The organism is Ferrithrix thermotolerans DSM 19514 (assembly GCF_900128965.1).
GTDB classification, from domain to species: Bacteria; Actinomycetota; Acidimicrobiia; order Acidimicrobiales; family Acidimicrobiaceae; genus Ferrithrix; species Ferrithrix thermotolerans.
On sequence record NZ_FQUL01000002.1, the window covers coordinates 1 to 115343 of the forward strand.

Sequence of the window (115343 nt, forward strand, 5' to 3'; positions counted from 1 at the left end):
CAAGAGATGGATTAGAAAGGTCACTAGAGACTGGGGTTCAACTAAAGGAACCTGGACTACACCTCCTGGAGATAAAACAGCAACTCCGCTACTAGCTATGGGGACTGCGTAGTAAAGACGACCACTCAGAGATCTACAACTACTTTTGAGAACTCTATAGGAGGATGTCAAATAAGTCAATAACTGGAAATCGCATGGAAATAACGCCCCTAGAATATAAAGTAGTCAAGCGTCAACTACCTTGACACTTACCGGTCCTAGACAACAACGAGAGCCATCATAACGATGTAGATTCCCCTTGTTTTTTGTGACCCTGTAGGAGTGGTGTCTCCACTGAAGCTTTTTTGCCCAATGGACGGTTGACGGATAACTCAGTTACACAGGACAACTATCGAGCGGTTATGGAATTAGCTCACCACCATAATCACCCCTAGAGGTGACACGAGGGTCCAAATACGGATGTAGCGTAGCTACGGCTATGGTTCAGCCGCCACGCACATGTTGCACTTTGGAAACAATCCTTGAGGAGAGATATGACCACCACAACAGAATTAAATAGAATCGCCCTGCAGATGGTCTCTGGCGGTAAGGGAATTCTCGCTGCCGACGAGTCGAGTCCTACCCTTTCAAAAAGGTTTCAAAAGTTAGGAATAGAGTCCACAGAAGAGTCACGAAGACAGTGGCGCGAGATGCTGTTTTCCGCTCCATCCCTATCCAGCTACATATCGGGGACCATACTCTACGACGAGACGTTCAACCAGTCGTTTGCGAATGGAAAATCTTTCCCAGACGCCCTAATAGAGCTCGGTATTCTTCCGGGCATTAAAGTTGATACAGGCGCTAAAGACTTTCAGGGGTTCCCTGGCGAAACCGTTACAGAGGGCCTAGACGGTCTGGGGGCACGTCTCGAGAACTACAGGTCCAGAGGCGCTCGATTTGCTAAGTGGCGTGCCGTCATAACCATTGGTGACAACACTCCGACCACCACAGCCCTTGTTGCAAATGCACACGCCTTGGCTCGTTATGCGAAGCTGTGCCAACAAAACGACATCGTCCCGATCGTTGAGCCAGAAGTTCTAATGAACGGCACGCATACCATTCAGCGTTCATTTCGTGTAACGAGAGCCGCTCTGCTAGAGACCTTCGAGCAGCTTGCACTCTTTGACGTTGTCTTAGACGAGATGGTTCTAAAGCCGTCGATGGTAATCTCAGGCGATAAGAGCGAGGTTAGAGCTAGCGAAGAAGAGGTAGCCATTAACTCTGTCGAGTGTTATCGGCAGTGTGTTCCCGCAGCAGTAGCTGGAATCGCTCTGCTTTCTGGAGGACAACCCGACTCACTCGCTACTTCCCACCTCAACAAGATGAACTCCTTATACAAAAATCTACCTTGGCCCATAACCTTCTCCTACGGTAGAGGTCTGCAGGACGAAGCGATGAGTACATGGCTTGGGGACCCGAGCAATGCAACAAAGGCTCAGGCTGCTCTCCTCAAGCACGCCGAGGCCAACTTCAAAGCAGCACGGGGAGAGCTATAAAAAGGCTACCGCCAAAATCTAGGGCATTGCAGCTACCGACCCCTCGCCTTCCATAGGCTGAGGGGCCGTATGGTATTTTCGCTGAACACAGGTAGCAGAGGGAAGAGAAAACTCTGTGAAACAGAATGCCATCTACTTCAACTTTGAGCAGCTGGCAGATGAGCAAATACAGTCGTTCCACCTCCTGGACGTGAGTACACGTCCAAACGACCACCTAAGAGCTCTACCCTTTCTTTCATACCTAGTATGCCAAAGCTCTCAAGCTTTCGCGCCGCTGATGCATCGAAGCCTTTACCGTGGTCCAGGACCGTCAGGACTATCTCATTGCCAAACTTCTTCAACTTGATCGTTGCTGAAGTGGCACCTGAATGTTTGTTGACGTTGGTGAGAGCTTCCTGCGCAACGCGATACAGGGTCACCTCGACCTCAGGGGAGATCTCTCCTATCTCACCCACATCCAAAGAGATATCAAGCGATGGGTAGATTCGCTTCAAAAACTCAAGAGCACCTGGGAGACCGAAGTCGTCAATCACGGTCGGTCGTAGCGCCGAGATCACCCTGCGCACCTCACTAACAGCCATATTTGCAAGCTCCTTCGATCTTGTAAGCTCGCTTATGAGTTCTTCTTCTCCTCTTGGAGCGACGGAGCTTGCTGCGTCAAGATGAAACATAAGCGAAAGAAGAACCTGGCCCACACCATCATGAACTTCATTAGCTACTCGCCTTCGCTCCATCTCGGTAGCCGAAAGCATAGACTTGGCAAAGCTTGAGATCTCAGACTCCCGTTGCAGGATTCGTGCATGTAACACAGCATTTTCAACTGCGCCCGCAAAGAGATTCGCAACGTCTTTCAGTGGATATACACGGTACTCAAGGTCTTCTACCGACTCTCGCCAGTGCACATTGATCACGCCCACCGCCACATCACTACCTCTTAGCATTGGGACCGATATCAGGCTCTTGTAGTCTTCCCCCTTAAGTTCTGGGATGTAGCGGTAGCGTCTGTCTTCCCACTTGTTTGGCACTACAGCTGGAACCCTATTTCTCGCTACCCACCCAGCTATTCCCTCGCCTAAAGGAAGCTCCACAGCCCCAACTTGCGAGTCAAATGGAGGCGTTGCTCCAATTAGCGAGACCGTTCCCCGTTCGGCATTGACCATATGGACGAAACAAACGTCCGCCTCTACCGCCTCAGCGACCAGTTCGGCTACGCGCGCAGCTAGCTGACTTAGGTCAAGCTGCAAAGACATTGCTTCTGCGATCGCCCTCACTAGCCGAAGCTGCGACGAGCCATAGAGATCTGTTGTTGTCAATGAAAAACTCCCTCACGAAGTGCAACCGCCACAGCTTGGGATCGGTCCTTTACATCCAGCTTCCTGTAGATCGATGAAAGATGCGTCTTGACGGTTTCCTCACCTAAGACCAGTTTTTGGGCGACAGCTCTATTTGATAGACCCTTTACGACGAGACCCAAAACCTCTGACTCTCGTTGGGTAAGACCCAGGTGGGCTCCAGGCCAGAACTCACCCGACTGAAGGCGCGCAGCAAAGAGTGCAACTCTCCCGGCGATCGCTGGGTCAATCACGACTTCGCCGCTAGCTACCCGTTCAAGGTGGCCAACGAGCTCCTCGCCTCCCATCTGCTTGAGCAGGTAGCCCTTGGCACCAACCCTAAGAGCCTGGAACAGGTATTGCTCGTCGTCATAGACAGTGAAGAAAACGACCGGAAGATCCTGGAACCTCCGACCGACTTCAACGCACAAATCGAGTCCGGAATCACCTTTCAGGCGAAGATCCGTTATTACAACATCAATTGCTTCTCGATGCTCCTCGATGCCCTTTAGAGCATCCGAATATGACATGGCGGTGCCAGCTATTGAGACCCTTGGGGCAAAGTGCTTCAACATTGATTCCAAACCATCGAGAATTACCTGATGGTCATCGACCACGAATATACGCAACAAAAGCGCCCCACCTCGTAGACAAGTTCTCAAAGAGAACGTTTCGCCAACTGATATAAAAAGTAAGGATAACCTAGATCAGGCAGTCTTAGTCATAAAAGATCTAATTTGTGAAAGCACAAAGGACGCACTCAGGCGTTGAGTTAACTTATCTTCCAGCAGGGCCCAAGTGAAAGATTGAACCGCCCCGGGGTTTATGGATACTCAGTCATCTGTGAGCCAAGCGGTCCACAGCATGCTCTTAGGCATAGTAGAGAGCCTCGTACTCGGTAGGCGAGATTATCTTGATCGCAAAGTGCAGCCTGGTTGTGTTGTACCAGTGCACCCATTTGCAGGTCTCCCATTCAACGGCCCTCTCGTCTCTGGCACCCCCACTGCCCTCGTGAGCTCGGTCTTGTAGAGGCCATTCATCCTCTCTGCAAGCGCATTGTCGTAGAAGTCGCCGGTGGTGCCACCGAGGGTCGAAGACCAGCGGCGAAGAGAGTGGCCGAGTAAGAGACTGAGAGGTACTGCACGCCTCGATCCGAGTGATGGACGAGCTCGTCGGTGCGCCCTCGTTGGCCAAGCGCCATATGCAGGGCATCAGTGGCGAGCTCGCTTGCAAGCGACCAAGAGACCTTCCACCCGATGATCATCCTTGAAAAGACATCGGTGATGAAGGCGGTGTAGGCTCATCCGGCTCGTGTCTTGCCATAGGTGATGTCCCCACAGCAGAGCCGGTTCGGCCCATCTAGCGTGAACTGTCGCTTGACGAGGTCCTCTGGCCGCGCTCGCAACTCATCAGCAATGGCCGTGCGCAAGTGGCCCTCGCCCCGGGTGGCACCATGAATGCCTAGTTCGTACATGAGCTGCTCCACGGTGCAGCGAGCCACCTCGTGGCCGGCGCAATTAAGGGCCACCTAGAGCTTCTTGGCTCAGTACACGCTATGGTTCGCCTCGAAGGTCTCGGTGATGAGGACCTTGAGATTTTCGTCTCGGAGGGTTCTATTTGAGGGCGCTCTCCGCTCATAGGCGTAGTAGGTCGAGGGGGTGAACTTGAGCACCGTGCAGATCGGCCGGACCCCCAGCGTGACCTGTTGGCGTCGATGAACGCCACTACTTGCTTCGTCTAGCTCCTGGTCGACCATCCAGCTCGGTTGCGAAGAAAATCGATGCTGCCTTGAGGATCTCATTTGCCCGCCTAAGCCTGGTGTTCTCTTGCTCGAGCGCACGCATAGGATCCTTGGCCTCCCTCATCATCTCGTCATGGTCACCGGCATCGATCTTCGCCTGACGTACCCAGTGGCGCAGGGTCTTTGCGCTCATGCCAAGCTTGTTTGGCATCGAGGCGATCGCCTCTCACTGCGAGGGATACTCCCGTTATGGTCGTCCACCATCTGTATCGCCCTCTCCCATATCTCTGCTTCAGTACCTCTTTAGTTGTGCCATCGTAACTCCATCCTCTTGGGAGTAGGAGTCTCTATAAGACCCGGGGCGGTTGGCGGACCTATCACGACAACTCTCACCATATAAATCACCCCAATAGGTGAATAGACGAATTTCTAGTTGAAGTAGCTTTTTAGGACAACATCTAGGTCAGGATTAGGCTTGCAGATCCCTATACACAGCGGTATAGAGGCTAGCCACCCAAAAGTTTCTTCAAGTAGCAGGAGGTCCCAAAGTGGCATCAGAACGTATCCAGATCGTACCCTCGGTGCTCCCTTGTGACTTCGGTGCGTTAGGTTCAGACCTTGAGCGTTTGGAGGACGCTGGTGTGGACAAGATCCAATTTGACGTTATGGACGGTCACTTCGTGCCCAACCTGACCTTCGGAGCCGACGTGATCAAGTCGTCTCGCAAATACTCATCACTTCCTTTTGAGGCGCATCTGATGATTGAGGCACCCGAAAATACCCTAGAGCGCTACGTGGATGCTGGTTGTGACCTGGTAATCGTGCATGCAGAAGCCACAACACATCTCCACAGAACGCTTAATCAGATTAGAGGGCTAGGAGCTAAATCAGCGGTTGCATTGAACCCCGCTACACCTCTTTGCGATATCGAATATGTACTTACGAGTTGCGACATGGTTCTGATAATGACAGTAAACCCTGGGTTCGGTGGGCAGGCCTACATAGCGGAGATGGAACCAAAGATCGCAAGACTAAAAGAGATGCTTGAGTCACTAAAACTTGACATACCCATAGAAGTAGATGGTGGAATTTCACCAAAGACCGTCGAGGGAGCTGCTCGTGCCGGAGCCACACATCTGGTATCGGGCTCTTCTATCTTCAGTTCTCCTCTCGGACTAAAGGCAGCCGTAGCGGAGTTGCGAGAGCTCGCCGAGACAGCCTCAAAGTAGGTTTATGTGACTTTAGGGAAAGGTAACGACATCACGATGGAACATAGCGATCACTATCGAAACGAACTTTTAGAAAACGATCTCGAACTACTGACTGCCCTAAGAATGCTGTCGATAGACCAGGTTGAGGCGGCAAATTCGGGTCATCCAGGACTGCCGCTTGGAGCCGCTCCAATCGTCCATACTGTCTTTTCTAGATTTTTGCGTTACGATCCTTTTGATCCAAGTTGGGTAGGTCGTGATCGATTTGTACTAAGCGCCGGGCACGGATCTGCATTGCTTTACGCCACTTTGTACTTATACGGATCCAGCCTAGGAATGGACGATCTTAAGCAGTTCCGCAAGCTCGGTTCAAAGACGCCGGGGCATCCTGAGTTCGGCCACACGCCTGGGGTTGAAACCACGACCGGGCCTCTTGGTCAGGGAGTTGCCACATCCGTAGGGATCGCCCTTGCACAGAAACTACTTGCAGAACAGGCCTTTCGCTCGGATCCACTTGGCAGCGACCTTCTCAACCAAAGGACTTACGTTCTCGCTTCCGACGGTGACTTGATGGAAGGGATCTCACACGAGGCCGCATCCCTCGCTGGAAATCTCGGACTCGACAATCTCGTTGTGCTCTTTGACTCCAACAACATAACTATCGACGGACCAGCTTCCCAGAGTTGCACCGACGACGTAACTATGCGCTTTGGAAGCTACGGTTGGAAGACCTACGAGGTACACAACGGCAACGATATCGAAGAGATAAGCCAAGTGCTTCGAAATGCCCTGGAAGAGCAGAACTCACCGGTACTGATTGAGGTCAAGACAACCATAGGATCAGGATCACCAAACAGAGCCGGAACGTCAAAGGTCCATGGATCACCCCTTGGCAAGGAGGAGACGGCCCTCACTAAAGCGGCATATGGATGGAGCTATGGATCCTTCGAACTCCCAGAACACCTAGAGAGAGTCCTCACCGAGTTCAAATCTCGTCGCCAACAAGACCGTCAGAGGTGGGAGTCGGCTCTGCATGACCTCGGAGAAGGGCTATATAACCGGGTAAACGAGTCCCTAAAGACCAAAGAGCTTCAAGCCCTACCCACAACTGTATTCAACACTGGGGCAAAACTCGCCACCCGAAAGGCATCGAAAGAGGTTTTAGCTGACCTCTGCGGACAAGACCATCGGATAGTAGGGGGAGCGGCGGATCTAGCAGAGTCAAACGGGGTTGACCTGGGACTTGAAACAATCAACCGATCTTCACTGGCCAATCACACCTCAGGTCAGCTTATTCATTTTGGAATCAGAGAACACGCCATGGCTGCTTGCGCAAATGGTCTGGCGCTATCAGGAAATATAAGACCATTTTGCTCTACATTCCTAGTCTTTTCAGACTATTTACGACCGTCGCTCAGGCTTTCTGCCCTTATGTCGCTTCCCGTTATCTACATCTTCACCCACGACTCGATAGCTCTTGGTGAGGACGGTCCCACCCATCAACCCGTGGAACATCTAAGCGCCCTTAGAGCTATACCTAACCATATCGTTCTTAGACCTGCGGATGCTAACGAGACAAAGGCTTGCTACGAGTTCATTACCAAGCTAGATAGTTCTCCCGTGTCGCTAATCCTAACCCGCCAGGACCTCGAGATCCTCGAACCAACACCAGGACACTGGCTCTCAACACAGGGGGCAAGGGTTGTACAAGGTACAGGCACTGACCAACTCACCATCGTAGCATCCGGTTCCGAGGTCCAGCTTGCATTGGAAAGTGCACGTCTGATCGAAGATCGATTTGATGTGAACGTACGCGTAGTCTCAGTGCCGTGGAGGGAGAGATTTCTGTCTCTTGAACGTGATGTCTTCGAACAGTTGGTCCCGCCGAATACGCCCGTGATAGTGATCGAGGCCGGCATCGAACAGGGGTGGGAGTCCCTCTCTTCACGTGGAACGTTTATCGGAATGAACTCATTTGGAGCCTCGGGGAGCAAAGACAGTCTGTTCGAACACTTTGGATTCACCCCGAATCAAGTTCTAGAAGCAGCCTCCGATCTTCTTTCAGATCAGCCTTCGAAGGTAGCAAACGATCTGCTACTAGCGACGGAGTTGGCAGCCCTTCACTGTCAGGACTACGTCGGCAAAGGTGAGAAGAATCAAGCTGATCACGCCGCAGTTGAAGCTCTAAGGAACTCCTTAGCGTCAGCTAGCTTCACAGGAACGGTTGTGATTGGGGAGGGTGCCAAGGACGAGGCACCAATGCTATATGAGGGAGAGGTGGTAGGTAGCAGCTCCCAAGACGCCCAGCAGCTTGATATAGCGGTCGATCCCCTCGAAGGCACGAACTACGCTGCCAAAGGAACCGACGGGGCGATATCGGTCATAGCTGTAGCAAAGAGAGGCTCCATGCTTCCGATGCCGGCCTATTACATGGAGAAACTGGTAACACGTTTCGGTAGCTACGATGAGCTTTCTTTAGACCGGCGCTTGATCGAGAACCTTGAGGTCATCGCTGCACACAAAGGGGCTCCCCTTTCTTCACTTTGCGCATATGTATTGGACAAGCCAAGACATAAAGACGCTATCGCAATGATGAGAGGCGCTGGAGTTAGAGTAATACAAGCTTCCGACGGTGACGTATTAGGCTCGCTTCGAGCACTGCTTCCCATGGACACCGTTGATCTACTCTATGGAATCGGTGGTGCACCCGAAGGAGTAATCTCAGCCGCCGCCACCCGAGGTCTAGGCGGATACATGATCGCAAGACTAACACCTCAAAGCGAGGAGGAGACAGCCTCCCTAGCATCGTGGAACCCAGGTTGGAGCTCGATGCGATTTACAGCAAACGACCTGGTATCTGAGGAATCAATAATGGTCGCAACTGCTGTTACATCAACATCTATCATCCGAGCACCTGAGCGGTTGGACAACGATGACCTACTGCTTCACTCCGTTGTTGTGGAGAACGGAAGAATCAAATTCATCTCAAGACCATCAAGTTCTATGGAGGAGTAAAGATTTGCAAACCCCTGAAGTAGTTCAAAGTTCACTTCGAAAGGATCGTCAAGTGCCCTACCGCCAAGCCCAGATACAAAAGCACAGTACAAAAGGTGGTCCATTGCATGTGCCTATGCTGGCCATTGCAGGCGACTCTGCCACCGGTAAGACAACGCTGTCTCACGGACTAGCCAAGGCCTTAGGACCTGAAAAGATTACTTGGATGTGTACCGACGACTATCACAAGTACGATAGACAGGAACGCAAGGATCTACCCTTTACGCCACTTCACCCTGACTGTAACTACCTGGAGATAATGGAACAGCACCTCCAACTCCTTACCCTCGGTCAACCCATACTGAAGCCCATCTACAACCACGACACTGGCACCTTAGACCGCCCAGTACTCGTCCATCCCGCCCAGTACGTTATCGTGGACGGCCTATTTCCACTTTGGTCAAAGTTGTCAAGAGCTTGCTTTGATGTAACCGTATTCCTAGACCCTCCTGAACACATAAGACGGCAGTGGAAGGTATATCGAGATGTGACCAAGAGAGGGTACACAGAAGAGCAGGTGCTACGCGATCTCGATAAAAGAGAGCCAGAGTCCGAGGCCTATATCAGACCTCAACGAAAACATGCAGACATTGTCATTAGGTTTGCTCCAGTTGAGGGCGCAGCAGACTCAAAGGCGTTGAGCGCAACGATACTGCTTAGACCCACCATACCCCATCCCGACCTCTCCGACGTACTCTCTAATGACTCCAAGGGTGCCCTTCACATGAAGCTAATCAGAGATGACGACGGTAAACCGGTGGACGCTATTCACGTCCATGGTCACGCTAATAGAGAGGCATCGAGAGAGGTGGAAGAGGCGATCTGGTCCAAGCTGGGGATCGACGCTCCTGTGCCTGACTGTCTTGGAGAGATAGAGGGCGGTAAGCGCAGTGAACCCCTTGCAATTGCACAACTCATCTTGCTTTATCATCTCCTGTTGGTGTCCTGATACCTAAAATCGTGCTCACCGTCCAACGGACACCTCGGTGCCGATGGTTACTTTGGTTTAGGTTGATTCTTAGGAAGATGAATAAAGGCCAACACAGACACAGTCCTACCAAAGTGGCTGTGTCTGTGTATTTTTGTCTAAGGATCAGCTGATGAACTATCGCCGTAAACGGGTCGCTACTGCGCTATGCTGAGCGGTCGAGTCGATATGAATTCAAAGCCCGCACATCATAAAAAGTCTTCGGCAAGTAACAATAGGGCGGTACTAGCTCTCGCTGCAGGTGTCATGCTTTTCGGAGTCCTCTTTGGATCTCTAGCTCTTGTAGAGTCGGGGTCCACCAATTCAGCCACAAAGGCACCCACCACTAATTTGCTTGGGCACCAAGCTAAAGGGCGTAGCGATCGAAGCATCGCCAAGATTGAAACCTATCTGTCCTCATACGGGGTTGTCTCATCGCAGATCGTCGCTCAAAATCAACTTCCCGGAACTACTTCATGGCAGCTAGCTAACACAGGTGCACCTGGATACGTCCAAGGATTCGCTGACAAAACGTACGCCAGGATCGGCGAAAAGGTCACTTTATACATCTCTTCAACAGCCCCCACTTATCAGGTATTCGCCTATCGCATGGGTTATTACCAAGGCAAGGGAGCTCATTTGGTGTGGAGTTCTCCTATGGAGAAGGGATTTGTCCAGGCCTCCTGCCCCCTGACACCTGTGGTGAATATGGTATCTTGCGACAATTGGACTCCATCTCTCACTGTAGATATCACCAAGAACTTCTTTCAAGGTGACTATATTTTCAAGCTGGTTGGTTCTCAAGGCCAGCAGTCCTGGATACCCCTAACGGTTTGGGATCCAGCGTCCAACGCTACCTACTTGATAAAGAACGATGTTTTTACATGGCAGGCCTGGAACCCGTACGGTGGTTACGACTTCTATGTAGGTCAAGGGTCGTGTCCCTCGAACCACTACCCCCTCTGCAGCCGTGCGAGAGTCGTCTCCTTCGACCGGCCCTACGCTTACGGCGGTGGAGCGGCTGACTTCATGGTCAATGAGTATCCTCTCGTCCGATTTATGGAGAAACACGGCCTGAACGTCGCATACGCAAACGACCAGACCGTTATCGAACACCCGAACATCCTCGAAAAACACGCAGCCGTTCTATCTCTAGGACACGACGAGTGTTGGTCATACAGGGAAAGAGTTGCAGCCACCAACGCTCAAAATCATGGAGTTAACTTCATATTCTTCGGTGCTAGCGCAATGCTTCGCCACGTTCGACTACAGCCTTCTCCGCTAGGACAAAACCGTGAAGAGGTGGACTACCGCAACTCCTATAAGGATCCCCTGTACGGCAAAGGCAATCCGCTGGAAGTTACAGGTAACACATGGATGTCGCCGCCTGCGTCTTGGCCTGAAACTGGTTTTGTTGGAGAGTCATACGCTGGTTTTCTGCTAAATGGAGCCACTCCTGCCCCATTTGTGGTTGCAGACGCTTCGGCTTGGATCTTCAAAGGCACTGGCTTGAAAGATGGATCAGCAATACCAGGGGTGTTACAGTCCGACTTTGACCACTTCTACACCCCAAACCCTCATCCGAACAATCTTCAGATACTCGGACACTCCCCCATACCGATCAGTCGCGTCGTCACAGATCTGGGAACGCAAAATGGGTACGCTTACTCAGATATGACTTACTACACAACGGCAAACTCAAACGCAGGTGTATTTGACTCGGGAACCAACAACTGGATCAACTCCCTAAACTCCTGTGGCTCGTCGACTGCCAACTGTCCCGCAACTTACACCAGAAAAATAACCGCAAATCTGCTTTGGCTCTTCGGTCAAGGGCCTACGGGCGAACTAGACCCGTCGACGGCAAACTTTTCTACCTTCTACCCCTCTTAGACGCCCATTTCCAAAGGTCTACATAGACAACTTTGTTAACTCTAACTTGAGAAATAGTCAATATCCACCGCACGCTACCTAGGTAATCTACTTATACGAGTCACGATAACCATTCAACACCCAACTACAACGCTTACTCGGGTTGAATTGGGTCACTTTCGGCTTCAAGATAGGCTCAGAGAACCTCTGCAAGAAGCATATGGACAAGAGGGAGTCCGACTTTATCCGCAACAGGTCACCGAGGATCCCAACTTACGCGCCTCATAAAGGTACAGCCGAAGATCCCAAAGAACTAGCGCTTTGGATCCCCAAGCATCTATCCGCCAATGGAGAGCTTTGCCAAAACTCTATCACGGATCTCGCTCGGCACGTCATCATCGCCCTCACAGAGGTCGCCCAAGACTCTTCTAAGCCCCACCAAAGATCTGTAAAGCGGGGGACAAGTTGTACAACTACTCAAGTGTTGTTCCAAAGCGTTCCTTTGTCGCTGAGCAAGGGAGTCGTCTAAGTAGTCAGAGATCATCTGCCTACTCTCCCAACAACTAAGACTCCCGGTATCGGTAGACAACTTCGAAACATCTACACTCTTTAGTGCCGTTAGGAGCATCATCCTTCCCCTAAGGATTCGCTGCTTTATCGTCGACAAGGAGGCGCCACAAAGCTGAGATATCTCCCTGGCTGATAGACCCTCTGCGTCATGGAGGATTATTGCCGCTCGATAGTTATAGGGGAGGCGCCTTAAGGCTTCTCTAACCTTCATCTGTGTCTCTTTCCGAATCAGATCGGCCTCAATGTCAACGCTGTACTCCGAGTTCATCCACTTACCTACAACTTCATCAACACTTAGCTCCTTTGAGTCTGAGCGCACCTTATCCACTGCGATGTGATAAAGGATCGAATGAAGCCAGGTTGCCAAAGAAGACTCTTGACGGAACTGGTCCCGTTTTTCCAAGGACCGAACAACCGTCTCCATGACCAAATCCTCCGCATCGGAGGAGTTACCTGTTAGAGTTACTGCATATCTCAGCAGACCGTCGATGGTATCCCCAAGTTGTGAGCCAAATACGTCCAAAGGCGACACGCCGGCCCCTTGAGACACCATAGAAACTTCCTCCCTTCTACCGCAGTCGCCCACACGGACGGAACATATGACTATATCCCCTTCACTTAGTTATAGCGAACTTCGATGAAGGGGTAAGGTCCCGCGGTAATAGTAGCTACTTTGCCCTTACAGATTCTCTGCTAACCGACTTTGTGGTATCGATGTGAAGCAAAGTGTAAAGAGGGCAGTAGCCACTAGCTCCCGTCACAACGAGCACAGCCGTCACAGCCAGCGCCACATAACTCCAGATACTTCCGAATCCGACGATAGCTGCCACCACAACCAAGAAAGCCGCCAAAGCGAAGCGGATATTGCGATCTGTCTTGCCTACTGTCTTTTTCATTTCTACTCCTTTTCCTAACTCTTTACCACATAGACGGAAAAGCGATGGTAAAAGATACAAAGTCAGTCACATTTGTTGTCTCATCAGCAAACAACTCGTCTATCCCTTATCGTCACCTAATGTTGCGACGCAGATCTCAGGGTTGATAAGGTACAGTTGGTGAGGTTAGGACAGCTTTAACATGCAGCCAGACATGACACCAGCCCTTTAGCCGTGTCTCAACCGCCAACTCTTATGAGTTGTATTGGGATCTTGCATCGCCAGTCGATGTACTTGAGTTGGTAGCGACGTAAAGCTATGCCTAGTCAGATTCGAGATCTTCGGAGCTAACTCTTAGAAGACACTGCTCGACTATAGCTGACCTCCACCGACGAGGTAGCCCACCAGATAGGTCAATGCACTTGCGAGGGCAGAGAGACCTAGCTGCCTAAGCGCTGAGACTGCATAGGAACGGCCGGTAAAGTACGCCAGTGCCGCACCCACTACTAAAGAGGCGACCGCCGTCATGAGGATCGAAACCGTTACCGCCGTTGCGCTGCTGAAGAAGAGCCAAGCCACCAAAGGCACGAAGGCTCCAACTGCAAAGGAAGCAAACGAAGACAACGCTGCCTGCCACGGAGATCCCAAGGAGCCCGTACCCACCCCTAGTTCCTCCATGGCATGAACCTCTAAAGCAGTTCTTGGCTGAGCCATGAGAGCCTTCGCCACCTCCATCGCTAGTTCCTTAGACAAGCCTCTTCTTTCATAGAGGTTTGCTAACTCCTTGGTCTCCCCGGCAGGATCACGCCGAATCTCCTCTTCCTCAACTGCGATCTCTCTACTTATAAGCTCACCCTGCGCTTTCATGGATATATACTCGCCGATAGCCATCGAACAGGCTCCTGCCATCAGTCCTGCAAAACCCGCCAGCCTCACTGCCGCTGCTGACGGATGAGCCCCAGCAACTCCCAAAATCAAAGACACGTTAGTAACCAGACCATCAGAGATGCCAAAGACGGCCGCTCTTTGAGCACCGCCTGTTACATCGCGATGACCACCGTGTATATCTACCTCATGTTCATCTGCGGACTCTGCCTTCATGGCTCCCTCTCTTTCCCCGATTCGTTGTGTTTCCCACCCTTGTATGTATGTCAATGCGACCTATGACCCTCATACAGAGCCGATGACCGTAGCATGCCATAGGAAACCTCGTTTAATAAATCCTTGCGTAGTACCTAAGAGCGCTCATAAAATCATGTGTCCTCACGCATAGCATGAAGAAAAGGTCGTAACCTTCGCCGCATCCCTGCACGATGTTTAAAGCTTACTAAGACAACACGTCATGGTGGCCAAGATGAATTAAACTTCAAACAAAATTTACTTTCTTGTAGGCCATAAGAGGGGTTTTCGACCTCGATCCATCTCCTCATCAAGGCATACCCGTTGGAAGCTGCCACAAAGCAGGTGGACCAAGATAGGGAGGTCTATCTTCAAAGGTCGCATCCAATAGTCTCGGTAATGGGCCTTAGATGTTTCCAAAGTTGAATCTATATACTTCAAGGTGTGCAACTCACCCCAACTATGAGACATCGGAACTTGAGAAAACATGAGATGTTGCAGAGATCTTGCCTCATGGTTTTCGCTCTAGTTCTTGCGGGATGCGGTATCAATAAAACCGTTTCAACATCAACTTCTTCAACCTCTACAACTTTGGTAGGACAGGTAGCAAACCCCTTCACGGTTGCAAACTACCTGAGGCTAACAGGATGGGCGAACTACTCCTTTATCTCAACATCGGGTGCTAACACAACCACGCCCAACAAAGTGATTGGTGAGGTGTATGACCCGTCAAACTTCAGGGTTTATATCAGCTCTACCGGTGTAACCACTATTGCTGCCAGTGGTACAGCCTTCGACGTGGTTCACAACAGGGTTACCGAGATCAAGCTTCCAAAGTACTATCTAAACCAGATGGGAGTCGGCGCAGCTGCATCGTTGTTTGTCAACGGTCTTCGTTCTGTCGGTGAGTACTTGCAGCGTGATGGTTCGTGTACGGTCTTAGGTCGCGTCGGAGATCTATATCTAGAGGGCAACATGCTAGCTAAGGTCTCTCTTACCACCCGGGCGTGCATCGACAAAGAAACTGGGGCTCTGTTGTCGCTAGAACAAGGGCTAGGCGGGGTGTCGTCGCCACAGTCCCAGACGTATCGATTTGAAGTAACCAGCATCGGGGAAACAAGCCCAATAACCCCCCCAAAAAATCTCTAACAGAGATCTATACCCACAGATCTCACATCGTTGCGTCAGCTAGCTGACAGCCAAAGCAAGATTTTTTGATATTTACGCCCTATGGATATTCCCAGCTCAGGTACTTAGTCCGTTGCATAATTAGGACAACCAAATCCTTTGCGAGCGCAAATCTCCCAAAACACCTGCTATGGTGGTTTCGATGTGCGTCGAACCGGATGACCCGATCAGTCGAGAACAGGTGGACAGCAGATGAAAAAGACGATAAAGGTGCTTGCACCGGCGCTAGTCGCTATTGCTCCCTTTGTGCAGCAAGCTTCCTCAGCCCCTAGCGCTCAGGCGCAAAGCATCTCTTCGTTGCAGGCGGAAGCATCAAATATTGCCAGCCAAATTGCTCAGCTCAACAACGAGGTCGCCGTATACGCCGAAAAGTATGACTACGCCCAGAGTCAGCTGCAGCAGATTAACGGCGATATCTCACAGGTAAAAGGGCAGATCATCTCCGAGCAAGCCAGAGTGAAGGCGATAAAGCAACAACTCTCCCAAGAGGCTATTGATAGCTATATGAACATGGGTGGTGCGTCTACTGTGATGACAGTGCTACAAGGCACTGAAACGCAGGCGACGCTCTCGCAGTCGTTCCTGTCCACTGTATCTATGAATCAGCAGGACTTGGTTACCAGCTACCAGCAGGCCACGGCGCAACTTGCTCTCGAGCAGGCCAAGCTGGCATCTGAGCAATCTCAGGCACAAGTCGAGCTAAACCAGGTTCAAAGTGCGGCTCAACAGGCGCAAAGTGCAACTACTCAAGACCAATCTCTCCTGGCCAGCATCAAAGGCCAGATCGCTACCTTGGTGCAACAGCAGCTGCAAGCGCAACAAGCTGCTAAGGAGAAGGCTGCACAGGCAGCCCTTGCACAACAACAGGCTCAGACTCCGCCACAAAATAGCACACCTGCGGCCACCCAGCCCAACTACAGTGCATCTTCTACAAGCGGATCAATATCACAAGCGATGCAGATTGCCGTCAATGCAGCTCTCAGCATGCAGGGAAAACCGTATGTATGGGGAGGCGCAAGCCCATCGACAGGCTTTGACTGTTCTGGATTAGTTATGTGGGCGTATGCACAGGCGGGAATATCGCTTCCGCATAACGCAGCGATGCAGTACGAGGCGACTCAAAGAATAAGTTACTCTCAGCTACAACCGGGCGATCTCATTTTCTTCGGTATGTTGCCTTACCATGTCGCCATCTACATTGGCGGGGGCATGGAGGTCGTAGCTGACGATCCCCAGTGGCCAATCCACGTGGTACCCATTAGCTTTGACGGGACACCTTCGGCCTTCGGGCAGGTAACAGGGTAGCAACGACCAACTACCTAATGACAGGATCTGCCTTGTAAGGTACTTGCACGGAGCTGTAGCGATGAGAGATTCGACGCATCACCCACACCCACCTTTAGAACAGGATCTCTGATCATAAAGATGGCGGTCAGGGCTCTGAAACAAGTATGGCACCCAAAAATACACTAGACAAACTTGGATCACTTCAACTATCTTTGGGTCAGGCGCTGTAGGACGCTACCCTAGTCAATAAACACGGTAGGTTAGTACACGTGATCTCTGCTTCTACAGACGAGGACTGGGAGCTGGCTAACGAGGCTCTCAAGAACTACGACACCCCACCAAGCGCTAAAGTTGAGTTACTAAACGTCTCCGAGAACAAGACCTACAAGATCTCCTTCGATAACGAGCCGAAGTTCGTAATCAGGTTACACAGAGAAGGGTATCACTCTAGAGCTGAGATACAATCTGAACTCACATGGATTCAGTCGATCCATGGATCGAACACGGTGTCTGTACCTTTACCTATCTTGAATCGCAAGGACGAGTTGATCACTACGATCCAAACCCCCTCTTCAAATCACCGTCGCTTTGCAGTAGCCTTCAACTTCGTAGAAGGAGTAGAGCTCGAGGAGGACGACTCGGCAGATCACTTTGAGACTCTCGGATCGATAGCAGCCCAACTTCACAACCAAGTTATAGCGTGGGAACCACCGAGAGGCTTTCGTAGATTCTCGTGGAGACTGAAAGACGCCTTTGGAGCAAACCCGAGATGGGGCGCTTGGTCCAAAGGTGTGGACAAAGAAAAGTACCCTTACCTCAAAGAGGCCGTAGATAACGTGAGCAGAGATCTCCATCGATACGGAGTCTCCTCAAAGGTATTTGGACTCGTTCACGCAGATATGCGTCTATCAAATGTGATATGGGTCAAAGAGAGCTACTCGCCTACCCTCATCGACTTTGACGACTGCGGTTACAGCTGGTACCTCTACGACTTAGCCACTGCTATAAGTTTTTTCGAACACAAAGACATCGTGCCAGAACTTATAGGACGATGGATCGTTGGGTACGAACGCATCAGAAAGCTTGACAACGCTGATAAAGAGGCGATCTGGCCACTTGTTTTATTTCGACGTTTCCTATTGCTTGGATGGATGCAAACTCATCCTGAGGTAGAGATCTGCAAGCGACTTCAAGGAGAATATTTGGACGGAACGCTGCATCTTGCTATCCGCTACCTCGAGCACAAGCTTCCAAGTTTTTCTCGCTCGGTACGATATCCATGATGTTGCACCTGAATTTGTAACACCGATTGTGTACGATTAATACTGTAGATGCAAGATAACGACATACAACCCACGAACATAGAGTCTCGATCCCGCGACCGCAGGGGTGCAGAAGAGATAGCACTTCTAATCTCTGACCTCATCGCCTCAGGTGAGATCGGACCTGACAGAAGGATCGGTACAGAGAGGGAGCTTGCAAGGCGCTTTGGAGTGACACGGAATCTATTGCGAGGCGCTCTTAGCATGTTAGAAGAATCTGGCACCATTCGCAGGGAAAAGGGGCGCAACGGGGGTACTTTCTTAAACGACAAGAGACTTGAACGAGACCTCTCTTCTATCGTGGGTCTTCCCCAGTTACTAAAGGCGCAGGGTATGGTGGCAGGAACCCGAGTGATTCGAACCGCTCTCACTGAAGCTGACGCTCTCGTAGCCAATCAACTCGCTATCGATATAGGTGACTACATCTTTGAGATCACTAGGATAAGGCTCGGGAACGGGCTACCAATCTCTCTCGAACACATGGTATTACCGGCCGACAGATTCCCGGGCCTCTTAGACAAACCACTGGGCGGTTCTTTGTATGAGTTACTCGCAAGCGACTACAGCGTCAAGCCTTTGGAAGCCACAGAGAGGATCGAAGTGCGGCCAGCCGAACCATCAGAGAGTCAGATACTCTCGGTAAGCACAGGGTCTCCCCTATTTTATGTAACGCGCATAACAAAGGATGTAGACGGACAGCCATTTGAGCTTTCGCACGACCTATTCAGAACCGATCGCGTCCTCATATACGTAAAGTCCTTCGGATCAAACTGATCGTGATAGAGACCGGGTCGAGACGACCTGCAAGGAAGTCGCCGTGAACCTCAAATCCTTAGTCTTAGCGATAGTTGCGCCCTTACCAGCAAAAGACGACATGCGTCTTTTACGAATCTCTACCTTGGTATTTGGTCTAGCCCTCTATGGCTTTGGATACTCGCTCATCGTTCTTGCCCGTCTTGGGCTCGACCCCTGGAATGTACTACAGGTCGGCATCGCAAAACAGGTCAGGATCCCGTTGGGATTGTCTGTAGTCCTAGTAGGTTTTGTCGTTCTGTTACTCTGGATTCCTTGCAGACAGCGTATTGGTATTGGAACGCTTCTAAACGTGGTGATAATCGGATCGGTATTACAGATTTCGCTTGGAGTTGTACCAAAGCCTGGTGCGCTTTTGTATCAGGCATGTTACCTAATAAGCGGTGTTGTTGTAGTCGCAGTCGCCACATCGCTATACATCTCCACAAACCTAGGACCGGGACCCAGGGACGGCCTAATGACCGCAATAGCAGCTAGAGGACACTCTATCAGGGTGGTTAGGAGCCTAATAGAACTCACAGTTTTAGTGCTCGGATGGATACTTGGAGGAAGTGTCGACGTAGGTACGTTGATTTTTGCCCTCAGCATCGGACCTTTGATCCACCTTTTCCTGCCTCTATCGAGATCTCTTTTGTATAAAGAACCGGAGCACTCATAACATAGGCCCTACAGCACGCAGGCACCCAAGGACCCAAATCCGCCCACCTACCCATTGTCCGAGAGAGAAGCCTACTTTGTCGCATGAACCAAAACATCAATCACTGATTGACCGACTCCGCACTAGAAACATGCTGGTCTTCGTAGAGGATGAGTCTGTCTATGAGAGTGATTCGATGTTTTACCCCAAGACGATGAGTGCAATGCCTACCGCCACTCCCAGCCCCGCTAAAAGACGACGTAGAAGAGACCCTTCTTTTAAGATGTACGCTCCGTAAAGAGATGCAAAGACCACACTACTCTCTCGAAGAGCGGACACCTCCGCCAGAGCCACACGACTCTGCGCCCAGACCACAATCGCATATGCAACTACAGATATTGAACCTGCTGTCAACCCTAAAGCAACATCTCGTCCTTTAGGAACTCTTCTTATAGGGGAACGAAGTCGGACAGCCGACAACACGACAGCTACCAAGGTTCCTTCAACTCCCATTAGCACTGCCACGTAGGTTAAGGGATCTGCGATCGACCGCGAGGCAACTCCGTCTATCAAGGAGTATCCAGCAATAGCACCACCAGTTAGCACTGCGTAACCGGCTCCGTTCCCCCTTGGCGCAAAGTAGCCATCCCTCTCAAAAGCAAGGGAGGAAAGAGCTACGACCACCAAAATAATGCCGCTTGCGGCCAACAGCGACAGTCGCTCCCCGAGTATGAGGTAAGCAAAAAGTGCGACCAAGGGTGGAGCAAGACCACGCGCTATTGGGTACGTCCTGCTCAAATCTCCCTGTCGGTAAGAGGATAGGAGAAAGAGGTTATATGCGAGATGAATTACAGAAGACATCAGCAATAAGACCCATGGAAAGTTACTGGGGATCTTGAAGAACAACAACAAGACTGCAGCAGAAGGGATAACTGCAATATTCACAAGCCAAAATGCAGTAACCTGATCGGGGATAATCTTGGCCAAAAGGTTCCATGTTGCGTGCAAGACAGCAGCTAACAACACGAGATACAGTATCCATGGTGAACCCTGCGCTAGCACCTCATAACTTCATCTCAAAAGCGCTTATCGAAAGCCATCTCAAAACAACATAGCGCGTAATCGCCATTCAGGTTTAGCACCCAAGTAACCATACGAAAGATCGCCCGCCGCTACAAGGACTTACGTAGCGGATCCTAAAGCGGTCGCTACGTAGTCCATCATTTATCCACTTTGAAGGATCATCGTTGTAAAGAACGATGAAGCCTATCCACCTAAATAGGGATTAGACATCTAGTGCTTTAGCTCGCCCTGTGTTCTTCCAAAACTCCGCTCTTGTGTCTCTGCACGGTATTGAAGTAAACAAGTCCCGCTACGAGCACAACGCCTACAAAGATAACGCCGCCCCAAGCGTCGTTACCAGGACCGTAGATCACGGACCTTGGCCATAACAGATTTACGGTCATCACCACACCGTAGATGGCAGCGAATCCGTTTACAATAACCCCCCAGCCCCGCATATAAAACAGTCCGCCTTCTCCTTGATCCGCCGGCCATCCCTTCAGCCTCTTGGAGAGCAGGGGTATTGTGACGAGGAAGTACGCTATGTAGACCAGCACAACGGCGACGCTCGTGACGATGGTGAACAACTGTGGCTTTCCAATGTTTACCAGCAATATAAGCGCCGCTAACAATCCACTTACGATTGAAGGCACAACCGGGCTTTGTGCTCTAGCGGACACGTGCGCTAGCTTCGATCCAAAGGGTAGGTTGTTGTCCCTAGCCATCGTAAAGGTCATGCGGATCGTCCCAGTCTGAATCGCTAAGGCACATACAGAGATAGCAACAGCAACATCGATGAGCAGAAGCTTTCCGAGTCCCGAACCTAAGGCCCCTTCAATTATTAGAGGCAAACCACCAGCTCCAAGCTTTGCAGGATTTAAAGTCGGGGAAGCCAACAAGGCAAAGATCAAAATAAGCAATCCACCTACTCCACCGGCTAGGAGAGATGTTATTATCGCCCTTGGAGCTCTGCGGCGAGGATCTTTGGTCTCTTCCGCCAAAGATCCAGCCGTATCGAATCCATACATCACGTACGCTGGCATTATGATCGCCAAAATAAGTCCAGCTCCATAGCCAAAGCTTGAGTACCCAGGTAGGCCAGGCCCGGTTCCCTCGGTCTTTAGGAAGATCGAAGGGCTATTGTGCACATGAAGGGCCAATAGGATCACAAAGAGAGTAACTCCAATTAGCTCCGCCGCTACTCCGATGTTGTTTACAACTGACATCACCTTAACCCCAGCTGCGTTCAAAATGGTTGTGATGGTCAAGATTACTACCCCAAGGAAGACAGCGTTTTGAGAGGTGTTCTTAAAGACCTCAAATCCGGACCACACAGGAGGTAGAACTATCTGTAGTGCAATAGCTACCGCTGCTAAGGTCACTACCGACCCTATCAGCATCGTCCACCCCGTCACCCACGCAACAGCCGATTTGCTAAGCTGCTTGGACCATTGATAAACCGATCCAGCTATTGGAAACCTCGCACTTAGTTCAGCAAAACAATACGCAACTGCCATCTGGCCCAAGAATACAAATATCCACATAAATACGATCGGGGGTCCGCCGAAACCGTACCCGAAACCGAACAGCTCGAACATTCCTGTAAGGACCGAGATGTAGCTATACCCTGCAGCAAACGCGGAGAAGGTTCCAAGAGACCTATGCAACTTCTGTTGGTATCCGAACTTCGCTAGATCTTGGGCATCGAGATGATGTTGAGATAACTCTGTATTTTCCATTCCCCACCTAACTCTAAGACTGACATCTTGCACGCACCATCGCTTTGACCCCTCAAACTTGGAACCTCGTGGTGAAGTTTTGAAACTGTGGATAGCGTTGGATATGCAAGACCTTACTCATACACTTATATGTTTTATTACGATGTTGAAGGAATTATACGATGCATTAACACTTCGGTCAACCAATTTCAGAAAGTTTTCACACCATAAACCAAATACAGTACGTAATAGAGAATAGTTTTCCAGCTAGATCTGCACGCACGCCCACGTCATGACTTAGACCTTATCTCGTCGTATCACTAGCTCATCAAAGAGCCAAGAGCAGTTTTGCAGTGAGATACGGGCAACGCTTAGTTCCACGAAAGCAGGAAGTTGCTTACTTGAAAGCGTCCCGAGAACTGCTATCGGTCTCATGCCAGCGGCCCACGCCGCAGTTAGTCCCGGCATCGAGTCCTCGAAAACCACGACATTACACGGTTGTACTGAGGCGTCAAGGCATCGGAGTCCTTTCATGTAGCCCTCGGGATCCGGCTTACCACAGGTCACATCGTCGCCAGCAATCACGAAGCTCATGGACTCCAAGAGACCGACAGCATCTAAAGCCACATCTACCTCTTCATGTACAACTCCAGTCACCACGCCAACAGGCACATACTCCCCTACCTGTTTCACAAAACGCACTACCTCTTCGTATATGCAAGGAGACTCTCTCACCGCCGCCTGGTAAAGCTCTACCTTTTCCTTCACTACCATCTCTTTAACAGAGTCATCATTGGACCCAAGCAGATGAAGGAGACTGGACACGATCTCATAATCGCTGAGTCCCGCAAGCCGATCGAAGTAGAACTCCTCTTTCAGGTCAAAGCCAAATCGTCTTGCGAAAATCTCCTGAAAGAGTCGATAAAGAAGCCCTTCGTCGTCAGAGAGTGTTCCATTGAAGTCAAAGATAACTGCGTCTACAGCCACTACATCCCCTTACTAAACAATCTGCGATGTGCGTTCGAACACTTATATCTACTCATAAAGATCCTGTAGAAGTGCTTGGAAAGAGGGATCCTTTAGCTCTTCCTCCGCCCTCAGATACTTCTCCATACCCCACTGCCAAAAGTCAAAGTCGATCTCCGCAACAGCATCTTGGATGGAGGCCCAAAGTGTCCAACCGTACTTCGACATAACACCCCAAGCTCTAGCTCGCGCCACCTTGGCTCTGCTTGCTCTGGGGCCCCAATACAGCCTTACCAGCTCGTCCAACGCATCTGCATCCAGGTTTGACTCACTCCAGATGTTGCCCAGCTCAAAACTAGGCTCATTATTCCCGGAGTACTCGTAGTCGATAATCCATATTCGCTCGCCATCGTCGATGAAGTTCTCTGCCAAGAGGTCGTTGTTACAGGGAACCAGGTTCTCTTCTTTCGACTTCATCACCTTCTCAAGCAGACTCACCTGATCGGCGTGGCTCAGGTAACTTGTTGGAAGACGAAAACCGCGCTGTTGCACGATCTTTAGGTACTGACGTTGCACCTCGAACATATCGAATCGACCGACAAATGTCGGACCGCTGTGCAACAATTTACATGAGTCGACCACTTTGGCTAGAACCTCATAGTTATGAAGATCAGATGGGCACAGAGTTTTCCCATCTTGGTACCTCACTACTAGCCCCATGGGCTCAAGGGACCTCCCAAGAACCTCCACACCTGCGCCTGATTGATAGGCTGCCTTTGAGTTTTGATACTCGCGCTCTCTGTCTATTGAAAGCAGCGATCCCTCCTCGGTAAAGACCCGGACTACAAAATCCCCAATGTCTGTGCTAACTCTGTAGTTCATATTGGTAAGGCCGCCTGATAGAGGGGTACAGGAGGTCACAACTACACCACCGGGGAAAACATTTTGAAGAATAGAACTTACCTTCGCTGGGACAGTAGCATCTAAGTCAATCTCGCTCATCAGATCCCCCAATCCTTTGCCTGTTGGCACGATCGAAGCTAAAGTACTAGTAAGGATAGTACCTAAGACGCCGGCGAATCAGCGATCACCAACCATTTATGCACAATTGCCACAGAAATCCAACCAAATGTCTTTGCAATTGACGGGAGTCAGGGTTTTCTCTATCTTGGCGAGTGTGAACCAGGCACCCCAACACCTCTAGCATTCACCTCGAATTCCCAAGCCAAGTGGGTACTGTATATCTTTTCACAGGGAGTTAGATCTCTTTGAGACATAGCTACGCAAATGCGTTATAGTAGACCAAAGAACCGATATTTACCAACCTAACAACACAAAGGAGAGCCCGAGTGCCTGACTCTGATATTCCAACCGCCGCAAGAGTTGTAATAGTCGGCGGCGGCGTAGGAGGAACGTCTATCGCATATCACCTAACGGAGATGGGCTGTAACGACGTTGTGTTATTGGAGCGTGACGAGCTAACCAACGGCTCAACCTTTCATTCCGCAGGCCTAGTGGGTCAACTACGGTCATCGGTAACACTTACGGCGATGATGATGTACTCTGCGGAGCTGTACCGAACGTTGGCAAAAGATCCGGATCTGCATCCAGGCTGGGTGCAAAGTGGAGGTATCCGTCTAGCTAGCACACCCGCCCGCCTCGAGGAGCTGCAGCGACAGGTCGGATGGGCGAAGACATTTGGACTTCCTCTCGAAGAGATCACGGTAAGGGACGTACAGGAGATGTTTCCACTTGTAAATCCTGAGGGTATCCTCGGAGCCACTTACCTCGCTACCGACGGATACCTGGATCCCTCCCAGCTAACCTACGCATTTGCAAAAGTCGCCAGAGGAAGGGGAGTGGAAATACTAACAAGAACACGAGTACTTTCGATCGGCGTCGACGAGAACAAGGTGTCGTCCGTCGTAACCGACAGGGGAACGATCAAAGCTGAGATCGTGGTCGACGCAGGTGGAATGTATGCGGCTGAGATAGCTCGAATGGCAGGCGTCAGAGTACCGATCGTTCCGATGTCGCACCAGTATCTGGTTACAACTGGCTTTAGGGAAGACGCCAACAGCAAGCGACTTCCCACATTGAGGGATCCGGATCTCTTAGTATATTTTCGAGAGGATGGGGAGGGTCTCGTCATGGGAGGTTACGAGCGACACTCAAAGCCATTTTCTCTCAATAGTTCCTTAGTCGACGAGATACCCAAAGACTTCAATGGCCAACTGCTGGTCGAAGACTGGGAACGATTCGAAGAGATAACCAAGAACTCGATCATCAGAGTTCCAAAGATGGCCGATGTAGAGATTCGCAAGCTCATCAACGGACCAGAGGCGTTCACCCCAGACAACGAGTTCTGCTTGGGTGAAACAGAGGTTGAGGGCTTCTTCGTAGCTGCCGGTTTCTGTGCTCACGGAATAGCCGGAGCCGGCGGAATCGGCAAGGTTATGGCGGAGTGGATCCTCGATGGCGAACCCTCTATGGATCTTTGGGAGATGGATGTGCGCAGATTTGGACGCCAGTACAGATCACCAAGCTACACACTAAAGCGCGTCACGGAGAACTATGAGACGTACTACGACATCCGCTACCCCAACGAAGAACGTAAAGCGGGTCGTCCTCTTAGGCGATCACCCATGTACGATTGGCACAAAGACCATGGCGCTGTCTTTGGCGAAAAGTCAGGTTGGGAACGTGTCAACTACTACGCAAGCAATGAGGACAGTTTCTATGAACATATGAGACCAAGAGGATGGGCAGGAGAAAACTGGTCCTCTGCAATAGCCAAAGAACACCTAGCAACCAGAGAGAGGCTCTGTCTTTTCGATGAGTCATCCTTCTCCAAGTTTGAGATCTTTGGGCCTGGCGTTACCGAGTTCTTGGACATGATGTGTGACAACAAAGTGACGGGGCGTGTTGGAAGAATCACCTACACACAGATGCTGAACCGCAGAGGTGGAATCGAGAGCGACTTCACGGTAACTGCTCTTGAAAAAGACAGATACATGATCGTAACCGGGACAGCCTTTGGTTCCCATGACGCTGGATGGATTCGCAAGCATATGCCTAAGGACGGTTCGGTCTTCCTAGAAGACGTTACCTCTAAGTACGCCTGTATCGCTCTTTGGGGTCCGAAGTCCCGGGATGTTCTCAAACGCCTCACTCCCACAGACCTTAGCAACGAATCCTTCCCGTACATGTCTTTCCAGGAGATCACGGTAGGAGACACTCCAACGAGAGCCCTTAGAGTCACCTACGTCGGCGAGCTTGGTTACGAACTCTACTGTCCGACAGAGTACGCCCTTACGCTTTGGGAGACACTTATAGAGGCTGGCAAAGACCATCAAGTTGCCGTCGGCGGGTATCGTGCCATCGACTCTTTGCGTCTTGAAAAAGGCTATCGAGCTTGGGCGGCCGATATCGACGCAGACTCAAATCCATACGAGGCGGGCTTGGACTTTTGCGTCAAGTTGGGAGACAGGGACACCTTTATGGGTTACGATGCGCTCATGCGAGCAAAAGAGAAGGGCCTCGAGAAGAAACTGTGCTGCTTAGTTCTCGAGGATCTCAACTCGGTTGTACTTGGGAACGAGCCAGTCCGAAGTGCGGGTAACATCACAGGAAGAGTGACCTCCGGAGGCATCGGCTACAGCGTGGGTCACTCGATTGCCTACGCATACCTGCCCGTTTCTCTTGCAAAAGATGGAACAGAGGTAGAGGTCTTTATATTCGGTGAGTGGATTCCGGGAAAGGTGTCTAACGAGCCACTACTCGATCCAGGAAACTCAAGGGTTCGATGAACTCTGTAACCTAAGTGCACGGATAAGCAAAGGAGAGACGGATGACCACCACATACACAGCTACTAACTCCTTAGGGACCAAAGAAGGCAAAGGTAGCTCCGCATCAAGCGGGCGAATAGGCACAATCTTAGACGCTGTAGGTAACACGCCTTTGGTCAACATAGAAGGAGTATGGGTAAAGTTGGAGTACCTAAACCCCTCAGGCTCCATCAAGGCTCGCATTGCAAAGTACATGGTAGAGCGAGCTGAAGCAGAGGGATTGTTAAAGCCGGGATATACAATAGTCGAAGCCAGCAGCGGGAACACGGGTAACGCTCTATCGATGGTAGCCGCAGTGAAGGGCTACAAGATGATCGTAGTCATGCCGAATAACATGAGTCCAGAAAGACTTGCAATGTCAAGGGCCTTCAACGCCGAGGTGGTCACCGTGGGAGACTTCCATGTCAACGATGCCCTTACCTTAGCTAAGGAACTTGGATCTCGCCCTGGCCACTTCTCTCCTTCTCAGTTCGAGTCAGAGTGGAACATAGAAGAAAACGAGGTCATATTCGGTCCAGAGATCGTGAGAGACCTGCCAGAAGGAGTGGTTCCCGACTGCGTCGTTGGCGGAATCGGCACCGGAGGGACGATAGTAGGAGTTGGGCGATACTTCAAGAGCATAAATCCAAACTGCAAAGTAGTAGCTTTAGAGCCGAATGAGTCCTGCACCATACTATGTGGGGAGATCGGTAAACACCTCATGGAGGGGATATCAGACGGATTTGTACCAGAGATACTAAAGCGCAACATAGATGTTGTGTCGGAGGTGGTAACCGTCAATAGCGAGGACGCCATAGTCGAGATGAAGCGCCTGGCACGAGACTACGGCATATTTGTAGGTCCAACCTCAGGAGCTCATCTTCTTGCTGCAAAGCAGCTAATGGACAAAGAGCCAGACCTAAAGACGGTCATCACTTTCTTTTGTGATGAGGGCGAGAAGTACATAAATCAGTATTACATGTAAATGACCTAAAAGCATAAAGGATACGCCCATGTCCAACGAACACGACAGCTCAATTACGACCATAGATGCCGGAGCGATTGGGTGTGCGAGCGTCCTTTATCTTGCTCGAGCCGGATTTAGAGACATTTAGATACTTGAGCGCTTTCAAGCAGCAACCTTCACCACGGCTCAGGCTACTGGACATATAGGTCAGATTCGCTCTGCAAAGGTGCGGACGCTTTTAGCGTTGGGGCCAGTAAGGACGTTCTCACAGCTGAAGAAGGAGACAGGGTCAGATCCCGATCGAAGACTAACAGGGATTACTCGCATATCTTTGACATACTCTAGGGACCTAGAGTTCATGCATATGCCTGAGATAGCCCATTTGTTGGGGCCTAAGGTAGAGTGTCTTGGCCGGAGGCCGTCGAGCGACATGATGCCTCAGCTAAAGATGGACAAGTATCTTTTACATAGTGGCGTCCGACCGACGGTTATCTACAGCCGAACAGCCTGTTAAACTCATATTTTGCAGAAGCAAACGCTTTCGGAGTCACTTTAGCCTCTTACAGCTATGTCACTTGCATTCACCTGAAAGACGAAGCCGTAGTTGGAGTTGAGACTCTATCATCTTCGGTAGCGACAGAAACCGTAATCAACTGTGCAGCGCCTGGCCAGAGGATTCACATCTCTTGTGGGAGCCGATCTTCCCGTCGTCCCAATACAGCACCAGTAGTTCATTACCACACCCCTACCCAAGTGGCACTCTAATCTTTTGGTGCTCCGCATACCTGATCTCCGTCTTTACGTTAGGTCTGAGATGAACTCGATACTCTGCGGCGGATGGAAGGTAGAGTCTGAAGTGGTATCCGCCTTCGATCAAGAGGCAATTAGATAAAGATTCAGAGGTCGCTCATGACGTACCGCGCGATTTTCATAGAAACCTTTGCAGCGTTGTGGAAGGCATCGAGCATATGGCATAAGATCGGTCTTCAATGGATATCCTGCATTTACACCGGATGATCGCCTTCTGATGGGACCGCTTGAGAGAGTACGAGGATTTGTCGTAGCTCGGGTCAACGCTCACGAAGTATCTAGTTCTGCTGGCATCGCAAGTCATCTTCTAGAATCACTGTCATCACTCCCCTCTCCATATGTAAGATCGCTCTGATCAAATAGATTCGAGGGTCAATCCGTCTCCTCCCATGAAAATCTAAAAAGAAACACCTCGCGCCACTATGAAACCTACTCACCAACACCATCTATGAGGTACAGAGCAATAGTCCCTAGTTGTCAAGACAGATGCACTCATGTGTCCTAGCTCCTAGGCAAACCCGAATACTTAGCTCTCATGAGCGCTAAAGGACTATCTGCTCACTTAGAGCTTAGATCACCAGCTAGAGACAGTAACGGTCTTGAAGTAAATAAATCCTTTCAACAAGACCCATTAAGATGGATAAAACTTTCCATTTAGGCACATACGTTTTTTTATTCGCTGTTATTTGCTGGATAAGATAGGCGCCGGACTGCGGTCCTTAGATGGGAGTCACGTAGGCTCCAGTTAGACCTCCGTCGATAAGGAAGTTTGCAGCGGTTACAAACGACGCGTCGTCAGAAGCTAAGAACGCCACAGCTGCAGCGATCTCCTCGGGTTCTCCAAAGCGGCCCATGGGAACATGAACCAACCGTCTCGCCGCCCTTTCGGGATCCTTTGCAAAAAGCTCCATCAGAAGAGGTGTGGCGATAGGACCGGGACTGATAGCGTTTACTCGCACGCCAGAGCGCGCAAACTGGACGCCGAGCTCCCTAGTCATGGCCAGAACACCACCCTTAGAGGCGGTATAGGAGATCTGGGAGGTTGCCGCACCAACGGAGGCAACAAAGGACGCCGTATTTACGATACTTCCTTTACCGCGCTCAAGCATAGGTGGAAGCACTGCCTTACAACATAGATAAACCGAGGTGAGGTTGATCTCTTGAACCTTCCGCCAGGCATCTAGGTCTGTCACCAAGATAGAGTCGTCTTCCGGTGGAGAGATGCCTGCGTTGTTGAACGCCACATCGATCTTGCCAAACAAAGCCAGGGTCTTAGCTACCATCGCGTCTACCGAGTCCTTGTCTGATACGTCAACATGGATGAAGGTCGCCCCCAACTCATCGGCCACCTTTGGTCCGTTAATCTCATCCATGTCGGCTAGGACTACCTCAGCGCCCTCTTCTTTGAATCTGGCTACGGTTGCCTTTCCAATTCCACTAGCGCCGCCGGTTACTACTGCCACGCGCTCATCAAAACGTGAGATTGCCATCTCAACCTTTCATATCTCGGTACTAATAAAGACGTTTTTGATCTCGCAGAACGCATCGGTTGCGTTAGGGCCAAGCTCCCTCCCGAGACCGGATCTCTTGTATCCCCCAAAGGGTGTCCAATACCTCACGGAGGAGTGTGAGTTCACAGACAGATTCCCCGACTCAACTGCCTGCGAGACCCTTAACCCTCTACCTAGGTTGGAGGTCCATATGGAACCCGATAGTCCGTACTCCGAATCATTTGCAAGGGCTATCGCCTCTTCTTCGCTCCTAAAGGTCTGCACCGCAACTACCGGCCCAAATATCTCTTCCTTTAGAACCTTGGGATCATCGGTCCTTAGTACAGTTGGTGGGTACCAGTACCCTTTACCTGTAGGACAACTACCTCTAAAGAGGACATCAGACTCCTTAACATAGGAGTCAACTCTCTCTCTATGGGACAAGGATATAAGCGGCCCCATCTCCGAGGTGTCAAGGAACGGATCTTCAACCTTTACAGCCTTTACGGCCTTTTCAAAGATATCCATGAACTCATCGAAGACGCTGTCTTGAACCAGTAGCCGTGAACGAGCACAGCAGTCTTGCCCTGCGTTATCAAAGACTGAATACGGAGCGGAGGAAGCGGCTTTTTCAAGGTCGCAATCCTCAAAGACTATGTTTGCGCTCTTTCCACCAAGTTCAAGGGTCACAGGTTTGATCTGAGGAGCTGCGAGCGTTTGGATACGTACGCCTACCTCCGTAGATCCAGTAAAGACGACCTTCTTTACCAGGGGATGTGTAACTATGGTCTCCCCTACTACACGCCCCGAACCGGTAAGAACTTGAAAGACGTGCTCTGGAACTCCTGCCTCATAAGCCAACTCAGCTATCTTCATCGCAGTGAGTGGGGTGATCTCTGCAGGCTTTAATACGACGGAACAGCCGGCGGCCAGGGCTGGAGCAAAACCCCATCCAGCTATCGGCATAGGGAAGTTCCATGGCACGATCACACCAACGACGCCCACGGGCTCTTTGAAAGTCATATCAACCCCACCTGGAACGGGGATCTGAAGGCCTGTAAGCCGTTCCACCGCTCCGGCGTAGTAGTGGAGGACATCCTTGACGTTGTTCGCCTCCCACCGGGCGTTCCCAATCGTGTGTCCAGAGTTTCTCACCTCGAGCAACGCTAGTTCCTCAATGTTTTGCTCCACCTTACCTGCAAAGCGGCGGAGCAACTCGGCCCTCTTGCCTGGAGGCAACGCTCGCCAATAAAGAAAGCCTTCGTGCGCTTTCTCAATCGCTTGTGATGTAGCCAACTCATCCAGAGCCTCAACCTCAGCTATGACCTCTTCGGTAACGGGGCTTACAACTTCAAACATAGTTACATCCTCTCAAAGCTTCTATAAAGCTCCCAGTCAGTTACAGCCCGGCTGTAAGCAGTGATCTCTGTTCTCGCCATATTTGCATAGTGTTCCTTTACCTCGCCTCCAAAGGCTTCGGCTACGAAGGTAGAACCTTGCCAGAGCCTTAGTGCCTCATCCATAGTTGCAGGGACCCGCCTAATATCAGCGACGTACGCGTTACCAGCGAAAGGATCTTCGAGTTTCATCTCTTTATCCAGGCCATCCATACCGGCCGCCAACATAGCCGCTATAGCCAGGTAAGGGTTTGCATCACCACCTGGTACACGATTCTCCACTCTCAGAGACGCTCCGTGTCCTATAACCCTCATAGAACAGGTTCTATTATCTCTTCCCCAGGCGATCGCAGTCGGCGCAAACGACCCTTCGACAAATCTCTTGTAAGAGTTGATGTTTGGCGCAAAGAACAGAGTCAGCTCTTCTAGGTGGCTTAGAAGTCCTGCCAGAAACTGCCTTCCAAAAAGGCTGAGTTCTGAAGGGTTGTCCGCATCTGCCATGATCATTTTTTGATCCGTTGTCCTGATAGAGAGATGGGTGTGACAAGAGGATCCTTCTCGTTGGTTAACTTTGGCCATAAAAGTCAGGGCCTTACCAAAGCTCGCAGCGATCTCCTTCGCCCCCAGTTTGTATAGCACATGGTTGTCACAGGTAGCGAGAGCCTCTGCGTATCGAAATGCGATCTCATGTTGACCGAGGTTGCACTCTCCTTTTACGGACTCCACATACAGACCAGCTTTCGTCATGGCAAGCCTTATCTCACGCAGCAGTGGGCCGACCCTGTTGACTCCCATGATAGAGTAGTCAACGTTGTAAAGATTTGCCGGTTCAAGGTTCCTGTAACCCTTTTTCCAAGCCTCTTCGTACGTGTCATTGAAGACGATGAACTCCAGTTCGGTACCGCACATCGCAACGAGTCCACGATCTCTAAGCCGCTGAAGTTGACGTTTCAGAATCTGACGTGGGGAAACTACCACATCCTCACCGTCAAGCCACACAACATCTGCGAGAACGAAGGCAGTCTTGGGTTGCCATGGAAGGTATCGCAGAGTCTTTAGATCAGGCTTCATGACGAAGTCTCCATAACCGGTTTCCCAAGAGCTCATTGAGTATCCGGGAACGGTATTCATATCGACATCTACAGCTAGGAGGTAGTTGCAGCCCTCGGTTCCATGCTCTACTATCTCCTCAAGAAAGAACTCAGCCTGGATCTCCTTACCCGTAAGCCTCCCCTGCATATCTACGATAGCCACAGTGACGGTGTCGATAATACCCGCTTTTATATCGCTGCGGAGTTTTTCTATCGATACGACTCCGTCTCTTTGTGCAGGGCCGTCGTTCACGATTCCTCCCCGTGTCCTCGATCTTCTACGTATAGAACCTTCCTCGGAAGTGTATCACACATTACCGGGACCTGATCAACCATTTAGAGTAAATTATCCAACCAATAAATAGACAACAATGATCACTGAGTTCAGCCATATATGTTGCAGTTGCACTCAACAATACGTATTGGACGTACGAACCCGACCCACGTCTTGGTCTCCGACGCAAGGCCAAATAAAATTCGCCTTAGGTGAATCCTGACAAAGGATTGGCCCCAGAGTCACCGCCAGAGAACTTAGTTGACGGGACCATCAAAGTCTTGATCCATCTCCATGAAAGAAAGGAGCTTCGCTTACGTGCCGTGCAAGCTCTCTTCGAGCAATAGTCATCTTATGAACCTCATCGGGTCCGTCAGCTAAGCGTAGGGTTCTTTGGTGTGCCCACATCGTGGCCAGCGGAAAGTCATCTGAAACCCCACCCCCACCGTGAACCTGAATGGCACGATCGATTACTTTTAGTGCCACGTTTGGAGCGACAACCTTGATCTCAGATATCTCGATACGTGCACCTTTATTTCCAACCTTGTCCATTAGGTAGGCGGCGTTAAGGGTCAGTAGACGTGCCTGGTCTATCTCTATTCGTGACTCCGCTATCCAATTCTGCACAACACCTTGCTCACTTAGGTGCTTCTTGAAAGCCGTCCTACTTTGGGCCCGCTTACACATAAGATCTAAAGCTCTCTCCGCAGCACCTATAGAACGCATACAGTGGTGTATTCTGCCTGGCCCTAATCGAGACTGAGCGATCTCAAAACCACTCCCTTCCTCACCAAGAAGGTTTTCTCTTGGAACACGTACGTCCTCAAAGAGGATCTCACAGTGACCCTCTCTATCGTTATATCCAAAGACCGGAAGTGATCTTAGGACCCGAACACCAGGTGTATCCATCGGAACCAGAATCATCGACTGCTGTCTATATGTCGACTCAGACGGATCGGTCTTACCCATTACAATCGCAAGCTTGCACCTTGACGAGGCCGCCCCAGAGATCCACCACTTGTGACCATTAATCACATACTCGTCACCGTCTCGTCGAATTGAGCACTCGATGTTAGTGGCGTCCGAAGAGGCCACAGCTGGCTCAGTCATCGCAAAACAAGACCTAATCTCTCCCTCCAGCAAAGGTGCGAGCCACCGTTCTTTTTGTCTCTCAGTCCCGTACGCCGCAAGAATCTCCATATTGCCAGTGTCAGGAGCCGAACAGTTCATCGCTTCTGGGGCCAGAAAACTCATTCCCGAAAGTTCAGCTAAGGGAGCGTAGTCCAAGTTGGATAGTCCATCGGTCCACTTGGTTTTGTGCGGAAGAAACAGGTTCCAAAGACCGAGAGAACGAGCCTCAGTCTTGAGATCCTCAATGATCTGGGGATGTCCGTGAGGATCGCCGGATCTATCCATCTGGTCCTTGTACACGGACTCCGCCGGGAAGACCGATGACTCTAAAAACCGCACTAACTTCTCCCGATATCTTTGTGCCGTATCGCTAAAGTCAAACTCCACTCCGATCCTCCCTGTTTACTTACACAACCCTTGAAATTAGCAGAGTTGAATAAAACTGGACAGTCAGATAGGCAAGAATCGTATGTAAGGCGCTGATAGATGAAGGAGCAAAATTGTCTAGCTACAGTGAGGTGGTCGAGCAGCTAACAGCACCAGGACAGCGGTTCGAACTTACAACCGCAACGGTAAGAGGAAGGGTCATGACGGTCTTCAAAAATACGCCCACGAGCCTCAACCAACTGTTGGAGATGGCTCGAGGGTACGCTGGCGCACCATTCTTAGAGTACAAGTACCGTAGTCTGAGTTTCGAAGACGTCTTTAGGCTTTCAGACACCCTCGCAACATCCCTGGCGAAGAACTTCGACGTCAGGCCTGGTGACAGAGTGGCAATCGCTATGAGGAATCTTCCGGAGTGGGTGATCTGCTTCAAAGCAATCGTATCGCTGGGCTGCGTCGTTGTTCCCCTGAATGCTTGGTGGACAGCGGAGGAACTGACCTATGGACTAAAGGACTCGGGAGCCAAGGTGGTAATCTGCGACACAGAACGAGCAAGAAGGGTAATCGGTGGCTTACAACCTCTAAGTGAGCTGCAGGTGATAGCGGTTCCAGACGACGGGTCTATCCCCGAAGGAGCCATTGACTTTTCCGATGTTACAGAGGGACCAATCGACCTTCAAAGCACAGAGGTCGGCATTGACGACGATGTAACTATTTTGTATACCTCAGGCACAACCGGAAAACCAAAGGGCGCCGTCTCGACTAACAGATCCACAGTATCAGCCCTACTCGGGTTCGCTCTTCGCAACAGCGTCAACGAAGCGTTATATCCATCTAAGGATCAACCGTCAACTCCTAAGAGTGTCCTGATAGGGGTTCCGATGTTTCACATAACTGGCTGTATCGTAATGCTCACCTCATTTATAACCGGCGCCCGCTTATCGCTTATGCATCACTGGGATCCTGCAGACGCTCTAGAGATGATCGAGAGGAACAAGATAACCAACTTTGTTGGCGTCCCTACGATGTCCTGGGATATCCTCGAAGCGGCAAAGTACAGCACATATGACATCTCGAGCCTCGAAAGTATCGGTGGCGGAGGATCCCCCGTACCACCAAAGCTGGTGGACCGCCTATCCGGAGAGCTGCGTACAGCAACTCCTGGATTCGGCTACGGCCTCACTGAGACAAATGCATTCGGCCCGGGAATTGCAGGAGAAGAGCTCAGGCATAAACCTTCTTCGGCTGGGAGATCCCTGCCCATCATGGAGGTAAAGATCGTATCGCCCCAAGGAGAGACACTGCCACCAGGCACCTCGGGAGAGATCTGTTTCTACGGAGCCCCAGTAGTAAGAGGATATTGGAACAAAGAGGCCGAGACTGAAAGTTCCTTCCCTCAGGGATGGCTTCGCACCGGAGACGTGGGATACCTGGACGAAGATGGATACCTCTACCTCGAAGACCGAATCAAGGACGTAATCATAAGAGGTGGAGAAAACGTCTACAGCATAGAGGTAGAGGGCGCTATCTACGAGCATAGGGCCGTCAATGAAGTAGCCGTCTTTGGCGTGCCTGACGAGCGACTCGGCGAACGAGTAGCGGCCTGGATCTCAGTTAAAAATGGAGAAACGCTCAGCGAGGAGGAGATAAGTGAGTTCCTAAAGACTCGTCTCGCCTACTTCAAAGTTCCCGAGTTCTATCTATTTTCGAAGGAGCCACTCATCCGGGGAGCCACGGGCAAGATTCAAAAACGAGAGTTGAAGGCAAGGTTTATCGAACAAAAGGGGTTAGAGACGTCTTGACAAAGTGCAAGATTTCCAAAACAGCATTAAGGTGGGCGAGATACCTTTACGCCTTGGCTGCAGAACCTCGCCTAGGTGATCGACGAGATGCTTCGTGAACATAGTATCCATCACTGCTAATAGGCTGAAGTAATGACCACTTCGATCATAGGCACCCGAGTACAAAGAGTTGAAGACCCAGAGCTTTTGGTTGGAGGAGCACGTTACGTCGACAACATAGACGCAACCGACCCCTTGCACCTATTGTTTTTCCGCTCTACTCTTGCTAGAGCCAACATCGCATCGATCGACATAGAAAATGCCCTACAACACGACGGAGTTGTTGCAATCTACACAGCGTCCGATCTGGACCTACCTGCGCACCACTCCTTTTTCCCTCTCAACGAAGAGATAAGGCGCCCACCACTGGCTAAGACACAAGTGAACTTCGTCGGCGAACCTATCGTAGCGGTAGTTGCCACCACAAAAGAAGCTGCCTTAGATGCCATGGAGTCGATAGAGGTAAGTTACGAGGCGTTGGAGCCTGTGATAGGTTTAGAGAGGGCGGTGTCAGAGGCGGCTCCACAGCTGGATCATCGAGCACCAAGAAACGTGGCTAGAGGCTACCGTGACGAGGGCTTTGAACACGCCCTGGATGGGGCCGATGTAGTTGTGCGAGCCAGAATCGTAAATCAACGGGTCGCCGTGTGTTCAATGGAAGGCAACGCAATACTCGTAGATCCACTCATCAACGACCCTGATCTACTAGTAAATATCTGGGTTTCGACACAGATGCCTCATCAATTTGCGTCCATAGCAGCCTCAATACTTGGATTGAAAGATAGTCAGCTCCGTGTGGTGGCTCCCCATGTAGGTGGTGGCTTCGGAGGAAAGGCTGGGGTGACGGCCGAACACATCGTCGCCATTGCATGTGCGATGAGACTGAGGCGACCCGTGAAGTGGGTTGAGAGCCGTTCCGAGAATATGGTAGCGATGCCACACGGTCGGGATCAGTTGCAGTACGTTGAGATGGGTCTCACCCGAAATGGCAAAATTACAGGGTTGAGATGTCGGATGCTCGGAGACGCTGGAGCCTACGGTGGTTTTGGCGGTGGTTTGGTTCTAGGAAGCACCAGGACCATGAGTCAAGGCGTCTATGATATTCCAAAGGTCGCCTATAGCGCCGCAGCGGTGATCACAAACACTACGCCAGTAGGAGCATTCCGAGGTGCAGGCCGCCCCGAGGCGGCTGCTTTTTTGGAACGGCTTATCGACATCGCCGCTCAAGAACTCGGTATCGATCCCATAGCGATACGAAAGAACAACTTCATCGAGCCGGGCTCGTTCCCATTTGCAACGAAAACTGGGGTCGTCTATGACACTGGGGACTATGAGCGGGCGTTCGATACACTACTTAGCCACGCTGGATATGAAGAGCTCCGCAAAGAACAGCAGCGTCGCATAGACCAAGGTAGCTCCAAACTCCTTGGTATTGGAGTCTCTACCTATGTCGAAATCACCGCTGCTGGCTCAGGAGAGTTCGCCGACGTCGAGATTAAGAAAGATGGGCGGGCGCAAATAAAGGTCGGAACCTCATCTCACGGTCAGGGACATGCAACCGCCTTCGCCATGTTGGTATCACAAGAGTTGGGGGTGGCGATCAGCGACATCGACTTTGTGCAATCCGACACTGCATTGGTCCCACGAGGAAACGGAACCGGCGGCTCCAGATCCCTGCAGCTCGGCGGCTCCGCAGTCGCAAAGGCAGCCTCAGAAGTAAAGACGTTGGCTTTCCAGGTTCTCTCAAGACGACTTGAGGTCGCCGAAGAGGATCTAACGGTTGTAGCCAGTGGCGTTGAGGTCAAGGGGGTCCCATCCTCAAGGTTGAACTGGCGTGAGATCTATAGGCTAGCCGACGAGGAGGGCGTGGACCTAAAGTCCGAGTTCGACTTCACCTCGGCCGGTCCAACCTTCCCCTTTGGGGCCCATCTCTCCGTCGTTGAAGTAGACCTAGAGACCGGACGCGTAACTCCCCTGAAACACTTTTGCGTAGACGACTGTGGCACGGTCATAAACCCTCTACTGGTCGAGGGTCAGCAGCACGGGGGAGCTGCACAAGGCATAGCCCAGGCTCTTTACGAGCATTTCCAATATCAAAGTGACGGAACACCCCTAACCACCAACTTCTCCGACTACGCAATTCCTGCAGCTAGCGAACTCCCAAACATTGCTACGTACCGAACCGAAACTCCCTCACCAAACAATCCACTAGGGGCAAAAGGTATTGGAGAGTCAGCAACCGTTGGAGCTACGCCTGCAGTCCAAAACGCAGTCGTCAACGCACTGAGCCATCTGGGTATCAGGCACATAGAGATGCCATGCACTCCAGAGAGAGTATGGCGCGCCATAAACGACGCCAACCATCCACCTCTATGGGTAGACCCTCCTAATATATTTTCAGATCTTCCCATTCGGACGTCGCAAGAAGCAGAGGACACCGAGGAAGTAGATATCTAAATTGAATTAGCCAAGCCAAAGCATAGAGTCCACCATCTAGAGGTCGATAAGGAAACCGGAATAGGAGCCTGAAGTTTTGCGGGAAGTGGGCATTTCAATCTAGCTTGAGGATGTTTCAGAGAGCACAGAGGTGCAAAATGAACAACGGCGCGCTGCCAGAGGTATCACCGAAAGACACTCTGGACAGGTCTTGGTGGAAGGAGTTTCCGTGGTCTTTGCCGCTCTTCGGGCCTGCAGCCTGAGAATCGGAGCAACGACGATGAAGTAGATAGCAGCCGCCGTGATGATGAACGTAATTACGGCGTTGACAAAGTTTCCATAGAAAAACTTGGAGTGGCCGACGCTAAAGGAAAGGGCGCCAAAGTTGGCACTATTGCCAAATATCCCGATGATCGGAGTTATGAAGTCCACCACTAATGCTTTGACTAGCGCAGCAAAGGCAGTGCCTATGACAACCGCAACCGCAAGATCTATAAGATTTCCCTGCATTATAAACTTCTTAAATCCGCTCACAACCATCTCTTTCGCCTATTAGTTCCAAACCATCTTCACCTATTTTCACCTATGATACTAAAACTTCTTAGCTGCAAGCCCCAAAAGTAGACGAGACCTCCAAAGCTTTAGAGATGCAAATACTCAACAAGAAACAGACAGCAGAACACAAACAAAACTCGCAAGTTGATCCACGGACCTTGTAGAGGGTCGTATGGGTTACAACATAACACACCTTGCGACGGTAGCATATGCAGGAAGATAAACGGAAGCTCTACTTCAAGAGAGATGGCATTGCCATTTTAGGTGCAGAGAGACGGCTCAATGAGATTAGCAGCGAAAGAGTTAAAACGGATTGAAGCTAGCACCAAAGAACATACCGGGAGCAGCCCTCGCATTCTCAGTAGTCATGTGGGGACTTACGCCGGTCGGCACAAAGTACGCACTGCAGTACGTAAGCTTAAGCACTCTCCTATTTGCACGCTTTACAGTAACCTTCGTTGCGAGCGCAATCGCACTTCTCTTTCTCCAAGGTCGCACTGGGACGCTGTCGCTTTGGGACTACGCGAAGATCTCCCTGCTATCCCTGATTGGCGTAACAGGCTATCAGTTCTTCATAACCTCAGCGCTCGATCGGTTAGCAGCTAATGTCGGCGGAGTTGTGTTGGGTCTCGAGCCGGTTCTCATCCAAACGCTTACCTACATAGTCGCCAAAGATCGCCAGAGGCTCAGATTGCGGCTGGTCCCTCTCGCACTTGGACTCGCCGGCGTGGCTTTCATATCACTAACGCCTTCTCACTCTGGCTCAGTAAACGCTCTTGGAGTCCTCCTAGCCTTTATCGCCGCGCTTTCCTGGTCTATATTTGTTGCGGCTAGCCACCATACCATAGAGAAGGTGGGGTATGAGAGGTTTTCGCTACTCAGCACCGCAGTGGGATCTCTGGCCATAGCCAGCGTTGTCGGCCTCACAGAGCCCCATCTAAATGTTCTGATTGAACTGCACACTTTACAGGCAGCAGCCACCATCTTGGCTCTCGCTCTCCTTGCAACAGTTGCCGCAATGATGATGTGGAACTACGCTGCTAACAAGGTATCTATTCAGATACAGGGCGTTACCTTATACGCAATACCTCTCATCTCCGCTCTCGGAGGAGCAACATTGTTAGGTGAGCGCATCTCGACCCATCTGATCCTGGGAGGGGCAGCAGTAATGCTATCCATCTATCTCACTTTGAGGTCATCTTAGGATTAGTCCATAAAGCGATGAGAGCTAAGATGGACTTGCTCACCAAATGAGACACTGAACCCCGCTTACCCATGCGGCCTGTATCATAGCCCCTTGTTCGAACTGCATCGGCGATACATAGTCGATGCTCCAATGAAGCCTCTTACAGCTGTACCACTTAGATCCCCTCAAAGATTGCGGTTCTTGCCTCCTCTCGTGTGTTAAATTCGCTTCGGTAGACGAGCTCCTTTTTGAGTGACGCCCACAAAGACTTACGCCATAGCGTTGTCAAAACTATCCCCAACCGCTTTCATCGATTGGGTAATGTCAGCAAGTCTCAACATTTCTTGCGAAGTCGTCACTTATGTACTAGGAGCCATGGACGCTGAGTGGAAGATGGTATCGGGCAAAAGTGCTCTGCCTCTGACGGCTTATCTCTGGTTAAGGGCATCGACGAACACTGAAGTGTCCATCGCATCGCTCATCTGGTAACCAACAATCCTCCTCGAACAGGCATCCATGATCAAAACCAGATAGAGCCACCCCTCCAAGGTTTCAGATGTAGGTCAGGTCGCTGAGCTTGGAGCATGTCGAGTACATCAACGCTGAAGTTCCGCATAAGAAAGATCATCGCTCTTTCTTACATGACGATCAGGCCTCGTCTCCGATGGTATTTAGGCGATCCACAAGCCCCCTCAATACCAAGCTCAGCCATCAGGCGGTCCACGGTAGCAACCAAAACGTCGATTCCACGGACTTAGAGCTCATGTGTGAGCCTTGGTGCCCCATAGATGCCCCTGTGTTAGCTCCGGGAGGCCTCTAGAACGCGCTCTTTGAGCGTTTCACAGGCCCTACAGACGGCCTCATGGACTTGGCACCCTTTGTTGTCCATGGGGTAGTAAATAGAGTGTAAGACCTGACACACTCTATCGAGCACTGAGACTAGAAATTCGGCCTTCTGGATATCAATGAACTGGTAGATCAACTCTCGCCGGTCTCCTTTACCCAATCGGTGCGAAAATCGTTGTAAGATTTCACATCCCATTCTGAGCTGCTCGTTTCACCTTGGGAAAGCCGACGGATTTCCGCATCCTGATCTGGGGTGCCCCCCGCTTCTTTGTGCTCCTTAGAGGCTTTGTCGAGCCTTCTTCGATAGGGTTGCCTACAAGATGCCAAGATCCTCAGCTACCTGCCTCAGGGACAGGTTTTAGCTCTCTAGGAGTCTGAGTGCGTCTCTTTTTGGAATTCGTCGTCAAAAGCGTCGATGGGTCTTTTCTTTTTTAGTTTTCTGTTCTTGGCGTTTCACCCATACCTATATTCTCCTCGTTCTAAGGGTGAACCGTGTCGTATATCGTCAGTGGTTTCAAAGGTGTAGCAAATAAGTTCCTGGTGAGGAAAGCGCCCTATCCAAAGACACCCTTTGCGCAAGGGCGACCTTGAGCTTTCCGCATGGTCTCTGTTACAAAATCTAGCTTTGCGAGATAAAGTTTAAGTTGGAGTTGTTGTATCAGATTGACCGGTCGTTGCACCACGTTGTAACCTCATAACCCATGCAGGAAGATACTCGTCCAATAGATCCATCTAAGCAGGGACGAGTGCCTTCTTGAAACCATAAGCGCTTCTAGCGTGACAGATGTCTTCGGAATATACAACACGGGAATCCGTTGCCTTCAAATACGCTGTGTAGCATGACACCGAATACATCAAGACGGACAACAAGCCAAACCTCCGGCTCCGTCGATCCAAGTACTAAGTTAGCTTCGCTCGAGACACGTCTCTCTGACGCTTTCACACCTAATGGTCATTTTTTAGATACGGCGACCATCGGCCTCCCTCCAAAGATAGCGATAGAGAAGATGGACGAGGTCCTAAAGGGGTGGCAGGAAGGAACCCTGTATACCCCAGACTTCGACGTTTCGGTTAGGAACTCCCTGACACACTTCTCCGAACTCGTCGGTGTAGAAGCAGTCAACTGCGCAATCGTCCCACAAGTATCGATCACAACCGCCATGGTTGCTGGATCTTTGCCTGAAGGTTCAACCGTTCTCCTCGCCGAAGAAGACTTTACGTCTGTTTTATTTCCGTTTTTTGTTCAGGGTGATTTAGGTCGACTAAAGCTAAGAGTCGTTCCACTTGAAAGACTCTATGAATCGATGACACAGGAGGTAGACCTAGTAGCGGTAAGTGCCGTTCAAAGTGCGGACGGTCGAGTGGTCGACTTGGAGATACTTTCTAGTCTTTGCGAAGAACACAGTATCAAAAGCTACCTCGACCTTACACAAGCTGCGGGGTGGAAACAAATTCCCGGATATCGCTTCGATGTACTAGCCGCTAGCGCATACAAGTGGTTATGTTCACCGAGAGGCACAGGATTTATGGCGGTTAGTCCGTCAGCCCAGGGTTGGCTAAAGCCGTTCAACGCGGGATGGTATGCAGGCACAGATCCTTGGACGTCTATATATGGGTCACCCCTAAGGCTTAGCGAACAGGCATGGAGATACAACGTCTCTCCCGATTGGTTTGGCTACTACGCCGCTGCGCCTACCTTAGCACTACTCTCGGAGATCGGAACCGAAGCCATAGAGGCGCACAACGTTCATCTAGCAAATCTCCTTAGATCCGAACTTGGTATAGCATCATCCAACTCAGCTATTGTTAGTCTAAAGACAGACACACCTCTGGAAGAGTTCATGGCTGCAAATATCCAGACCTCTGTAAGAGCTGGAAAGACCCGTATCACCTTCCATCTCTACAACGATGCATCAGACGTCGAGGTAGCGGCTAAGGTTCTTGCAAGGGGCGTAAGGTAAGAGAACCCAGACATCAAAAGCCGACTAGGACACCTACAAAGAAAGATCAAGGATGTTGAACGAGAACCCCGACCAAATCAGAGAGCGACGAGGCCTTTCAGTAAAGTGGAACAGCTACGAAAAAGACGTCATTCCTCTTTGGGTCGCCGACATGGATCTCCCAACCCCTCCGGAGGTCACTCAGACTCTCCTCGATACAATCTCAAGATCCGATCTTGGGTATCCCTCCAAGCAGCTCTACGATCGCTACCTAACATCACTGAACCACTGGAGCGAAGACCACTTTGGCTACTCATACAAAGCTGATGAGTTAGAACCAGTAGGAGACGTGGTGCAGGCGATTTACTGGGCTACCAAACAGTTACCAGGTGACTCAGTCATATTCCTAACCCCCGCATATCCACCATTCTTCAGAGCGGTAAAAGAGTCTGGCAAAGAAGCTGTGACCTCACAGATGCCGCTTCTGGCGGGATCGTACCAGATAGACATGGAAGACCTCAGAGAAAAGGTTAGGAAGCACCCAAACTCGATACTGCTGCTATGTAATCCGCACAACCCAACCGGAAGGGTCTTTACACGTGCAGAGCTTGAGTCTCTCGCCGAAATGGCGCTTGAAAATGACCTATGGGTGATATCCGACGAGATACACCGGGATATCTTATTTGAAGATCACGTTCATATCCCCTTTTCATCGATCTCCCCTGAGGTCGAAGCCCGCACTGTATCCCTAATCTCCGGATCCAAGACCTTCAACATTGCAGGGTTACACGCTGCTGCGGTGCATATTCCTGCTGGAACTCCAAGTGAAACGATGCGTCTTATTCCCAAGGGTCTACTCTCAGGCCCATCATCGCTGGGCATGCTCGCCAGTGCGGTAGCCTTTGAGACCTCAGGAACTTGGCTGAACGATACACTAAATTACATATCTCACAATCGAGAGGCTCTCTCAGACTTTAGCACCGCCAGCAAGGTGAATGCCGCCATACCTGAAGGTACCTATATGTCATGGATCGATCTTGCCCCACATCTTCCTGCGGATGACGACAACGCGTACGAGTACCTGCTAAGAGAGGCCAAGTTGGCTCTAAGTCCAGGACTGGATTTCCTTCCAGTAGGAGGAGAGACACACGTACGTATAAACCTCGCTACCTCTCATCAGACGATCGAGGAGTCGCTCAGGCGGCTAAAGAGTGCAATTGGTTTATAACCTGCAGGTTTTTGCGAAGTTAGGCACTGTCGGATTTGAATAGGCCATATGGCCTTCCAGGAGGTGATATGGATGGATCAAGACTTACCTTGACTAGCGGAGATACGTTTCCTTGCTCTGCACATCTATATATGGACTGGGTCAAACATCTTGCGAGATAGACAACTGGGGACGATTTCAGATAGAACTTATGCGCATACTCCATATGGAAGCGGCAGCAGTGCAAGACTTTTTTGAGTCAGCGAAATACCCTTTGGTAGACGCCGACAGTTGTCCAAGACCCTACCTTCATACTCGACGTCAAATACCGCCTTGCCGGCGGAGATAAAGGGTTCTACCAGATTACAACTATGGTACTGAACGCACTGCTCATCGACTGCGAAGTCAAAGTAGGACTCTAACGTTCTTATCTGGCCGTAGTCATTCTTCAGTCCAACTGCTAATCCATAGATATGAGCAAGCCGAGCAAGTGCCTCATTGTAACGTATCTGTTCCTTGGCGGTTATCGTAAAGCCAGTGTCGTTTGTATACCCATCAACGTTGTCAAACTCCACTGCATTGAACCCTGCTCTAGCACACTCTGCCACTCTTTTTTTCATAATTGGCAACAAGACACCCAGATCAGATATGTTGAGCCATCGTTCTCCCGGCCAACCGTTTGGTAACCCAAGAAGATAGCTCGGAAAAACATTTGCATCTGGACGCCAGTCTTCCCAGGTTCCCGCATCTATGTAACAGATCGCATAACCACCGACTCTATGTATAGCTGCAACTACCTCGGCGTTAGGTGTACGGCCATTAGGACCATATAGATCGATGTCGAATACCTTAGGATTGTTGCATTTTAGAAGATGACTATCGCAGGGATATAACTCGATTCCACCCGTGGCCGAAAGTCCAGGTCCACCCGATACGGTCTGTAACTGATACTGGAAAGCCTTACCAATCAGAGAATTGGTAGAGAACTCGGAACCACCCCTGACCCGCCAAGCATCACGCACCAACAAGACAGAAAGCAACATAGCTACAAAGATTACGCTTCGACTGATCGTACGTGTCAAACAATTACCTCTGCCCTTTAGCACCTGACTTTAACACCTCGTCGTTCGGACCCTTCATCCAAAAGCCCTTTTCACTGGGTTATAAGACTTTCAAGTGCTTATGGGCTCAGAAAACTATGGGTTAAGTCGAATCGCCAGAGCAACAGATGTAAAGACGAACACCAAGCCTAACAGAACCGTTATACGGTCCAGGTTTCGCTCAGCCACAGTTGATCCAGCAGCTGTTGCATTCAAGGTACCACCGAGCATGTCAGAGAGACCTCCGCCCTTGCCGCTGTGGATCAATATAAAAACTACCATCCCGATCGAAGAGATAACTTGTAGCACTACGAGCACTATGGTTAGCAACTTTTCTCTCCTAAGCCTGTATTACCGCCGCAAACGCTTCTGATGAAAGGCTAGCTCCTCCTACCAAAAGTCCGTCGATCTCCTTTTGTTCCATGAACTCCTTTGCGTTCGCAGAGTTCACTGATCCCCCATATTGGACCCTGACCTTGGAGGCCACCTCTTCCCCGTGGAACTTCGAGACAGTCGCCCTGATCACCTCTGCACCACGCACCGCATCGGAAGCTCCTGCAGGCATCCCTGATCCGATCGCCCACTTTGGTTCATAGGCGAAGACCAATGACTCACAGCCTTCGGAGTTAACTCCCGATACGACCGCCTCAACCTGATGGGTCAATACGGCCTCTGTCATCTCTTCCTGTTTCTCCTTTAGCGACTCACCCACACAGACGATAGGGATCATCTGGGCATCAAGAACCGCTTTCGTTTTTTTGGAGACGACCTCGTCCGTCTCTCCGAATATGTCACGCCTCTCAGAGTGGCCCACTATGACGTACTTTACCCCTAGCTTGTTGAGCATCGATGGTGAGACCTCACCGGTGAATGGACCCGAGGTTTCAAAGTAGGTGTTTTGGGCACCCAGCGAGATCGGCACTCTGTCGGTCTCGAGAAGTAACTGAATCGAACGAAGGGCGGTGAAAGGAGGATGTACCGATATCTCCGCGTAGCGATAGTCACTCTCTCGCAAAGAGTAGTGTAACTTTTGCACGAGAGCGATGGCCTCAAGATGATTGAGATTCATCTTCCAGTTGCCCGAGATCAGCCTACAACGGCCGTTCATTGGATTCGGTTTCGCCACGAAATCTTTGGACTTAGCGGCCATGGAAGCACTTCCTCTCTAATCAACATCCACCGTGAAACGGTCTTTCCGACAGACTTTTAGCTGACTTAATCTAGTGCCAACCTAGACGCTGATTGAGGGCTTCTATCCCAGGCAGAGTTCCTTTTTCGATGAACTCCAATGAAGCGCCTCCACCGGTCGATAGGTGCGAAACCCCATCGGCTAGACCCTCCTTCCTAAGAGCAGCGGCACTGTCCCCCCCTCCAACGACGCTATAAGCCTTTGATGTTGCAACCGCACGCGCCACGGCGATGGTACCACCCGAAAAACGCGAATCCTCATACACGCCCATGGGACCGTTCCAAAGCAACGAAGAAGCACTCGATATTACAGAGGCAAAGATCCTCGCACTCTTTGGACCTATGTCCAGACCTAGCCAGCCCTCGGGAATGTCTCCCTCAAATATCTGCTGCGACGGCTCACCATCGGGGACGCCAAAGGGCTTACCTGTCTGCAGGCACACAAAGTCAACAGGTAGTGAAATCTTCTTGGTCTTCATCAGCTCGTTACACTGATCGACTAGCTCCTCTTGCACCAAGGAGTTACCGACCTTCACACCCTGTCCAACAAGGAAGGTAAATGCCATTGCGCCGCCAACGATCACCTTGTCGACCTTTTCGATCAGACTCTTCAGTAGGCCAAGTTTGTCCGATACCTTAGCACCACCGACGACTGCTACGTAAGGGGAGGTCGGAGCCTCGATAAGTTTAGAGAGCTTCTCCACCTCCATAGCCATGTTCACACCCGCAACAGAGGGTAAAAGTCTTGGTACCTCCACGACCGACGCGTGTGCCCTATGAGCCGCACCAAACGCATCGAATACATAGAGATCGAAACCTTGGGCTAGCCTTTCTGCGAACTCTTTTGAACCGGACTCCTCGCCCGGATCAAACCTAAGATTTTCTAGAACCTCTACCTCTGGAAGTCTCTCATGAATCGCTGCCCTCACCGGTTTCATTGAGTACCGATCAACAACAGACCCCTTGGGCCGACCGAGATGAGAACAGAGGGTTACCTTGGCTCCACGTTCAAGGAGCCAAGTCAACGTTGGAATAGTGGCCTCGATTCTAAAGGAGTCACCCACCTCCATAGCACCGTCACGTTCCACCAAGGGAACGTTTAGATCGGCCCTAACAAGGACGCTTTTCCCTGATACGTCTCCAAGCTCTCCCAGCTTTGGTAAGTTCACAGCAGTAGCCTTTGACCTTTCCTTTATCTAAACCTTAAAGCTGACTTCCTACGACAAGGGCCAGATCAAGCAGCCTGTTCGAGTAGCCCCACTCGTTGTCATACCATCCAAAAACCTTTGCTAGAGTTGTACCGTTTCCTAGATCCATCGCTAGAGTCAGTTGAGAGTCAAAGGTGCAGGAAGCTGGAGATCCGACGATATCGGAAGAGACAAGGGGTTCCTCTGAGTAGACAAGTACTTTAGCTAGCGGCCCCTCAGAAGCAGCTGACCTGAAAGCAGCGTTGATATCGGCCACCGAGAACGTTCCATCCAAGATCACAGTGGCGTCAGTTATCGAGCCGTCAACGACTGGTACCCTAAGAGAACTGCCATCAAGCCTTCCCTTCATCTCTGGGAGAACTAGTGAAGTCGCTCTGGCTGCACCCGTGGAAGAGGGAACTATGTTGACTGCAGCTGCTCTTGCCCTTCGCAAATCACCGTGAGCTAGATCTAAAAGGTTCTGGTCGTTGGTGTAGGCATGGACCGTCGTCATCAAACCATTTTTCACGCCGAACGCATCGTCCAAGACCTTGATCATGGGCACAAAGCAGTTGGTTGTACAAGAGGCGTTTGACACCACGTGATGTTTTGCACTGTCGTAGGTATGGTCATTTACGCCGACGAGGAAGGTCGCATCGACGTTAGTTCCTGGAGCGGATATGACCACCTTCTTTGCTCCAGCGTCTATGTGCGCTGCTGCTTTGGATCCATCGGTAAACCTACCGGTAGATTCAATTACCACATCTGCGCCGAGCTCAGACCACGGAAGTGCCTTGGGATCGGTCTCGGCGAGAACCTTCATCTTTTGAGCACCTACTCTGATAAATCCGTCCTCGACCGTCACATCCTCAGAGAGACGCCCTTGTGTGGAGTCAAACTTTAGGAGGTGCGCGTTGGTATGAGGAGAGGTAAGGTCATTTACGCCTACTACCTCGATATCCTCTCCCCTCTCTAGAGCCGCCCGCAAAAAGTTACGGCCGATACGACCAAATCCATTGATGCCTACTCGCAATGACATCCCCACACTCCTCGTAGATAAACCACACAAACCAAAGTTCACAGAATTTCTATCTCGGTTTGCCCAAATATTGTGTAAATAATAGTACGCTCCGAATGCGCGAGTAAGACTATCTCACAATTAGTGCAAAATTTCCCAAAAATCAGAACAAAATCTCCTCCAGAGCTCTAGCTAGAGCCAAGGCGTCATGACGGTACCCACCGGCCGCTGTAACGTCTCGAACCATTAGTGGCCTCTCGAAACTGCTAGAGTCTAAAGAGTTACTTAGAGACGAGTCGACTATGGCAAAGTCGTAACGAATCTGATGCTCGGTTAACGCCCTAATCTGAGCTCCCACATCTACACCTATAGTCTCGTTAGGCTGTTCTTTGAGGTTAGCGACAAACACCACTGTTCCCTTGGCATCTGCCAAGGCTCTCCTTACATCAGGTACCACCGCCGCCGCCAAGACGCTCGTATAGAGAGATCCCGGCCCTAGAACCACTGCATCGGCAGACGCAATCGCCTCTATCGTCTCAGTCGGCGAACCCGATAGGTCAGGCTCAACCCAGACCTTTTTAATACCACTGGAGAGATGAATCTGAACCTGTCCTCTTATCGTGCGCCCGTTGTAAAGCTCTGCACATAGAGTAAGTGGCTCTTCCGAGGCGGGAAGAACCTTCCCCGACACACCGAAGAGGTCTGTCATAAACGCAGATGCTCTACAGGTCGAGCCAAAGATGTCTAGAGCCGCTAAAAATACCAGGTTTCCAAGGGCGTGATCTTTAAACTCACCGTCTTTAAATCTGTACTCAATAATATCTTTGACCATAGAGTCGTCTGGAAGAAAAGAACTCATGCATCGTCGCATATCGCCTGGGGGTATCAGGCCAAAGATATCTCGCAATCTGCCCGAGGATCCACCGTCATCTGCAACTCCAACAACGGCAGTCACCTCTTCGGCAAGCTGTCTTGCAGCGCTAATTGATGCCTCCAAGCCGTGTCCGCCCCCGACAACGCAGACCTTTGCAAGTTTCGGCCTACTTGATGCAATCATCTACCATCTCCCTTTGGCGCATTTCACTTCTCAAAGTCGCGATGCCTAACCGAAACGCGGCCCCCGTTCGCTTCTATCCATTTTCTCAGCTCCTCTGCGAGGAAAACGCTTCTGTGTTTTCCTCCGGTACAACCGATCGCCACTGAAAGGTACGACTTTCCCTCGGCTCGAAACTTAGGTAGCAGATATCCAACGAAGGATTGGAGAACGCCTAAGAACTCGGTCACCTCAGGCTTAGAGAGCAGGTAGTCCCTAACACCTTGGTCCAGACCGGTCTGCTCCCTTAGAGACTTGTCCCAGTATGGATTGGGCAGGAATCGACAGTCAAAGACTAGGTCAGCGTCGCGAGGCAGTCCATGTTTGTATCCAAAAGAACTTATTACCACCCTCATCTCAGTCGAGGTTCCATCGGCGGAGAAAACCTCATAGACACGAGACCTAAGCTCATGAACCGAGAGATCCGACGAGTCGATAACTATGTCAGCGAGATCTTTGACCTTTGAGAGGATCTCTCTTTCTCGATGTATCGAGTCGATCACACTTTCCCCTGGTACAGGATGTCGGCGTTTGGTCCCTTCGTAACGTTGTATCAACGCATCATCGGAGGCATCTAGAAATACAACTCGTGTCGCTGGAATCTGATCGCGTAGAAGCTCCACAGCTTCGATTAGCGACGAGATATCAGATGCAACCTCTCGACCAACCACGAGTCCAAGGGAAGGCGAGGGATCTCTCATCGACTCCGCAAGCTCAACGACCTTTGGCATCAGCGATGGCGGCATGTTGTCGATCACGAACCATCCGAGATCCTCCAAAGCCGCCGCAACGGACGACCTTCCAGCACCTGACATACCAGAGACGATGACCAAAGACATGTCTGTATTACCTCTTCGATGTTCTAAGGGCTAATAGCCTCGGGATGAACGCAGCCTGTTGGTACTCCCACGCCTGAGCTATAAAGCCAGGTGGAGGCGGAGGTTCGAGCATCTCTTCAATATAGAGCCCATTTCGCACCAAGAGATTTACGTATCTAGAGAGCGGACGATGGACGAAGGGTATGAATACGTCTTTTTGCACCTCTTCAACGGTGACGTCCTCTTTTAGATAGTCTCCTATCCGCCAGTACTGCTCCATAAGGATGTGGTCGTCGATCCATCCACTGTTCGGGGTCTGAAGCAACGGATGATTCAGCAAGAAGATAAACCTCCCCCCCTTTTCCAAGACACGGGCCACCTCCTTAATCGCAGAGTCAACCTCTAAGACGTGTTCAAAGACAAGGCAAGCTACCACGAGATCAAAGCTTTCGTCGGCAAAGGGCATCTCGGAAGCGATCGCACGCAGAAACATCCCTGAGTTCAGTCGTTTTTTGGCCTCAGCAACCTGTGCCATGGAGGGATCTATGCCCACGCCAAGGTCAGGCACGTCTTTCCCCGAGGCTGTGAGTTTTCGAATGATCTGACCTTCTCCGGTTCCAACATCGAGTATCTTAGTAAAGCCTTGGGACCAGGCCTGGATCAAAGGCAGAATCTGCTCCTCGTACTCCGGATCAGCTCCTTCAGAAAAGTTGTCTTGCCACCATTTGGCGTGCGTCTCCCAAAGTTCGAGATTCGCCGACTCTATCTCCTTTGCATTTATTTCATCGCTCACGAGATCAGGCTAACCCATGCACATTATTTTAGCGACGGTTGTGGACCTGTTCTTTGATCTCTGAACGTACCTTTGATGGCAAGAATGTCCACGAGTCGATCTCTGCATCCGTCGCTGAGAGAACCTTTGCCGCACTTCCGACTTGGGCCAGTAACAGCTCTTTGCGCTTCTCTCCAAGCCCTGGAATCTCATCTAGTGAAATTCTCTTCAACGACTTGGCTCGCAGTAATCTGTGGAAGGTTATCGCGAAGCGATGTGCCTCATCTCTTAGCAGCTTGACCAAGAAAAGTGCCTGAGAACTTCGACTGAGACGTATCGGCTCTTCTTTTCCAGGCACATAGATCTCCTCAAACTCCTTTGCCAGCGAAGCAAGCTCTACCTGATCGGTCATTCCCAACTCGGCAACCACTCTAACCGCTACGTTTAACTGACCCTTGCCTCCGTCGACCACTATTAGATTCGGCGGGTACGCAAATCTCTTGATAGTCGAGGGTGCACCTTCAATGTTTTCGTTCTCCCCGAGGCGTTCCTTCTCTCGCTTGAGCCTCCTCCTTAGCACCTCCTCCATCGCTCCGTAGTCGTCGTTCTTCGGGGAGGAGACCTTGAATCTGCGATAGTCAGAGCGCTTTAGAAGCCCATCTTCCATAACGACCATCGATCCCACGTAGTTCGTTCCTTGAAGATGGCTCATGTCGTAGCACTCGATCCTTAGCGGAGCCTGTTTTAGACCAAGAGCACTCTGCAGCTCCACCAAAGCCTCCGATCTTGTGTTGTGGTCTGTGGCTCTGCGTGCTCTAGAACGGTCAAATTCAATTTTGGCGTTTTTTTGGGCCATGTCCATAAGGGACAGCTTCTGACCTCTCTTGGGGATCTTGAACTCAACCTTCCCGGCTCTTTTCTCTGTGAGCCAACTCTGAACAACCTGCATCTCGTGAGGCAGAGCGGGAACGAAGATGGTGCTCGGAACCTCCGACACAACCTCCTCATATAAAGAACGCAGGAGGCTTTCCACTACCTCTTCACTCGAGAGAGGTTCCACCTTATCAAGGACCGCACTTGCGCGCCCAACGACCTTGCCTCGCCTTACGAGTATGAGCTGCCCGAAACTCTCCAACTCATCCTCGTAGTATCCAAGGAGGTCAAAGTTATCGGTTTGAGCGGATACAATCTCCTGGCGCTCCACAGCTGTGCGGAGGGAAGATAGACGGTCTCTGACTCGGGCTGCAGTCTCAAACTCCAGATCGGACGCTGCCTGCCTCATCTCGGACTCGAGGCGTTGCACTATCCAGTCTGAATCACCGCGAAGAACCCGTGCCAGACCAGCAACGGTCTCGCGATACTCCTTTTCTTCAACCTTGCCCACACAGGGACCTAAACATCTGTCGATATGGTACGCAAGACAGGGTTTGCCCATCTTCTCATGGCGTTGGAACTTAGTGTTAGAGCAGCTTCGCAGGGGGAAGGTTTTTGTAAGAAGATCTAGCGTCTCCCTGATGGCTCTTGTGTGTGGGTAGGGTCCAAAGTACTTATCACCCTTCCTCTGCATACCTCTTGTAACGATAGCTCGGGGCCATCGCTCGGAGGTTGTAATTGCAAGGTATGGATATGACTTATCGTCACGCAGTCTAACGTTGTATCGAGGCCTGTGTTGTTTTATGAGATTGTACTCAAGTATCAAGGCCTCAACTTCGCTTCCTACCTGTATCCACTCCACCGACGCAGCTGTCTGTAACATCGCCTGTGTCTTCACTGGAAGTTGCAACTCGTTAGTGAAGTAGCTTGAAAGCCGAGACCTGAGAGACTTGGCCTTGCCCACATAAATCACTCTCTGGGCGCCGTCCCGAAAGATATAGGACCCTGGTTCATCAGGAATGGATGACGGTTTTGGCTTTTCGTTGATCACGTCGTCCTCATTTGAAGCTAAGAAGACAAAACTTGTTTTAGGTAGCTAGACGTATAACCCAACCCACTGTTAGCCACCGTCTCGGGCGTACCCTCAACTACGATCTCCCCACCTAGGTCCCCGCCCTCGGGACCAAGATCTATTATCCAGTCTGCTGTCTTGACAACATCGAGGTTGTGTTCGATTACAACTACGGTGTTTCCCTGATCCACAAGGGAGTGGAGCACCAACAGCAGTTTACGAACGTCTTCAAAGTGTAGTCCAGTTGTGGGCTCGTCTAAAATATAAAGCGTGTGTCCCGTCGGCCGCTTCGCAAGTTCTGCAGCCAACTTGACCCGTTGTGCCTCTCCTCCTGAGAGAGTTGTCGCTGACTGACCCAGTCTCACATATCCAAGGCCCACCTTGTCTAATGTCTCAAGGTGACGCGTGACGCTTGGTTGGTTGGCGAAGAAGTCTAGCGCTTCGGTGATCGGCATCGAAAGAACCTCCGAGATATTCTTACCCTTCCACTGAACCTCGAGGGTATCGCGATTATACCTAGCACCTTTGCACACCTCGCAGGTAACGTAGACATCAGGCAAGAAGTTCATCTCGATCTTCAGTGTCCCGTCCCCGTTGCATGCTTCGCAACGGCCTCCTTTTACGTTGAAGGAAAATCGGCCTGGCATGTAGCCTCGTGCTCGTGCGTCTTGTGTTTGGGCAAAGAGCTTTCGTATGTGATCAAAGACACCGCTGTAGGTAGCCGGGTTTGAACGCGGAGTCCGCCCTATCGGTGACTGATCTATATCGACCACTTTGTCGATCGTCTCCGTGCCAGTTACCTTACGGTGACGCCCGGGAACCTCCTTTGATCCATACACTGAAGCACGCAGAGCTTTGAGAAGAATCTCATTCACAAGGGTAGATTTTCCTGATCCTGCCACACCGGTCACCGCTGTAAATACTCCTAAAGGAAACTCCACGTCGATTCCCTTTAGATTGTTCTCTCTAGCACCAACCACACGAATCGACCCAAGAGTTGATCTCCGGCGAGTAAGTGGAACCTCGACCCGCATCTCCCCAGAGAGGTAACGTCCAGTTATCGACTCCTTGTGGTTACATAATCCTTCTACATCGCCGCTATAGACAACATATCCACCGTACTCCCCTGCCCCAGGACCTACATCTACCACGTAGTCTGCAGCACGGATCGTCTCATCGTCGTGCTCTACCACAATTACCGTGTTCCCCTGATCCCTCAGCTTTAAAAGAGTCTCGATCAGACGGCGATTATCTCTTTGATGTAGACCGATTGAGGGTTCATCTAATACATATAGCACCCCTGCTAGACCGGATCCTATCTGTGATGCTAGGCGAATTCTCTGGGCCTCTCCACCCGATAGGGTTCTAGCTGCGCGCGTTAGGGTTAGATAACCAAGACCCACATCCTCTAGAAACTGGAGCCTACCCGACACCTCTTTTACGACCTGGCGAGCGATCGACCACTCACGGTCGGTAAGAGATAGAGATAGAACCTTCTTCAACTCTCCAGTAACGGAGAGCGATGTAAACTCAAAGATGTTCATTCCATCGACCGTGACGGTAAGTGACTCGGGCCTTAGTCTTGCTCCATTGCAGTCAGGACAAGACACCTCCCGCATGTAACCTTCCACCTGCAGCCGTGCTGCATCACTTTCTGCCTCGCTATGGCGTCGATGCAGGTAAGGGACGACACCTTCGTAGTTCATCGAGAAGGTGCGTTTACCTCCGTAACGGGAAGAGTATGTGAGCACCACAGGTTCTTCGACACCATAAAGCAAGATATCACGATGCTTTTTAGACAACTTTGACCACGGAACATTTAGGGGAATCCCGTGCTCTTTTGCTACAGACTCTACAAGCCTCTCAAAATACGTAGAGCGCTGATTTGCCCAAGGTGCAATGACTCCCTGGAGCAGAGAGAGCGACGGATCGGCTACTACTAGATCAGGATCGACCTCGAACTTCGTGCCAATTCCATCGCATCCTGGACAGGCTCCATAGGGTGTGTTGAAAGAGAAGTTCCTCGGCTCCATAGATCCAAGGGATATACCACACCTAGCGCAAGCCAACTCCTCTGAGAAAGACATAACCGTAGCATCTGCACCCTCTTCACCCAGGATATGAACTTCGACGGTTCCCTGCGACAGAGATAGTGCTGTCTCGACAGAGTCTGTAATTCTTCTTTGTTGTTTATCATTCACTACCAAGCGATCCACAACCACCGATATATCGTGCATCTCGTATCGCGCCAGGTGAATGTTCTTACGTTCGGATAGCTCATACATGATGTTATCCACAAGAACGCGAGCAAATCCTTTTTTTGAGAGTTCGTCGAGGAGTGCACTGTACTCCCCTTTTCGTCCCCTGACTATCGGCGCAACGATCAGGGCCCGGGTCCTTTCTTCAAGCCCCAGAACTCTATCGACGATCTCTTGGGGAGTCTGGCGGTAGACCTCTGCTTTACAGTTCGGACAGTGTGGGATGCCAACACGGGCGTAGAGCAGCCTTAGATAGTCGTATATCTCAGTCACCGTTCCCACCGTCGACCTCGGGTTCTTCGAGGTCGACTTTTGGTCGATCGATATCGCCGGAGACAGGCCGTCTATGAAGTCAACGTCGGGCTTTTCCATTAGACCAAGAAACTGACGGGCGTAGGCAGACAGAGACTCAACGTAGCGTCTTTGACCTTCCGCAAAGATAGTATCGAAGGCTAAAGAAGACTTTCCAGAGCCGGAGAGGCCGGTAAATACGGACAGCTTGTCTCTAGGAATCTCAACGTCTATATCTTTTAGATTGTGCTCCCGAGCCCCTTTTACGTAAATCTTTTCAGGCAACTACATCTACTCCTAGCGAGACCTCTTAATCTTTGAGTTCTTTATTTGATCCTAGATACTTACATCACAACTCTTCCGAAAACTTCCTCAACGCAGCTTGGAAGGCAAAGTCTAAACGTTTACGAAGAGGCACCAAGGAAACGAAACCGTCCTGCAAGAACAGATAGTACAGCTCCAGTCGCCACAAACGCCGCCACCAATATCGCCTCTTCGAAGTTGGAAGCGTAGCGAACTACCCTGAGATCTAAATGTGCGGTCACTGCACCCTTGGACAGTAGGGCACCGATGACTCCAGTTGCAACGGCAAATCCTCCTGTATCAAAAATCTGCAGCAAAGAAGACATCTGCGAATCGCTTCCTTGCTTCGCCGAAGCGAGTCCAGCGAGGGTAACAGAAGGATACACAACACCGAGTCCAGCCCCAGCAACGAACCACGCAACAACACTTACCCATCCCGGAGCATAAGTTACACTTAGATCGATCCAGAGCATTCCGAGGCTAAATATAAAAACGGATACCCCCAAAGATACCTTTACCTTGAAGCTTCTAAGTACCTTGCTTCGGGCTTGAAACCATGACCCGGCACTCCAGGAGAACGAGGAGGCCGTGAGAACCAGACCTGCTTCGGTAAGAGGCATTTTCTTGACGCTAAAGAGCACGAAGGGAAGAAAGGACTCGATACCAAAGAACGCAAAACTCGAGAGACCTCGTGCAAGGAGAATCAACACAGAGTCAACCCTTCGATAAAAAGTGGCCTTCAGCAAAAGTCGAACTACCGAAAACACGAACAAGACCACGCCAAAGACCAACGTGAACCTCCCAGCCGTCTTTCCATGCATAGACATGGACACAATTATGAGTCCTATTGAGATAGCAGTACCCAGACCAGCTAGGGATCTACTCAGCACTTCGCTCAACGCAGGACGCTGGCCTTGACTTCGATTGTCTCTATCGATCTTACGCACCGCTGAGTCTGCGAATAGTCCGGCGATCGCTGCGATTGGGACTACACCAATAAAGACATACCTCCAACCGATCGACTGAGATATCATGCCGGCGATCGGCGGGATAAACAAAGACGGCACTATCCATGCGCTTGCCATGGCCGCAAGCATCTTACCCTTTTGATGTGCTTCAAAGTACCGACTAATCATCGTATAAGGCAGGACTGCGAAGCCCCCAAATCCAAAGCCCTGAACCACGCGGGCGCCCACGAGGGTCGCCATAGAGATCGAGACTCCTCCTAAAAGCAGGCCTAAAGCAAAGACTCCAACCGCTAACTGCAGTCCCCTTCGTAGCGAGTATCGGTCGCCAACGACTGCAAAAAATGCACCCCCAAATAGGGATGAAAGGCTGTATGCTGCAAATACCCAGCCATAGAGTTCCACATGGCCAAACTGCCGCTCCACGATGGGCATAGCGGTCGATATTCCCAAGTTTTCAATAGCCCCCAGGACAACTAGAGTCAATATGCTAAGGGAGAGTGCCAAGAGTGGACCCTTTGAATTTAGCGCTTCCAATTTCCTATATGAGAGTTTGGTTAGCGTCTTCTTCGCTATCTCCTCGGGCAACCTAACTCCAACGGACAAAGCACCACGCACACGCACGGCATCAATATTCAACAAAATCACCAACTTCGCTATCAGTCTTACATCGGGCCCCAAGAGACATCCTTGTTCAAAGAACAGATGAGTAAGCAAGGTAGTGGGCACCCATTGAGCCCTTCAATGTATGAGATCGACGTCCTATCTGGAGTCGGAGAACATAGCCGTAAGTTCCTTTATCTCATCTCTCAGCTTAGCGGCGTATTCAAACCTAAGATCAGCCGATGCTTGATGCATCTCCTCCTCCAAGGTGCGGATGAGGCCAGAGAGTTCGTCACTTCCGAGGTTACCGTACTTTTTGATCACCTTAGAGGTCTTAAGGTTGGGAACGGTCGTACGGTCAGGTCGAAGCTGATCCAAAATGTCCGAGACGGCTTTACGGATGGTCTTGGGATCGATCCCGTGCTGCCTGTTATAACTTTCTTGCAGGGCACGCCGACGGTTCGTCTCGCTAATCGCACGCCTCATGGAGTCCGTAACCCTATCTGCGTACAGTACGACAAAACCATCCACATTTCTCGCTGCCCGCCCGATCGTCTGAATCAGCGAAGTCTCCGACCTGAGAAAGCCTTCTTTGTCTGCGTCAAGAATCGCCACCATAGAGACCTCCGGGAGGTCCAGACCCTCTCTTAAGAGGTTGATCCCTACCAAGATGTCAAACTCTCCGACCCGCAGATCTCTGAGAATCTCGATTCTCTCTAAGGTGTCGACGTTTGAATGCAGATACCTAACCTTTAGACCAAGCTCCATCAGGTAATCGGTAAGGTCTTCGGCCATCTTCTTGGTGAGTGTCGTGACTAGGACCCTATCGCCTTTTGCGATCCGTGTAGTTGCTTCTTTGATGAGATCGTCTATCTGGCCTTCTGTGGGGCGAACCTCAACCTTTGGATCCAAAAGACCCGTAGGTCTTACGATCTGTTCGACTACTTGGCTTGACACCTCTATCTCATACCTAGAAGGAGTAGCCGACAGGAAGACACACTGATTTATACGCTCGTAGAACTCATCAAAGCGCAACGGACGGTTATCGAGCGCTGAAGGAAGCCGGAAGCCAAACTCAACGAGGGTCTCTTTCCTAGACCGGTCACCTGCGTATTGACCATGAATCTGAGGAATAGCCACGTGTGACTCATCGATTATTAGAAGATAGTCTTTGGGGAAGAAGTCCAAAAGTGTAAAAGGTGGTTCTCCAGGGGCCCTCCCATCTAGATGTCTTGAGTAGTTCTCAATTCCGCTACAAGTCCCCACCTCTTGAAGCATCTCAAGATCGAACTGAGTGCGCATTCTAAGCCTCTGAGCCTCAAGCGCCTTACCAAGAGACTCGAGTTCTCGCAGACGTTCACCCAGTTCGTCCTCTATAGAAGCTACTGCCAGTTTCATACGATCTTGTGAAGCTAGGTAGTGCGTAGCCGGAAAAACCACGAACTCCTCGAGTTCACCGAGAATATCACCTGTAAGGACGTCAAAGCGTACGATACGCTCTATCGTATCCCCAAAGAACTCGATACGTAAAGCAGTCTCCTCGTAGGAAGGATGGACCTCCAAGGTATCTCCCCGGAGGCGGAACTTCCCCCGAATTAGATTCATATCGTTACGTTCATAGTTGATCGATACCAAAGCTGAAAGAACCTTTGGAATCTCGAACTCCTCCCCTACTCGGAGGGGCACTATCTGCTTACGATACTCTTCCGGCGATCCCAGTCCGTATATGCACGAGACGGAGGCAACTACGATAGTGTCTTGTCGAGTGAGCAACGCAGAAGTAGCTGAGTGTCGGAGACGATCGATCTCGTCGTTGATGGTCGCGTCTTTTTCTATGTATATGTCCGAAGTCGGTAGATAAGCCTCAGGCTGGTAGTAGTCGTAGTAGGAGACGAAGTATTCCACCCTGTTCTCTGGGAAGAACTCACGGTACTCCGATGCAAGTTGGGCAGCCAGAGACTTATTAGGAGCGATCACCAACGTTGGTTTTTGCACCTTTTCGATAAGCCATGCTACAGTCGCACTTTTGCCGGAGCCAGTGATTCCCAAAAGCGTTTGAAAACGGTCACCCCTGTGGATCCCATTCGCTAGGGCTTCGATAGCTTTAGGCTGGTCACCAGCGGGAGAGTAGGGAGAGTGAACCTTAAACGGAGGCATACTTAGATCCTACCCAGATGTTTTAGGATTAGCACATTCCTTGAGCCAGCCATACAATACCTTCACCTGCTCCTCTAGGTCACTATAGGTGCTGGAGTTCTCCACCACATAGTCAGCCACCTGGAGCCTCTCCTCTCGGCTCGCTTGTCTTGAGATCCGCTCTATCGCCTCTGATCTATCCATCTTCCGGTCCCTGACGAGCCTTTCAATCGCAGTAGCGATCGGCGCATCTACTACGACGACCTTATCTAATGGGTAACGATTCAACCCTGTCTCAACGAGTAAAGGAACCACCAAGAGAACGATTTCGTATCTTGAGCTTTGCTTTATTTCACTAAGGCGCTGCGTTACTACCTCAAATATAAGAGGGTGCAGAATCGAGTTCAATAGCTCTAGCCTCTTTGGATCCCTGAACACGATAGAGCCTAACCTCTGCCTATCAAGGGTTTCATCGAAGGAGATAACCTCGCTTCCAAAGTTATCTGCCACCATAGACAACCCTTTGCTCCCTGGTTCGACCACCTCTCTGGCGACCAGATCGGTATCGATCACCGCTACCTCTGGGTACTGACTGAGCATAGAGGATACCGCTGACTTTCCTGAACCGATTCCACCCGTCAAGCCAACCACCAACATAAACATAGACCCTAGCGCTATAGAGACTCTACGTTGACAATCACCCTCGCTAACCAGGCATTCTTTAGCACGCGTTCGATCCCCAAACGACAACAAGGGCCATGCTCAAAAGAGCACAGCCCTTGGACGAACCATAGGAATTGGAATCTAACTACTCGCCTGAGTCATGTCCTTCCTCGGAACCTACACCCTCGGCATCGTCATCGCCACCGGCTACAGCTCCAAAGGTTTCCGCAACGTACTCTGCCCAAGCCGCCTGCGACTCTGTCTCTGGAGTAAAGTCTGCCACTGCGTAGGGGCCAATGTAGTTTCCATACTCGTCGTAGTTATGCTCTCCAAAGGCCTCTTGATACTCTGCAGCGACCTCCCCGCCTTCGGCGGCCTGCTTGATAGATAGGGAGATCCTTCGTCGCTGGAGGTCGATATCGATAATCTTTACCCATAGCTCTTCTCCAGGTGATACCACTCTTTCAGGGAGATCAACGTGGTGAAGTGCCATCTCAGAGATGTGCACCAGACCTTCGATACCATCAGCAACCTGAATAAAGCAACCAAAGGGAACTATCTTGGTCACCCTGCCGTAGACCAGTTCACCAACCTTGTGGGCATCTGCAAACTCCTGCCATGGATCGCTTTGAGTGGCTTTGAGAGAAAGCGAGATCCGCTCTTTTGAGTGGTCGACGTCGAGAACCAGCACTGACACCTCATCACCCACTTGCACCACAGATGACGGATGATCAACGTGCTTCCAGGAAAGCTCTGAGACATGGACCAGACCGTCCATGCCTCCAAGGTCCACGAATACTCCAAAGTTTACTATTGAAGAGACAACGCCCTTGCGAACATCACCGGGGCGCAGATTGTCAAGAAACTCCTCACGCTGTTCTTTTTGATTCTCTTCCAAGAAAGCTCTGCGGGACAAAACAACGTTGTTCCTGTTCTTGTCCAGCTCTATGATCTTTGCCTCGACCGTCTTGCCGATGTAAGGAGCCAGATCTCTAACTCGCCTGAGCTCCACCAAAGACGCTGGCAGAAAGCCTCGTAGTCCGATGTCAACTATGAGTCCGCCCTTGACGACCTCGATTACAACACCTTTTACCACACCGTCACGTTCTTTGACAGCCTCAATCTCACCCCAAGCGCGCTCATACTGAGCGCGTTTCTTGGATAAAATCAGTCTTCCTTCTTTATCCTCTTTTTGAAGGACGAGCGCCTCAATCTCATCTCCGACTGAGACGATCTCAGACGGATCTACGTCCCTGCGTATTGAGAGTTCTTTGGCGGGAATTACTCCCTCGGACTTAAATCCTATATCCAGCAGAACTTCATCTTTGTCGACTTTAACTACCTTGCCTCTGACAAGGTCGCCGTCCTCAAAGCTGATGATCGTGCCTTCGATAGCTTCATCGAACGAGAGTCCGTCGAGATCATCGAGAACGATAGGTGAGGTTTGGGAGTTGATCTCCTCAGTAGTTGATACACCCTCTGCAGTCTCTGCTGGGGATGATATTTCGGTCATATTTCTTAGAGCCTTCTTTCCTAGACTGTATGTCGCTCGCCTGAAGGTATAGACGAGAACATGCAACTATGTTACCGTATCCAAAGAGAGAAACGATCAAAACTAGTCTTTGCTATCAACTATTTACCGATCGTTTATGCAAGGATGACCGACTTGCCTCTCGAGAGGTGAAAACCCCACCTAAAACTGATGCACGGGAGCGAATCGACAGCACGCCCCACTCCTTTACTTAGCGTCAGACCATCTCTTTCCGATACCAACGTTTACAACAAGGGGTACCACAAGTTTCATTGCGTTGCTCATTGCGTCTTCGACGATTTCAGCGACCTCAGCAGCGATACTTTCTTTGCTCTCGACGACCACCTCGTCATGGATCTGCAGAACCAACTGTGCCTCTTTGTCGCTAAGCCTCTCTTCAATTCGTAGCAGCGCCACCTTGAAGATATCCGCAGCTAGGCCCTGGATACCAGCGTTCATCGCCTGTCGTTCAGCTGCTAGTCGCAAGGACCGATTAGCCGAGTTTAGGTCTGGGAAGTAACGGCGTCTACCCAGTAGCGTCTTGGTATACCCCAGCGACCTTGCCTCTGCAACGGATCTCTCGGTGTAGGACTTCACCTTCGGGAACGCCGAGAAAAAAGATTGAAGAATATCCTCCGCCTCCAAAGTCGAGATATTTAGACGTTGAGCAAGACCGTACGCCTCCATACCATAAGCAAGACCGTACGCAACCATCTTCGCCTTACTTCTCTGTTCAGCAGTGACGGCATCGATAGGTACTTGAAACACCATGGAAGCAGTCTCAGAGTGTACATCGTGATCAGAGGTCAGCGCAGCGATGAGGCTTTCATCATGTGACAGATGAGCGATCACTCTCAACTCAATCTGAGAGTAGTCAGCTACTACAAGCACCGAACCTTCAGGCGCCACAAAGACGTCCCGAAACAGTCTCCCTCTCTCGCTTCTTATCGGTATGTTGTGCAAATTGGGTGACTCTGATGAGATGCGTCCTGTTCTTGCCACTGTCTGGGAGAACGTGGCGTGGATACGTCCATCATCACGCACCTCCGCTAAAAGTCCTTCTGCAAAGGTCGACCGAAGCTTGTCAACCTCCCTGTAGGAAAGTATCAACTCCACGACGGGATGAACTCCTCGGAGCTTTTCAAGGACTTTAGCATCGGTCGAATAACCCGTCTTAGTCTTCTTGCCTGCTGGAAGCTTTAGGTCTTCGAAGAGTACTTTAGCGAGTTGCTGAGGCGAGTTAGGATTGAGATCCGGCCGAGTGAGACTGCGAATCCTATCCAAAAGCTCAGCGCTCTCTCTTTGGAGATCAAAGTTCAGCGACCTAAGCACTGAAACGTCTACCAACACCCCTCTCACCTCCATACGGGCAAGCACTTTGGAAAGGGGCACCTCGACGCTTTCAAACAGCTCCATAAGTCCACCATCAGTAAGCCGTTGTCTAAGAGGTTCTGCTAGAGCTGCCAAAACCTCTAGGCGGCGTTGGAGCTTCTCCGACGAATGCTCGGAGACGCCTTGGAGAAGGTTTGACTCCTCCGACCCTTGACTCGCAGATATGTTCAGATACCGCCAAGAGATAGAGTCAAGGTCAAGAGACCGAGATCCAGGATCTATGAGATACTCCGCTAAGGCACAGTCCATGACTACGTCCACCTCACCCAAGCCCATCATTCCCAAGGCACGCAACAAGGACTTAAGCGAGATACCCCCTACGGCTCGACCCTTCAACTTCCCTATGAGCTCTCTAAGCTCCTCGACAAATCCTTCCTTATCCGCTTTGAGAACTGCGAAGTTCCTACCATTCGCAACGGCCAGGTATTCGAGTTCATCGCGCGATCCACTCCCTAGCGAGTAGTCCAAGGTGGGAACAGATTCATCGAACTCAAGTTGCCCTATTGATACGGGTAAAAGAGTGGGAATTTCAACTCTGGCGCCCCTTGCAGTGGTATCTTGAAATAGATCGTCGTCCACATTCGTTGGTCGCTGTGTGAAAGCTTTGCGAAATGCAGTATATGCACTTCGTAGATCCAGTCCGATAAAGGTTGCCTCGGCCATTTGCGGGTTCCATTCCGCAATCCGTAAGTCATCCATGGTCTCCGAGAGCGGTACATCCCTTACCATCATCGTCATCTTTAGGTTCAGATCCACCTGATCCTTGCAGGTAGATAGAGCCTGCCTCTGTTTTTCAGGTAAAGCATCAAGGTTCCTGTAAACCTCTTGCACCGACCCATAGGTCTGGACTAGTTTCGCAGCCGTTTTTTCGCCAATACCTGGAACGCCGGGCAGGTTATCAGAGGGGTCCCCTCGTAAAGCAGCAAGATGTGGGTACAGCCTTGGCGGGACTCCAGTCTTTTTCTCCACGGCTGATTCATCCATGAGATCGATCTCACTGACTCCCCGGCGGTTGTAAAGTACCGCTACCAAAGGATCTTCGACGAGTTGGAAGGAGTCTCTGTCCCCAGTCACAATAAATGACTTTATGGCGCGATCACGCGCAAGCGTAGCCAGCGTTGCCACCACGTCATCAGCCTCGTACCCCTGCTGTTCAACTACCTTCACACCAAGGCTTGCGATAAGTGGACGCAATATCTCGAGCTGGGCTTTGAGTGCCTCTGGTGTCGTGGGTCGTTGCCCCTTATAGGTCGCAAGTAGTTCGTCTCTAAATGTCGGGGCTGGAAAGTCCAGTGCAACTGCGAGGTAGTCCGGTCTGTAACGTTCGATTAGGGTTGCAAGCATCTTAGAAAAACCATGAAGAGCGTTAGTGGGTTGGCCAGAGGAGTTTGTCAGCGTTTGAGGAAGCGCATAAAAGGCTCTGAACGCCAGAGAGTAACCATCAACGAGCAGGCAGGTGTCCAACAAAGTATCCTTATTCCAGGCCTCTGAATACACAAGACAGTGAAAAGATATGTAGCTTCACGTTCCAAGTCTACTCACAGGTAGCTAACGTAGCTATCATGAACACCCTACTGCCGCTCATTCTCGCTCTCTTTGGGGTATCGATGATCTATTGGACCACAAAAAGAAGATCCGTATTTCCAAAGGCGATCGTTATCGCCTCTTATATCTTCTACTTTGCAATCGTCGTGGTCTCCATAGCCGACGCCGCAGGGGTTCTTAGGAGATAGCAACAAAGAGCATTGGCATCTGAAACTAAGGTCACAACCACAAGTTGCAGGCGAGGGAACCTCGTTATAGCTCACCTCCGTTGGCCAAAGTATCAGAGCTAGATACTTCCTCGTATCTGCGGTCTAACCTTTGAGCCTCCCTCTCCTCTGCCGAGAACCACTGGAAAAAGATTGGAACTATACCCCCGACTATTGAGAACTCACTTAGACCCCAAAGCAACGCACCGCCAGCATGCGTAGTACCTAGAGAGTACATAGATGCAACTGGCGTGGAGGCGCTCATAAGCGCAATACCTAAGAAGGTATCAAAGGGTACGCCAAGAACCAGCGCAAGAAACTTCATACCGAATCCCATCTTCCACCTTACAATTGGGTCCGGGCTCACAAGTGGCCACCAAAACAGCGTCGCACCAAACAAAAACCCCAGGTTGATTAGATCCATCAGCCACATATGCAACATTGCAATGTTGATGAGGGGCGTGAGAAAAAACACGTACATCACACCGTAGTACAAAGTCCAAGCACTGAGAGGATTTGATATAAGGAGAAAGGGTTTAGAGTGCAGGACAGATAACCAACGGCTCTTTGTCTTTCTTGAAGAGGTCTGAAGCAACAATGTGCTCGGTGCCCCGAGCGCCAACAAGGGCGGGGACAGCGCCATGAGAATCATGTGCTGAGTAACATGAACAGAAAATGACGAACCCGCAAGTGTAGCTATAGGGGACTGTAGCGCTATATCAACGGTCAATAGACCGATGAGGAAATTCACCGTTCTTGAGGTCTTCCAGTGAACCCCTCTCGTTCTAAGCTCTCTTACACTTTTTAGATACCAGATGCCCACCAGCACTACGAGAACGAGAATAAACATAGAAAATGGCGACCAACTCCACGAGCTCAGCATCGCCCCCCAAGAAAACCGAGGGAACATCATGGACTTAGATGGACCCATGCTCATCTGCGCCAACAGATAGAGGTTATACACGTTTCACACTCCTGCTTCCGACAGTGAAAGAACCTTCGGATCCCGGCATCACATGACTTAAAGGTACCACGGTTACCTGCAAAGCCAAAATCTGCCACATAGATCTTTCAACAGTTAGTTCTGTGATCCAGGAGGCACCACAACCGGCCGCTTGATCCGCTTCAGCCATGGGGTAGGTTCGTTGTACTCGCCTGCGTCAGACTGAGACATCCATAGTTTGATGTTGTAATAAGCTGTATACACAAAGGGCTCCATACACAAAACCCAAAGCACTGAAGCGGCAATCTGCTGGTCAGCCATTGCACTTAGAGTCTTCCCTGGAATATGGGAGTATACCGAAAACCAAGGACCTGAAGAAAGTCCGAGCAACATAGCCAACATGAAGGACGAGTATGTGCCAACGAGGATCATACCAAGCCGGATAACGGGGTTTCCTACCCTCTTTGGGAAAGGTGGATTATCGATGAGATGCACAAATAGACCGATCCCAGCCGTTATGAAGGTGAAGTGCATAAGGTCCATGACGTATTCGTTCGTAACGGCGTAGGTCATCAAAGGGGGATAAAACCACACCCACATCACAGCTATGAAGTAGATCAGGGCGAGAAGCGGATTGGTAAGAAACCTCATAATCGAAGCCAAAGGACCTTCAAGAGACACGATCGTTGCCAACTTGTCCATCGCTCCGTCAAGCCGATTTGGAACGCCAAGTCTCATAATTTGCCAAGGCTTCGAGCCAACGATAAAAGGGGGGACGGCAATCATCACGAGAACATGGATCAACATGTGCATGTAAAGATACACCATCGACCAGTACATCACCGGAGTAAAAAAAGATACCGACATTAAGAACATGCCGATCATGAACATAATGACACTTTGGGTGTCTGCACCTACAGACAGAGGCCTACCCTCACTTTGATCCCTGTAGGCGACCTTTAGACCCCTGAAGTATAGAAGTGAAGGAACGATGATAAACGGCAGCGTTATTATCAGATCCAACGACCAGTTGGATAGAAGGTACTTGACCACAAACCCAGCGTGCGACGATACCGCCGACATATTCATATCAGGCACGAATACCACTCCCTAGTATAAAATTTAGTTCCTCGTCGCGGTAATTGTCGGATATCTCTCTCATCACAGCCTCACCTCTGCACGCCTTAGTGGTCAACTTAGTTGGCTCTGGTCTGCTTAAATACATAGGCCAATACTCCATTGATCGTGCCAGAGAAATTCGATCTAGCACTCAAATCCCTTAGCTCTACCTGGTTCGGAGTACCTGAGTACAAAAACAGGTCGCTCCCGAAGGAGACAGGCAACACATTAGACATCGAGACCGCTGGCACAGAAAAAGACTCAAGCGGCGCGTTAGAGCCAGCACGCGGAAGTTCAGTTATGTCGATGTGTCCATCGGAACCCTTCGACAATATCGAGATAGCGACCAAGGGCTGCACCTGACTCGGAGTGCACCCAATAAACTGACTCGGCACTACATTTGTGGTTTGTACTATTGGCGAGGAAGGGTTGTATCCGTCGCCAAATACCCGAGTGGTTACAACCTCAGAGTCCGAAGACGATCCGCTTGGAGTACAGGTCGCGGCCACCTCCCCCGATGAGGTCAAAAGAGTGACACCCCTAAGTAGAGGTGAGACCGTTCCGTAGCTAGTCCAAGTTCCACTTGACGAAGAGTACGAGGCCTCATAGGTTGTACTAGATCCCGATCCTCGGTAGATAGCGATAACACCAGAGCCAAATCCCAAAAGATCTTCAACCTTGTACATTCCAGGAGGAGTTGGAACTGCGCTAAATCCTCCCTGCAGCGGCAAAGAAGCTCGCACGACGGAGTCAGATCCGTTCTTTTTGGCAACAGCTACGTAGATACCACGACTGGTAACAGCTATAGGGCTCGTGATGGGCGCCATAGGAAACCCTAGCTCCGCCGTCGACCAAGTCTTACCAACAGTCGAGGACACGAAGATAGGAGAGAGTAGCATAGACTGATATGCGTGCACCCCCGCAACCAAATAACCATCTCCGTTTGCAGCGACCGCAATCCCTCCACGAGTGCTTACCCCAGGCGGAGTTATGAACTGGGTCTGATGAGTCTGGGTATTAAACCCCACGAGAGCCCAGTAAGGACCAGATCTTCCAGTCAGGACCATCTCGCTGGGAGAGTACTGAATCGCATTGCTAAGAACACTTTGGCTGGTGGATAAAGACGAAGACAGCTCCGCAGGTGAAGAAGGTAAAGCTGGAGAGCTTTGACAACTTGTAAGCGCCAAGGAGGCTAAAACTGCTAAGGCCGGCGCCGAAACCTTAGTAGTTTTCCCCTTGTTCTCAAACCTCCTCCATGATCTCACTAGAGCCAGCCCGCAAGAGTTATTGCTTGACACGTAAATACTGTTCGCTTTCTAACTACTGAATAGATTTCCCAAAGATAACACTCACTAACCATACGCAGAATCACTCTGCCCTAACCGACGATTGGCTGCGCCGCCTTGTAGATCAAAGACACGTAGCTAGTCGTCAACTGCTCATTGGCTGTATCTTCAAGAACCGATACCTCTTGACCCTTTGGATTTATAAAGTACAGCAGCTGCGAGTGAAGCACCATGCCCTCTCTCGGCGTTACCACCGTGACCTCATAACCGTTCCAGATCTTTTGCAACTGGGCATCACTACCTGTTAGGAAGTAAAAGTTCTTGTACTTAGAGAGACTATGAGAGACAACAAACGCCGAGGTGTCTGCGACAGAGTGAAAAACCGGATCCGCTACCACGGCGACAAGAGCTACGTTCGACGCCCTAGAGCCAAACTCAGAGTCGGCAGCAACCATCTCCTGTGCTATGAGCGGGCAGGAGTCGTAGCACACCGGATCAAGGAACGTTAGGATCACCGGTCGTCCCCTAAATGACGAAAGCGATACCTTCTGGCCGTTGTAGTTGGTAAGAGAAAATCCAGGAGCCGGCGTCTGCTGTAGTGGCTGTACACCAGCGGAGTCCACCTGGGCCATTGCGTCTGAGGTGGGGCCAGGCACCGCTACGGCGACTATACCCAAAGAAAGTAAAAGACCGGTTAGTGGCAGTCCCGCAACAAACCCCTTTATCTTCGAGAACGGACCCTCCAATACCTCCCTCTCAAGGGGAACGCTTGCTCGATCGACCGCCACAGCCTCGGCGCTTCGAAGCAAAGATAGGGCTAGCACGATGAATGGAAGGCCCGAGTTGAAGTCCGTAGCCGTCGATGAAAACACACCGAAGTCCATCCCGACCCACCATCCGAAAAACATCACCACCGACGCAGAGATAGAAGAGACCTTCGACTTTGGAAGCACATAAAGCAAAAGGGCTGAGGCGATCGGCAACACCACGAGCATCGAGTTAGCAACGATAGGAGAGGCTGAAGCCAACGAGGCGAACTCTTTAACTCCGAATGAGGCAAAGCCTGGCTGATTGGCCTGGGCCATCTGCGACATCATCGACGACAACCCACCCGGTTTCCAGTACCCTTCACTTGGAAGAGCCTGTAGCACACCACCGACTAAAAGAAAGGCAGCCGAGAAATAAGCCACGACTCGAGCGTCTTTGACCCACGGTCGTCCAGACTCGGCGGCCAGGAGGTAGATAGCCGCAAAGCCGTAGATCAGAATCGCAGCGGGGGCACCGGTTACGAACGCCGCACCATGGTAAAACACTCCAGCACCGTTACCCACTACAAAGACGATCAAAGACCATATGAGCGAGACGTATAAGACGCCTCTTCTAAGCACCCCCCTTGAGAGCGTCAAAAGACCAATTCCGATCGCTAGCTGTATCCACGCAGTGGCTAGGTCAACCCTGATTGGGTGCGCGTTCCAAATATTTAGAAACACGTTAGCAATAGATACAATAAAGGAGGGAGCTCCTTGCAACGCAGGTTGCGCAACTTGGGATATGAATCCACCGGGCATATCGGGCCTTAGTTGGAACAGTCCATCTACAACCCAGAGAACTCCAAAGCCGATCCGTATGAAATGTGCCCTAGGAGAGGTAGAGAGGTCTTCTCCATTCATCCACGGCCTGCCGTCAAAGAAACGATCAAAACGCCCTTTGAAACTCACACCGAATAGAGAGGTTGTAATCCCTAGTATCACAACAAGACCCAAGGCAGCTACCGCACTAAGCAGCAACAACGAATATAGCGAAGACGCCAGTACGCCGTAGTCTTGGGCAGATGAACCCATTCCTGGCATTGTCTTTACTTCCTTTCTCAATACAGACTAAAACCATACCAAACAAATCCAACAGGTCAGAGTGTGACCTTGAAGGTAGCGTCCACCTTGCGCTCCAATGGGCTACAGGGCAAGGCAGCTACTGTCTTTGAAGCTGTTACAGCAACCAAGCTATGGTGGCTGTAAGCGCTTGAGGCTTCGACCTTCGCTATCGAAGAGGTAATCAAAATCGGAGCCAGAACCACCAGCGCCATGGCCACCCGATACCTCCACCTCGTTATTGGGGACTCTGACACCACTCTTACAATTTCTTTCGTTACAGCCTTCGATTGAGATTGGCTCATCGATCTAACCAGTAAATCAGAGCCGATATAACTCATAGATAGTGCAACTGTCTCGACGAGGAGGTTCAAAGATAGGAACTCCCCAGATACATAAGTCGCAACTAACAGTATTGCGATAAGCGCAAGCCCTAGCCTGAGAATGGATCTAGCAAGCACAGCGAAGCGCTGCACATAAAAGCCGAACCAAAATAAAGACGCTAACACCAAAAGCGCTACCAGAGCTGCACCAAGCAGCGAGGCTCCGTTCTTCACTGACCCGAGGGTAGTCTTGACCACGTAGATATCTAGAAGAGTTGAGACGACACCGAACATCATCGCTGTCCATCTGAAACTCTTCCTCTCCACCGCGTAAAGTACAGATCTAAGCGGAGCGGATGACTCGACTACCAGGCCTCGCTTTCTGAGCTGCATCATACCCACTTGCGCCTCAAGTGACGTGAAGACGTACTCTCGGCAAACTGGACACACCGAAAGATGGCGATCAAAGTCACTCCAAGGCATAGAGTCTTCAGCGTCCAAGAACGCATCGAAACTTTCACAAAAGCTTTCGCAACTAGTTGTTCTCACCGATATGGCATTCGCTGGAAGTACTCAAAAAGTTGGAAGCAATTTAGACTTGAGGATATGGCAGCTGGAGGTTTCCGGGATAATCACGACGACAGCCTGAGGGAGCTTCTAGTGGATGCCTCCAAAGGCGACGTCCTTGCGTTTGAAGAGTTCGTGCGAAATACCAGGGCAATGGTATTCTCCTACGTTTTAGGAATGGTTCCAAGAGACATGGTCGAGGACGTGGTACAAGATATCTACCTTAGGCTGTGGAGAGCTAAAGGCTCATACAACTCTGACTTTGATGCAAAGGCCTTCCTTTTCACGTTAGCCTACAGAAGTTGCACCGACGCACTGAGGTCCCACTCAAAACAACTTCGCAACATTGCCGCCGTCGCAACTGAAGCCCAAGGTACAGGAGAGATCTTCCCAATCTCGCAGTCTGATCTTGCCATTGATCTTACCGTCCTTAGTAAAGAACAAAAAGAGGTGTTGTTACTAGTTGGCGGAGAGGGCTTTTCTTACGCTGAAGCTGCAGAGATACTAGGCATCAAGGTCCAAACTGTAAAGTCTCGTCTGCACGAGGCACGCCGTCTACTGCAAAGATCAAAGGAAAACTCCAGGGACTCTTCACGGGAAAATCTTGCCTAAAGCTGTCGCTTTACCCTTTAGCGGTCGGCCGTTTCGCTCGGCACCAACTCTCCGTCAATAACTGCGTTCGCCACCTCTCTCATAGATAACCTGCGATCCATAGCGGTCTTTTGAATAAACCTAAAGGCCTGTGGCTCGGTCAGCGCGTAAGCCTCCATTAGCTTGCCCTTAGCACGGTCAAGCGCCTTGCGAGTTTCAACCGCAAACTCTAGGGCCGTCTTTTCGTCACGTACAAGGTCGAGCTCTTCCTCCAAGGCTATAGCTTCGTTGTAACGCGCAATGGCAAGCTCGATAGAGGGAACTAGCTCCGATGCTTGAAATGGTTTCACAAGATACGCCATAACACCAGCTTCTCTAGCAGCCTCCACCAACGAACGTTGAGAGAATGCAGTAAGAATCAAGGTGGCACAGATCTTCTCCTTACGTAAGATCTTCGCCACTTCGATCCCGTCCATACCTGGCATCTTCACATCTAGGACTGCTATATCAGGTTTTTGCTCCATGGCAAACTTTAGCGCCTCATCCCCTGCACCAAAGTCACCGACAACGTCGTAACCCTCTACCCTTAGCATCTCTTTGAGGTCCAGACGAACAATGGCTTCATCTTCTGCCAACAAAACCCTGACTGGCATTTACCACACTCCCTTAGAGACTCTCAACTACCACACATCAGCTCCCCCGACCCATTGCTCTAGTATCTTTGAGTAAAGAGACTTGGCACAACAAAAGGAGTACGTATGATCGTAGTGGGACTTCCGCTATGGGTGGCTCAAACCAACTGCTGGATAATCTCGCAAGACGGTAGCGAATGCGTGCTAATCGACGTACCTCCAGACCCTAACACCATCGTGGATGAGCTGCGACAGCGAAACATGAAGGCTGTTGCAGTCATAGCCACCCATGGACACGTAGATCACATCGGTGGGATCTCCTCAACGGTGGCTGAAGAAGGACACCACACCCCAGTACACATTCATCCCAACGATAGACACATGCTTATGGACCCACTGGTCAATAGCTCGATGCTCTCGGAACACCTTTTAGCTTCCGGTGTGGCACTTACTCCTCCGGAAAACATCGTCGGAGTCACAGATGGAGATCACATAAAGGGTGCAGGCATGGACTTTGAAGTTTTGCACACACCTGGCCACACCCAGGGGTCCATATGTCTGAAGGTCACAAACGAAGATAATGAGACTCTTTTATTTAGCGGCGATCATCTCTTTAGGAACTCAATCGGGCGCACAGATCTACCAGGTGGATCGTTAGAGCAGCTTATGGTGTCGATGAAAGAAAAGATACTGCCACTTCCCGACGACATAACTGTTTTGCCTGGTCACGGCCCTACTACGACTATAGGTCGAGAGAGAACACACAACCCCTTTATTTTACAGATAGACCGCTAGCACGAGCTCAACATACGTCGCTCACACAAAGGTCGTAGTAACGAGGGGTCTAGCTACCTTCAATCTCTGAAGAGATCCGTTGACGAAGATAAGTATATCCCTTGAAGTTATCTTCGACGTCTCTATGCACTCCAGTTAGCCACGTATCAAAGTCTTCCCTTGGCTCCAGATCTTTGATAACCTTCTGGCGCTTGATGCGCTCCTCTTGAGCACGAACCTCGCTCTCAAAGTACCGATCATACGCTATAGTCAGCAAAATCAAGACTACGCACGCTATCACCAAAGCGATCATCCCCACCCCCAAGCTGAGACCTAAAGCTAGTGCTGTCCTCCTAGCAAGCTATAGATCTTCGCCGTCTATGACCCAATAATGAAATGTTACATAACGCCTACTACAAAAATTGGGGTAAAAGTATCTATTACGTAGTAATACCGCCCTAGGTTATTTACAGGACTCAAGCAAGCAGCTTGGATCGGTCTGCGAGATTGAGCGGTTAGGGAGCACGTTATCATGGGTAGCTGGAAGAAGATTGTGTCTGTACGCTTCGTGTTTGCGCTTGCTATGGTCGTAACTTTATGGACTTCCCTCACCAAAGCAGCCTCTTATCAACTGCGAGATCAAAGCCTTGTACAAAGTTCAAATCCCCTTAGCGTGGGGGGCTATACAGAAGTTGCCTCTGACGGGGGTATATTCAACTTTGGAACGTCCCGGTTTTATGGTTCTATGGGTGGTCAACCCCTAAATCAGCCGATAGTAGGGATGGCCTCAGACCCACAGACCGGGGGATATTGGCTTGTGGCCGCAGATGGCGGAGTTTTTTCCTTCAACGCTCCGTTTTTTGGATCCATGGGTGGACATCCACTAAACAAACCGATCGTTGGAATGGCTTCAACTCCTGATGGACGTGGATATTGGCTTGTGGCCGCAGATGGCGGAATCTTCACCTTTGGAGATGCGGCTTTTTATGGTTCTATGGGTGGTCAACCCCTAAATCAGCCGATAGTAGGGATGGCCTCAGACCCACAGACCGGGGGATATTGGCTTGTGGCCGCAGATGGCGGAGTTTTTTCCTTCAACGCTCCGTTTTTTGGATCCATGGGTGGACATCCACTAAACAAACCGATCGTTGGAATGGCTGCGGTGCCACCAACTTCAACGCTTCTAAGTCCGGGGGCTCAGGGTTTCGACTTGTCCAACTTCCAATGTCAAGACTATCAGGGAGCAACCGGTGGAGTGTTTTACATTGATGAGGTTTCCGGAGGGCCATTCTTCAATAACACCTGCCTCACCCAGGAGGCTAGCTACTTCGGTTCTGCGTCGGCTCAGGGGTATATCTTTATGGGCAATACAGTACCGCCTCCACCAAATGCACCGCCTCCACCACCTTGCCCAGCACAACTAGCACCTACCCAATGCCCTTACTATCAGGTGGGCTACCAAGAAGCGATGAGCTCTTACACCTATGCAACCCAGACATCTCAGGTATTCCCCACCATTTGGTGGCTCGACGTCGAGGGCAACGACTGTGCAGCTTTTACAAACGGTCAGTGGTCCGTCGAAGGCGGCGGACAAGGAGCATGCTCCCCAAATCCGACGTACAATACAGCCGCAAATGCAGCGACGATTCAAGGAGCGGTCGACTTTCTTGAAAGCGTAAAAGGACTGACCGTAGGTATCTACTCCACATCTACCTACTGGTCAAGTATCACCGGCGACCTGATTCTCCCCATAGGTACCCCGCTTTGGGAACCAGTTATCGGGGGTAGTTGCAGTAACGCACTGGCCTTTGGCGGCGGATCAATATCTATAGTCCAGTATCAGATAACAGGAACATACGACCAAGACGTAGCCTGCTAGATACCCTCACACAGGTCCGGCCCCTTTCGAGAACTCAATATTGTCACGTCTTTGCAGAACCCTTAGGCACTGCCCTCGCCGTCACTGGCTAAATGCGTCGTAATTTATTCAACCAAAAGGCGCTTCTTGGCAACTTGGGCTTGAAACACTGCTCGGCCAATTCGACGCTCTGCTTCTGGCTTTAGCCGACTGAAATGCAGTCCCACCACACCGGTGCGAACTGAAGCTACAGACGCCTCTACTTCAAGAACACCATCTGGAAGATGGAGAGACACATGGACTAAGGTTCCTTCTACAAACTCATCTGTTCCCTGGGTCAGAACTCCAATACCTGAATTAGAGATATCTTTGGTTAGAAGGACTCTAGAGATCTTCCGGTCACCCTCTACCGCCTCAACGGTAACGGAGTACTCCACCGGAACACGTACATAGGCTCTGCGATTTAATACGCTCCACTCAGAAAGTATCTGAAGGTTGAACCCAAACTCCCCAAGGTCAACGGCTGGCTTAACCAGAACCCGACATTCATAGCTCTCCGAAAACAGTGAGTAGATTAGACGGGCCTCTTTGGAGACTATCTGTTTTCTTGGAACATCGCGCAACAGTGCAAAGATGGAGGTGTTGGTACGGTAAAGAACTTCGCCAACCACGATAAGGTCGGCCTGGCTCCCAGACAGATCAATGACGCCTTGTTCCGATGATTTAGTCGAACCCACCGAAGGTTCCCTTACGACATATAAGGAGATACGAGAACCCTCGTCTATCTCAACTTCCTCCATCGCCCACACCTCCACATCAAGCGCACGATCGAACCATCAAGATTAGCGTCGTCAAACCAAGGACAACCTCTTTGGCAACCATCTGCTCGGATATATCGGTAGGAGCTGAGTTGACTTTAGACGGAGTAGACATGATCGAGGTTAGTACCCGGGGCGGGACTCGAACCCGCATGCCCTTTCGAGCAAAGGCTTTTGAGGCCTCCGTGTCTACCATTCCACCACCCGGGCAGGACAACACGATAAAGCATAACATAGGAGAGAGCAGTCGATGTCCGTCGAGGATAAGAACCAATCTAAATCTCAAAAAGATTGCAAATGGTTGTAACCAACAGAAACCGACTGCGGTCTAACCAATGTAAGTCGTAATAAATTTCGGTGAAGCAAGTAGATCGTCGGAAACGGTCATGTAAAGTTAGGTGACGGTTCTCGGGGAGGGAGTCAATTTGATCTGTTTTGTATTTCCCGGACAGGGTTCCCAGCGTGAGAAGATGGGTGAAGCATGGACAGATCATCCGTCATGGGAGCTCGTTGAAGAAGCATCACAGGTAGCAAATCGGGATCTGGGCCACTTATTGCTGAGCGCTGACTCAGCCGAACTCTCCATGACGCGCAACACCCAGATATCGACGTTCCTTATGTCGATGATTGCACTCGACTCGATAGAGCGGCTCGGTATCTCGCCTCAGATCTGCGCCGGACACTCGCTAGGTGAGTACTCCGCCCTAGTGGGAGCAGGAGCCATGACCTTCGATGCAGCAGTGAAGCTCGTAGCAGAGCGTGGCGAGGCGATGCAGCTTGCTGCAGAAGAGAATCCTGGTGCAATGGCAGCAGTCTTAGGGGCATCAGACGAGTCTGTCCTAAGCCTATGTGATGCAGCGGGAGAAGGTGTCTTCATTGCAAACTACAACTCCGATGGTCAGACCGTTGTTGCTGGAACCATCGAAGCGATCGATAGGCTCATCGCCCTACACAAGGACTTCGGTATTAAAAGAGTTATCAAGATTCCAGTCGGCGGTGGATTCCATACACCACTTATCAATTCAGCACAACCCAGATTGAAAAAGGCTCTCGGAGCCACTCGGTTCTACGATTCCGACATACCCGTCATATCGAACGTAGACGCTCGGGAACACTCAAAGGCGTCTGAGTGGCCAGAGCTACTGCTTGAACAGCTATGTTCGCCCGTCCTTTGGAAACAAAGTATGGAGTTGTTGCGGAAGAGCTCGCCAAAGCTAGTAGTTGAAGTCGGTCCTGGTGGCGTGCTTACAGGGCTATTCAAACGTTCTATGCCCGAGGTAACAGCTCTGTCGGTATCAAAGCCCGAGGATCTTGAGTTCCTAATTGAACAGGTTGCCGATCAGGGTCCTCTGCACGAGTGGGCAACTTACCACCACGGTGAACGCTTCTACTCCTCCGAGCGTCTTGTAGTTGCCGATTGCGCAGGAGTATTCTCCCCAGATCCAGAGCTAGTAAAAACTGGCCAAGGTGCAACGATACTTGTAGGGCAACGAGTTGGCTCGATCGGATCCAGGGACGTAAGATCACCGTTTTCTGGAAAGCTCCAGAGCATGATAGCGGTGGAGGGAGAGAGAGTCACGACAGGCCAGCCTATAGCGTGGTTACAAAGCGAGGAGATGTAGATATATGGCCAAGGGGTCCAAGATAATTGGCGTGGGCAGCGCTCTGCCTACACAGGTCGTTACGAATGCAGACTTTGAGCGAAGGCTGGAAACCTCAGACAGATGGATCACTGAAAGAACAGGCATCCGTGAGCGCAGGATGGGGGGGACCACCTCCGAACTAGCGGTCGAGGCCGGGATTGAAGCCATTAAGTCCGCTGGTTTAGCCCCATCCGACATCGACTTCCTGATACTTTCCACCACCACGCCAGATCAAACCGTACCGGCTACATCGGCAGTTGTCTCTGACAAAATAGGTACGGCGGGCGGAGCTATGGACCTAAACGCTGCGTGTGCAGGCTACGTTTATGCTTTAGTAGTCGCCAACTCCCTCATCGTTACAGGTCAGCATCGAGTGTTGGTAATCGGTTCCGATACGTTATCCAGAATAACGGATCAAAACGATCGCTCTACTGCGGTACTATTCGCAGACGGAGCGGGCGCCGTTGTACTTGAGGCGACGGAAACACCATCCCTCCTTGGCTGGGATCTCGGAATAGACGGCTCTGCCCAACCCATTCTCTACTGTGATCACGGCGGCTACATGAAAATGGAAGGCAGGGAGGTCTTCAAAAGAGCCGTGCGAGCGATGGTCGACTCTGCTAACAAGGCTATGGAAATGGCCGGAGTCGAGGCACGTGATATATCACTTGTAGTGCCCCATCAAGCCAATATCAGAATTATTGAGGCCGCCAACGAGAGACTCGGGATCGATATGGCTAAGACAGCTATAGTTTTGGATAAAACCGGCAACACATCTTCAGGATCGGTTCCGCTAGCTTTACACGATGCGATAACAAAGCAGATGATCCAGCCCGGGGAACTGATTCTCTTTAGTGGATTTGGGGCCGGGATGACCTGGGCATCAGCGGTTATGAGATGGGAAGACCAACTTGTCTGAAAGCACCGATAAGAAAGGGCATGCCCTAGTCACCGGAGGCACCAAGGGAATTGGGAGGGCGATTGTCGAGAGACTCATCAGCCTCAACTACACAGTTTCAGCGACATTTCGCAGTACCGATCCGGACCCTATACTAAGAGAGCAGGAGTCCTTACACACCTTTCGCTGTGACGTGTCCGACAAAGACGATATCGACAGAGCACTGGAAAGTGCAGTTGAGACCTCCGGCCCGGTAACGCATCTCGTGACCAACGCTGGTATGACTAAAGATGCACTTCTACTTCGTATGAAAGACGAAGATTTTGACGAAGTACTACAGACCAACCTCTACTCTACATATCGTCTCACTAAAGCTGTACTTCCCGGCATGGTAAAAGCTAGACGTGGCAGAGTTGTATACATCTCCTCGGTGGTTGCCTTGATGGGATCGCCCGGCCAGTTCAATTATGCCGCATCAAAGGCAGGCCTTATCGGGATGGCTAGAGCCTTAGTCAGGGAGGTTGGGTCACGAAATATAACGGTCAACGTCGTAGCACCAGGAGCCATCGACACCGAGATTTTCCGAGGCGCCGGTGAACAGCGGATAAGCTCCATAACGCAAAGCATTCCCTCCGGTCGGGTTGGACGGCCCGAGGAGGTAGCATCTTTGGTCGGTTACCTACTCTCTGATGATGCAAGCTACATCACCGGAGCAGTAATACCCATCGACGGTGGATTGGCGATGGGTCTATAGATTAGCTGCAACGCTTTACTCGCAGCACGGTTCTACATTCTGAAAACAGGAGATTGAAAGGAAATCAGTATGGATAGAGAAGAAGCATTTAGTCGGTTCAAAGACTGCACAGTAAAGGTTCTGCACGTCGAGCCAGAGAAAGTGGTACCCGAGGCTACCTTCGCGGAGGACCTCGAGATAGACTCACTTGACCTTGTGGAGTTGGTAATGGCTCTTGAAGACGAGTTCTCCATTAGTGTTCCGGAGTCCGATCTCGAAGGTGTCGACACCGTAGGAAAGGCTTTCGATCTCGTTTATGGGAAACTGTAATGCGTCTCACATGGGACAGTAATCATCCCGACGGCGGACTAAGAGCCACAAGGAAGGTGGCAATTGTTGGCGTGGGTGCTGTGTCTGTGGCAGGCATCGGCAAGGAAGAGTTCTGGAATGGACTCTTCCAGCCTACTGTACCGGGAGTCAAGAGAATCGAAAACTTCGATCCATCGCCCTGGCTTAACCCCAAGGAACTACGGAGATATGACCGTTTCAACCAATTTGGAGTTGCAGCTGCAGATCTAGCCATGAAAGATGCGGGAGACCTAGGCCTGCCATCGGAGAGCGTGGGTGTCTTCATGGGTTCGGGGGTCGGCGGACTCGAGAGCCTCGAAAATCAGATTATCCTTGCTCAACAACGTGGATACAATCGGGTTACTCCGTTCTTGGTTCCGCTGCTGATGACCAACGCTGGGTCCGCATCTATCGCTATGAGATTCGAGCTAAGAGGACCATGCGAGACTACATCTACGGCATGCGCCTCTTCAAATCACGCTATCGCTAACGCCGCACGGCTCATCGCAACAGGTCGTTGCGATGCCATGTTAGCTGGAGGACAAGAGGCTGCTATCACACCAGCCGCCACTGCTGGCTTTACCAACATGACCGCCATCAGTTCTTGCGGTATATCCCGCCCCTTCGATGTCGAAAGAGACGGTTTTGTTCAAGCTGAAGGTGCTGGAGTCTTGGTCCTAGAGGAATACGAGCATGCGGTTTCGCGCGGAGCTCACGTATACGCCATCATCGAAGGCGCAGCTTCAAATGAGGACGCCTATCACATCACTGCACCGTTGCCTGGTGGCAAAGGAGCGGAAGCATGTATGCGTCTCGCTCTTGATGATGCCGGAATATCACCCGATATGGTGACTCACATCAACGCACACGGCACATCTACTCCACTTAACGACCTCTCCGAATCTCAGGCAATCTATTCCATATTCGGAGACAACTGTCCCCCAGTTACTTCAGTAAAGGGCACGTTAGGTCATGCTCTTGGCGCAGCTGGTGCGCTAGAGGCAATTGCGGTAGCACTAACCTATGAACGATGTCTCATTCCAGTAACCGCTAACACCAAGTCGATTGATGAAGATATGAAGATCGACCTCGTCATGGATGAACCTCGAGACTTCAAAAAAGGGCATGTCATATCCAACTCGTTCGGCTTTGGAGGGCACAACTCCTGCATAGTCTTTGGACCAGCACCAGCCTAACTGAAGACAAATTTGTAATCCAAACTATCTATAACCCTTATAGAGTGAGAGGAAATCGCTTTTAGAACCGGTTCCTCTTACTCTATCCGTGTCGCAATAGAGCTGACTAGGGCGCGATAACTAAGGACTTTGAACTGTGGGACTGCGTTATTTTTGAATTGTGGAACTGCGTTATTGATGAACTTGTTGAGGTAGATGCAGAAATGCTAGAACCTTGCGTTGCAGCAGACACAACAAGGCCAACGACCAGCATCCCCGCTACGAGTACTTTAGAGGTCTTAGTGTGGCTTTGCAACTTCTCCTCAGAAAACTTAGGCACAACCTTACTTCCCGCATCTAAGCTGTACAACTCTTTACTTACGTCTCTAGCTATCTGGACCCTAAAGTCTTCTCCGAAGAGACCGTTTGGATAAATAGAGCTCAGCATCAAAAGCCACGCTTGCGCTCGAATGATAAAACGTATCGCTGCGTAGTTCGCCAAAAAGATCGAGATCGGCACCTCACCCAAGATCACGACCATCGCCCATTCAACGACGCCTACGAAAAACAGTCCCGACGACAACAGTTGTCCAATAAATAACGCAGGCCAGGCTAGCACTGCCCTGAACAGGATCGATAGACGCCCCATCTTCGCTGGCGTGAACTCTACCTTCACCGGATAATCTTCTGCGGCACCAAGCAACGGGGGGTATTTATTTGAGAGGAAGTAGAGGTAGGAGATTAGCCGAGCATAGTAGCCGGTCAGGTAAGCAAAAACATTTACCCCGAATTTTGGAAGCCGCCCCATTACGAGCGTAGCCAGCCAGATAAAGGGGGCAGCGAAGCCAACCACAAGCGAAAGGACCAGGTAAAGAAATATATGCGGTAACGCTAGAACAAACCTCAGGCCAACTGAGATTCTGCTTACGTATCCCTCGTAGCTTACCTCCAAATCGGTAGGCCTGGCGACGTTATCTTCGTAGACGTAACTCATTTTTCCCCCACCCTTACTACATACAGTTTCATTTTATCCCTCATAAAATTTTCGATCAAGTGATAAATGATGGTTAATCTCTCCCTAGAGGAGAACCTCTGAGGAACTAGTTGATCTCGTGGTCTGGAACAAGGTGCACTTCCTAAGACCTGGATCTCACTCACAGCAACTATACAGCAGCAAAACACCAGCGCCAACTAGCATGGAGATGTGCTGGCGAATCAAGAATCGATAGATGAAGACATGCGGGAAGACCTTACACCTAGCAAAGACTACTCTTACGCATCTTTCACCCCGAAGGGACCATGGAACCTGGATCTAGACAAGATCGAGTGGCTGCCGATGACATCTTCGCTTAGAGCTCGTTCTAAGGCGTCGGTTCCAAGGCTAATTCGACACAGATCCTTACCACCGACCCAACGAGTTTTAGGCACAGGGTTTCGTTTGGGTTCCGCACTTCTCCTATGGAAGTTTATCGACAAGCAGAAGGGACAGTCGAACTCTCGCAAAGGGATCTCAAGGCGGCTGCGAAACTCCTTTGAGGCACTTGGCCCCACCTATATCAAACTCGGCCAGATCATATCGGCAGGAGAAGGAATCTTTCCAGACGAACTCGTCCAGGAGTTCAAGCAGCTACGAGACCATGTAACGCCGCAGGACTTTGCGACCGTCAGAACGACCATTGAGTCGGAGTTCCAAGCCGACTTAGAAGATATATTTTCCAAGTTCGAGGAGACTCCGATCGCTGCAGCATCGATAGCACAGGTACATCTTGCTACCTTGCGCAGCGGGGAGGACGTCGTTGTCAAAGTGCAAAGATCTAACGTCGCTGATCTTGTTCGCAAAGACTTAGCCGCAATGTCTTGGATAGCACCGCAGTTAGTAGGTCGAATCCCAATTGCAGCTCTGGCTAATCCTCCAGCGTTTGTTGAACTCTTTGCTGAAACAATTGTAGAGGAACTCGACTTCAGGCTTGAAGCGGCCAACATGTTAGATATTGCCGAGATCCTAGCCGAGACAGACCAAAGGTCTATAGTGGTACCACGGCCGCATCCGAGGCTTGTCACCAAGAAGGTTCTAGTGATGGAACGTCTTTCAGGGTACAACTGGGATGACGTCAACTCAATGACGGACGCCGGAATCGATACTCAAAAAGTAGTTCGCGCCGCACTCATATCTTTCCTGGAAGGCGCAATTTTGCATGGCGTGTTCCACGGAGACCTGCACGGGGGAAATTTACTCGTGCAATCCGATGGGAAGGTCGCTCTATTGGACTTCGGAATGACCGGCCGCTTGGAGGAGTCCAAGCGCGTCGCATTCCTAAAGCTGATGTTTGGAGGCACAACCAACGACATAAAGATGCAGGTTGCGGCGTTGAGAGACCTAGGTGCCCTACCCAGAGACACCAACATAGATGAGGTCATCAAAGACTTAGCCCTCGATCAGCCTGCTAAAGATCCAACTCAGATGAGTCCAGACGAGCTGATGGCCGAGATAAGAGACATCACCAAAGCGTTGTTGGGTTACGGGGCAAAGTTACCCAAGGAACTCATTCTCTTCGTAAAGAACATGCTCTTTCTAAACGCCTCTATTGCGTTTTTAGCGCCTGACATCGATATATTTCAGGAGATAATGTACTTAGTTACATACTTCACGTCTAAGTACGGGACAGTCATAACAGAAGAGATAGGGGTTGACGTCACATCCATGCCGATTGACCTAGACGGCGTCAAAGGTAGCCTGGGTCTCGATGGGTCTGTAGAGCAGATCACCTACCGGGAACTACAAGAAAGAAGAGAACTAATCAGGAAGAGGATGGAAGAACACAGCCGTTCGCGAAAAGTGGCCGCAAGCAAAAGGTCTCCACTCGGTACACTAAAATCGCGCCTAAATCGTCCCTGAAAGACACTTTCTCCCTTCAGAACCACCACGGCCTACTCTTTGGTCTTGCATGCATGTGGAGATGGTCAGGAATCTGACGCATGGTCTCGTCGATGAAGAACTCTTTAGAATCGAAAATCTCACTTGCCGCTTCAACTAGGCGAACTCTGATTGAATCTTTAAGCGATTCTTCCACCATCACTCTATGATCCCTTAGTACTGCCATGGGGACCTCGCACGACTCACACAATATGACAACGATCGTGTCGTCTTCATAAAGCCACTGGGTAATCTTGGCCAGCTCACAGAGACCACATAAAGGGTCGTAGACCATTACTTTAGCCGTCTAACGCACTTCGTAACTCTGATACAAAGCCATAAGCCCCCTTCGGTCCTTGACCCTCCAGTAGCCTGCGCACAAGCGCTGAACCCACCACCACGCCGTCGGCAAACTCAGATACAGCGCTAGCTTGCTCGGGGTTGGAGACTCCAATACCCACAAGGATCGTCTTTTCACTTAGCGACTTCAGCCTCTTTGCTATCTCCAAAGCTGACTCTTGAACATTTGCACGTTCGCCCGTCGTCCCCATAACTCCAACTGCATAGACAAACCCCTTCGAGGCATCACAGAGTTTCTTGGCGCGATCCTCCGCCGTAGAAGGTGCTACCAGCTGCACGGTCTCGAGTCTAAGAGCATCAGCCACCGACCTCCAAGGATCGCTCTCTTCGAAACAGAGATCAGGCAGTATTACACCTGAGACCCCAGCATCTACCATCCAGCCGGCAAATCGTTTGGGACCCGCATGGTGCACTACGTTGTAGTAGGTCATCACCGCTGTAGGGACACCGAGGTCTATTCCCCTGAGTTCGCTAAAGACGCTAAGCGGAGTTGTACCTCTATCAAGGGAACGTTGAGATGCCTCCTGCACGGTAGGTCCGTCTATCATAGGGTCTGAGAAAGGAACTCCAATCTCAACAGCATCCGCACCCGCATCGACTACAGCTCGAAGAACATCTGTCCACTCGTCATCCAGTCCCCCTGTAATGTAGGGCACCAACAACTTAGAACCCTGCAATCGCTTAAGTTCTAAAGAGCTCTCCAGTGATATCATCTTTCCCCAAGCCTTGCACCGATCATGGACGCAACCACCTCAGCGTCTTTATCTCCCCTACCGGACATCGTGAGAACAACTTTAGAGCCTTTAGGTATCTCCTTGCCCGCCTCTCGAGCTAGATAAGCTACTGCGTGAGCTGGCTCCAACGCCGGCACTATGCCCTCCAGCCGTGACAGCATCACGACGGCCTCTAGAACCTCATCATCTGAGACGGCACGATAAGAGGCGCGCCCTATCGACGCAAGATAAGAGTGTTCCGGACCCACACCCGGATAATCAAGTCCCGCCGAGATACTCTTTGCTTCTTCGACTTGACCGAACTCGTCCTGCAGAAGATTCGAACGCATCCCATGGACTACCCCTGGAGCACCTTTGCCGATCGCCGCACCACCCTCAGGTTCAACCCCAATTAGCTTTGCCGTCGAGTCTACAAAGCCTGCAAAGGTACCAGCGGCGTTGGATCCCCCGCCAACACAGGCCAGTACAAAGTCCGGTGACCCCCCATGTTGCGACCTGAACTGGTCAGAGGCTTCCTCTCCGATTACCCTCTGAAACTCCCTAACCATGTAAGGGTAAGGGTGGGGACCCATTACTGAGCCTATACAGTAATGGGTAGTATCCAGCTCCGACACCCACGCTCTCATCGCCTCATTGACGGCGTCTTTAAGTGTCTTGGACCCAGAGGAGACAGGGATCACCTCAGCGCCGAGGAGTTGCATACGAAACACGTTGAGAGCCTGCCTCTTTACATCTACCTCTCCCATGTATACCTTACACTCCAGCCCAAATAGGGCCGCTGCTGTAGCGGTCGCCACGCCGTGCTGACCGGCTCCTGTCTCGGCAATTATCCTCGACTTGCCCATCTTCACCGTCAAGAGAGCCTGCCCTATAACGTTGTTAATCTTGTGGGAACCAGTGTGGGTGAGATCTTCTCGCTTTAGAAATACCTCCACTCCCAACTGGCTCGACAGTCGTTTCGCATGGGTAAGAGGAGTAGGTCTTCCTGCATACTCTGAAAGAATCTGCCGGTACTCTTCTACAAAGTCGTCGTCGGCCCAGAACTTCTCAAAGAACGACTCAACCTCTTCGCATGCCCTAAAGAGGGACTCGGGCACAAATCGGCCGCCGAACTCCCCAAACCTACCGTTGTGAGGCTGGCCCATCAATGTATTCATCTACCTATCTCCCAGTTGTAAGGAACCACATCTTCGTCGTCTGAGACAGCATCTTTTCGAGAGCGAACATCGAGATCGTCTGAATCGATGTCATCACTACTCCTAGCCTGCGCAATAAATTTTCGCAATTTCATAGGATCTTTCTTCCCCGGTTCTAACTCAACGCCGCTTGAGACGTCAACTCCAAATGGCCGAAGTACACTAACTGCTTCCTTGACGTTTTCTGGCGTGAGTCCACCGGCCACGATCATCTTCGTCCGCTCTGGAACAGCCTCTACCAACGACCAGTCAAACACCTGTCCCGACCCTGGCGACGGTGAGTCGACGAGTATAGCCCAGGCACTAAAAGACTTCACTCTCTCTAGGCGCTCTCGCCCAGCAACGATCGCCCTAACTGTGTACATCACTCTCTCCGAGATATGGTCGATCTGCTCCGGTAGGTAGTTTCCGTGTATCTGAGCACCTGATAGGCCCAGGGTGTGGGTGATCTCAACGATCTTCTCGGGCCGTTCGCCAAGAAAGACTCCAAAGGTCATAACAGAAGAAGGGATCTGAGAGTGGATAGATCTAACCTGATCTACAGTCACCTGCCGAGGAGATGAGGCAAAAACGAACCCGAGGGCATCGGCACCAAGCGCCACACTTAGCAGAGCGTCTTGAGCGTTAGTAATGCCACAAATCTTTACGAACATCTATTATCTTCCTCGCTTAGGGACAGTGGAAAGAGCTGAAACCAGATCACCATTACCCCTGGATCGCATCAAAGACTCTCCAACCAGTACTGCGTCACACCCCGCGGCGGCAACTCTTTCTATCTGTTCCCTATTGGAGATTCCAGACTCCGCAACCTTACATATCCCCGAAGGTATCTCCTCAATTAACTTTACCGCTAACTCGTAGTCAACCTCAAAGGTATGAAGGTTCCTTTGATTTACCCCCACAATATCTGTGCCAATCTCTAAAGCACGGTGGAGCTCTTCGAGCGTGTGCACCTCAACCAACGTATCGACCCCTAGGTCTTTCGCTACCTTTAGAAGCTCTACAAGCTCACCAGGAGCTAGTATCGCCACTATAAGCAGTACCGCCGAGGCTCCCCAAATCTTCGCATCCAATACGTCCTTGACTGACACGGTAAAGTCTTTACGCAAGAGGGGCAGATTGCAGAGGGTTCCTACCGTTATAAGGTCATCCATGGAACCTCCAAAGTGCTTCTCGTCGGTTAGCACAGAGATGGCGCTCGCTCCGCCTGCGACATAGTGTGAAACCATCTCCCCTAGATCGATCTCTTTAGCTATGACCCCCTTTGAGGGCGACCTTCGTTTGATCTCGGCGATTAGAGCAACCTGGTCACCTAAGGTCAGAGCGTCTTTGAACGAGGTTGGCGATTGCACCTTTTCAGCCGCTCGATAAAGCTCTCTTTCATCACGATCGTCTCTGCGTGCGCGATCCCTATGGAATGCGGCGATCTCATCTAAGTATGTAGCCATTGGATAAAAGCCTACCCAATGATCGAGGCACTTTTACAGATAACGCATGACGAGCTGTTCAGTAGACATCCCTTACACAATATTTAACAGTTCTATAACATCTATCCTCCCTCAACAGGAATTTTGCACCTTTCCGCAAGAACAACTTTACGCGTGTCACAGTAGAGCTGCACACTACTATGACAACAGTGGGGGGGGACGCACTTAGGAGGCTCCAGACTAATACGATGAAAAAAGCGATATGAAGGCTTATGGCTTAGGACGGAACTCCTAAGTGAATCACCACTCTTACCCATCCATCAAGAGCGATGCGTCAAAGACGCCGCTTTTAGCCGCGCTTATGGCTGTCGTTGCTTACGCGATCTTTGTGGTCGTTCGGACCGTCTTTGCAGCGAAAGGAAACATCGCAGCCTTCATCGTCCTGGGGAACAGCTTTGTAGACAGACATGCGCTGCCTATCCAACATCTACCTCAGGTAAACGGGCCAGGGTACGACGGACAGTTCTACTTCAGAATGTCGCTAGACCCGTTCAACCTGAATGAACATGCATTTGGAATAACCTTTGACACTCCTTATCGACCATCAAGAATCGGCTACCCACTCATAGTCTTCGTACTAGCCGCCTTCGATAAGGCACTAGTTCCTGCATCTCTTGTCTACACCAACCTCTTAGCAGTTGGCGCGATAGCTTTCTTAGGCGCGCATATGGCAAAAGACGCCAAGATCTCGCCTTTTTACGGACTTCTTCCAGCGGGTTACTTTGGCTTCACCTTCTCGATCTCAAGAGACTTGACGGAGATAACGGGAACGGTGTTTGTACTTGCAGCACTGTACTTTATGAGAAGACAGAGATGGAAGCTTGCAACCTTAGCCTTTTCCTACTCGGTCATCACCCGAGAAACCGCTACTTTGGTAGTATTCGCCATCGGCATCTATTGGCTGTGGTGTCATAGATACGTTATCTCCCCAAGGTTTGACCGGCACAAAGCTCCTTTTCCGCCTTACATATGGATCGTTCCGGCATTTGTTTATGCTTTTTGGGGAGTTGTCACATTTTTGAACGTCCACCAGGTTGGGCTAAAATCAGACCTAGCAGCAAACCTGTACTTTCCTTTGGCTGCCCCGATCGAAGCCTTGGCTGAAAGACTGTCTGATATCAACCAACTGTCATCTTTACTCTGGCTTGGCCAGAGCGCTTCATGGGCTACAACGCAAGCAGTTGCAGCTGCTCAGTACAGGCATAGCAAGGCAACGCCTTGGGAAAAGCTTGCCTGGTTGGTAACCGTATTAGCCTCTCTATCTCTCTCTAGCGAGATATGGGGAAACACCAACTATCTCCGCTCTGTCTCGCTATCGTGGATACTGGCCGTGGTAGTTCTCTGGGGCTCAAAGCCCTCACGGAGGTTTATCGCCTCCATCTCATTAGTTAGCTGGTTGATCAGTGCGCTGCCACTTCTTCTATTTATTTAGGTCGCCCCCGACTATAACATCGATACCCTAACGCTTCTCTTGACACCTCAGGGTTTGCTCAAGTAGGAGATACCACAGCATCACCACTTACAAAACTCATCTTCTACCCATCGACGCCAAAGGTAGGAGACAACTAACATAAATTTTCTTACAAGAGGTGAAATCTGAAAGCCGTCCCAATAGGTCTTCTTAGTAGTTCCGAAGTACTTTCATAACAATTACTTACTATGCTCATCTGCATCTATGGACACCAATGCAAAAGTGGTCGTTGTGGAGGACGATAACTCGATCGCTGATCTCCTTCGAACCTATCTAACAAAGGAATGCTTTGAGGTATCGGTTGCCACTCAAGGAGCCGAGGCGTTGGCTCTAATAGCGGAGTTAAAGCCCAACATCGTCGTCTTGGATCTAAACCTTCCAGGCGCTCTGGATGGATTGGACGTATGTAGAGCACTCCGCAAAACATCAGACACCCCGATCGTCATGGTGACAGCAAGGGACGCAGAGTTGGACCGGGTACTCGGTCTTGAGCTTGGAGCAGACGACTACGTAACAAAACCATTTTCGCCTCGAGAACTGACCGCCCGGATAAAGTCGATACTGCGCAGGTACAACCACTCCCCTGTTACAAACACAGACACTCTCACCTTGGGCGGAGTGGTCGTCGATCAAAAGCGTCGGGTAGTTACTCTATTTGGAGAACCGGTGGCCTTGACAACCCGAGAGTTCGATCTGCTCGCCTTTCTCCTTCAAAATCGAGGCCTGGTTCTCACCCGAAAACAGCTACTCGACGGAGTCTGGGGTCCCGAGTGGTACGGTGACGATCGAACAGTAGACGTTCACGTCAGACAACTTCGTAAAAAACTCACGGATGAGTTTCCCCTTGCAACGGTTTGGGGAGTGGGATACCGGCTCGACTGACAAGAAAACTGGCTCAACGATGAAACGCAAGTTAGTAGTGGCCTTCGTGGCAGCCGTAGCGGTGACCGTTCTAGCTGCCGGACTAGGTGTACTTCTTGTGACGAACCGAATCGACAAGGATCAAACGATCACTATTTTGTCTCGTTCTAGCGCCATCTTCGTTACTCTTGCCCAGCGCGCGCCTTCTAAGTTCTACCTCGATCTGCTACAGGGTCGCAGGCTTGGAGGTGCTCTCCTTGGTGTGATCTCACCCACCGGTAAGGTTTTGGGACATCAAATCGCAAGGATACCTGCGAGTCTCATCAAGCCAAAGCTATTGCTGAAGGGACACGTAGTAACGTGGATATCGCACAATCGTCTGTACTTTGCACGCCCCTTCCCCCTTGCCAAGCCACTCTTTCATTCCCTGACGGGAGTTATCGTTCTCGCACGAATTATCCCCGGTAGCGCCATCTCCATCGCCTACCTTTTGACGGTAAGCGCTTTGGTGTTGTTATTCGCCTATCTGATCTCCAGCATCATATCGGACCGAATTACAAGTGGGCTGTATTCACTAATTGAGGTCACCAAACGGATCGCCAAGGGTGACCTTGGTGCCAAGGTTACCCTTGGCGAAGACGCAGATAAAGAGCTTCAAGATCTCGCCTTTGCAATAAATACAATGGCCGATGAGCTTGCTGAGTCTAAGGAGAAGGAACAGCAGTTTTTGCTCTCCGTTTCCCACGATCTAAAGACCCCTCTCACCTCGATCGTCGGCTTTTCTGAGTCCATATTAGACGACGCCGTGGACGATCCAAAACGGGCAGCTGAGACGATCCTAAAGGAGTCACGCCGCCTTGAACGTCTTGTTGGGGACCTGCTTGAGCTTGCTAAGGTACAGTCTCCCACCTTCTCTTTAGAGATAACCACCTGCGAACTGACTCAGTTGATTAGCGATCTGGCAAACGCTTACGCCCTGCGGTCCAAGGAGTCCAAGGTCGAGTTTCAATTTGAAGGCATCTCAAGAGCCCTAACGCTTGAGACGGACCCACAGCGCTTCATGCAGATTATCGCAAACTACTTAGACAACGCTTTTAAGTTTGCCTCAGGCTCGGTCTACCTTGGAGTCTCTGAGGACGACGACAACGTGGTCGTCTCCGTAAGAGACGATGGCCCAGGAATTGCAGCAGAGGACAGTGCAAAGGTCTTTAAGGAGCAGTACCGCTCACCGAGGACCTCTTCCAAGCCAGGTAGCGGAATAGGTCTTCTTATCGTCGGACAGCTAGCCAAAGCTCTTGGATTCCAGGTTGACTATCGATCTCCAATTACCCCCTCCGGACGTGGAACTGAGATGAGGCTTCTAATTCCAAAGAGCAAGCTTTGGATCACCTGACCCCTACTAATGCCCTACCAACACGCACGGCAAGGATCGATCAAGGATTAACCACTCATCAAAGACCTGTCTTTGACTCCGGGGCTATCGTTAGTGAACCTTCATGGGGATATCATCGAAGTAGTTTCATGTAGGTAAATTAACGAAGTTTTGGAATAATGTAGATTATCAGTAACAGACATATTGAACGGAGGAGAAAAGCCGTGCAAGAGGTGGTCAGATTTGAGCCCCGGCCAGAGCAGTACGTATGGACTTTTGGAGGCGCGTCGCCTGCGATGAGTATCGATCCTGGGACTGTTTTGGACCTATACACCGAAGACTGTTTTGCCGGTCGGGTGCGATCTACTGCCGATTTGGTCTCCCAGGTCTGCGAGTTCCCTTTCTTAAACCCCCAGACAGGGCCGTTTTACATAAACGGCTCGGAACCAGGCGACACGCTGGCTATCCACTTCGTCTCTATAGAGCCTGCTAGAGACTGGGCCGTCTCCTCTACGGTCCCACTGTTCGGAGCACTAACATCCACCCGCACTACCGCTACCTTACAAAGCCCACTTCCAGAGATCACCTGGATCTGGGAGATCGACAAGGACAAGCGCATATGCAGGTTTCATGCAAAAGACAGCGCCTTCTCACACAACTTTGCCTTGGAGCCGATGCACGGAACCGTAGGCGTTGCTCCTGCAAACCTTGAGGTAAGATCGGCTCTTGTACCAGACTCCCACGGCGGCAACCTAGATACCCCCGAGATGCGCGCCGGAGTGACCTGCTATATCGGAGTCAATGTGCCAGGTGCGCTTTTTTCACTTGGAGACGGACACGCCCGTCAGGGAGAGGGGGAGACATGCGGTGTAGCCGTGGAGTGTGCGATGAACACCAAGGTGGTAATCGAACTTATCAAAGATGTTGCGACACCTTGGCCCAGACTCGAAAGTGATACCCACATTATGACCACGGGATCAGCGCGACCACTGGAAGACGCCTTTCGGGTCGCCCAGCATGACATGGTTCTTTGGCTCATGGAACTCCTAGGTCTTTCCGCCATGGACGCTTATCAGTTTGCCTCTCAGGCTGTAACCTCGCCGCTTGCGAACGTATGTGACACAAACTACACCTCTGTAGCAAAGGTGTCAAAGGAGTATCTCCGATCAGCTGAAATCTACCGAGGAGTACACAGTCACCTGAGGGAGATATCGAAGAACCTTTAGACCTAGCCGAGACCCTGACAAGAACATCCTTATGGCTCTATCGCTGCCTTCGTTTTGATCGTTGGTGCCCCGAGGTTTGACTGAAGGGATAGTTGTCCTGATAGCATTAGATTCAGGTTCGCATCTCGGAGGTAGGGTGATCAGGAACAAAGCCGCGATAGAGCGAGATCAGATTATAAGTTCGTTCGATCCGCAGTCCGAAGCAGCTATCACGAATCGTAAAAAGATTATGGAGTTGCTCGAACGTTACAACCAACTTGTGGCAGAGGCAGCCGCTGGTGGTGGCGAGCGCTACGTGTCAAGGCACAAGAAAAGAGGAAAACTTCTAGCTAGAGAGAGGTTAGAGCTGCTTCTCGACCCAGACTCGCCGTTTTTGGAGTTATCACCGATTGCAGCGTACGGCACTAACTTCCACATAGGTGGATCCATAATTACTGGAATTGGCGTCGTCAGCGACGTTGAGTGCGTCGTGATCTGCCATGAACCTACGGTCCGTGGTGGATCGATGAATCCCTACACCCTCAGGAAGAACCTAAGGGCTCTCGAGATAGCGCGTGTAAATCGTCTTCCTGTAATCAACCTTGTCGAGTCTGGAGGCGCAGACCTTCCTACGCAAGCCGATCTCTTTGTCCCTGCTGGCCAGATCTTTCGAGACCTAACTCGCCTTTCGGGTCTAGGCATACCTACGATATCTATCGTCTTTGGCAACTCTACCGCTGGTGGAGCCTATGTTCCTGGAATGTCAGACTACACGGTGATGGTCGATCGAGGTGCAAAAGTCTTTCTCGGAGGTCCGCCTCTAGTGAAGATGGCTACCGGCGAAGAGTCGAACGACGAGGAGCTTGGTGGAGCAGAGATGCACTCCCGTACATCTGGACTCTCTGACTTCTTTGCGCGCAACGAGATAGACGCCATCAGGATCGGGCGAGAGATCGTGTACGACCTCAACTGGAGAAAACTTGGCCCTGGTCCGAGCGTTAGATCGGACGACCCGATGTACGATCAAGACGAACTTCTTGCGATAGCACCCTACGACTTAAAGCAACCCGTAGACCCACATGAGGTGATCGCCAGAGTTGCAGATGGATCCCGGTTCCATGAGTATAAAGCAACCTATGGCACCTCTTTGGTGACAGGATGGGCTTCGATTCACGGTTACCCAGTCGGCATACTAGCCAACGCTAGAGGAGTGATATTCAACGAAGAGGCTAAAAAGGCTACCGAGTTCATAATGATTGCAAATCAAAGCGACACGCCACTTATCTTCATTCAAAACACAACGGGATACATGGTGGGAAAGAACTACGAGCAGGCTGGAATAATAAAGGACGGCGCAAAGATGATAAACGCTGTCACCAACTCAACGGTTCCGCACATAACTCTAATAATTGGAGCCAGTTACGGGGCAGGTAACTATGGAATGTGCGGACGAGCTTACGACCCAAGATTTCTCTTTATGTGGCCCAACGCAAAGGTCGCAGTCATGGGTCCCCAACAGCTAGCTGGCGTGATGTCGATAGTAGCTAGAGAGTCCGCCGCATCACTCAACAAACCCTTCGACGAAGAGGCTGATGCCGCCAATCGAAAGGCCATTGAGGATCAGATCGAACGCGAGTCCGAGGCCTTCTTCATGAGTGGAAAGGTCTATGACGATGGGATCATAGACCCTAGGGATACGAGAATCGTACTTGGCATGGCCCTCTCAGCAGTTCACTCTCAGACAGTTTCAGGAAGAAAGGGTTACGGAGTATTCCGTATGTAGCTATGAGCAGCAGAAGTATCAAACGAGTGTTAGTGGCAAATCGAGCCGAGATCGCTTCCCGTATATTTCGAACCGCTCATGAGTTGGGAATCGAGACGGTAGCGATATACTCCGACCCCGATTATGAGCTGCCTTACGTGAGAGAAGCGACTCTTGCACTCAGGATCCCCGGACAGTACCCAAGAGATACCTACCTCAACATAGAGGCGATAATGGAAGCGATAGAACGATCTGGAGCCGATGCTGTCCATCCAGGATACGGATTTCTCTCCGAGAACGCCAAGTTTGCTAGTGCTATCGAGAGCGCTGGAGTAACCTTTATTGGTCCTTCGTCGGATACCATTCGAACTATGGGCTCGAAAACAGAGGCTAAGGCTCTCATGCAAGACGCCTACGTTCCCACTCTCCCTCAGGTAGTGATAGACAAGGACTCAGAGGTCGATGTTGAGACTCTAAGTCGTCTACCCTATCCACTCTTGGTGAAGGCAGCTTACGGCGGGGGTGGAAGGGGTATGCGAATCCTAACCTCTCCCTCTGAGGCCCTATCTCTTATAAGGGCTGCGCAGCGAGAAGCCCTTTCGAGCTTTGGGGACCCACTTGTCTTCGTCGAGCCTTATATAGAACGCCCAAGGCACATCGAGGTGCAGATTTTTGGCGATAGGTTCGGAGATATTGCTCATCTATTTGAGCGCGAGTGTTCCTTACAGCGCAGATATCAAAAGATAATCGAAGAGTCGCCCTCACCACTTTTGAACCAGGAACAGCGAACAAGCCTTCTTGAGACGGCGGTTAGGGCGGGTAAGGCTGTCTCCTACGTAGGCGCTGGAACCGTTGAGTTTATCTTTAGCCCCGATGGAGCTTTTTATTTTCTTGAGATGAACACTAGGCTACAGGTCGAACATCCCATAACAGAGATGGTAACGGGACTGGACCTGGTCAAAGAGCAGTTCCGAATCGCGCAAGGTGAGCCGTTATCTAAAGAGATTAGAGAGGCTGCCCAAAGAGGGTGGGCCATCGAGGCACGAATCTACGCAGAAGACCCACTCGACAACTACACTCCTCAAGCGGGACAACTTCGAGACTTTTCATTTGACATAGACACCGTCAGGGTCGACAGCGGCTTTGAGAGCAACACATCGGTCTCGAGTTTCTACGATGCAATGCTGGCTAAAGTTATCGCCTTCGCAGATACGAGAGAACAGGCAGCGTCGAAACTAGAGCTTGCGCTAAGGCGAGCTCAGATCGCAGGAGTTCCCACCAACACATCGCTTATAAGAGCGATTTTGAAAGAAGAGGAGTTTTTGCGCGGCGACATCGACACCGCGTACTTGTTGCGCCACACGCCGGCTACGCTCATTGAAACTCTCCAGCTCGACACAGACGACATGAATCTTTACCTCTCCGCCCTTGTTCTCTACGTGTCGAACAAAAGGTCAAAAAGGCGCACATCTCTACATGAAATACCCTTTGCCTGGCGCAACGTCTATAACTCGGACCTCTCAGAGAGGGTAAGCGTTGGAGATAAAGAGTTTTTGGTCTCCTATGGTTTTAGACCGAAGCTGGCCGTCAAAGTGGACGAAAGAGAGATTAGAGATCCAAAGATCGACTGCCTTGATGAACACTACGTCAGATTTGAGGGCAACGGCAGACTCTACAACTTTTGGATCCACGAGAACGGCGATGGTACATACATCGTCAATGGCCCGGCGGGATCGGTAAACGCAAGGATCAGCGATCGATTTCCAAGTACTCAACGTCAAGAACACCGAGGGTCATTACTTGCTCCTATGCCCGGTACAGTAGTGGAGGTATACGTACTCGCTAACGACAAGGTTCTAGCGGGGGACCCTCTCTTATCTCTTGAAGCTATGAAGATGCAGCACGTCATCACCGCACCCAATGATGGGGTCGTAACGGAGATACGGGTAAAGTCTGGGGACCAAGTTGGACTGAAAGACTTACTGGTAGTCCTGGATGAGTCTTCTAACGATTAGTCTCCACTCAAAGGCTATCGGGGAAACTTACCCACCAAAGTTCCAACAACCTCAGATAGCTTTGCATAAGAGGCTAGAACAACTAGAGGGTACAACGACTCAAGCTAGGCAAAACCTACACCTCGAAAACTAATCTCACCTAAAGTGGTGTTCATATCGCTCCGACTACTCTAAGTGATATTCATCTCGAAGTTGGAGCTCTATGAAACGTCGAAACACACTAACCGTATCGGCAGCCGTGCTGACTGTAGCGGTTGTTGCATCGATACAACACGCGTCGCATCACAACTCGATGCTCCCATCCTCTGCAACTATGAAAGATGGAGGTTTAGTACATATCTCTCAAAGTATAAATGGGGGCCTAATACACCTTAGCTACGCCTATCCCCTTGTCAAGGTTGGTCGATCAGTAGATATGAAGGCTACCACCTTGATAGAAGATGCAGAGAACCGTTGGGGCGTTGAGTACGTCCAGGCGGTCAACGACATGTGCGGGTTAGATGACTCGTTGGCAGATCAGCATGGGAAAATCTACAGTATGATCCTTACGCCCGTGGAAATGTTCCAAGATAGACGTTACGTCTCATTGAGTGTACTCGCTTCCTACAACTTCGCCAAAGGTATATACCAGCACTCTTACTACACCGTAAATATCGATCTTCCGTCGAATCGAATCGCAACACTAAGCTCGATCGTCTCCACGAGGCAGATGACTAGAGAGATACTTACAACTGTGCAAAGGAGCATCATGTCAAAGTACGGTCCGCCAACTCAAGGCAACCCCTATGGTTTCACGCAGATCGAGAGTTACAGTGGATTCCATATCATCCCCGATGGACTGGACTTTGAATATCTTTCATGTACGGTGGCTGCGTGTGGATCTGGTCCAGTAACGATATTCGTGCCATTTAGCGAAGTTCCAAGTATCAGACCCCTGATTGCTCCGGGCAACCTAAAGCACTTCAAGTGACAAGCCGTCACTAATTTATCGAACAAGTGATAGGACTCTCCTGCCCTTGCAACTATCAACTTACGCTATGGGGAAAAGGTAGATGGTCTTAGATGATTCGATCTGTGGACAGTTCCATATGCGGGCGTTAGTTAACCATGAAAAGAACGTTCTCACAGGCTACATGGAAGTTCTTGTACAAGTCGCCTGATAGCACTACAGAGATCTCCCGATGGTCCAGCGAATCCAGAAGCGCTCATTTTCCACTTCACAAAGGAAGAACATCGCTTACCTTTAGGTCTACCGAGATCACTTTCGCAGAGATGACAAAGCGGAGAACTCGAATCGTCACACAGCCAAGGACGAATTGCCTCTCGTTTTGACACTTACCGACGAAATCACCTAGGGTTATCTAAACATCATGGCAAAACTCTTAGGTGCATCTATAAGACATTGGCAGAGTTACCGAACAACTAGATATATGCGGGTTCCAAGTGCCTCGAATCAGCGCGACGACAGTCCGTAAAGAAGGGAGTCAAGTTGTTAAAGCTAGATCTAAGTGGGAAAGTGGCTGTGGTCACCGGTGGTAACTCTGGACTGGGGGCTGCCTCCACCAAGGCTTTGTCCCAGTGCGGTGCTAGAGTTGCAATCTGCCACCACCCATCAAAGAAAGTCGAAGCTTTAAAGTTCATAGAGACTCTCGGAGGACCAGATAGCGAAATAATCGCGGTCTCTACAGACGTCTCAGACTACAGCTCTGTAACAAACGCCTTCTCTGAAATCAGGTCAGCCTTTGGTGATATCGACATTTTGATCAACAACGCCGGTGTCGACGGCAGTCGCGAGACCCTTGCATCCTGTGACATATCGAGGTGGGAGAGTGTGATCAAGGTTAATCTCTTTGGGTCAGTTTACTGTGCAAAAGAGGCGCTCAAAGATATGACCAAAAATCAGCGGGGGACTATCGTGAATATGACATCTGTCCATGAGTTCATACCCTGGAGTGGATATAGCGCTTACACAGCCTCAAAGGCAGCTCTCTCTATGCTCACCAAGACTCTTGCACAAGAGGTTGGAGACCTCAACATAAGAGTCGTTGCTGTTGCGCCAGGAGCCATTAAGACCGAGATCAATAAGGATGCATGGTCTTCACCTGCGTCCCTCAAGGATCTCGATAGCAAGATACTTCTTGGTCGTCCCGGTGAACCGCACGAGATCGGCGAAGTAGTCGCCTTTTTATGTTCACCATTAGCTAGTTACATAACAGGAACGACCATCGTTGTCGATGGTGGAATGTTAGACTACCCTGAGTTCCGGCATGGGGGATAACCAACTGGCGGTAACTTGTGAACAATAAGACTCATTCAGCGTCTAATTAGTTCACGATATCGGGCGTAAATCCCTGTCTAACTGTGTTCTCAGAGATCACATAGGGATCCAGGAACTGAAACAGGTAGTCCGGACCCCCCGACTTCGAACCGATCCCCGACATCTTAAAGCCTCCAAATGGGTGTCGACCCGGCACAGCTCCCGTTATATGTCGATTGATATAGATGTTTCCGGCTAGGAGTTCGTTCTTGATAAACTCAATGTTCTGCGGCGATCTAGAAAACAGTCCAGCCGTCAACGCGTAGTCTGTACTGTTAGCCAGCCATACAGCCTCTTCAAGGTCCTCAGCTATCTCCACGGCAAGAAGTGGACCGAAGATCTCCTCGGTCAGTACCGGCGACTCCTTTGGAAGCTCAAGAGCGACAGAAGGTAAAACGTAGTATCCCTCATCGGGAATAGCAAGCTTAGCAGTTGCCACTTCACCTTGACTTTGGGCCATGTCGCTGTAGTACTTTAGGCGCTGTTGGCTCGCATAGTCGATAAGCGGGCCCATATCGGTCTCAGGTCTTTGAGGATCCCCAACCAACAGTGTGTCCATCGCCCCGATAACACGGGATATAACCTGTTCTGCACTGCTTCTTAGCACAATCAACCTCGAACAAGCAGAGCACTTTTGACCCGAAAATCCAAACGCTGAGTAGATCACACCGGGCACAACCTGATCTAAATCTGCGTCACTATCGACGATTATTGCATCTTTGCCACCTAGCTCTGCGATCACCTTCTTGATATGGACCTGACCTTTTTGCCATTTAGAGGCAGTCTCAATTATCTCAAGCCCGACCGACCTGGACCCTGTAAAGGCCACGACAGCAACGTCTTTATGTCTGACCAGATGGGCACCAACCTCCTCACCAGGTCCTGGAAGGAAGTTGAGGACCCCATCGGGTAGTCCTACAGCTCTAAAAGCATCCACCAGCACCTTAGCTGTTGCTGGCGTCTGCTCAGCGGGCTTTAGTACCACAGTGTTACCTGCCACTAAGGCTGCTACGGTCATACCGGTAGGGATCGCAAGGGGGAAGTTCCAAGGGCCAATAACTGCCGCCACTCCTTTAGGTCGATAAAACATATCATTATGCTCACCTTTGGGGGACAAAAGCCCAACTCCCTTACCCAGCCTCACCATCTCATGGGCGTAGTAGTTGCAGAAATCTATAGCCTCTACAACGTCTGCGTCCGCTTCCTTCCAGGGTTTTCCTGCCTCGAGCACTTCGAGTGCGGCTATCTCCTTGCGACGATCATGCATCCACCTCGCCGCCTCCATTAGGTAGCCGGCTCGCCGCTCAATCGGCGTTCGGGACCAATCCGAAAGTGCTGCCATCGCTGCTGACACCGCCTCATCGACTAACTCGGAGGTGGCGTTGATGACCTCAGAGACTACATCACCTGGATGCGCAGGATTTATTGAGACCTCCTTGGCACCTCGATCGATTTCTCTTCCTCCAACATAAGGAACGGTAAGCGGAAAATAGGGCTTGGAACGACTCGATATAGCCTGCAGTGCACGTCCAAACTCTGCACTTACATGTGGTCTGTGAAACTCAAGTGTGCCTAAGTGTTGATAGGGTTGATCGAGGGCGAGCTGGTGCTCGGAAGATGACGGTCGATAGTAGTCGCTGGTTGGCTTCGGTGCCTTTAACAAAGCTTTGTAACTACCTCTCGAAGCAAAACCCTGCCTTAAAAACCCTTCATTAGCAGTGTTTTCTAAAAGACGCCTAACCAAGTAGCTCATTCCGGGAATTAACTCTCCCATCGGAATATACATTCTGACTCTCTTGCCAAGCCCGGCAACGGCCTTTGCGAGATCATCCGCCATACCGTAGAGCATCTGCACCTCATAGTCACTTGAGGGAACATTCAGCTCTGATGCTTTGGCGTGTAGATAGGAGATAGACCGTACGTTATGAGAGCCAAACGTCGGTCTGATATATTCAATAGACCCAAGAAGCAGATCTACGGCTCTTTCAAAGTTGTAGTCACTGTCTACCTTATGAACAAATGTCGGCGTCTGGTACCCCTCAGCCTCCGCCTTGACGAGCTCGCTGTCGAAGTAGGCCCCTTTTACCACACGCACCCAAAGAGGCGTGCCCCCCATCTTTACACGCTCTTGCGATAATGAGACAAACCTATTCAAATCGATAAGTGACTCCCTAAGATAGACCTGCACGACCAAACCTAGGTGATAGTCCATGAAACGTGGGTCTCTCACCAAAGTGGAAAACACCTCCCACGTAAGCGGCTTTGTTTCGTAGTCCTCCATATCCAAAAACACAATAAGTGAGTCGCCACCAAAGCTTTTCAAAACCGTCTCGAACCTATTTACAACCTCCCTTATACCTACCGAGGCGCTGAGGGGATGGTAGTGCGCCGACAACGCAGATGACTTAACAGAGATTGAACTCTTTGGGAACTCCCCTTTCGTGTCAAAGTCAAGCTTGGTAGACTCCCACCCCGATGCCGCTTTTTCCAACTCCGCCGCAAGCTCTTCGACCCTAGTTGCATAAGCAGCGGCCTCCGGTTCGGTCAAAGTTTTCTCACCAAGGACATCAACCGTCCCCAAAATACCCTCAACTCGATATCGAGTAAGTACCTTAGATATCTCCTTTGGAGAGGTCCCAGCGATAAAGTGTTGCGCAACACCTTCAAGGTTTTTACGCGTCAAAGACAGTGTTATTCCTCTGGAGAGTTTGGACGAGGTAGCGTATCTCGTTCCGACAGCGGCGATCTTAGCAAAGCGACCCCCATCTTGGGCGCCTTCAAAGTACTCCTTCATATGAGAGAGGATCTCCTCGTCGGTTCTGAGCGTCGGAAAAACATCCACAAGGCGAAATAACTGGGATCTAAAGACAGGATCCTCCATAGCAAAGCTCATCATCTGCCTGGCTAAAAGTGGTAGCTCTTTGATCCCCGTCTTGGATCCCGCAGCCTTAAAAACCTGCGCACCGAAGCGCTCGATCTCTCGTTGAAGCGGTGCATCAGCACCTTTTGTAACTGAACTCACACCAATAAATGTAACCGAAATCGAGTATTTCTCAAACTCAGCGCCTTACAGTAGCTAAGCTCCACGCACTCCAGGAGATATACTCAAAAAGCTGGATCGTCTCATCAGATAAGATACGCCTGCCCCTAGTAGAGTCACCCAAGTCTTTCCCAACACCTGGCCCAAGAAGGCTATCTGTAAAGGTATGTGAGCAAGCGTCAAAAAAAGATACGAATCGACAACGTCAGATACCACTCCAGCTAACAGTACAGCGCCAGGGAAGCTCTTTTTCTGTAAGGGAGTAAAGATGAGGAAATCAGTACTTTCTGAGACCAAGAAGGTCAGCCCTGAGGCCAGCGCCAACGTCGGAGACGAGACAAGCACCGAAATTAGTGCTCCTACAACGATTGCTGCAAAGCCGTACTTTGGACCTAGGGCACGCTGAACAAAGTCCCTCGCTATAAAGGCTGCACCGGCGAGATATACACCAGATGGCGCCTTGAGGCCGAACCCCACAGGTAAGAGATGGCCACCGGGAACGGGCTGGCCGACGTGTGCAATCATCCAGTTGGCACCTACGATAGTGCCACAGAATAATAAAAACGCTAGAGCGCCTAAAACAGTTACTTTCCTAGAGTCACGAACCACGTTTTATCGCTCCCTACCTTTTACTTCTGCTAAAACGATCATAGGACCGTACTATCTCCATCACATCCCCTCGCCTATTCTCATCTATGTCCTCTCCCCAGTTGACCGCGACCGGCTTAATCGCGATACCGCCCCGTGCGTTGAAGTCGCCGATAACGCGAATAAAAACCGGGGCACAGACGGCTACGATATCGTCCAAAATAGAGTTCACGCAGTCCTCATGGAAGGCGCCATGATTACGGTAAGCGCCTAGATACAACTTGAGCGACTTACTCTCTATGCAGAGCTGATCAGGCACATAAACTACGTCTATCTCGCCGTAGTCTGGCTGGCCCGTAATCGGACAAAGACTTGTGAACTCCATGCACTCAAGTGCTATCACAAAGTCACGCCCCGGTCTTGGAGATGAAAATACATCCATGATGTCTCTCGATGGAGAGTCATACCTATAAGAACTTTCACCACTTCCCAAGTGGGTAAGACTGTCTCTAACCACACGTTCTCCTTGCAAACACTATGTCGCTCAATCAACCTAGCGGGGGAGCCACGAAGCGAACCCACCTATAAGAAGGTCCTGAGTCCAATAAAGGCAAATAAAGAGGCCACAGTCTTCGGAAGGTTGGACGACGGTAGTATCTTTGTGTGCAGATCTGGCCAAACACCGTATCTTCATCACCTACTTGGACCGTCAAACACAAAGGAAGTCGCTACCGTATCTTGTCACTAATTACAGTTGCGACCTTAGCGTCTGGGTGCGGCCTTACTGCTCCACCTTCTTTCCCTACGACCACCCAGCATAAGTCGGTTTCGACCGCTTCAACCATACATGTGGTCCCCTCAACGACATCGACTACATCTGCGCCCACAACAACAACGACCATTGATCCAGGAACCCTGCCACAGACAACCCAAGAACCCTCCACCAACACAATACAGTTTCAGCAGATGATGCAAACCCTCTGGCTAGGTATAGTCAACGACGATATGGCGTATGCTACTCAAGCGTTTTTTCCCTTGGCAGCTTACCTTCAAATAAAGGCCATCTCGGATCCCGGGCCAGACTATGCCTATCGCCTCATGGAGCACTTCACTATGGATATTGAAGCAGCACACAACCTGATCATGTCCCAAGGAAGCGATCCTAAGTTTCTCTACGTCGCAACTCCAACTGCCAATGCCGCTTGGATCGTTCCTGGGTACTGTTACAACAAGGAAGGCTACTGGCACCTACCTGGTTCAAGACTGGTTTACTCGGTAAATGGTGTGGAACACTCGATCGGTATCGAGTCCCTCATATCCTGGCGGGGTGTCTACTACGTTGTGCACCTTGGAGCCATTTCCAGAAGTGCAAACATAGGTTATGTCGACAATCCAGCTTTAGGGCAAGGTTCTTTTGGACCGCCAGGCGGCTGTTGAACTACACCTACCGATCGCTGCGTACCTCAAAGCCCTACTCTCGGATGAGCCACTTCGAAGAGATGCAAAACCCACCCAACAAGAAGAGTGCCAAATCGATACTGTGGATGTGACTACCCAATAAGTTGCAACTTTATTCCTCGAAACGCACCTTTTGATAGTGTTAACTCACTTGCAACGTGACTTTAGCTGTGGTTACTTGACGAGAACAGCCTGATCAGATCGATAACGGCGCAACAGAAGCACACAAAAGACCAAGGTGTAAGCCAAAAGTATCAGAAAGGAGTGCAAGGTGGAAACGCTCACACCCAGCCTGCTCCAACCTAGCGTCGCCATGTTGTAAGTAGGAAGCCACTTTGCGACCGCTTGAAGTCCTTTCGGGAAGAACTTAATAGGAGTAAATAGTCCTCCAACAAAGGTAAGTCCAAAAAGTAGTACGTTGGAGATACCTTGAGTAGAGTTTGAGGTAGTTAGAAATCCCATAAGGACTCCCAGCGAAGAAAAGACCAAAGACGCCGCCCAACTGAGAAACGTGATGGACACCCATGTCCCCACCCCCAGAGAAACTTTCCCAACGACCGAAGCCACAACCTCGACTAACAAAATCGTTGGCAAGGTAACCACCATCGATGATATGAGTTTGGACAGGACATATCTAGGCCCGGAAAGGGGTGTAAGTCTAAGTCTACGTACCCATCCCGCAGCTCGCTCAGAAGCCATTCTCGCACCCCCAGCGTTAAAGGATGCCACTATGGTACCGTAAGTAACCATCGAGACCATGTAGTACTTACTCCAGATCGTATTGTCGATGGGGGTCGAACCGCCATGGGGAGCGTTCTTCAGGAAAAATGAGTAGAAAAGTGCTGGGAAACCGATCGTCGTAATCAGGAAAGGCTTGCTCCTGAGCACCCTCTTCACCTCAAATATCGAGATCGCCACAAATCCTTTCACGCTACTTCCACCCCCATGTGTCCCTCTGTCAACGTGAAAAATGCCTCTTCTAGATCAACCCCCTTGACTTCTAGTCCGACAAAATTCACAGATCGAAGGAAAAGCTGTCGAACAACTAGATCAGAGTCGGTTGCAACCACCGTCAATTCTTTGTCTCTAGTCGTTACCTCTAGAACTGATGGCCATGTAGAGATCTCCGCAACCAGATCATCGACCACGTCGTCTTCGTCAAGCTTGAATCTGACAAAGCGCCTGTGTACCAGGGACTTTATATCTTGGGGAGATCCCGACGCAACCTTCTTGCCCTGCGCGAGCACGACTATCTCGTCAGCCATCTCATCCGCCTCGTTCAGGTAATGGGTAGCAAAGACAATCGTCTTAGACCTCTCCCGAAGCCGACTCACCACATCCCAAAAACCTCGTCGAGCCTCAACGTCCATAGCAACGGTTGGCTCATCCAAGAACAGCAACTCAGGATCGCCCAAGATTGCTAGGCAAACGATAGCCTTTGAGCTTCGCCGCCCGATAACCTGTCGGTTCGTCTAGCTTCAAGGTCTTCCAAAGCACTAAGTTCTATAACTTCTTTATACGATAGTGGCCTTGGATAAAGCTTGCGCATCACAGAGATAAGTTCACCAACTCTTATCTGGGCTGGTACACCGACTCCGCTGTTTGATTGAATCATCGCACCAACACGGCCTTTGGCCATCGCCTCATGAGGCGTGGTTCCAAGCACCTCCACTTCCCCACCATCAGATTTCAAAATGCCAAGCATGATATTTATACTCGTGGACTTACCAGCTCCGTTTGGTCCCAGGATTGCGGTACAGGAGCCCCTAGTTATGTTAAAGCTTGCACTATCTAGAGCATGAACAGACCCAAACGACTTTCTTACGTTATCGAAGGTAACCGAATACAACTACTACGTCCTCCTTGGGGTCATACGGCTTCCCGTACGACGTAACTCTACCACAGCACCCCATTCTCCTTTTTAAATTGAGAACTTTTTGATCTTTCCTGCGCCATACCTTAGGCCTTGGTGTGATAGAAAGTAGTCATGACAACAACAAAGATAGAAGGTATCGAAGGTCTGCGAGAATTAGTGGGAAAACACCTTGGATACACTTCGTGGCATCGAATTACACAAGGCCAGATCGATGCATTTGCAGAAGCCACCGGCGATCATCAGTGGATCCATGTTGACGTGGAAAAGGCCAAGCAAGGCCCCTTCGGTCAAACCATCGCACATGGGTATCTGACTCTCTCCCTACTTCCAGTGCTTTTACCAGAGTTGATCTCTGTGGCAGGAGTGAGCATGGGAGTTAACTACGGTACCAATAGGGTGCGCTTTCCTTCTCCAGTTCCCTCGGGATCAAATATCCGTCTTGGTGCGACAGTTGCTTCAGTTACAGAGATAAACGGGGGTGCGCAGGCCGCAATCGACGTAACCGTGGAGGTCGAGGGGGCTCCTAAACCTTCTATGGTAGCTCAGGTCCTCTACAACTACTACCTATGAAGAAGGCATCGGTACTGGCTTTGCCGAATGTGGCCAAGTACAAGGTAAGCCCTGGTGATGTCGAGTTTGTAGAAAGCGTAGACCCCGATGAGGTTCCAGATGGTCTAGGAAAGAAGGGCGCGAAGGCTACGGCCGAAGCGATAAGACCAGAGATTGAGGGTTATCAGTCCAAACTTTGGGCCGAAGCAAAAAGTTCTCTGCTAATCGTCCTCCAAGGGCTAGATACCGCTGGCAAAGACTCGACGATCCGAAGGGTCTTTGAGGGAGTGAACCCACAAGGTGTAGAGGTACACTCCTTCAAAGTTCCAACTGAAGACGAGCTAGCACACGACTTTCTCTGGCGTATCCATAAGGTGGCGCCAAAAATGGGGCAGATAACGATCTTTAACCGCTCGTACTACGAAGACGTACTAGTGCCAAGAGCAACCTCAGCGCTAGATAAGCATACAATCGATGAACGCTTGCAAAGCATATTGAACTTCGAGACTCACCTGAGCGCCAACAACGTCCACATATTGAAGTTTTTTCTAAAAATTAGCTTCCAAGAACAGGACAGACGCCTACTTGAGCGATTAAGCCGGCCGGAGAAAAACTGGAAGTTTTCGACCTCAGATCTTGAGACGAGGAGGAAGAGGGAGAGTTTCCAAAGGGCCTATATCGACACGGTTGCAGAGACCTCTACGAAACATGCTCCATGGTATGTGGTGCCCGCAGATCATAGGTGGCTAAGAGACCTGATCGTCCTTGAGGTTATTCTCGAGACCATGAGAGAGATAGACCCTAAGTTCCCTAAAGCTCATCTAACGAACCTCCCAGCGGCTCGCAAGGAGATCGAAGGCCAAAGCTAAGTAAGTTTTGTTACAGACGTGAACTATGTTCCCCCTTAATCCTAAAGCGACCGACTCTCACTGACCGAAGTCGATATGACGGTACATGAGAGAGGACCAACTGGGTGAACAAAGGAGAGTGGAGCATCGACTGGAAGGAGAAGAGCCAAGCAATTTGGCGCGTTAGTGAACGCAACGCTCACAGCGCAACCACCGAACAAGCTAGCAAGTGGCTCAGTTTGTTAGAGATCGGCGCTGCGACCGTCTCATTAGCAACCATTTACTTGGCAGTATACAGCCAAGGGATATCGCCTCTTTATTCGGAGATGTCCGTTCTGATCCTCCTCCTAGGGGTGTTTTCGCTCATCTTTGCAAAACGGGTCAAACCATGGATGCTTCACATTCAGCTGTTGGCTGGCACCGCTATGGTCTCATACACGATCTACATGTCGCAGCGCAGCGATCCTGCTGTATTTACCGTTGTTTTTTTCGCTTGGATTGTTATCTATGCTTATAGTTTCTTCAGTCCGCTCCAGGCTACCGCCCACCTCATCACAGTTTTCGTGGGATCTGCACTTGCCTTCGAACTCGGAGTTGGCATTACAGCCCCACTTGGAGATTGGCTGTTCGTCTCTGGGACAGCAGTAGTAACTGCAACCTTCACCTTGCGTCTCGTGGCGCAGTTGGCCAAGGTATCTCATCTGGATCGACTTACAGGCCTACCTAATCGCCGATACGTCGAAGACAAGGTATGGCCCATACATAATGACTTTGCAATAGCGTTGATAGACCTTGACGACTTCAAGCGTTTGAACGATACCGAGGGCCATATCGCCGGAGATGATGTACTACAAGACCTGGCGTTTAGATGGAAAGGAGAGCTTCGTTTCTCCGACACTTTGGCGAGATGGGGCGGAGACGAGTTTCTCCTACTCATGCCAGGGTGCTCCGACCATCAGATGCGAGCTGTCTTGGAACGGCTCTTCGATTCATGCTTCCCTTTATCGTTCTCAGCGGGATTCACCACCTGCTTAAAGAACGAGACAGCGGATCTTAAAAGCCTCATTCTGGCCTGCGACAAAGCGCTGTATCAGGCAAAGGCACGCGCTCACAGCCAAAGACGTGAGGACGCAATTGTAGCTGTAAGATAATCTTGCGACAGCTAGTTCAGCAGAAAAGAGGTCTCAGATGCAGATATCGAATCTCATTCGAGATGCAATAGAGTTACTCTTTGTCGTTGCAATCGCTGGAATGATTGGGTCGATCCTGAAACGTATTACCAGGGGAGGTGTACACGTATACCTGTGCCCTACGTGTTCACGACCTACCTCCAGAGCCTACCCCCGATGCCGCCACTGCAACTCAGGTCTTCCATAACTACCAGAAGCTGGTATTCGAACTAGATTTTAGAAGCAGCAGTAACTTCCTAACGGCCCTAGCCGCTTGCACATCCAACTCTTATTATCTGTGACCTTCTGAAACTAATGCGTCTCATGAAGATGAAGGAGTGGCACAAGAACGTTGTGCAGAACAAGATCCACGAAGCTTCGGCGAGACTTACGAAAGACTAGATTTCCTTATCACCTTCAGCAACCCCACGGCGATGAAACACGTAACTAGCCTCGCCAGCACATAAGAAAGAGCACGGTCACAGAAGGCACAAAGCGAGACTCTCGACACAACCAAGTTATCACTCACATTGTTCAAGCTGTTACTATTACTAATTATGTCTTTACAGCTCGAACCACGGAGTGTGTCTCAGTTAGAACCATCAGAACTGGCTGAGGAGAGTGCGGTTCCGATCGAGACGATCCGTTACTATCAAAGCATCGGCTTACTGCCTCCGCCTACTCGCTCTGGACGAAAGGCACTCTATAGCAGAGCTCACTTGGAGCGACTTACAAAGATCAAGGAACTGAGATCAAAGGGATGGTCCCTAAAGGCTATATCGGCTTTTTTGGAGGACGATAGGCACAAGGACCAGAAGTCTTACAGTCGAGCCTTGCGGGGCAACTACTCACTCTTGGAGCTATCGCAGATAACAGCAGTTCCTACCGAGATACTAGACGCCTTGGTCCAAGACGGTGTTCTCAAGCCAAAAGATGTAGATGGAAAAACGTTCTCCGAGATCGATGTCGCACTGGCAAAAAACTCTCTTTCTCTTCTATCTTTCGGACTACCGCTAACTGAGGTCCTGAGATTAGCCAAGTCATATCATTCAGCGGTTGAAGAGCTCGCCGAGGCGGCGGCTGAACTATTTGCCAAAGAGATTCGAGAGCCAATCCTTTCTAAGAATGGAGCAGATGCCGCAGGAAGAGTTGTCGAGACCTATGAGGCAGTCTTTTCCAACGCTGTTGAGCTCGTAACACTACATTTTGAGAAGGAGCTCGCCTTAGCCTCATTCCGTCTGTTGGAAAGGATCGGAACTGATGCAGAGCTAACAATTGTCAAAGAACGCATAGAGCGTGAAGATGAGGTGGGTGCCAATGAGTAGCACCCCTCTACCCAGCCCCAAGGATAAAGAGCGGTTCGTACGAGCTATGTTCGACGATATATCGGTGAGATATGATCTTGTGAATCGAATCATGACCTTCGGAGTGGATCAAAGTTGGCGCAAGAAGGCAATCTCTAGAACTCAACTACGCTCCGGTGAGACGCTAGTAGATGTCGCAAGCGGGACTGGGGACTTCTTAGTCATCGCTCAGAAGATAAGCGATCGTCTAATAGGCATCGATCTTTCTCTTGGGATGTTGAGATACAACAGAAGTCAGGCGCCCCTTGTCCAAGGCTCAGCACTCTGCCTCCCCTTGAAAGATCAAAGCGTAGACGTCATAACCTGCGGATTTGCACTTAGAAACTTCAAGGAAATTGAACCTGTATTCAAAGAGTTTCATCGTGTCCTAAAGATAGGGGGCCGTCTCGCCATAATTGAGGTTTCAAAGCCTCCCAACCCGTTAGTTGGCTCGGTGCATGAGGTGTACTTCAACAAGATAGTTCCGGCGATCGGAGCACTTTTTTCAAAGGCTAGTGCCTATCGCTACCTGCCCGCATCTGTCTCCTACCTCCCTTCACCTAAAGATCTAGTGGACATGTTGAGATCCGCTGGCTTCAGCGGAGTAACAAGGCAAGAACTAACCCTTGGAGTTGCTCAGATGTTGTTGGCCCGAAAGGATAAATGCATTGAAGCTAAGTAGCATCGAAATCTATCGCAAGCAGATCGGAGTGTTTCATGCAACTCTAGAAGATCTCTTACTAGCGATAGATCCAACGTTTTTCTTAGAAGGAAGATCTGGCTGGGTAATGGGGATTGGGGAGATCTTCGTGTTCCACGGCGCATCGTTATCCAACATCAGAGAGGCCAGCCCTAGCAATGCCCTGCCAAAGATTCACTCTGAAGTCGAGAGAGGCACTCCACTGTATCTGATCTCCGCTCCATTTGAGCCACACAGCCCCCTAAAGATATCCATACCCGAGTTTGCCATCACAGGATCAGACAACCAAGACACCGTGGCGGTAGTGGCGCACTGTAGACAAGACAGTGACTTCAACTATCGGCGCCAACAAGCGCTCCTAGATTCTTTAGAGCAGTTGCAGATAGGAGCTATGGATCGTCTCAACTACCCTCCCCTGGTAGAGGATCTTCACAGACTTGATTCAATTGCGTGGAGCGACCGATTTGATCGCGCTGCCGAGGCGATCCAAAACGGGACCATCGATAAGGTCGTTCTGTCGTTGACCACAACCGCCACAAAAACCCCCGCTTACAAAAAAGGCAAAGCGATGCTTCGCCTCAGAAAGTCCCTCCCAACTTCACATCTATTTGCCACCGATAGCTACATAGGGGCGTCTCCTGAGTTGCTCGTGGACCTAAAGAACTCTGTTGCGATCTCAAAGCCCTTAGCAGGAACCCGAGAAACACAGCGGCGAGGCGAACTTAGTTCATCGACGAAGGATCTTCGTGAACATGACATAGTAGTGCAGTCGATCTCAGCTGGACTTTTGAGCCATACAAACAAGGTCAAAGTCCTAGCCAAAGAGCTCTTTGACGCAGGACCAATTAGCCACATAGCAACCGAGATTCAGGCACTAGACCTGTCTCCTGAACTAGGACTACTCGATCTTCTTGGATCCATAGCGCCCACTCCAGCGATAGCGGGATATCCCAGCGATGAGGCCATCGAGCTGATAAAAAGCCTTGAAGGTGAACGTGGACTCTTTGGCGGTTTCGTAGGATTTATGGACGATACGTTAGATGGAGAGGCATACCTAGCCATTCGAAGCGTAAGGGATCTGGGTTCAGATCTACTTTTTCAAGCCGGCGTGGGAGTAATATCTTCTTCCGAGAAAGATCAAGAGTTCCATGAGATAGAACACAAGATCCACGCTGTTCATCATCCACTACACGAATCTCTCGCACTGACTCACGAATAACCTAGATAGAAAGTATTCACACTGTAAAGAGGTCTCTGTTGGACCTCTGCTGACTCTGATGAGGAACCCATCGCAACAGTAGCAATCTGTGATTTATTTGGAGCTATTCGTTATGGCACGACACCGATGGTGACATGGGAACTACCTTGTTACCAGGCAGTTCCACCGCACGTCCTAGGCGAAATGATGTCTCAAATATCCAGGTTTGCGGACCCTTTCGAATGAGCTTCGTGCCTCCCATACCTTCAAGGAGCTTAGCCTCCATCACGACAACTCCTCGATTTAGGGGAGATGTGTCGGAGTTTCCAACCAACACAACGATCTGCTGCAGTGTACATATCGGAAAGGACTGTGGATCACCAAACCATGCATAGATAGATCTCCTCGACGCGTAACGCCCCACAACGTTCATCGTGGCGATAACCTCTTTCTTATGTCCGGGCGAGTAGCTCCTGAGAACGTTCGCTATCGGAACCGATGTTCTGAGCCAAGATGGTGGAATTCCAAGATCGATAGGTAGCTGCACGAAGAATAGAACTACCGCCACGATGAGACTAAAGGCCCCCACCACCGAGTATGTCGTTTGAGTGTTCACAGAAGTGAAAAACTCTCGAACGAGCTTAGGAACAAAACGCACTAGAACAACGGCGGTTCCCATAGAAAGGAGTACGACCTCAGGATAGTTTTGAAATCCTTGACTCAGAGCGATGAAAGCCGATGAACTCGGCAGACCATTTACCAAAACAGCCACTATTGCCGGAACGAAGGCGGGTGGATAACCGACACCAAATAGGCCAGAGAACTCAAATATCTGGGCGATCGGACCGCGCCGGGCGTTTAGGACAGAGACCGCCTGCAACGGATGGGTCACCACTCCTAATAAAATTGCCATAAGTGTCGGATTAGGACTTGAGCTGTGAGCTAGGTATCCATAGGTTGCGTCCAAGCTGGTACCTTGATGAGCGTTCAACAAAACTATAAGTAAAAGCCAAAGGAACCCCATTACCATCAGAGTGGCACCTTGTCGTCTGAGGCCTCTAATCGCAACCATACCTAGCCCCATCGACGCCACATAGACAGCAGCGACCCCTGCTGCCATCAAAGTAAGAGCGGCTGCCAGGTAGCCAAAACCGTCTTTCTTAAAGTAGAAGCTGTAAAGACTCACCGCTAGTGTCAGGGCAAGTATTGGCTCCATGTGAAAGTCGAAGAAGTCCGCTTCAAAAGCCCATGGACTAGCAAACACAGAGACGGCACTGAGTCCGACTGCACCGATATGCAAGAATATTGAGTCGCTACCACGAAAAGCTACCTTGATAGCAAATCGAACGACCACATAAGAAGTCAGTGATATCGCCACGGCTTGGACTACGAGAAGTGTCAGAGAACTAGGAAAGATGTCACGAAGTGCAGCTAATGGCCACGCGAGGATGTTGAATTGGTCCAGCAGGAATCGGTCATTATAAATTGTATCGAAGGGACTAAACTTGCCATGACCTATAAGGTAGGTCGCTTGATTGAAGATTGCATAGTCGACACCGGTATCGAAGTGGCGAAATCGATTCACTGAGAAAACAAGCAACACGTAAAACTGGGATAACGCACCAAGTATCGCAAGATACTCAAAGTTACGCTCCGATAGAATCGAGGCAAGAGATCTATGAGGCCTTTGAAGGTCAGTCATTCCCCATAGTGTAAAGGGTGCATAGCGCAACGTGCATAGTCCTGGTTCTCATGCCGAAGAGTAATGAGAGCTATCCTAAAACTCAGCTTTGAGTAGCCGTCAGCTACGATGCGTTAGCTAGCTTCCTCTCTCGACGCCTAGCTCGTCTGATTACTCGACGCTCTTCTTCATCTTTTCCTCCCCAGATGCCGTACTCCTGGTTGGTACGCAGCGCGAACTCGAGACATTGAAGCTGAACCGAACAACAGTTACACACCGCCTTTGCCTCCCGGATCTGAATCTCAGCATCCCCAGTTACACCTACAGGGAAAAACAGCGAAGAGTCCATATCAGCACACTTCGCTAGAGAGCGCCAGCTGTCATGATTCCATGTTGCTAAAACCGCCGAGTCCATCTAGGGCATCCTCCACTCAGACCTACAGTCCGTAGCTTCTCCTGATACCCCCCGGTCAGAAGAATAAAACTCGCAGCCCCCACACTGCCTTATAACCGACTTCAAATACGCTTCTAATACAAGTTTAACGCAAGTATGACACGAGTTTCACCTAAATTTAACCTTAGCCTTACTTTGTCTTAGTTGCCTTTAGTTTAAGTAACTTTTTACGTCAATAATTCCTTTGTCACGGACTTAGCTATAAAGTGAGCCACCAGGCTGGGACGAGTGGCTGGAAGGTTATGTCCACCACTTATGCAAAGAGTCATTGGGGCCTTTGGAAGAGTCTTTGACAGGGCAACGATCGATCTGAAGGGAACGACTCTATCGTTGGTTGCATAAAGCACACTTAGTCGATCACCTACATCCAACACAGCTGGTCCGAGCATTGGAAGCTCCCTCAAGAGCCAGCGCTGCTCCAGCGAGAAGCTAGAAGCGCTTGATGCACCCCAGTGCGAGTATCCAGTCTTTCTCCTGAGTAACTCGAGTGACACCTTTGCAACTGCACTACCTACGATCGGAAGTGCAATAGCGCTGTCTAGGGCCATCAATGCATCTCCATTGAGAGCAGGAGAGACCGCCAGCACCCTCGGTAGGGTCTCACTGATCATAGATGCTGCTACCGTCGCAACAGCTGCACCCAAGGAGTGCCCAACGAGATAAATTTTAGATCCTCTTGGAAGTGACTTAAGGATCTCTAGAAGATAGTAGGCGTTGCCTGAGATCGACATAGAGTCGATAGAGTTATCCCCCCATCCGGGTCGATCAAACACAATATAACGGTACGGAAATCTAGCGAGCCTCAAAAGTACCCGACTCCAGGACTCCTTGGATCCTGGCTGACCGTGCACGAACACCACAACCCCTTTGTAAATACCGCTGGAGGGAAGTGTATCGATTAGCCACTGCGAAGACTGATCACCCCTAATGCGGTCGGGCGGCACTGTTGTCAACCTTTTGTCCCTTCACCTCTTGAGACACTCTCCCGAAATCTGGACTCAGATACCGCAAGATAAAGCAGCGATACCGCCATCACTATAAGCGCAGCTATTCCTTGAACGACCCCCTTCGAAGGCATCACTCCCTCACCGAGCATAGATGCGCCGAGCAAGAGCGCAGCGGTCGGCTCGCCAACCGTTAGGGTTGGAAGGACTGCCTTGAGACTCCCAAGCTGAAAGGCACTTTGCACAAGCAACAAAGAGATAGGCGCAAGTAGAATCAAAACCCAAGTAGGGGCGAAAAGCGCCGTGTAAAGTACCCCTTTGTGCAAAGAAATACCAACCTCCCGCTCAAGCACCGAACCACAACCTAACGATAGCGCCGCTGCAACTACGACGATCAGCTGTGGCACTGTGTTTTTGCGCACCTTACCAAGCAAAACCACCGACAGATCAAGAACGAGCACCGATATGGAGACAGTAAGAGTTGTACTAAATTGAACGTGGTCGATGACTTTAGTACCGCGTAAGACTACAAAGTACGCTAATGACAGAGTAGTAATTAC

The 115343-nt window shown here is 50.5% G+C and carries 98 protein-coding genes, 1 tRNA gene and 1 pseudogene (1 of these 100 running past the window's edge); 43 read left to right on the forward strand and 57 right to left on the reverse strand.

The genetic code is table 11. The annotated features are described in order from the left end of the window. Positions 1 to 533: 533 nt before the first annotated feature. Positions 534 to 1535, forward strand: coding sequence for a class I fructose-bisphosphate aldolase (locus BUA24_RS00800; RefSeq protein ID WP_072787805.1), 1002 nt, complete (start codon positions 534 to 536; stop codon positions 1533 to 1535). 137 nt (positions 1536 to 1672) lie between these two features. On the opposite strand, the gene BUA24_RS00805 is transcribed toward BUA24_RS00800, so the two are convergent. The 4 genes and pseudogenes from BUA24_RS00805 to BUA24_RS00820 all read right to left on the reverse strand — a co-directional run bounded on the left by BUA24_RS00805 (position 1673) and on the right by BUA24_RS00820 (position 4818). Continuing rightward, positions 1673 to 2848: a GAF domain-containing sensor histidine kinase gene (locus BUA24_RS00805; RefSeq protein WP_072787807.1), complete on the reverse strand. Its 1176-nt coding sequence runs from the start codon at positions 2846 to 2848 to the stop codon at positions 1673 to 1675. Then, positions 2845 to 3495 carry a response regulator gene (locus BUA24_RS00810; protein ID WP_072788024.1) on the reverse strand — a complete coding sequence of 217 codons (651 nt, stop codon included), beginning with the start codon at positions 3493 to 3495 and terminating at the stop codon, positions 2845 to 2847. The genes BUA24_RS00805 and BUA24_RS00810 overlap by 4 nt, the downstream gene beginning before the upstream one ends. Positions 3496 to 3902: 407 nt before the next feature. Next, positions 3903 to 4154 (reverse strand): annotated as a pseudogene (locus BUA24_RS13260) (DDE-type integrase/transposase/recombinase); the annotation flags it as partial. A 436-nt stretch (positions 4155 to 4590) separates the two neighbouring features. Continuing rightward, complete coding sequence (locus tag BUA24_RS00820; RefSeq protein WP_072787809.1) at positions 4591 to 4818, reverse strand: transposase; 228 nt, start codon at positions 4816 to 4818, stop codon at positions 4591 to 4593. 337 nt (positions 4819 to 5155) lie between these two features. On the opposite strand from BUA24_RS00820, the gene rpe reads away from it, so the two are divergent. The 4 genes from rpe to BUA24_RS00840 all read left to right on the forward strand — a co-directional run bounded on the left by rpe (position 5156) and on the right by BUA24_RS00840 (position 11732). Continuing rightward, on the forward strand, positions 5156 to 5836 hold the full coding sequence (rpe, locus tag BUA24_RS00825; RefSeq protein WP_178138650.1) for a ribulose-phosphate 3-epimerase: 681 nt from the start codon (positions 5156 to 5158) through the stop codon (positions 5834 to 5836). Between the two features lie 6 nt (positions 5837 to 5842). Beyond that, positions 5843 to 8833 (forward strand): transketolase, encoded by a 2991-nt coding sequence (gene tkt / locus BUA24_RS00830; protein WP_143146310.1) that lies wholly within the window; start codon positions 5843 to 5845, stop codon positions 8831 to 8833. A gap of 115 nt (positions 8834 to 8948) precedes the next feature. Continuing rightward, a complete protein-coding gene (locus BUA24_RS00835) occupies positions 8949 to 9821 on the forward strand; it encodes a phosphoribulokinase (protein WP_084660067.1) in 873 nt (290 codons plus the stop codon). Positions 9822 to 10028: 207 nt separating this feature from the next. Beyond that, positions 10029 to 11732, forward strand: coding sequence for a N,N-dimethylformamidase beta subunit family domain-containing protein (locus tag BUA24_RS00840; RefSeq protein ID WP_143146311.1), 1704 nt, complete (start codon positions 10029 to 10031; stop codon positions 11730 to 11732). Positions 11733 to 12048: 316 nt separating this feature from the next. Here the strand turns inward: BUA24_RS00840 and BUA24_RS00845 are convergent, their stop codons facing one another. The 3 genes from BUA24_RS00845 to BUA24_RS00855 all read right to left on the reverse strand — a co-directional run bounded on the left by BUA24_RS00845 (position 12049) and on the right by BUA24_RS00855 (position 14257). Further along, complete coding sequence (locus BUA24_RS00845) at positions 12049 to 12834, reverse strand: sigma-70 family RNA polymerase sigma factor (RefSeq protein ID WP_072787815.1); 786 nt, start codon at positions 12832 to 12834, stop codon at positions 12049 to 12051. Positions 12835 to 12949: 115 nt separating this feature from the next. Beyond that, a complete protein-coding gene (locus BUA24_RS00850) occupies positions 12950 to 13177 on the reverse strand; it encodes a YgaP family membrane protein (RefSeq protein ID WP_072787817.1) in 228 nt (75 codons plus the stop codon). Positions 13178 to 13528: 351 nt separating this feature from the next. Continuing rightward, positions 13529 to 14257 carry a VIT1/CCC1 transporter family protein gene (locus BUA24_RS00855; RefSeq protein ID WP_072787819.1) on the reverse strand — a complete coding sequence of 243 codons (729 nt, stop codon included), beginning with the start codon at positions 14255 to 14257 and terminating at the stop codon, positions 13529 to 13531. Between the two features lie 510 nt (positions 14258 to 14767). Between BUA24_RS00855 and BUA24_RS00860 the strand changes: the two genes are divergently transcribed. The 5 genes from BUA24_RS00860 to yczE all read left to right on the forward strand — a co-directional run bounded on the left by BUA24_RS00860 (position 14768) and on the right by yczE (position 19543). Continuing rightward, entirely contained in the window at positions 14768 to 15424 is a 657-nt protein-coding gene (locus BUA24_RS00860; RefSeq protein ID WP_178138651.1) for a hypothetical protein, read from the forward strand. A gap of 231 nt (positions 15425 to 15655) precedes the next feature. Further along, positions 15656 to 16768, forward strand: a complete 1113-nt coding sequence (locus tag BUA24_RS00865) for a C40 family peptidase (protein WP_072787827.1) — start codon at positions 15656 to 15658, stop codon at positions 16766 to 16768. Between the two features lie 251 nt (positions 16769 to 17019). Next, positions 17020 to 18033: a phosphotransferase enzyme family protein gene (locus BUA24_RS00870; RefSeq protein WP_072787829.1), complete on the forward strand. Its 1014-nt coding sequence runs from the start codon at positions 17020 to 17022 to the stop codon at positions 18031 to 18033. A gap of 48 nt (positions 18034 to 18081) precedes the next feature. Beyond that, on the forward strand, positions 18082 to 18846 hold the full coding sequence (locus BUA24_RS00875; protein ID WP_072787834.1) for a GntR family transcriptional regulator: 765 nt from the start codon (positions 18082 to 18084) through the stop codon (positions 18844 to 18846). Positions 18847 to 18889: 43 nt separating this feature from the next. Further along, on the forward strand, positions 18890 to 19543 hold the full coding sequence (gene yczE / locus BUA24_RS00880) for a membrane protein YczE (protein ID WP_072787836.1): 654 nt from the start codon (positions 18890 to 18892) through the stop codon (positions 19541 to 19543). A 180-nt stretch (positions 19544 to 19723) separates the two neighbouring features. Here the strand turns inward: yczE and BUA24_RS00885 are convergent, their stop codons facing one another. The 4 genes from BUA24_RS00885 to BUA24_RS00900 form a co-directional block, all read right to left on the reverse strand. After that, positions 19724 to 20584, reverse strand: coding sequence for a DMT family transporter (locus BUA24_RS00885; RefSeq protein WP_084660038.1), 861 nt, complete (start codon positions 20582 to 20584; stop codon positions 19724 to 19726). A gap of 239 nt (positions 20585 to 20823) precedes the next feature. After that, positions 20824 to 22323, reverse strand: a complete 1500-nt coding sequence (locus BUA24_RS00890) for an APC family permease (protein WP_072787838.1) — start codon at positions 22321 to 22323, stop codon at positions 20824 to 20826. 276 nt (positions 22324 to 22599) lie between these two features. Continuing rightward, positions 22600 to 23289 (reverse strand): HAD family hydrolase, encoded by a 690-nt coding sequence (locus tag BUA24_RS00895; protein WP_072787840.1) that lies wholly within the window; start codon positions 23287 to 23289, stop codon positions 22600 to 22602. Between the two features lie 48 nt (positions 23290 to 23337). Then, a complete protein-coding gene (locus BUA24_RS00900) occupies positions 23338 to 24270 on the reverse strand; it encodes a choline/ethanolamine kinase family protein (RefSeq protein ID WP_072787842.1) in 933 nt (310 codons plus the stop codon). Between the two features lie 347 nt (positions 24271 to 24617). Between BUA24_RS00900 and BUA24_RS00905 the strand changes: the two genes are divergently transcribed. The 3 genes from BUA24_RS00905 (at position 24618) to BUA24_RS12770 (ending at position 28211) form a co-directional block, all read left to right on the forward strand. Next, complete coding sequence (locus BUA24_RS00905; protein WP_072787844.1) at positions 24618 to 27077, forward strand: GcvT family protein; 2460 nt, start codon at positions 24618 to 24620, stop codon at positions 27075 to 27077. Positions 27078 to 27193: 116 nt separating this feature from the next. Further along, positions 27194 to 28081 carry a PLP-dependent cysteine synthase family protein gene (locus tag BUA24_RS00910; protein WP_072788031.1) on the forward strand — a complete coding sequence of 296 codons (888 nt, stop codon included), beginning with the start codon at positions 27194 to 27196 and terminating at the stop codon, positions 28079 to 28081. A gap of 28 nt (positions 28082 to 28109) precedes the next feature. Continuing rightward, positions 28110 to 28211 (forward strand): ThiF family adenylyltransferase, encoded by a 102-nt coding sequence (locus BUA24_RS12770; RefSeq protein ID WP_218587378.1) that lies wholly within the window; start codon positions 28110 to 28112, stop codon positions 28209 to 28211. Positions 28212 to 29592: 1381 nt separating this feature from the next. Here the strand turns inward: BUA24_RS12770 and BUA24_RS00915 are convergent. The 4 genes from BUA24_RS00915 to BUA24_RS00930 all read right to left on the reverse strand — a co-directional run bounded on the left by BUA24_RS00915 (position 29593) and on the right by BUA24_RS00930 (position 34643). Next, positions 29593 to 30363 (reverse strand): 3-oxoacyl-ACP reductase, encoded by a 771-nt coding sequence (locus tag BUA24_RS00915; RefSeq protein WP_072787845.1) that lies wholly within the window; start codon positions 30361 to 30363, stop codon positions 29593 to 29595. Between the two features lie 9 nt (positions 30364 to 30372). Continuing rightward, positions 30373 to 31722 carry an aldehyde dehydrogenase family protein gene (locus BUA24_RS00920; protein WP_072787846.1) on the reverse strand — a complete coding sequence of 450 codons (1350 nt, stop codon included), beginning with the start codon at positions 31720 to 31722 and terminating at the stop codon, positions 30373 to 30375. Between the two features lie 2 nt (positions 31723 to 31724). After that, positions 31725 to 33104 carry a glutamine synthetase family protein gene (locus BUA24_RS00925; RefSeq protein ID WP_072787847.1) on the reverse strand — a complete coding sequence of 460 codons (1380 nt, stop codon included), beginning with the start codon at positions 33102 to 33104 and terminating at the stop codon, positions 31725 to 31727. Positions 33105 to 33398: 294 nt separating this feature from the next. Next, complete coding sequence (locus BUA24_RS00930) at positions 33399 to 34643, reverse strand: acyl-CoA dehydrogenase family protein (RefSeq protein ID WP_084660040.1); 1245 nt, start codon at positions 34641 to 34643, stop codon at positions 33399 to 33401. A gap of 113 nt (positions 34644 to 34756) precedes the next feature. On the opposite strand from BUA24_RS00930, the gene BUA24_RS00935 reads away from it, so the two are divergent. Beyond that, the gene (locus BUA24_RS00935) at positions 34757 to 36442 is read left to right on the forward strand and encodes a class I adenylate-forming enzyme family protein (protein ID WP_084660041.1); all 1686 of its coding nucleotides are present in this window, start codon (positions 34757 to 34759) and stop codon (positions 36440 to 36442) included. A 132-nt stretch (positions 36443 to 36574) separates the two neighbouring features. Further along, complete coding sequence (locus tag BUA24_RS00940) at positions 36575 to 38938, forward strand: xanthine dehydrogenase family protein molybdopterin-binding subunit (protein WP_072787851.1); 2364 nt, start codon at positions 36575 to 36577, stop codon at positions 38936 to 38938. A gap of 99 nt (positions 38939 to 39037) precedes the next feature. On the opposite strand, the gene mscL is transcribed toward BUA24_RS00940, so the two are convergent. Next, complete coding sequence (gene mscL / locus BUA24_RS00945) at positions 39038 to 39457, reverse strand: large conductance mechanosensitive channel protein MscL (RefSeq protein WP_419187290.1); 420 nt, start codon at positions 39455 to 39457, stop codon at positions 39038 to 39040. A 328-nt stretch (positions 39458 to 39785) separates the two neighbouring features. Between mscL and BUA24_RS00950 the strand changes: the two genes are divergently transcribed. Then, the gene (locus tag BUA24_RS00950; protein ID WP_072787855.1) at positions 39786 to 40676 is read left to right on the forward strand and encodes a DMT family transporter; all 891 of its coding nucleotides are present in this window, start codon (positions 39786 to 39788) and stop codon (positions 40674 to 40676) included. A 157-nt stretch (positions 40677 to 40833) separates the two neighbouring features. Here BUA24_RS00950 and BUA24_RS13265 read toward each other — a convergent pair whose 3' ends face one another. Further along, positions 40834 to 40959 (reverse strand): IS3 family transposase, encoded by a 126-nt coding sequence (locus BUA24_RS13265; RefSeq protein ID WP_143146312.1) that lies wholly within the window; start codon positions 40957 to 40959, stop codon positions 40834 to 40836. A gap of 1384 nt (positions 40960 to 42343) precedes the next feature. Here BUA24_RS13265 and BUA24_RS00965 point away from each other — a divergent pair. Together BUA24_RS00965 and BUA24_RS00970 are read left to right on the forward strand one after the other, a co-directional pair. Then, a complete protein-coding gene (locus BUA24_RS00965) occupies positions 42344 to 43465 on the forward strand; it encodes an aminotransferase class V-fold PLP-dependent enzyme (RefSeq protein WP_084660042.1) in 1122 nt (373 codons plus the stop codon). Positions 43466 to 43517: 52 nt separating this feature from the next. Next, positions 43518 to 44672 (forward strand): MalY/PatB family protein, encoded by a 1155-nt coding sequence (locus BUA24_RS00970; RefSeq protein WP_072787859.1) that lies wholly within the window; start codon positions 43518 to 43520, stop codon positions 44670 to 44672. A 188-nt stretch (positions 44673 to 44860) separates the two neighbouring features. On the opposite strand, the gene BUA24_RS00975 is transcribed toward BUA24_RS00970, so the two are convergent. The 15 genes from BUA24_RS00975 to polA form a co-directional block, all read right to left on the reverse strand. Next, positions 44861 to 45733 carry an endo alpha-1,4 polygalactosaminidase gene (locus tag BUA24_RS00975; protein ID WP_072787860.1) on the reverse strand — a complete coding sequence of 291 codons (873 nt, stop codon included), beginning with the start codon at positions 45731 to 45733 and terminating at the stop codon, positions 44861 to 44863. Positions 45734 to 45847: 114 nt separating this feature from the next. Further along, positions 45848 to 46081, reverse strand: coding sequence for a preprotein translocase subunit SecG (gene secG / locus BUA24_RS00980; protein WP_072787861.1), 234 nt, complete (start codon positions 46079 to 46081; stop codon positions 45848 to 45850). A gap of 10 nt (positions 46082 to 46091) precedes the next feature. Continuing rightward, complete coding sequence (gene tpiA, locus BUA24_RS00985) at positions 46092 to 46901, reverse strand: triose-phosphate isomerase (protein ID WP_245790233.1); 810 nt, start codon at positions 46899 to 46901, stop codon at positions 46092 to 46094. Positions 46902 to 46971: 70 nt separating this feature from the next. After that, the gene (locus BUA24_RS00990; protein WP_072787862.1) at positions 46972 to 48108 is read right to left on the reverse strand and encodes a phosphoglycerate kinase; all 1137 of its coding nucleotides are present in this window, start codon (positions 48106 to 48108) and stop codon (positions 46972 to 46974) included. Between the two features lie 34 nt (positions 48109 to 48142). Further along, positions 48143 to 49165: a type I glyceraldehyde-3-phosphate dehydrogenase gene (gap, locus tag BUA24_RS00995; RefSeq protein ID WP_072787863.1), complete on the reverse strand. Its 1023-nt coding sequence runs from the start codon at positions 49163 to 49165 to the stop codon at positions 48143 to 48145. Positions 49166 to 49307: 142 nt separating this feature from the next. Then, the gene (locus tag BUA24_RS01000; RefSeq protein WP_072787864.1) at positions 49308 to 50201 is read right to left on the reverse strand and encodes a gluconeogenesis factor YvcK family protein; all 894 of its coding nucleotides are present in this window, start codon (positions 50199 to 50201) and stop codon (positions 49308 to 49310) included. Between the two features lie 23 nt (positions 50202 to 50224). Then, positions 50225 to 51076: an RNase adapter RapZ gene (gene rapZ, locus BUA24_RS01005; RefSeq protein ID WP_072787866.1), complete on the reverse strand. Its 852-nt coding sequence runs from the start codon at positions 51074 to 51076 to the stop codon at positions 50225 to 50227. A gap of 7 nt (positions 51077 to 51083) precedes the next feature. After that, positions 51084 to 51848: a class I SAM-dependent methyltransferase gene (locus BUA24_RS01010; RefSeq protein WP_245790234.1), complete on the reverse strand. Its 765-nt coding sequence runs from the start codon at positions 51846 to 51848 to the stop codon at positions 51084 to 51086. A gap of 28 nt (positions 51849 to 51876) precedes the next feature. Beyond that, positions 51877 to 53751, reverse strand: a complete 1875-nt coding sequence (gene uvrC, locus BUA24_RS01015) for an excinuclease ABC subunit UvrC (RefSeq protein WP_245790235.1) — start codon at positions 53749 to 53751, stop codon at positions 51877 to 51879. A 17-nt stretch (positions 53752 to 53768) separates the two neighbouring features. Next, a complete protein-coding gene (gene uvrA / locus BUA24_RS01020) occupies positions 53769 to 56606 on the reverse strand; it encodes an excinuclease ABC subunit UvrA (RefSeq protein WP_072787868.1) in 2838 nt (945 codons plus the stop codon). A gap of 119 nt (positions 56607 to 56725) precedes the next feature. Beyond that, a complete protein-coding gene (locus BUA24_RS01025; protein ID WP_143146313.1) occupies positions 56726 to 58270 on the reverse strand; it encodes an MFS transporter in 1545 nt (514 codons plus the stop codon). Positions 58271 to 58351: 81 nt separating this feature from the next. Then, positions 58352 to 60349: an excinuclease ABC subunit UvrB gene (gene uvrB / locus BUA24_RS01030; RefSeq protein ID WP_072787872.1), complete on the reverse strand. Its 1998-nt coding sequence runs from the start codon at positions 60347 to 60349 to the stop codon at positions 58352 to 58354. Positions 60350 to 60358: 9 nt separating this feature from the next. Continuing rightward, a complete protein-coding gene (gene coaE, locus BUA24_RS01035; RefSeq protein WP_072787875.1) occupies positions 60359 to 60985 on the reverse strand; it encodes a dephospho-CoA kinase in 627 nt (208 codons plus the stop codon). A gap of 151 nt (positions 60986 to 61136) precedes the next feature. Next, positions 61137 to 62504 (reverse strand): 30S ribosomal protein S1, encoded by a 1368-nt coding sequence (gene rpsA, locus BUA24_RS01040; protein WP_084660071.1) that lies wholly within the window; start codon positions 62502 to 62504, stop codon positions 61137 to 61139. Positions 62505 to 62729: 225 nt separating this feature from the next. After that, a complete protein-coding gene (gene polA, locus BUA24_RS01045; protein ID WP_072787877.1) occupies positions 62730 to 65378 on the reverse strand; it encodes a DNA polymerase I in 2649 nt (882 codons plus the stop codon). Positions 65379 to 65476: 98 nt separating this feature from the next. Between polA and BUA24_RS12365 the strand changes: the two genes are divergently transcribed. Beyond that, a complete protein-coding gene (locus tag BUA24_RS12365) occupies positions 65477 to 65647 on the forward strand; it encodes a hypothetical protein (protein ID WP_178138654.1) in 171 nt (56 codons plus the stop codon). Positions 65648 to 65711: 64 nt separating this feature from the next. On the opposite strand, the gene BUA24_RS01050 is transcribed toward BUA24_RS12365, so the two are convergent. The 5 genes from BUA24_RS01050 to BUA24_RS01070 form a co-directional block, all read right to left on the reverse strand. Next, positions 65712 to 66629, reverse strand: a complete 918-nt coding sequence (locus BUA24_RS01050; RefSeq protein WP_072787878.1) for a cytochrome c oxidase assembly protein — start codon at positions 66627 to 66629, stop codon at positions 65712 to 65714. 114 nt (positions 66630 to 66743) lie between these two features. Continuing rightward, positions 66744 to 67697, reverse strand: a complete 954-nt coding sequence (locus BUA24_RS01055; RefSeq protein ID WP_245790238.1) for a cytochrome c oxidase assembly protein — start codon at positions 67695 to 67697, stop codon at positions 66744 to 66746. Positions 67698 to 67804: 107 nt separating this feature from the next. Then, positions 67805 to 68992 carry a hypothetical protein gene (locus tag BUA24_RS01060; RefSeq protein ID WP_143146314.1) on the reverse strand — a complete coding sequence of 396 codons (1188 nt, stop codon included), beginning with the start codon at positions 68990 to 68992 and terminating at the stop codon, positions 67805 to 67807. 113 nt (positions 68993 to 69105) lie between these two features. Next, entirely contained in the window at positions 69106 to 70884 is a 1779-nt protein-coding gene (locus BUA24_RS01065; RefSeq protein ID WP_143146315.1) for an SCO family protein, read from the reverse strand. Positions 70885 to 70919: 35 nt separating this feature from the next. Further along, positions 70920 to 71753: a hypothetical protein gene (locus BUA24_RS01070; protein WP_178138656.1), complete on the reverse strand. Its 834-nt coding sequence runs from the start codon at positions 71751 to 71753 to the stop codon at positions 70920 to 70922. A gap of 57 nt (positions 71754 to 71810) precedes the next feature. Here BUA24_RS01070 and BUA24_RS01075 point away from each other — a divergent pair, with 57 nt between their 5' ends. Next, entirely contained in the window at positions 71811 to 72383 is a 573-nt protein-coding gene (locus tag BUA24_RS01075) for an RNA polymerase sigma factor (protein WP_072787887.1), read from the forward strand. A 17-nt stretch (positions 72384 to 72400) separates the two neighbouring features. Here the strand turns inward: BUA24_RS01075 and BUA24_RS01080 are convergent, their stop codons facing one another. Then, the gene (locus tag BUA24_RS01080; protein WP_072787889.1) at positions 72401 to 73015 is read right to left on the reverse strand and encodes an ANTAR domain-containing response regulator; all 615 of its coding nucleotides are present in this window, start codon (positions 73013 to 73015) and stop codon (positions 72401 to 72403) included. A 105-nt stretch (positions 73016 to 73120) separates the two neighbouring features. Between BUA24_RS01080 and BUA24_RS01085 the strand changes: the two genes are divergently transcribed. Further along, positions 73121 to 73789, forward strand: a complete 669-nt coding sequence (locus BUA24_RS01085; protein ID WP_072787891.1) for an MBL fold metallo-hydrolase — start codon at positions 73121 to 73123, stop codon at positions 73787 to 73789. Between the two features lie 49 nt (positions 73790 to 73838). Here BUA24_RS01085 and BUA24_RS01090 read toward each other — a convergent pair whose 3' ends face one another. After that, complete coding sequence (locus BUA24_RS01090; RefSeq protein ID WP_072787893.1) at positions 73839 to 74093, reverse strand: hypothetical protein; 255 nt, start codon at positions 74091 to 74093, stop codon at positions 73839 to 73841. 207 nt (positions 74094 to 74300) lie between these two features. On the opposite strand from BUA24_RS01090, the gene BUA24_RS01095 reads away from it, so the two are divergent. Then, a complete protein-coding gene (locus tag BUA24_RS01095) occupies positions 74301 to 75647 on the forward strand; it encodes a glycoside hydrolase family 25 domain-containing protein (RefSeq protein ID WP_072787895.1) in 1347 nt (448 codons plus the stop codon). Positions 75648 to 75751: 104 nt separating this feature from the next. Here BUA24_RS01095 and BUA24_RS01100 read toward each other — a convergent pair whose 3' ends face one another. Beyond that, a complete protein-coding gene (locus tag BUA24_RS01100; RefSeq protein WP_072787897.1) occupies positions 75752 to 76426 on the reverse strand; it encodes a PilZ domain-containing protein in 675 nt (224 codons plus the stop codon). A gap of 145 nt (positions 76427 to 76571) precedes the next feature. Then, positions 76572 to 76654, reverse strand: a tRNA-Leu gene (locus tag BUA24_RS01105). Between the two features lie 188 nt (positions 76655 to 76842). On the opposite strand from BUA24_RS01105, the gene BUA24_RS01110 reads away from it, so the two are divergent. The 5 genes from BUA24_RS01110 (at position 76843) to BUA24_RS01130 (ending at position 81262) form a co-directional block, all read left to right on the forward strand. Further along, positions 76843 to 78066: an ACP S-malonyltransferase gene (locus tag BUA24_RS01110; protein ID WP_072787898.1), complete on the forward strand. Its 1224-nt coding sequence runs from the start codon at positions 76843 to 76845 to the stop codon at positions 78064 to 78066. 4 nt (positions 78067 to 78070) lie between these two features. After that, on the forward strand, positions 78071 to 79006 hold the full coding sequence (locus tag BUA24_RS01115; protein ID WP_072787907.1) for a beta-ketoacyl-ACP synthase III: 936 nt from the start codon (positions 78071 to 78073) through the stop codon (positions 79004 to 79006). Then, entirely contained in the window at positions 78999 to 79739 is a 741-nt protein-coding gene (locus tag BUA24_RS01120) for a 3-oxoacyl-ACP reductase family protein (RefSeq protein WP_072787909.1), read from the forward strand. The genes BUA24_RS01115 and BUA24_RS01120 overlap by 8 nt, the downstream gene beginning before the upstream one ends. A gap of 69 nt (positions 79740 to 79808) precedes the next feature. After that, entirely contained in the window at positions 79809 to 80048 is a 240-nt protein-coding gene (gene acpP, locus BUA24_RS01125) for an acyl carrier protein (RefSeq protein ID WP_072787911.1), read from the forward strand. Beyond that, a complete protein-coding gene (locus tag BUA24_RS01130; protein WP_072787913.1) occupies positions 80048 to 81262 on the forward strand; it encodes a beta-ketoacyl-[acyl-carrier-protein] synthase family protein in 1215 nt (404 codons plus the stop codon). Before acpP ends, BUA24_RS01130 begins: the two co-directional genes overlap by 1 nt. 106 nt (positions 81263 to 81368) lie before the next feature. Here the strand turns inward: BUA24_RS01130 and BUA24_RS01135 are convergent, their stop codons facing one another. Further along, positions 81369 to 82235, reverse strand: coding sequence for a DUF4389 domain-containing protein (locus BUA24_RS01135; protein ID WP_072787914.1), 867 nt, complete (start codon positions 82233 to 82235; stop codon positions 81369 to 81371). A 210-nt stretch (positions 82236 to 82445) separates the two neighbouring features. On the opposite strand from BUA24_RS01135, the gene BUA24_RS01140 reads away from it, so the two are divergent. Further along, the gene (locus BUA24_RS01140; protein WP_072787916.1) at positions 82446 to 84137 is read left to right on the forward strand and encodes an ABC1 kinase family protein; all 1692 of its coding nucleotides are present in this window, start codon (positions 82446 to 82448) and stop codon (positions 84135 to 84137) included. A gap of 16 nt (positions 84138 to 84153) precedes the next feature. On the opposite strand, the gene BUA24_RS01145 is transcribed toward BUA24_RS01140, so the two are convergent. Genes BUA24_RS01145 through trpC form a run of 5 tightly spaced genes read right to left on the reverse strand, consistent with a single transcriptional unit; the run spans position 84154 to position 87893 of the window. Then, on the reverse strand, positions 84154 to 84450 hold the full coding sequence (locus BUA24_RS01145; RefSeq protein ID WP_072787918.1) for a hypothetical protein: 297 nt from the start codon (positions 84448 to 84450) through the stop codon (positions 84154 to 84156). 4 nt (positions 84451 to 84454) lie between these two features. Further along, positions 84455 to 85228 (reverse strand): tryptophan synthase subunit alpha, encoded by a 774-nt coding sequence (gene trpA / locus BUA24_RS01150; RefSeq protein ID WP_072787920.1) that lies wholly within the window; start codon positions 85226 to 85228, stop codon positions 84455 to 84457. After that, positions 85225 to 86406 carry a tryptophan synthase subunit beta gene (gene trpB / locus BUA24_RS01155; RefSeq protein ID WP_072787921.1) on the reverse strand — a complete coding sequence of 394 codons (1182 nt, stop codon included), beginning with the start codon at positions 86404 to 86406 and terminating at the stop codon, positions 85225 to 85227. The genes trpA and trpB overlap by 4 nt, the downstream gene beginning before the upstream one ends. Then, entirely contained in the window at positions 86403 to 87098 is a 696-nt protein-coding gene (locus BUA24_RS01160) for a phosphoribosylanthranilate isomerase (protein ID WP_072787923.1), read from the reverse strand. Before BUA24_RS01160 ends, trpB begins: the two co-directional genes overlap by 4 nt. Positions 87099 to 87101: 3 nt before the next feature. After that, positions 87102 to 87893: an indole-3-glycerol phosphate synthase TrpC gene (trpC, locus tag BUA24_RS01165; RefSeq protein ID WP_072787925.1), complete on the reverse strand. Its 792-nt coding sequence runs from the start codon at positions 87891 to 87893 to the stop codon at positions 87102 to 87104. Between the two features lie 274 nt (positions 87894 to 88167). On the opposite strand from trpC, the gene BUA24_RS01170 reads away from it, so the two are divergent. From BUA24_RS01170 to BUA24_RS01205, 8 genes are all read left to right on the forward strand, one after another. Further along, on the forward strand, positions 88168 to 89364 hold the full coding sequence (locus tag BUA24_RS01170) for a hypothetical protein (RefSeq protein ID WP_072787927.1): 1197 nt from the start codon (positions 88168 to 88170) through the stop codon (positions 89362 to 89364). A 243-nt stretch (positions 89365 to 89607) separates the two neighbouring features. Then, positions 89608 to 90285 carry a response regulator transcription factor gene (locus tag BUA24_RS01175; protein WP_072787929.1) on the forward strand — a complete coding sequence of 226 codons (678 nt, stop codon included), beginning with the start codon at positions 89608 to 89610 and terminating at the stop codon, positions 90283 to 90285. A gap of 19 nt (positions 90286 to 90304) precedes the next feature. Continuing rightward, entirely contained in the window at positions 90305 to 91657 is a 1353-nt protein-coding gene (locus BUA24_RS01180; RefSeq protein ID WP_072787931.1) for a HAMP domain-containing sensor histidine kinase, read from the forward strand. A gap of 203 nt (positions 91658 to 91860) precedes the next feature. Continuing rightward, complete coding sequence (locus BUA24_RS01185) at positions 91861 to 92862, forward strand: acetamidase/formamidase family protein (protein WP_072787933.1); 1002 nt, start codon at positions 91861 to 91863, stop codon at positions 92860 to 92862. 229 nt (positions 92863 to 93091) lie between these two features. Beyond that, a complete protein-coding gene (locus BUA24_RS01190; protein ID WP_084660075.1) occupies positions 93092 to 94624 on the forward strand; it encodes an acyl-CoA carboxylase subunit beta in 1533 nt (510 codons plus the stop codon). Between the two features lie 2 nt (positions 94625 to 94626). Then, positions 94627 to 96618 carry an acetyl/propionyl/methylcrotonyl-CoA carboxylase subunit alpha gene (locus BUA24_RS01195; protein ID WP_072787934.1) on the forward strand — a complete coding sequence of 664 codons (1992 nt, stop codon included), beginning with the start codon at positions 94627 to 94629 and terminating at the stop codon, positions 96616 to 96618. A gap of 202 nt (positions 96619 to 96820) precedes the next feature. Further along, positions 96821 to 97588, forward strand: a complete 768-nt coding sequence (locus tag BUA24_RS01200) for a hypothetical protein (protein WP_072787936.1) — start codon at positions 96821 to 96823, stop codon at positions 97586 to 97588. Positions 97589 to 98107: 519 nt separating this feature from the next. Then, the gene (locus tag BUA24_RS01205) at positions 98108 to 98896 is read left to right on the forward strand and encodes a glucose 1-dehydrogenase (protein WP_072787938.1); all 789 of its coding nucleotides are present in this window, start codon (positions 98108 to 98110) and stop codon (positions 98894 to 98896) included. A 46-nt stretch (positions 98897 to 98942) separates the two neighbouring features. Here the strand turns inward: BUA24_RS01205 and BUA24_RS01210 are convergent, their stop codons facing one another. Genes BUA24_RS01210 through queF form a run of 3 tightly spaced genes read right to left on the reverse strand, consistent with a single transcriptional unit; the run spans position 98943 to position 103080 of the window. Further along, positions 98943 to 101957 carry a proline dehydrogenase family protein gene (locus BUA24_RS01210; protein ID WP_072787940.1) on the reverse strand — a complete coding sequence of 1005 codons (3015 nt, stop codon included), beginning with the start codon at positions 101955 to 101957 and terminating at the stop codon, positions 98943 to 98945. Positions 101958 to 102011: 54 nt separating this feature from the next. Continuing rightward, positions 102012 to 102584, reverse strand: a complete 573-nt coding sequence (locus BUA24_RS01215; protein WP_072787942.1) for a VUT family protein — start codon at positions 102582 to 102584, stop codon at positions 102012 to 102014. Between the two features lie 13 nt (positions 102585 to 102597). After that, the gene (queF, locus tag BUA24_RS01220) at positions 102598 to 103080 is read right to left on the reverse strand and encodes a preQ(1) synthase (protein WP_072787944.1); all 483 of its coding nucleotides are present in this window, start codon (positions 103078 to 103080) and stop codon (positions 102598 to 102600) included. Between the two features lie 146 nt (positions 103081 to 103226). Here queF and BUA24_RS12065 point away from each other — a divergent pair, with 146 nt between their 5' ends. After that, on the forward strand, positions 103227 to 104000 hold the full coding sequence (locus BUA24_RS12065; protein WP_143146317.1) for a hypothetical protein: 774 nt from the start codon (positions 103227 to 103229) through the stop codon (positions 103998 to 104000). A 195-nt stretch (positions 104001 to 104195) separates the two neighbouring features. Here BUA24_RS12065 and BUA24_RS01235 read toward each other — a convergent pair whose 3' ends face one another. From BUA24_RS01235 to BUA24_RS11830, 3 genes are read right to left on the reverse strand one after another with little or no spacing between them, the layout of a single operon-like run. Continuing rightward, on the reverse strand, positions 104196 to 104951 hold the full coding sequence (locus tag BUA24_RS01235) for an ABC transporter permease (RefSeq protein ID WP_072787948.1): 756 nt from the start codon (positions 104949 to 104951) through the stop codon (positions 104196 to 104198). Further along, positions 104948 to 105436, reverse strand: a complete 489-nt coding sequence (locus BUA24_RS11825) for a hypothetical protein (RefSeq protein ID WP_084660049.1) — start codon at positions 105434 to 105436, stop codon at positions 104948 to 104950. Before BUA24_RS11825 ends, BUA24_RS01235 begins: the two co-directional genes overlap by 4 nt. Before the next feature lie 5 nt (positions 105437 to 105441). Further along, entirely contained in the window at positions 105442 to 105870 is a 429-nt protein-coding gene (locus BUA24_RS11830; protein ID WP_084660050.1) for an ATP-binding cassette domain-containing protein, read from the reverse strand. A 138-nt stretch (positions 105871 to 106008) separates the two neighbouring features. Between BUA24_RS11830 and BUA24_RS01245 the strand changes: the two genes are divergently transcribed. The 6 genes from BUA24_RS01245 to BUA24_RS01270 all read left to right on the forward strand — a co-directional run bounded on the left by BUA24_RS01245 (position 106009) and on the right by BUA24_RS01270 (position 111725). Continuing rightward, positions 106009 to 106467 carry a MaoC family dehydratase gene (locus tag BUA24_RS01245; RefSeq protein ID WP_072787950.1) on the forward strand — a complete coding sequence of 153 codons (459 nt, stop codon included), beginning with the start codon at positions 106009 to 106011 and terminating at the stop codon, positions 106465 to 106467. Further along, a complete protein-coding gene (locus BUA24_RS01250; RefSeq protein ID WP_072787952.1) occupies positions 106464 to 107315 on the forward strand; it encodes a PPK2 family polyphosphate kinase in 852 nt (283 codons plus the stop codon). The genes BUA24_RS01245 and BUA24_RS01250 overlap by 4 nt, the downstream gene beginning before the upstream one ends. A 104-nt stretch (positions 107316 to 107419) precedes the next feature. Next, positions 107420 to 108445: a GGDEF domain-containing protein gene (locus BUA24_RS01255; protein WP_072787954.1), complete on the forward strand. Its 1026-nt coding sequence runs from the start codon at positions 107420 to 107422 to the stop codon at positions 108443 to 108445. Positions 108446 to 109047: 602 nt separating this feature from the next. Next, positions 109048 to 109788 carry a MerR family transcriptional regulator gene (locus BUA24_RS01260; protein ID WP_072787956.1) on the forward strand — a complete coding sequence of 247 codons (741 nt, stop codon included), beginning with the start codon at positions 109048 to 109050 and terminating at the stop codon, positions 109786 to 109788. Then, complete coding sequence (locus tag BUA24_RS01265) at positions 109781 to 110488, forward strand: ubiquinone/menaquinone biosynthesis methyltransferase (RefSeq protein WP_072787957.1); 708 nt, start codon at positions 109781 to 109783, stop codon at positions 110486 to 110488. The genes BUA24_RS01260 and BUA24_RS01265 overlap by 8 nt, the downstream gene beginning before the upstream one ends. Beyond that, positions 110475 to 111725 (forward strand): chorismate-binding protein, encoded by a 1251-nt coding sequence (locus tag BUA24_RS01270; protein ID WP_072787959.1) that lies wholly within the window; start codon positions 110475 to 110477, stop codon positions 111723 to 111725. Before BUA24_RS01265 ends, BUA24_RS01270 begins: the two co-directional genes overlap by 14 nt. A gap of 103 nt (positions 111726 to 111828) precedes the next feature. Here the strand turns inward: BUA24_RS01270 and BUA24_RS01275 are convergent, their stop codons facing one another. The 4 genes from BUA24_RS01275 to BUA24_RS01290 all read right to left on the reverse strand — a co-directional run. Beyond that, positions 111829 to 113406 carry a DUF2079 domain-containing protein gene (locus BUA24_RS01275; RefSeq protein ID WP_072787961.1) on the reverse strand — a complete coding sequence of 526 codons (1578 nt, stop codon included), beginning with the start codon at positions 113404 to 113406 and terminating at the stop codon, positions 111829 to 111831. Positions 113407 to 113509: 103 nt separating this feature from the next. Continuing rightward, positions 113510 to 113800: a WhiB family transcriptional regulator gene (locus BUA24_RS01280; protein ID WP_072787962.1), complete on the reverse strand. Its 291-nt coding sequence runs from the start codon at positions 113798 to 113800 to the stop codon at positions 113510 to 113512. Between the two features lie 206 nt (positions 113801 to 114006). Beyond that, complete coding sequence (locus tag BUA24_RS01285; RefSeq protein WP_072787964.1) at positions 114007 to 114783, reverse strand: alpha/beta fold hydrolase; 777 nt, start codon at positions 114781 to 114783, stop codon at positions 114007 to 114009. Positions 114784 to 114788: 5 nt separating this feature from the next. Next, positions 114789 to 115343 carry the 3' portion of a DMT family transporter gene (locus BUA24_RS01290; RefSeq protein ID WP_178138657.1) on the reverse strand. The gene runs 312 nt beyond the window's last position, so only the last 555 of its 867 coding nucleotides appear in the window; its start codon lies beyond the right edge, outside the window — the gene reads right to left on this strand; its stop codon occupies positions 114789 to 114791.

Excerpts from the sequence above, each read along its gene's own strand:
- BUA24_RS00890 (WP_072787838.1), bottom strand. The coding sequence starts at position 22,323 with ATGGAAAATACAGAGTTATCTCAACATCATCTCGATGCCCAAGATCTA.
- BUA24_RS12365 (WP_178138654.1), top strand. The coding sequence starts at position 65,477 with ATGAACACCCTACTGCCGCTCATTCTCGCTCTCTTTGGGGTATCGATG.
- rapZ (WP_072787866.1), bottom strand. The coding sequence starts at position 51,076 with ATGTCTTTGGTCATCGTCTCTGGTATGTCAGGTGCTGGAAGGTCGTCC.
- BUA24_RS01160 (WP_072787923.1), bottom strand. The coding sequence starts at position 87,098 with ATGTTCGTAAAGATTTGTGGCATTACTAACGCTCAAGACGCTCTGCTA.
- BUA24_RS01130 (WP_072787913.1), top strand. The coding sequence starts at position 80,048 with ATGCGTCTCACATGGGACAGTAATCATCCCGACGGCGGACTAAGAGCC.
- BUA24_RS00875 (WP_072787834.1), top strand. The coding sequence starts at position 18,082 with ATGCAAGATAACGACATACAACCCACGAACATAGAGTCTCGATCCCGC.
- BUA24_RS01180 (WP_072787931.1), top strand. The coding sequence starts at position 90,305 with ATGAAACGCAAGTTAGTAGTGGCCTTCGTGGCAGCCGTAGCGGTGACC.
- tpiA (WP_245790233.1), bottom strand. The coding sequence starts at position 46,901 with ATGGCCGCTAAGTCCAAAGATTTCGTGGCGAAACCGAATCCAATGAAC.
- BUA24_RS01265 (WP_072787957.1), top strand. The coding sequence starts at position 109,781 with ATGAGTAGCACCCCTCTACCCAGCCCCAAGGATAAAGAGCGGTTCGTA.
- BUA24_RS00965 (WP_084660042.1), top strand. The coding sequence starts at position 42,344 with ATGACACCGAATACATCAAGACGGACAACAAGCCAAACCTCCGGCTCC.
- BUA24_RS01190 (WP_084660075.1), top strand. The coding sequence starts at position 93,092 with ATGGAGTTGCTCGAACGTTACAACCAACTTGTGGCAGAGGCAGCCGCT.
- BUA24_RS00800 (WP_072787805.1), top strand. The coding sequence starts at position 534 with ATGACCACCACAACAGAATTAAATAGAATCGCCCTGCAGATGGTCTCT.
- BUA24_RS01275 (WP_072787961.1), bottom strand. The coding sequence starts at position 113,406 with ATGACTGACCTTCAAAGGCCTCATAGATCTCTTGCCTCGATTCTATCG.
- BUA24_RS01195 (WP_072787934.1), top strand. The coding sequence starts at position 94,627 with ATGAGCAGCAGAAGTATCAAACGAGTGTTAGTGGCAAATCGAGCCGAG.
- BUA24_RS00940 (WP_072787851.1), top strand. The coding sequence starts at position 36,575 with ATGACCACTTCGATCATAGGCACCCGAGTACAAAGAGTTGAAGACCCA.
- uvrB (WP_072787872.1), bottom strand. The coding sequence starts at position 60,349 with ATGCCTCCGTTTAAGGTTCACTCTCCCTACTCTCCCGCTGGTGACCAG.
- BUA24_RS01250 (WP_072787952.1), top strand. The coding sequence starts at position 106,464 with ATGAAGAAGGCATCGGTACTGGCTTTGCCGAATGTGGCCAAGTACAAG.
- BUA24_RS00850 (WP_072787817.1), bottom strand. The coding sequence starts at position 13,177 with ATGAAAAAGACAGTAGGCAAGACAGATCGCAATATCCGCTTCGCTTTG.
- BUA24_RS12770 (WP_218587378.1), top strand. The coding sequence starts at position 28,110 with ATGTCCAACGAACACGACAGCTCAATTACGACCATAGATGCCGGAGCG.
- mscL (WP_419187290.1), bottom strand. The coding sequence starts at position 39,457 with ATGGTTGTGAGCGGATTTAAGAAGTTTATAATGCAGGGAAATCTTATA.
- BUA24_RS00915 (WP_072787845.1), bottom strand. The coding sequence starts at position 30,363 with ATGGCAATCTCACGTTTTGATGAGCGCGTGGCAGTAGTAACCGGCGGC.
- BUA24_RS00820 (WP_072787809.1), bottom strand. The coding sequence starts at position 4,818 with ATGCCAAACAAGCTTGGCATGAGCGCAAAGACCCTGCGCCACTGGGTA.
- gap (WP_072787863.1), bottom strand. The coding sequence starts at position 49,165 with ATGTCATTGCGAGTAGGCATCAATGGATTTGGTCGTATCGGCCGTAAC.
- BUA24_RS01055 (WP_245790238.1), bottom strand. The coding sequence starts at position 67,697 with ATGAATATGTCGGCGGTATCGTCGCACGCTGGGTTTGTGGTCAAGTAC.
- BUA24_RS01200 (WP_072787936.1), top strand. The coding sequence starts at position 96,821 with ATGAAACGTCGAAACACACTAACCGTATCGGCAGCCGTGCTGACTGTA.
- BUA24_RS00845 (WP_072787815.1), bottom strand. The coding sequence starts at position 12,834 with ATGGTGTCTCAAGGGGCCGGCGTGTCGCCTTTGGACGTATTTGGCTCA.
- BUA24_RS01085 (WP_072787891.1), top strand. The coding sequence starts at position 73,121 with ATGATCGTAGTGGGACTTCCGCTATGGGTGGCTCAAACCAACTGCTGG.
- trpC (WP_072787925.1), bottom strand. The coding sequence starts at position 87,893 with ATGGCTACATACTTAGATGAGATCGCCGCATTCCATAGGGATCGCGCA.
- BUA24_RS01145 (WP_072787918.1), bottom strand. The coding sequence starts at position 84,450 with ATGGTCTACGACCCTTTATGTGGTCTCTGTGAGCTGGCCAAGATTACC.
- BUA24_RS01100 (WP_072787897.1), bottom strand. The coding sequence starts at position 76,426 with ATGGAGGAAGTTGAGATAGACGAGGGTTCTCGTATCTCCTTATATGTC.
- trpB (WP_072787921.1), bottom strand. The coding sequence starts at position 86,406 with ATGAATACATTGATGGGCCAGCCTCACAACGGTAGGTTTGGGGAGTTC.
- acpP (WP_072787911.1), top strand. The coding sequence starts at position 79,809 with ATGGATAGAGAAGAAGCATTTAGTCGGTTCAAAGACTGCACAGTAAAG.
- BUA24_RS00920 (WP_072787846.1), bottom strand. The coding sequence starts at position 31,722 with ATGTTTGAAGTTGTAAGCCCCGTTACCGAAGAGGTCATAGCTGAGGTT.
- BUA24_RS01095 (WP_072787895.1), top strand. The coding sequence starts at position 74,301 with ATGGGTAGCTGGAAGAAGATTGTGTCTGTACGCTTCGTGTTTGCGCTT.
- coaE (WP_072787875.1), bottom strand. The coding sequence starts at position 60,985 with ATGTTGGTGGTTGGCTTGACGGGTGGAATCGGTTCAGGAAAGTCAGCG.
- rpsA (WP_084660071.1), bottom strand. The coding sequence starts at position 62,504 with ATGACCGAAATATCATCCCCAGCAGAGACTGCAGAGGGTGTATCAACT.
- BUA24_RS00835 (WP_084660067.1), top strand. The coding sequence starts at position 8,949 with ATGCTGGCCATTGCAGGCGACTCTGCCACCGGTAAGACAACGCTGTCT.
- BUA24_RS01175 (WP_072787929.1), top strand. The coding sequence starts at position 89,608 with ATGGACACCAATGCAAAAGTGGTCGTTGTGGAGGACGATAACTCGATC.
- BUA24_RS01280 (WP_072787962.1), bottom strand. The coding sequence starts at position 113,800 with ATGGACTCGGCGGTTTTAGCAACATGGAATCATGACAGCTGGCGCTCT.
- BUA24_RS01245 (WP_072787950.1), top strand. The coding sequence starts at position 106,009 with ATGACAACAACAAAGATAGAAGGTATCGAAGGTCTGCGAGAATTAGTG.
- BUA24_RS01080 (WP_072787889.1), bottom strand. The coding sequence starts at position 73,015 with ATGCCAGTCAGGGTTTTGTTGGCAGAAGATGAAGCCATTGTTCGTCTG.
- trpA (WP_072787920.1), bottom strand. The coding sequence starts at position 85,228 with ATGATATCACTGGAGAGCTCTTTAGAACTTAAGCGATTGCAGGGTTCT.
- BUA24_RS00900 (WP_072787842.1), bottom strand. The coding sequence starts at position 24,270 with ATGAGCGAGATTGACTTAGATGCTACTGTCCCAGCGAAGGTAAGTTCT.
- BUA24_RS01000 (WP_072787864.1), bottom strand. The coding sequence starts at position 50,201 with ATGATTGCATCAAGTAGGCCGAAACTTGCAAAGGTCTGCGTTGTCGGG.
- BUA24_RS00970 (WP_072787859.1), top strand. The coding sequence starts at position 43,518 with ATGTTGAACGAGAACCCCGACCAAATCAGAGAGCGACGAGGCCTTTCA.
- BUA24_RS00860 (WP_178138651.1), top strand. The coding sequence starts at position 14,768 with ATGTTGCAGAGATCTTGCCTCATGGTTTTCGCTCTAGTTCTTGCGGGA.
- BUA24_RS00865 (WP_072787827.1), top strand. The coding sequence starts at position 15,656 with ATGAAAAAGACGATAAAGGTGCTTGCACCGGCGCTAGTCGCTATTGCT.
- BUA24_RS00855 (WP_072787819.1), bottom strand. The coding sequence starts at position 14,257 with ATGAAGGCAGAGTCCGCAGATGAACATGAGGTAGATATACACGGTGGT.
- BUA24_RS01115 (WP_072787907.1), top strand. The coding sequence starts at position 78,071 with ATGGCCAAGGGGTCCAAGATAATTGGCGTGGGCAGCGCTCTGCCTACA.
- BUA24_RS01075 (WP_072787887.1), top strand. The coding sequence starts at position 71,811 with ATGGCAGCTGGAGGTTTCCGGGATAATCACGACGACAGCCTGAGGGAG.
- BUA24_RS00840 (WP_143146311.1), top strand. The coding sequence starts at position 10,029 with ATGAATTCAAAGCCCGCACATCATAAAAAGTCTTCGGCAAGTAACAAT.
- BUA24_RS01135 (WP_072787914.1), bottom strand. The coding sequence starts at position 82,235 with ATGAGTTACGTCTACGAAGATAACGTCGCCAGGCCTACCGATTTGGAG.